Source organism: Streptomyces sp. NPDC002835, assembly GCF_053591995.1.
In genome coordinates, this window is record NZ_JBSFUW010000002.1 from 223,638 (window position 1) to 313,720 (window position 90,083).

The 90,083-nt window shown below is 69.7% G+C and carries 74 protein-coding genes and 4 pseudogenes (1 of these 78 only partly in view); 38 read left to right on the top strand and 40 right to left on the bottom strand.

What is annotated here, in order from left to right; genetic code table 11:
* Both ACWD01_RS03805 and ACWD01_RS03810 read right to left on the bottom strand, forming a co-directional pair.
* On the bottom strand, positions 1-43 hold the beginning of the coding sequence (locus ACWD01_RS03805; protein ID WP_451157724.1) for a response regulator. Its footprint begins 638 nt before the window's first position; 43 of the gene's 681 nt are visible here — the first part of the coding sequence; it begins with the start codon at positions 41-43; its stop codon lies beyond the left edge, outside the window.
* Entirely contained in the window at positions 40-1,668 is a 1,629-nt protein-coding gene (locus ACWD01_RS03810; protein WP_451157726.1) for a sensor histidine kinase, read from the bottom strand. The genes ACWD01_RS03805 and ACWD01_RS03810 overlap by 4 nt, the downstream gene beginning before the upstream one ends.
* A 127-nt stretch (positions 1,669-1,795) precedes the next feature.
* Here ACWD01_RS03810 and ACWD01_RS03815 point away from each other — a divergent pair, with 127 nt between their 5' ends.
* Positions 1,796-3,169, top strand: a complete 1,374-nt coding sequence (locus tag ACWD01_RS03815) for a cation:dicarboxylate symporter family transporter (protein ID WP_451157728.1) — start codon at positions 1,796-1,798, stop codon at positions 3,167-3,169.
* A 101-nt stretch (positions 3,170-3,270) separates the two neighbouring features.
* On the opposite strand, the gene ACWD01_RS03820 is transcribed toward ACWD01_RS03815, so the two are convergent.
* Positions 3,271-3,429 carry a hypothetical protein gene (locus ACWD01_RS03820; RefSeq protein WP_451157730.1) on the bottom strand — a complete coding sequence of 53 codons (159 nt, stop codon included), beginning with the start codon at positions 3,427-3,429 and terminating at the stop codon, positions 3,271-3,273.
* 208 nt (positions 3,430-3,637) lie between these two features.
* Here ACWD01_RS03820 and ACWD01_RS03825 point away from each other — a divergent pair, with 208 nt between their 5' ends.
* The 3 genes and pseudogenes from ACWD01_RS03825 (at position 3,638) to ACWD01_RS03835 (ending at position 5,442) form a co-directional block, all read left to right on the top strand.
* Positions 3,638-4,921: a glucarate dehydratase family protein gene (locus ACWD01_RS03825; protein WP_451157731.1), complete on the top strand. Its 1,284-nt coding sequence runs from the start codon at positions 3,638-3,640 to the stop codon at positions 4,919-4,921.
* A 64-nt stretch (positions 4,922-4,985) separates the two neighbouring features.
* Positions 4,986-5,180: pseudogene (locus ACWD01_RS03830) on the top strand (MerR family transcriptional regulator); the annotation flags it as partial.
* Positions 5,104-5,442: a thioredoxin family protein gene (locus ACWD01_RS03835; RefSeq protein WP_451157733.1), complete on the top strand. Its 339-nt coding sequence runs from the start codon at positions 5,104-5,106 to the stop codon at positions 5,440-5,442. The pseudogene ACWD01_RS03830 and the gene ACWD01_RS03835, both read left to right, overlap by 77 nt.
* Positions 5,443-5,466: 24 nt before the next feature.
* On the opposite strand, the gene ACWD01_RS03840 is transcribed toward ACWD01_RS03835, so the two are convergent.
* Positions 5,467-6,906 carry a WGR domain-containing protein gene (locus tag ACWD01_RS03840; RefSeq protein WP_451157735.1) on the bottom strand — a complete coding sequence of 480 codons (1,440 nt, stop codon included), beginning with the start codon at positions 6,904-6,906 and terminating at the stop codon, positions 5,467-5,469.
* A gap of 307 nt (positions 6,907-7,213) precedes the next feature.
* On the opposite strand from ACWD01_RS03840, the gene ACWD01_RS03845 reads away from it, so the two are divergent.
* Positions 7,214-9,442, top strand: coding sequence for a HelD family protein (locus ACWD01_RS03845; RefSeq protein ID WP_451157737.1), 2,229 nt, complete (start codon positions 7,214-7,216; stop codon positions 9,440-9,442).
* A 49-nt stretch (positions 9,443-9,491) separates the two neighbouring features.
* On the opposite strand, the gene glgB is transcribed toward ACWD01_RS03845, so the two are convergent.
* The 4 genes from glgB to ACWD01_RS03865 all read right to left on the bottom strand — a co-directional run bounded on the left by glgB (position 9,492) and on the right by ACWD01_RS03865 (position 17,912).
* Positions 9,492-12,506 carry a 1,4-alpha-glucan branching enzyme gene (gene glgB, locus ACWD01_RS03850; protein WP_451157739.1) on the bottom strand — a complete coding sequence of 1,005 codons (3,015 nt, stop codon included), beginning with the start codon at positions 12,504-12,506 and terminating at the stop codon, positions 9,492-9,494.
* Between the two features lie 103 nt (positions 12,507-12,609).
* Positions 12,610-13,986, bottom strand: coding sequence for a maltokinase N-terminal cap-like domain-containing protein (locus tag ACWD01_RS03855; protein WP_451157741.1), 1,377 nt, complete (start codon positions 13,984-13,986; stop codon positions 12,610-12,612).
* 177 nt (positions 13,987-14,163) lie between these two features.
* Entirely contained in the window at positions 14,164-15,918 is a 1,755-nt protein-coding gene (treS, locus tag ACWD01_RS03860) for a maltose alpha-D-glucosyltransferase (RefSeq protein WP_451157743.1), read from the bottom strand.
* Positions 15,915-17,912, bottom strand: a complete 1,998-nt coding sequence (locus ACWD01_RS03865) for a maltotransferase domain-containing protein (RefSeq protein ID WP_451157745.1) — start codon at positions 17,910-17,912, stop codon at positions 15,915-15,917. The genes treS and ACWD01_RS03865 overlap by 4 nt, the downstream gene beginning before the upstream one ends.
* A gap of 477 nt (positions 17,913-18,389) precedes the next feature.
* Between ACWD01_RS03865 and glgP the strand changes: the two genes are divergently transcribed.
* Complete coding sequence (gene glgP / locus ACWD01_RS03870; protein ID WP_451157747.1) at positions 18,390-21,068, top strand: alpha-glucan family phosphorylase; 2,679 nt, start codon at positions 18,390-18,392, stop codon at positions 21,066-21,068.
* Between the two features lie 129 nt (positions 21,069-21,197).
* On the opposite strand, the gene ACWD01_RS03875 is transcribed toward glgP, so the two are convergent.
* The 3 genes and pseudogenes from ACWD01_RS03875 to ACWD01_RS03885 all read right to left on the bottom strand — a co-directional run bounded on the left by ACWD01_RS03875 (position 21,198) and on the right by ACWD01_RS03885 (position 22,729).
* Positions 21,198-21,764: a hypothetical protein gene (locus ACWD01_RS03875; RefSeq protein ID WP_451157749.1), complete on the bottom strand. Its 567-nt coding sequence runs from the start codon at positions 21,762-21,764 to the stop codon at positions 21,198-21,200.
* 126 nt (positions 21,765-21,890) lie between these two features.
* Positions 21,891-22,079, bottom strand: coding sequence for a DUF397 domain-containing protein (locus ACWD01_RS03880; protein ID WP_451157751.1), 189 nt, complete (start codon positions 22,077-22,079; stop codon positions 21,891-21,893).
* Between the two features lie 22 nt (positions 22,080-22,101).
* Positions 22,102-22,729 (bottom strand): annotated as a pseudogene (locus tag ACWD01_RS03885) (DUF5753 domain-containing protein).
* Between ACWD01_RS03885 and ACWD01_RS03890 the strand changes: the two are divergent.
* A complete protein-coding gene (locus ACWD01_RS03890) occupies positions 22,719-23,075 on the top strand; it encodes an ATP-binding protein (RefSeq protein ID WP_451157753.1) in 357 nt (118 codons plus the stop codon). The pseudogene ACWD01_RS03885 and the gene ACWD01_RS03890 overlap by 11 nt on opposite strands.
* Positions 23,076-23,369: 294 nt before the next feature.
* Here the strand turns inward: ACWD01_RS03890 and ACWD01_RS03895 are convergent, their stop codons facing one another.
* The gene (locus tag ACWD01_RS03895) at positions 23,370-25,196 is read right to left on the bottom strand and encodes a hypothetical protein (RefSeq protein WP_451157755.1); all 1,827 of its coding nucleotides are present in this window, start codon (positions 25,194-25,196) and stop codon (positions 23,370-23,372) included.
* Between the two features lie 255 nt (positions 25,197-25,451).
* Between ACWD01_RS03895 and ACWD01_RS03900 the strand changes: the two genes are divergently transcribed.
* Both ACWD01_RS03900 and ACWD01_RS03905 read left to right on the top strand, forming a co-directional pair.
* The gene (locus tag ACWD01_RS03900) at positions 25,452-26,567 is read left to right on the top strand and encodes a M20 family metallopeptidase (RefSeq protein WP_451157888.1); all 1,116 of its coding nucleotides are present in this window, start codon (positions 25,452-25,454) and stop codon (positions 26,565-26,567) included.
* A gap of 34 nt (positions 26,568-26,601) precedes the next feature.
* Complete coding sequence (locus ACWD01_RS03905; RefSeq protein WP_451157757.1) at positions 26,602-27,348, top strand: MerR family transcriptional regulator; 747 nt, start codon at positions 26,602-26,604, stop codon at positions 27,346-27,348.
* Positions 27,349-27,381: 33 nt separating this feature from the next.
* Here the strand turns inward: ACWD01_RS03905 and ACWD01_RS03910 are convergent, their stop codons facing one another.
* A complete protein-coding gene (locus tag ACWD01_RS03910; RefSeq protein WP_451157759.1) occupies positions 27,382-28,545 on the bottom strand; it encodes a hypothetical protein in 1,164 nt (387 codons plus the stop codon).
* A 365-nt stretch (positions 28,546-28,910) separates the two neighbouring features.
* Here ACWD01_RS03910 and ACWD01_RS03915 point away from each other — a divergent pair, with 365 nt between their 5' ends.
* Both ACWD01_RS03915 and ACWD01_RS03920 read left to right on the top strand, forming a co-directional pair.
* Positions 28,911-29,459: an RNA polymerase sigma factor gene (locus ACWD01_RS03915; RefSeq protein WP_451157761.1), complete on the top strand. Its 549-nt coding sequence runs from the start codon at positions 28,911-28,913 to the stop codon at positions 29,457-29,459.
* On the top strand, positions 29,456-30,328 hold the full coding sequence (locus ACWD01_RS03920; protein ID WP_451157763.1) for a hypothetical protein: 873 nt from the start codon (positions 29,456-29,458) through the stop codon (positions 30,326-30,328). Before ACWD01_RS03915 ends, ACWD01_RS03920 begins: the two co-directional genes overlap by 4 nt.
* A gap of 69 nt (positions 30,329-30,397) precedes the next feature.
* Here the strand turns inward: ACWD01_RS03920 and ACWD01_RS03925 are convergent, their stop codons facing one another.
* Entirely contained in the window at positions 30,398-31,075 is a 678-nt protein-coding gene (locus ACWD01_RS03925) for a helix-turn-helix domain-containing protein (protein WP_451157765.1), read from the bottom strand.
* Positions 31,076-31,352: 277 nt separating this feature from the next.
* Here ACWD01_RS03925 and ACWD01_RS03930 point away from each other — a divergent pair, with 277 nt between their 5' ends.
* A complete protein-coding gene (locus ACWD01_RS03930; protein WP_451157767.1) occupies positions 31,353-32,795 on the top strand; it encodes an NCS2 family permease in 1,443 nt (480 codons plus the stop codon).
* A gap of 354 nt (positions 32,796-33,149) precedes the next feature.
* On the opposite strand, the gene ACWD01_RS03935 is transcribed toward ACWD01_RS03930, so the two are convergent.
* Positions 33,150-33,887, bottom strand: coding sequence for a Clp protease N-terminal domain-containing protein (locus ACWD01_RS03935; protein ID WP_451157769.1), 738 nt, complete (start codon positions 33,885-33,887; stop codon positions 33,150-33,152).
* A 414-nt stretch (positions 33,888-34,301) separates the two neighbouring features.
* Positions 34,302-34,844 carry an arsenate reductase/protein-tyrosine-phosphatase family protein gene (locus tag ACWD01_RS03940; RefSeq protein WP_451157771.1) on the bottom strand — a complete coding sequence of 181 codons (543 nt, stop codon included), beginning with the start codon at positions 34,842-34,844 and terminating at the stop codon, positions 34,302-34,304.
* 430 nt (positions 34,845-35,274) lie between these two features.
* Between ACWD01_RS03940 and ACWD01_RS03945 the strand changes: the two genes are divergently transcribed.
* The gene (locus ACWD01_RS03945; RefSeq protein ID WP_451157773.1) at positions 35,275-35,778 is read left to right on the top strand and encodes an LPXTG cell wall anchor domain-containing protein; all 504 of its coding nucleotides are present in this window, start codon (positions 35,275-35,277) and stop codon (positions 35,776-35,778) included.
* Positions 35,779-36,270: 492 nt separating this feature from the next.
* Here ACWD01_RS03945 and ACWD01_RS03950 read toward each other — a convergent pair whose 3' ends face one another.
* From ACWD01_RS03950 to ACWD01_RS03960, 3 genes are all read right to left on the bottom strand, one after another.
* On the bottom strand, positions 36,271-37,200 hold the full coding sequence (locus ACWD01_RS03950; RefSeq protein ID WP_451157775.1) for a GDP-L-fucose synthase family protein: 930 nt from the start codon (positions 37,198-37,200) through the stop codon (positions 36,271-36,273).
* A gap of 174 nt (positions 37,201-37,374) precedes the next feature.
* Positions 37,375-38,256, bottom strand: coding sequence for an FkbM family methyltransferase (locus ACWD01_RS03955; protein WP_451157777.1), 882 nt, complete (start codon positions 38,254-38,256; stop codon positions 37,375-37,377).
* A gap of 117 nt (positions 38,257-38,373) precedes the next feature.
* Positions 38,374-39,465 (bottom strand): glycosyltransferase family 61 protein, encoded by a 1,092-nt coding sequence (locus ACWD01_RS03960; protein ID WP_451157779.1) that lies wholly within the window; start codon positions 39,463-39,465, stop codon positions 38,374-38,376.
* Positions 39,466-39,690: 225 nt separating this feature from the next.
* Here ACWD01_RS03960 and ACWD01_RS03965 point away from each other — a divergent pair, with 225 nt between their 5' ends.
* From ACWD01_RS03965 to ACWD01_RS04000, 8 genes are all read left to right on the top strand, one after another.
* Positions 39,691-40,956 carry a nucleotide sugar dehydrogenase gene (locus tag ACWD01_RS03965; RefSeq protein WP_451157890.1) on the top strand — a complete coding sequence of 422 codons (1,266 nt, stop codon included), beginning with the start codon at positions 39,691-39,693 and terminating at the stop codon, positions 40,954-40,956.
* Positions 40,957-41,128: 172 nt separating this feature from the next.
* On the top strand, positions 41,129-41,983 hold the full coding sequence (locus ACWD01_RS03970) for a glycosyltransferase family 2 protein (RefSeq protein ID WP_451157781.1): 855 nt from the start codon (positions 41,129-41,131) through the stop codon (positions 41,981-41,983).
* Between the two features lie 4 nt (positions 41,984-41,987).
* Positions 41,988-43,301, top strand: coding sequence for an O-antigen ligase family protein (locus tag ACWD01_RS03975; protein WP_451157783.1), 1,314 nt, complete (start codon positions 41,988-41,990; stop codon positions 43,299-43,301).
* Complete coding sequence (gmd, locus tag ACWD01_RS03980) at positions 43,244-44,257, top strand: GDP-mannose 4,6-dehydratase (protein ID WP_451157785.1); 1,014 nt, start codon at positions 43,244-43,246, stop codon at positions 44,255-44,257. Before ACWD01_RS03975 ends, gmd begins: the two co-directional genes overlap by 58 nt.
* A 3-nt stretch (positions 44,258-44,260) precedes the next feature.
* Positions 44,261-45,157, top strand: a complete 897-nt coding sequence (locus ACWD01_RS03985) for an FkbM family methyltransferase (protein WP_451157787.1) — start codon at positions 44,261-44,263, stop codon at positions 45,155-45,157.
* A gap of 35 nt (positions 45,158-45,192) precedes the next feature.
* Positions 45,193-46,638 (top strand): oligosaccharide flippase family protein, encoded by a 1,446-nt coding sequence (locus ACWD01_RS03990; protein ID WP_451157789.1) that lies wholly within the window; start codon positions 45,193-45,195, stop codon positions 46,636-46,638.
* 21 nt (positions 46,639-46,659) lie between these two features.
* On the top strand, positions 46,660-47,817 hold the full coding sequence (locus ACWD01_RS03995; RefSeq protein ID WP_451157791.1) for a glycosyltransferase family 4 protein: 1,158 nt from the start codon (positions 46,660-46,662) through the stop codon (positions 47,815-47,817).
* A 198-nt stretch (positions 47,818-48,015) separates the two neighbouring features.
* Complete coding sequence (locus tag ACWD01_RS04000; RefSeq protein ID WP_451157793.1) at positions 48,016-48,807, top strand: FkbM family methyltransferase; 792 nt, start codon at positions 48,016-48,018, stop codon at positions 48,805-48,807.
* On the opposite strand, the pseudogene ACWD01_RS04005 reads toward ACWD01_RS04000, so the two are convergent.
* The 9 genes and pseudogenes from ACWD01_RS04005 to ACWD01_RS04045 form a co-directional block, all read right to left on the bottom strand.
* Positions 48,782-49,056 (bottom strand): annotated as a pseudogene (locus ACWD01_RS04005) (transposase family protein); the annotation flags it as partial. The gene ACWD01_RS04000 and the pseudogene ACWD01_RS04005 overlap by 26 nt on opposite strands.
* A 52-nt stretch (positions 49,057-49,108) precedes the next feature.
* Positions 49,109-49,807 (bottom strand): class I SAM-dependent methyltransferase, encoded by a 699-nt coding sequence (locus ACWD01_RS04010; RefSeq protein WP_451157795.1) that lies wholly within the window; start codon positions 49,805-49,807, stop codon positions 49,109-49,111.
* Positions 49,808-49,907: 100 nt separating this feature from the next.
* Positions 49,908-50,687: a glycosyltransferase family 4 protein gene (locus ACWD01_RS04015; RefSeq protein ID WP_451157797.1), complete on the bottom strand. Its 780-nt coding sequence runs from the start codon at positions 50,685-50,687 to the stop codon at positions 49,908-49,910.
* 450 nt (positions 50,688-51,137) lie between these two features.
* Positions 51,138-52,325, bottom strand: coding sequence for a glycosyltransferase family 4 protein (locus tag ACWD01_RS04020; protein WP_451157799.1), 1,188 nt, complete (start codon positions 52,323-52,325; stop codon positions 51,138-51,140).
* 57 nt (positions 52,326-52,382) lie between these two features.
* Positions 52,383-53,195, bottom strand: a complete 813-nt coding sequence (locus ACWD01_RS04025) for a class I SAM-dependent methyltransferase (protein WP_451157801.1) — start codon at positions 53,193-53,195, stop codon at positions 52,383-52,385.
* A 346-nt stretch (positions 53,196-53,541) separates the two neighbouring features.
* Positions 53,542-54,876: a glycosyltransferase family 4 protein gene (locus ACWD01_RS04030; RefSeq protein WP_451157803.1), complete on the bottom strand. Its 1,335-nt coding sequence runs from the start codon at positions 54,874-54,876 to the stop codon at positions 53,542-53,544.
* A gap of 325 nt (positions 54,877-55,201) precedes the next feature.
* The gene (locus ACWD01_RS04035) at positions 55,202-56,071 is read right to left on the bottom strand and encodes an FkbM family methyltransferase (protein ID WP_451157805.1); all 870 of its coding nucleotides are present in this window, start codon (positions 56,069-56,071) and stop codon (positions 55,202-55,204) included.
* Positions 56,062-56,967: a WecB/TagA/CpsF family glycosyltransferase gene (locus ACWD01_RS04040; protein WP_451157807.1), complete on the bottom strand. Its 906-nt coding sequence runs from the start codon at positions 56,965-56,967 to the stop codon at positions 56,062-56,064. The genes ACWD01_RS04035 and ACWD01_RS04040 overlap by 10 nt, the downstream gene beginning before the upstream one ends.
* Before the next feature lie 47 nt (positions 56,968-57,014).
* Positions 57,015-58,010, bottom strand: coding sequence for a UDP-glucuronic acid decarboxylase family protein (locus ACWD01_RS04045; protein WP_451157809.1), 996 nt, complete (start codon positions 58,008-58,010; stop codon positions 57,015-57,017).
* 184 nt (positions 58,011-58,194) lie between these two features.
* Here ACWD01_RS04045 and ACWD01_RS04050 point away from each other — a divergent pair, with 184 nt between their 5' ends.
* Together ACWD01_RS04050 and ACWD01_RS04055 are read left to right on the top strand one after the other, a co-directional pair.
* Positions 58,195-58,857 (top strand): sugar transferase, encoded by a 663-nt coding sequence (locus tag ACWD01_RS04050; RefSeq protein WP_451157811.1) that lies wholly within the window; start codon positions 58,195-58,197, stop codon positions 58,855-58,857.
* A gap of 369 nt (positions 58,858-59,226) precedes the next feature.
* The gene (locus tag ACWD01_RS04055; protein WP_451157813.1) at positions 59,227-60,696 is read left to right on the top strand and encodes a DUF4012 domain-containing protein; all 1,470 of its coding nucleotides are present in this window, start codon (positions 59,227-59,229) and stop codon (positions 60,694-60,696) included.
* 65 nt (positions 60,697-60,761) lie between these two features.
* Here ACWD01_RS04055 and ACWD01_RS04060 read toward each other — a convergent pair whose 3' ends face one another.
* Positions 60,762-61,589, bottom strand: coding sequence for a glutaminyl-peptide cyclotransferase (locus ACWD01_RS04060; RefSeq protein WP_451157815.1), 828 nt, complete (start codon positions 61,587-61,589; stop codon positions 60,762-60,764).
* Positions 61,590-62,590: 1,001 nt separating this feature from the next.
* Here ACWD01_RS04060 and ACWD01_RS04065 point away from each other — a divergent pair.
* Positions 62,591-64,030: a polysaccharide biosynthesis tyrosine autokinase gene (locus ACWD01_RS04065; RefSeq protein ID WP_451157817.1), complete on the top strand. Its 1,440-nt coding sequence runs from the start codon at positions 62,591-62,593 to the stop codon at positions 64,028-64,030.
* A gap of 195 nt (positions 64,031-64,225) precedes the next feature.
* Here ACWD01_RS04065 and ACWD01_RS04070 read toward each other — a convergent pair whose 3' ends face one another.
* The 3 genes from ACWD01_RS04070 to ACWD01_RS04080 all read right to left on the bottom strand — a co-directional run bounded on the left by ACWD01_RS04070 (position 64,226) and on the right by ACWD01_RS04080 (position 68,068).
* Positions 64,226-66,253 carry a M4 family metallopeptidase gene (locus ACWD01_RS04070; protein ID WP_451157819.1) on the bottom strand — a complete coding sequence of 676 codons (2,028 nt, stop codon included), beginning with the start codon at positions 66,251-66,253 and terminating at the stop codon, positions 64,226-64,228.
* Positions 66,254-66,712: 459 nt separating this feature from the next.
* Positions 66,713-66,883 (bottom strand): hypothetical protein, encoded by a 171-nt coding sequence (locus ACWD01_RS04075; protein ID WP_451157821.1) that lies wholly within the window; start codon positions 66,881-66,883, stop codon positions 66,713-66,715.
* Positions 66,884-67,384: 501 nt separating this feature from the next.
* On the bottom strand, positions 67,385-68,068 hold the full coding sequence (locus ACWD01_RS04080) for a hypothetical protein (RefSeq protein WP_451157823.1): 684 nt from the start codon (positions 68,066-68,068) through the stop codon (positions 67,385-67,387).
* A 420-nt stretch (positions 68,069-68,488) separates the two neighbouring features.
* On the opposite strand from ACWD01_RS04080, the gene ACWD01_RS04085 reads away from it, so the two are divergent.
* Both ACWD01_RS04085 and ACWD01_RS04090 read left to right on the top strand, forming a co-directional pair.
* Complete coding sequence (locus ACWD01_RS04085) at positions 68,489-68,911, top strand: DUF6892 domain-containing protein (RefSeq protein WP_451157825.1); 423 nt, start codon at positions 68,489-68,491, stop codon at positions 68,909-68,911.
* Between the two features lie 114 nt (positions 68,912-69,025).
* Positions 69,026-69,310: a hypothetical protein gene (locus tag ACWD01_RS04090; protein WP_451157827.1), complete on the top strand. Its 285-nt coding sequence runs from the start codon at positions 69,026-69,028 to the stop codon at positions 69,308-69,310.
* A 126-nt stretch (positions 69,311-69,436) separates the two neighbouring features.
* Here ACWD01_RS04090 and ACWD01_RS04095 read toward each other — a convergent pair whose 3' ends face one another.
* Both ACWD01_RS04095 and ACWD01_RS04100 read right to left on the bottom strand, forming a co-directional pair.
* Positions 69,437-71,317, bottom strand: a complete 1,881-nt coding sequence (locus ACWD01_RS04095) for an ABC transporter ATP-binding protein (protein WP_451157892.1) — start codon at positions 71,315-71,317, stop codon at positions 69,437-69,439.
* Positions 71,318-71,370: 53 nt separating this feature from the next.
* Positions 71,371-73,179 carry an ABC transporter ATP-binding protein gene (locus ACWD01_RS04100; RefSeq protein WP_451157829.1) on the bottom strand — a complete coding sequence of 603 codons (1,809 nt, stop codon included), beginning with the start codon at positions 73,177-73,179 and terminating at the stop codon, positions 71,371-71,373.
* Positions 73,180-73,400: 221 nt separating this feature from the next.
* Between ACWD01_RS04100 and ACWD01_RS04105 the strand changes: the two genes are divergently transcribed.
* Genes ACWD01_RS04105 through ACWD01_RS04120 form a run of 4 tightly spaced genes read left to right on the top strand, consistent with a single transcriptional unit; the run spans position 73,401 to position 77,046 of the window.
* On the top strand, positions 73,401-74,306 hold the full coding sequence (locus ACWD01_RS04105) for an ABC transporter ATP-binding protein (protein ID WP_451157831.1): 906 nt from the start codon (positions 73,401-73,403) through the stop codon (positions 74,304-74,306).
* On the top strand, positions 74,303-75,079 hold the full coding sequence (locus ACWD01_RS04110) for an ABC transporter permease (protein ID WP_451157833.1): 777 nt from the start codon (positions 74,303-74,305) through the stop codon (positions 75,077-75,079). The genes ACWD01_RS04105 and ACWD01_RS04110 overlap by 4 nt, the downstream gene beginning before the upstream one ends.
* Positions 75,080-75,107: 28 nt before the next feature.
* Positions 75,108-76,382, top strand: a complete 1,275-nt coding sequence (locus tag ACWD01_RS04115) for a sensor histidine kinase (RefSeq protein ID WP_451157835.1) — start codon at positions 75,108-75,110, stop codon at positions 76,380-76,382.
* Positions 76,375-77,046 carry a response regulator gene (locus ACWD01_RS04120; RefSeq protein ID WP_451157837.1) on the top strand — a complete coding sequence of 224 codons (672 nt, stop codon included), beginning with the start codon at positions 76,375-76,377 and terminating at the stop codon, positions 77,044-77,046. Before ACWD01_RS04115 ends, ACWD01_RS04120 begins: the two co-directional genes overlap by 8 nt.
* A gap of 52 nt (positions 77,047-77,098) precedes the next feature.
* On the opposite strand, the gene glgX is transcribed toward ACWD01_RS04120, so the two are convergent.
* Positions 77,099-79,390 carry a glycogen debranching protein GlgX gene (gene glgX, locus ACWD01_RS04125; RefSeq protein WP_451157838.1) on the bottom strand — a complete coding sequence of 764 codons (2,292 nt, stop codon included), beginning with the start codon at positions 79,388-79,390 and terminating at the stop codon, positions 77,099-77,101.
* 194 nt (positions 79,391-79,584) lie between these two features.
* On the opposite strand from glgX, the gene ACWD01_RS04130 reads away from it, so the two are divergent.
* From ACWD01_RS04130 to ACWD01_RS04145, 4 genes and pseudogenes are all read left to right on the top strand, one after another.
* Positions 79,585-80,808 carry an Ig-like domain-containing protein gene (locus ACWD01_RS04130; protein WP_451157840.1) on the top strand — a complete coding sequence of 408 codons (1,224 nt, stop codon included), beginning with the start codon at positions 79,585-79,587 and terminating at the stop codon, positions 80,806-80,808.
* A 211-nt stretch (positions 80,809-81,019) separates the two neighbouring features.
* On the top strand, positions 81,020-82,258 hold the full coding sequence (locus tag ACWD01_RS04135; protein ID WP_451157842.1) for a L,D-transpeptidase: 1,239 nt from the start codon (positions 81,020-81,022) through the stop codon (positions 82,256-82,258).
* A 75-nt stretch (positions 82,259-82,333) separates the two neighbouring features.
* Positions 82,334-83,101, top strand: coding sequence for an enoyl-CoA hydratase/isomerase family protein (locus ACWD01_RS04140; protein WP_451157844.1), 768 nt, complete (start codon positions 82,334-82,336; stop codon positions 83,099-83,101).
* A 132-nt stretch (positions 83,102-83,233) separates the two neighbouring features.
* A pseudogene (locus ACWD01_RS04145) lies at positions 83,234-84,031 on the top strand (class III lanthionine synthetase LanKC N-terminal domain-containing protein); the annotation flags it as partial.
* A 4-nt stretch (positions 84,032-84,035) separates the two neighbouring features.
* Here ACWD01_RS04145 and ACWD01_RS04150 read toward each other — a convergent pair.
* Both ACWD01_RS04150 and ACWD01_RS04155 read right to left on the bottom strand, forming a co-directional pair.
* A complete protein-coding gene (locus ACWD01_RS04150; protein WP_451157894.1) occupies positions 84,036-84,236 on the bottom strand; it encodes a response regulator transcription factor in 201 nt (66 codons plus the stop codon).
* Positions 84,206-84,406, bottom strand: a complete 201-nt coding sequence (locus tag ACWD01_RS04155; RefSeq protein WP_451157845.1) for a hypothetical protein — start codon at positions 84,404-84,406, stop codon at positions 84,206-84,208. The genes ACWD01_RS04150 and ACWD01_RS04155 overlap by 31 nt, the downstream gene beginning before the upstream one ends.
* 656 nt (positions 84,407-85,062) lie before the next feature.
* Here ACWD01_RS04155 and ACWD01_RS04160 point away from each other — a divergent pair.
* The 3 genes from ACWD01_RS04160 (at position 85,063) to ACWD01_RS04170 (ending at position 87,955) form a co-directional block, all read left to right on the top strand.
* A complete protein-coding gene (locus ACWD01_RS04160) occupies positions 85,063-85,566 on the top strand; it encodes an ATP-binding protein (protein WP_451157847.1) in 504 nt (167 codons plus the stop codon).
* A gap of 451 nt (positions 85,567-86,017) precedes the next feature.
* Positions 86,018-87,211, top strand: a complete 1,194-nt coding sequence (locus ACWD01_RS04165) for a YVTN family beta-propeller repeat protein (RefSeq protein WP_451157849.1) — start codon at positions 86,018-86,020, stop codon at positions 87,209-87,211.
* A 105-nt stretch (positions 87,212-87,316) separates the two neighbouring features.
* Positions 87,317-87,955: an ADP-ribosyltransferase gene (locus ACWD01_RS04170; RefSeq protein WP_451157851.1), complete on the top strand. Its 639-nt coding sequence runs from the start codon at positions 87,317-87,319 to the stop codon at positions 87,953-87,955.
* A 21-nt stretch (positions 87,956-87,976) separates the two neighbouring features.
* Here the strand turns inward: ACWD01_RS04170 and ACWD01_RS04175 are convergent, their stop codons facing one another.
* Positions 87,977-88,615, bottom strand: coding sequence for a GNAT family N-acetyltransferase (locus ACWD01_RS04175; protein WP_451157853.1), 639 nt, complete (start codon positions 88,613-88,615; stop codon positions 87,977-87,979).
* A 102-nt stretch (positions 88,616-88,717) separates the two neighbouring features.
* Here ACWD01_RS04175 and ACWD01_RS04180 point away from each other — a divergent pair, with 102 nt between their 5' ends.
* The gene (locus ACWD01_RS04180) at positions 88,718-88,933 is read left to right on the top strand and encodes an EF-hand domain-containing protein (RefSeq protein ID WP_356892805.1); all 216 of its coding nucleotides are present in this window, start codon (positions 88,718-88,720) and stop codon (positions 88,931-88,933) included.
* Between the two features lie 98 nt (positions 88,934-89,031).
* Here ACWD01_RS04180 and ACWD01_RS04185 read toward each other — a convergent pair whose 3' ends face one another.
* Both ACWD01_RS04185 and ACWD01_RS04190 read right to left on the bottom strand, forming a co-directional pair.
* A complete protein-coding gene (locus ACWD01_RS04185) occupies positions 89,032-89,472 on the bottom strand; it encodes a hypothetical protein (protein ID WP_451157855.1) in 441 nt (146 codons plus the stop codon).
* 326 nt (positions 89,473-89,798) lie between these two features.
* Positions 89,799-90,083: L-serine ammonia-lyase, iron-sulfur-dependent, subunit alpha (locus ACWD01_RS04190; protein ID WP_451157857.1), on the bottom strand; the 285-nt coding region annotated here is incomplete at its 5' end.

Below are 90,083 nucleotides of genomic sequence, written 5' to 3' on the forward strand. Positions count from 1 at the left end.
CGGCGACGGGGTCGTCCTCGACGACCAGCACCTTGATCGTCACGCGGTCACCTCCACAGGTCTCAGCGGCAGCCGGACGGTGAACTGGGCGCCGCCGTCAGGGCCTTGGGCCAGTTCTACGGTGCCGCGGCCGCGATGCACCGCCTGCCGCACCAGCGCGAGCCCGAGTCCGCGGCCCGCGCCGTGGGTGGACCAGCCGCGCCGGAACACCTCGGAGGCGTCCTTGGGATCGACGCCGGCCCCGGTGTCGCCGACCCGCAGCAGCACCTCACCGCCGTCGACCCGGGCGGTGACGCTCACCCGCGGGCGCTCGCCGCGGGGCGGCGGCACGTCCTCGGCGCCGGCCGGCGGCTCGGAGGCCGCGTCGACCGCGTTGTCGATCAGGTTGCCCAGGATGGTCACCAGGTCGCGGGACGGGAGGGTGCGGGGGAGGACCCCGTCGTCGATGCGGCTGTCCTCGGTGAGGACCAGCTCCACACCGCGCTCGTTCGCCTGCGCCGCCTTGCCGAGGAGCAGCGCCGCCAGCACCGGTTCGCCGACGGCGTCGACGACGCGGTCGGTCAGGGCCTGGGCCAGCTCCAGCTCGGCGGTGGCGAAGTCGACCGCCTCGTCGGCCCGGCCCAGCTCGATCAGGGAGACGACGGTGTGCAGCCGGTTGGCGGCCTCGTGGGCCTGGGAGCGCAGGGCCTGGGTGAAGCCCCGCTCGGAGTCGAGCTCACCGGAGAGCGCCTGGAGCTCCGTGTGGTCCCGCAGGGTGATCACCGTGCCGCGCCGCTCGCCGCCCACCACCGGCCGGGTGTTGACGACGACGACCCGGTCCGCGGAGAGATGGACCTCGTCGACCCGCGGCTCGGAGGCCAGCAGCGCACCGGTCAGCGGCGGCGGCAGGCCGAGGTCGGCGACCGGGCGTCCCACCGGGTCCTCGCCCAGCCCGAGCAGCTCGCGCGCGCCGTCGTTGGCGAGCGCGATCCGGCGGCTGCCGTCGAGCATGACGAGTCCTTCCCGTACGGCGTGCAGGGCGGCCTGGTGGTAGTCGTGGACGCGGCCGAGCTCGGTCGCGTTCATGCCGTGGGTGTGGCGGCGCAGCCGCGCGTTGATGACGTACGTGCCGAGCCCGCCGAGCGCGAGCGCCGCCCCGGCCATGGCGAACAGCGCCGTGACCTGGTCGCGCACCTGCTCGGTGATCTCCTCGACGGTGATGCCGGCGCTGACCAGCGCGACGACCTTCCCGCCGTCGTACACCGGGGCCACCGTGCGTACGGACAGGCCGAGCGTCCCCACGTACTGCTCGCTGTAGATCCGGCCGGCCAGCGCGGGTTCGATGTGGCCGAGGTAGGTGCGTCCGATCCGCTCGGGCACGGGGTGCGTCCAGCGCCGCCCCTCCGGGTCCATGATCACGACGAAGTCCATGTCGGCGTCCTCGCGCAGGCCCTCCGCGTACGGCTGGAGCGCCGCCGACGGGTCGGGGGAGCGCACGGCGGCGGCGACCGACGGCGAGCGGGCGGCGGCCGCCGCGGTGGCCCGCGACTGCAGGCGGGCGCTCTCCTCGGCCTGCGACCGGTCGGTCAGATATGCGAAGAGCGCGAAGCCCGCCACGATCGCGGCGACGAGCACGGCCTGCATCGCGAAGAGCTGGGCCGCGAGGCTGCGAGGACGGGGTATGCGCATGGGTTCAGTCTGCCTGGCCGGATTTGTGTGAACGAAAGGAACGCAAGGGTGACCGGCGTCACGCCCCGATGGATAGTCGCTGAGATCCACCGGGACGTGGACGCACAATCCAACGAGGAGGCACCCCGTGGCGACTACAGCCGCAGGCCGGCGGGACCGTACCCATTATCTGTATCTGGCAGTCATCGCCGCGGTGGTGCTCGGCATCATCGTCGGCTTCGCCGCCCCTGGGGTGGCCGTCGAACTGAAGCCCATCGGCAAGGGCTTCGTGAATCTCATCAAGATGATGATCTCGCCGGTGATCTTCTGCACCATCGTGCTCGGCATCGGCTCGGTGCGGAAGGCGGCCAAGGTCGGCGCGGTCGGCGGACTGGCCCTCGGCTACTTCCTCGTCATGTCGACCGTGGCCCTCGCCATCGGCCTGGTCGTCGGCAACGTGCTGGAGCCGGGCTCCGGTCTCCACCTGACCGACGCGGCACGCGAGGCGGGCGCCGAGCAGGCGGCCGGCGGCGGCGAGAGCACCGCGGACTTCCTGCTGGGCATCATCCCGACGACGCTGGTCTCCGCCTTCACCGAGGGCGAGGTGCTGCAGACGCTGCTGGTCGCGCTGCTGGCCGGCTTCGCGCTCCAGGCCATGGGCTCGGCGGGCGAGCCGGTGCTGCGCGGCATCGGGCACATCCAGCGCCTGGTGTTCCGCATCCTGGCCATGATCATGTGGGTCGCGCCGGTCGGAGCGTTCGGCGCCATCGCCGCCGTGGTCGGCGAGACCGGTCTCGACGCGCTGAAGTCGCTGGCCGTCATCATGATCGGCTTCTACGTCACCTGCGCCCTGTTCGTCTTCGTGGTGCTGGGCCTGCTGCTGCGCCTCATCGCCGGAATGAACATCTTCACGCTGCTCAAGTACCTGGGCCGTGAGTTCCTGCTGATCCTCTCCACCTCTTCCTCGGAGTCCGCGCTGCCCCGGCTGATCGCGAAGATGGAGCACATGGGCGTGAGCAAGCCGGTGGTCGGCATCACGGTCCCGACCGGCTACTCCTTCAACCTCGACGGCACCGCGATCTATCTGACGATGGCCTCGCTGTTCATCGCCAACGCGACGGGAGCGCCGCTCAGCGCCTCCGAGCAGATCTCGCTGCTGATCTTCATGATCATCGCCTCGAAGGGCGCGGCGGGCGTCACCGGAGCGGGCCTCGCGACCCTGGCCGGCGGACTGCAGTCGCACCGGCCGGACCTGGTCGACGGCGTGGGTCTGATCGTCGGCATCGACCGCTTCATGAGCGAGGCGCGCGCCCTGACGAACTTCGCGGGCAACGCCGTGGCCACCGTCCTGGTCGGCACCTGGACGAAGGAGATCGACAAGGACCGGGCCGCCCAGGTGCTCGCGGGCAAGGTCCCCTTCGACGAGAAGACCCTGGTCGACGACCACGCCGCGCACGGCGGCGACGACGCGGCGGAGGTTCCCGCGCCGCGGGACGACGAGCGCGAGCCCGTGAAGGTCTGACCCGTCCGACTCCCCGCGGACCTTCACTCCCAGGCGTGTGCCGGAACCCCTTCCCCCCCTCGGGTCCGGCACACGCCGCTGTCTGCTGTCCGGCGCCGGTGTTACGGGGTGGCGCCGATGCTGGTGAGCCCTCTCGTCTCTCCGGTCACGGTGTCGGAGGAGTGGACGACGTCCGGGCGCTCGGGGCACGTGGACGTGGACGTGACCTTGATGGCGTATTCGCCCACGTAGCCGAGGCCGGAGTCGTTGTTCCGCCACACCGTGCCGCAGCCGTTCGGGAACGACGGCGAGGTGGCCGGGTGGTGCGTCTCGTAGCCGTTGGCGAAGGTGCCGGGCGCGCCGCCTCGACGGGCGGTCTTGGCCGCCCCACCACGGACGGAGACAATCGATGCTGTGTGCAGGGACCACCACCCTCGCGGATCACGCGGACCAAACGGGCATTTCGGCCGACATCGAGGAGTGTGCGGCATGACGGAGACCCACGGTTCGTCAGTCCTGCGGATCACCGACGTGGTCGTGACCCCGATCGCCTTCCCGGACCCGCCCCTGCTCAACTCGGCCGGTGTGCACCAGCCGTGGGCGCTGAGGGCGATCGTCGAGGTACGCGCCGCGGACGGCCTCACCGGCCTCGGCGAGACGTACGGCGACGCGCCCCACCTGGAACTCCTGCGCCGCGCCGCGGCCGCCCTGCCCGGTCTGGACGTCTTCGACGTCGCGGGCGTCCACCGGCGGGTCGCGGGTGCGGTCGGCGACTCCGACGCCTCCGACCGGCACGGCCTCACCGGCCCCTCCAGCCGGGCCAAGACCCTGCTGCGGGTGTTCTCCCCCTTCGAGGTGGCCTGCCTGGACCTCCAGGGCCAAGCGGTGGGCCGCCCCGTCAGCGACCTCCTCGGGGGACGGAACCGCGACAGCGTCCCCTTCTCCGCCTATCTCTTCCACAAGTGGGCGGCCCACCCGGGGCACGGACCCGACGCCTGGGGCCCCGCGCTCGACCCGGAGGGCGTGGTCGCCCAGGCCAGGACGATGATCGACCGGTACGGGTTCGAGTCCGTCAAGCTCAAGGGCGGCGCCATGCCGCCCGCGCAGGAGATCGAGACGGTCCGCGCCCTGAGCGACGCCTTCCCGGACCACGCCCTGCGGATCGACCCGAACTGCGCCTGGACGGTCGAGACGTCGCTCAAGGTGGCCGCCGAGACGGACGGGCTCCTTGAATACCTGGAGGACCCCACCCCGACCATCACCGGCATGTCCGAGGTCGCCCGCCGGGCCGGGCTGCCGCTGGCGACCAACATGTGCGTCGTCGGCTTCGACGACATCGCGGAGGCCTTCACGGTGGACGCGGTGCAGGTCGTCCTCGCCGACCACCACTACTGGGGAGGGCTGCGCCGCTCCATGGAACTGGCCGCGATCTGCCGCGCGTGGGGCGTGGGGGTGTCGATGCACTCCAACAGCCATCTGGGCATCAGCCTCGCCGCGATGGTCCACCTCGCCGCCGCCGTGCCGAACCTCGACCACGCCGCCGACACCCACACCCCCTGGCAGGGCGGCGTGGACGTCGTCGAACGGCCCCTCCCCATCACCGGCGGCGCCGTGACCGTCCCCACCGGCCCCGGCCTGGGCGTCACCCTGGACCGCGACGCCCTGGCCCGTATGCACGAGGACTACCTGCGGTGCGGCATCACGGAGCGCGACGACACGGCGTACATGCGGAGCGTGGAGCCCACCTGGGAGAAGCGGCGGCCGAAGTGGTGAGCCGCTGACCGGTCCGCCGGCGGCCGTTGCCTTGACATCGGCGTCAAGGCTTACGGTCGGGGACATGCGAATCGGCGAGCTCGCGGAGCGGGCCGGGACGACCACCCGCACCCTGCGCTACTACGAGTCACGCGGGCTGCTGTCCGCCCGGCGTGCGGTGAACGGCTACCGCACCTACGACGATGACGACCTGCGGCTCCTCCGGCAGATCCGGACCCTGCAGGACTTCGGGTTCGACCTGGAGGAGACCGGGCCGTTCGGTCCTCGTCGAGTTCACCGCGGACTGGTGCGGTCCCTGCCGCCGGCTCGCCCCGGTCCTGAGCGCCGTCGCGAAGCAGGAGGCGGCACGGCTCAAGGTCCTCCAGATCGACGCCGACACCAACCCGGAGACGGTGGCCCGCTACGGCGTGCCGTCCATGCCCATCCTGCTGGTCTTCGACGCCGGCGAGCCCATGAAGTCCCTGGTGGGCGCCCGCCCCAAGCGCCGTCTCCTCCAGGAACTCGAGGACGTCCTGACGTAAGGCCCCCGCCGGGCGTCTGCCCTCTCAGACCAGTCGGCGGATCTCGCCGCGCACACGATAGAAACCGGACTGCGCCGGGTGCAGCGCGTCCACCACGTAGCGAGCGCCCGGCTCGCGTATTCCGCGCGGGAACTGCACGTTCCACGACGGCTCGAAGCCGTCGGAGACGACGTGCACCCGCAGTTTCCCGCCCGCCTGGACGCACTCCACCACGACGCCGCCGGCCGGTGGCGCCGAGACCGTGGCCACCGCCCTCAGGGAGGCCGCGGGAGTGTAGGTGGGCAGCGCGGCAGCGGACTTGATGTCCTTCGCGACGGGCACGGTGCCCTGCTGGGCGGAGGCGACCGCCGCCTCGCTCGCGTCCATGCACACCAGCGAGCCGTCGGTGGTGACCATGTAGAGCTTCTCCTGGAGGTACTGCATGGACAGCGCCGACCCTCCGCCGGTGCGGAGCTTCCACAGGCGGGTGCCGTCGGCGGCGAAGCAGTAGACCGAGGACGAGGAGTCGCCGGCGAACACGTACCGCCCGTCCGGCGAAGTGGCGCACGAGTACACCGCGGTGTCGCATCGGAACGTCGCCTCGACGGCGCCCGTCCGCTTCGACAGGCGCTGCACCACGTTCCGCGCCGTGCCGGCGTAGACGGAGGTGTCCTCCTGCCAGCCGAAGAGCACGGCGCCGGTCGTCGGCGTGTGCCACAACTCGCCGCTGCCGTCGGGGGAGTAGGCGGTGACGCCCCTCTGGTGACCGTGGTAGACGGCCTGCTCGTCGGCCCGCACCATCCAGGCCTGCCCGCCGGACGACTTCCGGGCCCACTGGTATTCGTCCTCGTGGTCGATGACGGTGAGACCGCCGTCGGCGCCGGAGACGTTGAGGACGCCCTCCCTGATGTCGAGCCAGAAGATGTCGACGTCCGCCGCGATGTCGTAAGCGGCGAACGGCAGCTTCGAGGACAGGTCGTACACCTTGCCGTCGTCGCAGCCCGCGTAGATCCAGAAGTCGTCCGCCACCAGGCACTTGACGCCGTCCGGCAGGGAGTACCGGGCCAGCACCTCACCGTCGTGACCGAGGGTGTAGACGTCGCCGGCCTGGTTGCCCACCCAGCAGCGGTCCTCGTCGACGTGGATGCCGAAGGCGGCGGAGCCCGTCCGGAACCGCCACAGGACCGGCGCGGTGGAGCGGGCCGTGGACGGTGCCGACGTCACCTGGCGGCGTGTCACCGGACGGGCGGCGCGCTGTCCCTGCACGGCCGGCGCGTACCCCTTGCGCACCTTTTCGCCGATCTTCTTCGACGCGGCGGCCTGTGCCTTCTGGGCGGTCGGGAAGGAAGAGGTCTGCAGCTGGCCGGCGGCTCCGATCCGGCCGTACCGCACCGAGACGACCGTCCCCTCCACGACCACCTCGTAGAACTTGTGCGCCGTGCCGTCGTCCTGCGACAGCTCCAGATACGTCTTCGTCCGCGACACGACAGACCCCTCCCCAGGACCGAACAGACGGTCGTCCCCGCCCGTTCCCACTGCGAAGAACGTTAGGGGCCGCCACTGACAACGGCCGGTCCGCGGGCCGACGGTCGCAGGGGTCCCCTTCGGCCCCTTGCCGGGGAGGAGCGGCCCGCATCCACCATGAATCCTCGGCCGCCGCCGGACACAAGAAACCCCGGTCCGAATTGACGGCCGGGGTATTTCGCTGCGTATATTAGGGGTTTCCGTGTTCGTGAATGGACAACGTCACGGAGAAGTTCAATAAACGTACCTTACCGCGTCAGGAGCTGAATTGTCAACCGAGGAATTGCGACGGGAACAGCAATTCGTCTCCCTCGTGCACGAGCGGCTCGACCAGCTCCGTGGCGAGGCCGAGGCCGCTCTGAGCAGCACGATCGCGCAGAGCGGGACCGGTCGGCAGGCGCGGGTGGAGCGGGACGTCGGGGTCGTGGAGCACTCCGCGACACTCGCCGCGCTGAATGCCGCCGACACCGGGCTCTGTTTCGGGCGCATCGACCGGCGGGACGGAGTGACGCATCACATCGGGCGTACGGGAATCCGCCGCGACGACGCGGAAAGGGCGCCGCTGCTGATCGACTGGCGCGCGCCGGTCGCGCGTCCGTTCTATCTCGCCACCGGTTACGAGCCGATGGGGCTGCGCCGCCGCCGGCACATCACCACGCAGGGGCGGACGGTCACCGCGCTGCACGACGAGATCATGGATCTCGCCGACACCACCCGCACCGGGCACGAGTCCCACGACGCGGACGAGGTGCTGCTCGCCGCGCTGAACAGCGCCCGCACCGGGCGGATGGGCGACATCGTGTCGACCATCCAGGCCGAGCAGGACCGGATCATCCGCGCCCCGCAGCGCGGCGTGCTCGTCGTGGAGGGCGGCCCCGGGACCGGGAAGACCGCCGTGGCGCTCCACCGGGCCGCGTATCTGCTGTACGCGCACCGGGAGCAGCTCGCCAAGCGCGCGGTGCTGATCGTCGGGCCCAATCCGGCCTTCCTCGGCTACATCGGGGAGGTGCTGCCCTCGCTCGGTGAGACCGGCGTGCTGCTGTCGACGGTCGGCGAACTGTTCCCCGGCGTGCACGCCACCGGCGCCGACACCCCCGCCGCCGCTGCCGTCAAGGGCGGCGCCGCCATGTCCGGCGTACTGGCCGAGGCGGTACGGGACCGGCAGCGGGTGCCGGAAAGGGACGCGCCGCTCGTCGTCCCGCACGACGACGGCGATCTCGTCATCGACTGGGGCATGGCCGTCGAGGCGCGCCACAAGGCCCGCGAGACCGGGCTGCCGCACAACCTCGCCCGGCCGCACTTCGTGTTCCGGATCATCGACGACCTGACCTCCCAGCTCGCGGACCGTATCGGCGCCGACCCGTACGGCGGCCCCAACTTCCTCGGCCCCGACGACATCGCCCAGCTGGGCAAGGCGATCGCCGCCAGCGCCGACGTGCACGCCGCGATCGCCACGCTGTGGCCGCCGCTCACCCCGCAGGAGTTCCTCGCGGACTTCCTCGCGGAGCCGGCCCATCTGTCCGCGGAGGAGGCCGCGCTGCTGCGGCGCGAGACGGGCCAGTGGACCCCCGCCGACGTGCCGCTCCTCGACGAGGTCGCGGAGCTCCTCGGCGAGGACGACTCGGCCGCCCGCGCCCACGCGGAGGCCGAACGCGCACGGCAGATCGCCTACGCGCAGGGCGTCCTGGACGTCTCGTACGCCTCGCGGACGTACGAGTTCGAGGACAAGGAGGACGAGGACTCGGAGATCCTGGCCGCGCACGACATCATCGACGCCGAGCGGATGGCGGAGCGGCAGGAGGAGGCCGACCACCGCAGCGCCGCGGAACGCGCCGCCGCCGACCGGACCTGGGCCTTCGGGCACATCATCGTCGACGAGGCGCAGGAGCTGTCGCAGATGGCGTGGCGGCTGCTGATGCGGCGCTGCCCCACCCGGTCGATGACGCTGGTCGGCGACCCGGCGCAGACCGGGGACGCGGCGGGCTGCGGCTCGTGGCAGGACATCCTCGAGCCGTACGTCGGCGACCGCTTCGAGCACACGACGCTCCGCGTCAACTACCGCACGCCCGCCGAGATCATGGAACTGGCCGCCGAGGTGCGGCGCGTCGAGGACCCCGGGTTCCGGCCGCCGCGCTCCGTGCGGTCGACGGGCGTCGAGCCGTGGCAGGTCACCGTGGAGCCGGCCGATCTCGCCCCGGTCGTCGCCGCCCGGGTCGCCGACGGGCCCCACGAGGGCCGGATCGCGGTGATCGCCCCGACCGCGCTGCACACCGCCCTCGCCGACGCCCTCCCGGGCGTGACCGCCACCGGCGAGCCCGACCTGACGCGGCCGGTCGTGCTGCTCGACGCGAGGGCCGCCAAGGGCCTGGAGTTCGACACCGTGATCGTGGTGGAGCCGGAGCTGATCCGCTCCGGCTCCGCGCACGGGGTGAACGACCTGTATGTCGCGTACACCCGGGCCACTCAGCGCCTGGGCGTGGTCCGCACCGCCCGGTAGGCGCCCGGGACGGTCACGGACCGAGGGGCCGTGACCGTCCCGGAGCGCTTCACGCCGGGCGGAACCAGACCGTCGCCAGCGGCGGCAGCGTCGGCGCGATCGACGTACGGCGGCCGTGCGACTCGACCTGCTCCGGCTTCAGCGGGTCCGGGTTGAGCACGCCGGAGCCGCCGAAGCGCTCCTCGTCGGTGTTGAGTACCTCGCTCCAGGCGGAGACCGACTCGGGGACGCCGAGGCGGAAGCCGTGCCGGACGACTGGCGAGAAGTTGCTCACCACCAGCAGCGGCGCGCCGTGCCGGTCGAAGCGCAGGAAGGCGAAGACGTTGTCCTCCCAGGCCCCGCCGTCCACCCACGCGAACCCCTCGGGCACGGTGTCCTGCTGCCACAGCGCGGGAGTGGCGCCGTACACCCCGTTCAGCTCGCGCACCAGCTCCCGTACGCCGCGGTGGTCGGGCTCCGCCGAGTACGACGGGTCGAGCAGCCACCAGTCGGGGCCGTGGCCCTCCGACCACTCCGCGCCCTGGGCGAACTCCTGGCCCATGAAGAGGAGTTGCTTGCCCGGGTGGGACCACATGAAGCCCAGGTACGCGCGGTGGTTGGCCCGCTGCTGCCACCAGTCGCCGGGCATCTTGCTCACCAGCGCCCGCTTGCCGTGCACCACCTCGTCGTGCGAGATCGGCAGCACGTAGTTCTCGCTGTAGGCGTACACCATCGAGAACGTCATCTCGTTGTGGTGGTACTTGCGGTGCACCGGCTCCTTGGAGACGTACACCAGCGAGTCGTGCATCCAGCCCATGTTCCACTTCAGACCGAAGCCGAGCCCGCCGTGGTCCGTCGGCCGGGTCACCCCGTTCCACGCCGTGGACTCCTCGGCGATCGTCACGACACCCGGATTGCGCCGGTAGACGGTGGCGTTCATCTCCTGGAGGAACGCGACGGCGTCCAGGTTCTCCCGGCCGCCGTGCTCGTTCGGCGACCACTGGCCGTCCTCGCGGGAGTAGTCGAGGTAGAGCATGGACGCGACCGCGTCGACCCGCAGCCCGTCGATGTGGAACTCCTCGCACCAGTACGTTGCGTTCGCCACCAGGAAGTTGCGGACCTCCTTGCGCCCGTAGTCGAACTCGAGCGTGCCCCAGTCGGGGTGCGCCGCCCGCGCCGGGTCGCTGTGCTCGTACAGGGGGCGGCCGTCGAACTCCGCGAGCGCCCAGTCGTCCCGGGGGAAGTGCGCCGGCACCCAGTCCACCAGCACCCCGATGCCCGCCCGGTGCAGGCTGTCCACCAGGTGCCGGAAGTCGTCGGGGGTGCCCATCCGGGACGTCGGCGCGTAGAAGCCGGTCACCTGGTAACCCCAGGATCCGCCGAACGGATGCTCGGCCACCGGCATGAACTCCACATGGGTGAAGCCGAGGTCCTTCACGTACTGCGGGAGCTGCACGGCGAGCTGGCGGTACGTCAGCCCCGGTCGCCAGGACGCCAGATGCACCTCGTAGACCGACATCGGCGCCTCGTGGAGGGGCCGGTCGCCGCGGTGCGTCATCCACTCCTGGTCGCCCCACTCGTGGTGCGACTCGGTCACGATCGACGCGTTGGCGGGCGGCACCTCGGTGCGCCGGGCCATCGGGTCGGCCCGCTGCGTGTACGAGCCGTCCGGGCGCGTGATCTCGAACTTGTACAGCGCGCCGTCGCCGATGCCGGGCAGGAACAGCTCCCACACCCCGGTCCCGCCGAGCGAGCGCATCGGGAAGCCGGTGCCGTCCCAGAAGTTGAAGTCGCCGACCACCCGCACACCGCGCGCGTTGGGCGCCCAGACGGTGAACCGCGTGCCGGTGACCTTCTGGTGGGTCATCGGGTGCGCGCCGAGCGCCGTCCACAGCTCCTCGTGCCGGCCCTCGCCGATCAGATGCAGATCGAGATCGCCGAGCGCGGGCAGGAAGCGGTACGGGTCCTCCACCTCGAAGCCGTCCTCGTGGCCCTCGTAGGTGACGGAAAGGCGGTACTCGGGCGTGGAGGTCAGCGGGAGGACACCGGAGAAGAGGCCGTCGCCCTCGCTGTGCAGCTCGGCGCGCAGGCCCTTGGCGAGAACGGTGACGGTCAGCGCGTGCGGCCGGAGCACCCGCAACTGGACGCCGCCGCGCACCGGGTGGGCGCCGAGCAGGGCGTGCGGGTCGTGGTGGCCGCCGCTCAGCAGCCGGGCCCGGTCCTCGTCGCCGAGCGGCTGCGCCGCACGGACCCCGCGCTGCCCGTCCCGCGGCCGGGGCGCGCCGGTGGGCTTGGCACGGCCGGCCTTCCCGGGCCCGTTCGCCCCCGCTCCTGCACCGCCCGTACCTGCCGCACCCGTACCTGCGCCGCCCGTCGGCGCGTCGGCCTCGGCAACGGCGGAACCTCCGGTCCCGCTCGATCCGCCCGCGCGGGCGGGGGCGCTCTTGCCGGCCGCGGCCGGCCGGCTCGCGCCGGTCTTGCCGGACCCGGCCCGAGCGGTCTTCGCCCGGGAAGTGCCCTTGCGGGCGGGCATCCGGCCGGCCCCGGCCGACGCCTGGCCCGCCGGCTCCGCCTCGGCGGAACCGGTACGGGCGGCGAGCGCGGTCTCCGCGGCGGCCGCCTCGTCCGCGCTCGGCCCGACCGGCTCGGGCACCGTCGCGACCGCCTCCGCGGTGACGACCGCGGCGGCCGCCCCCGCCCGGGCACGCTTCGTACGGCCGGCGCCCTTGGCCCGCCCCGTACCGGCCGCGGGCTCGCCGCCGTCCGGCACCGTCAGGGCACGGGCGCGGGTCGCGGCCGCCGGGGAGTCACCACCCGGGTGCTCCGGCCCCTCCGCGTCCCGCGGCCCTGCGGGATCCGCCGCATCCGCCGCGGCGGCGCCCGCCCGCCCGGCGCGGCGGCGCTTGGTCGCCGGTGCGGGCCCGGGCTTGTCGTCGTCTCCGGCGGAGGCGGGGCGTGCTCCCGTACCGCGCACCGGATCCGGCCCGGCCGGCACGGCGGGGTCGGTTTCTGCGCTGTGCGTCTCGGTCGGCTGGTGCGGGACTTCCGGTCCCGAGGACTTGCGGGACGACGGTCGGGCGGTCACGGATTCTGCCTCCTCAGGCGGCGAACTGCGGTAACGGCGGCGGACTGCGGTGAACGGCGGGCGAACTGACGGTGGGACGGGTCGGTCGGGGGCGGACGGTCGGTCAGTCCAGTGCGGCGAGACGTTCGATCGCGGCCATCGGCACCGGCAGCCAGTCCGGCCGGTGCCGCGCCTCGTAGACGGCCTCGTAGACGGCCTTGTCGGTCTCGTACGCGCGCAGCAGCTCGGGTTCCTCGCGCGGATCGTCGCCGCCGGCCTCGGCGTACCCGTCGCAGTACGCCTCGCGGCACCGCTCGGCCCAGGCCGGGTTCCAGGGCCGGTGGGTGCGGGCCGCGTAGTCGAACGACCGGAGCATGCCCGCCACGTCCCGTACGGCGGGCTGCGGCCGGCACCGTTCGGTGAGCGGCTTGGCGGGCTCGCCCTCGAAGTCGATGACGGACCACGGGGTGTCCTCGGGGCCCCGCAGTATCTGGCCGAGATGCAGGTCCCCGTGGACCCGTTGGGCGGACCAGGTGCGGCCGCGCGCGCCGAGCGCCTCGACCGCGTCGAAGGCGGCGCGCAGCCCCGGTACGTACGGCAGCAGCGCCGGCACCGCCTGCGCCGCCGCGTCCAGCCGCCGGACCATGGCCGCCGCGAGCCGCTCGGTGTGCGGGCCGCCGAGCTTGACCGTCGGCAGGGCGTCGGCGAGCGCGGTGTGCACCTCGGCGGTGACCCGGCCCAGCGCGCGGGCCTCGCCGAGGAAGGGCCGGCCGTCCGCCAGGGCCTCCAGCGCCAGCACCCAGCCGTCGCGCGAGCCCGGCAGGAACGGCTGGAGCACGCCCAGGGTGAAAGGTTCCGGCGCGGCTGCCTCGTACCAGGCGACCGGTACCGGCACCCGCCGGCAGCCGGCCCGGGCGAGGGCGAGCGGCAGCTCCAGATCGGGGTTGGGGCCCGGATGGATACGGCGGAAGAGCTTGAGGATGAAGGCGTCGCCGTAGACGAGCGAGGAGTTGGACTGCTCGGCGTCCAGGGGCCGGGCGGCCAGCTCCGCCGGGATCGCCGGCGCGCCGTCGAACCGGTCGAAGCGCAGCGGCCCGAGCGAGCCGGGCGTGCGCAGCCGTTCCAGCAGCAGCTTGGCGAGCCGCGGGTCGCGGGTCCCCTCGTACACGGTCCGCCTGGCGAGCGGTCCTTCGGTGAGATGGCCGATCAGCGCGGGCGCGAGGGCCGGTGGCAGGGTCTCGCGGACGCCGAGAAGCAGCTGGTAGCAGTCGTCGGACGAGGGCGACGGCGATTCCCGCTGCCGGACCCGTACGAGCAGATGCAGCAGTCCGGGACCAGGCCCGTTCATGGGCAGCAGCTCCGTCGCGGAGACGAGCGAGAAGCCTGCGACCGCGCAACCCTTGCCCGCGAACCAGCGCTGGCCGGGCAGCCATCGGCGCAGCAGCGGGGCGAGCGAGGGAAGCAGGCCGAGCGGAGTCCGGGTGGATGCAGCCTCCGACATGGGCATCGCGTCCTTTCCCCGGGTACACCACGAATGCGCAAAGTGTCCCGGATTGCAGCTGTGGCTGTCCGGCGGCGCGCGGGGATGAGGGGGGAGTGCCCGGTGCGGGGCGGCGGAAACCGCCCCGCCGGAGTAGGGGGCGCCTTTCGGACGGGACGGATCCCCCTGGTGGGCACGTCAGGATTTGGTCACGACGGCCTTCGTCTCCCCGATGGCCTTCGCCTCCTTGCGCAGCCGGAACCAGTAGAAGCCGTGCCCCGCGAGGGTCAGCAGATACGGCCACTGCCCGATGGGCGGGAACCGCACGCCGCCGATGAGTTCCACCGGATGCCGTCCGGCGAACGTCCGCAGGTCGAGCTCCGTCGGCTGTGCGAACCGCGAGAAGTTGTGGACGCACAGCACCAGGTCGTCACCGCCCTCCTCCTGGGAGGGGGCCTCCCGCAGGAACGCGAGCACGGCCGGATTGGACGACGGGAGCTCCGTGTAGGACCCGAGCCCGAAGGCCGGATTCTGCTTACGGATCTCGATCATCCGCCGCGTCCAGTGCAGCAGCGACGACGGCGACGACATCGACGCCTCGACGTTGGTGACCTGGTAGCCGTAGACCGGGTCCATGATGGTCGGCAGGTAGAGCCGTCCCGGGTCGCAGGAGGAGAAGCCCGCGTTGCGGTCGGGCGTCCACTGCATCGGGGTGCGGACCGCGTCCCGGTCGCCGAGCCAGATGTTGTCGCCCATCCCGATCTCGTCCCCGTAGTAGAGGATCGGTGAGCCGGGCAGCGACAGCAGCAGCGCGGTGAACAGCTCGATCTGGTTGCGGTCGTTGTCCAGCAGCGGGGCGAGCCGCCGGCGGATGCCGATGTTGGCGCGCATCCGCGGGTCCTTGGCGTACTCCGCGTACATGTAGTCGCGCTCTTCGTCCGTGACCATCTCGAGCGTCAGTTCGTCGTGGTTGCGCAGGAAGATGCCCCACTGGCAGTTCTTCGGGATGGCCGGCGTCTTGGCCAGGATTTCCGAGACCGGGTAGCGGGACTCGCGCCGGACCGCCATGAAGATGCGCGGCATCACCGGGAAGTGGAACGCCATGTGGCACTCGTCGCCGCCGACCCGGTAGTCGCCGAAGTAGTCGACGACGTCCTCCGGCCACTGGTTGGCCTCGGCCAGCAGCACGGTGTCCGGGTAGTGGGTGTCGATCTCCTTGCGCACCCGCTTGAGGAAGGAGTGGGTGCGCGGCAGGTTCTCGCAGTTGGTCCCCTCCTCCTGGTACAGATACGGCACGGCGTCCAGCCGGAAGCCGTCGATGCCCAGGTCGAGCCAGAACCGCAGCGCGGAGATGATCTCCTCCTGCACGGCGGGGTTCTCGTAGTTGAGATCCGGCTGGTGGGAGAAGAACCGGTGCCAGTAGTACTGCTTGCGCACCGGGTCGAAGGTCCAGTTCGACGCCTCGGTGTCGACGAAGATGATCCGGGCGTCCTGGTACTGCTTGTCGTCGTCGGCCCAGATGTAGTAGTCGCCGTAGGGCCCGTCCGGGTCGGCGCGGGACTCCTGGAACCACGGGTGCTGGTCGCTGGTGTGGTTCATGACGAAGTCGATGATGACGCGCATGCCGCGCTGGTGGGCGGCGTCGACGAACTCGACGAAGTCGGCCAGGTCGCCGAACTCGGGCAGTACGGAGGTGTAGTCGGCGACGTCGTAGCCGCCGTCCCGCAGGGGGGACTTGAAGAACGGCGGCAGCCACAGGCAGTCCACGCCCAGCCACTGCAGATAGTCCAGTTTCGCGGTGATGCCCTTCAGGTCGCCGACGCCGTCGCCGTTGCTGTCCTGGAAGGAGCGGACCAGGACCTCGTAGAAGACGGCCCGCTTGAACCAGTCGGGGTCGCGGTCGCGTGCGGGTGTGTCCTCGAACGTGTCGTGGACGGGCTCATTCACGATCATGATGTGGGTGACCCTCCGGTCTGCTGGGACGGTCGCAGGGTGAAGATGTGCGCGGGCGCGGTACCCGGCTCGAGGCGCACATAGTTGGCCCTGCCCCAGTGATAGGTCTCGCCGGTGAGCTCGTCGCGCACCGGTACGGTCTCGTCCCCCTCGAGACCGAGTTGCGGCATGTCCAACGAGACCGTGGCCTCCTGGGTGTGGTGGGGATCGAGGTTGGCGACGACGAGGACCACGTCCGGTCCGGAGCGCTTCGAGTAGGCGATCATCCGGTCGTTGTCGATGTGGTGGAAGTGGACGTCGCGCAGCTGCTGGAGCGCCGGGTGGCGGCGCCTGATCCGGTTGAGGGTGGTGATCAGCGGGGTGATCGTGCGGCCCTCCCGTTCGGCCGACTCCCAGTCACGGGGCCTGAGTTGGTACTTCTCCGAGTGCCGGTACTCCTCGCTGCCGACCCGCAGCGGGACGTTCTCGCAGAGCTCGTAGCCCGCGTAGAGACCCCAGGACGGGGAGAGGGTCGCGGCGAGCACGGCACGCACCTCGTAGGCCGGCCGGCCGCCCTCCTGGAGGTAGGCGTGCAGGATGTCGGGGGTGTTCACGAAGAAGTTGGGCCGCATGTAGGCGGCGGCCTCGCCGGACAGCTCGGTGACGTACTCGGTGAGCTCGTGCTTGGTGTTGCGCCAGGTGAAGTACGTGTACGACTGCTGGAAGCCGATCGCGCCGAGGGTGTGCATCATCGCCGGCCTGGTGAACGCCTCTGCCAGGAAGATGACGCCGGGGTCGGAGCCGTTGATCTCCGCGATCACCTTCTCCCAGAAGACGACCGGTTTCGTATGCGGATTGTCGACCCGGAAGATCCGTACACCGTGGTCCATCCAGAACCGCAGCACCCGCACCGTCTCGCGGACGATGCCCTCCATGTCCGCGTCGAAGGCGATGGGGTAGATGTCCTGGTACTTCTTCGGCGGGTTCTCCGCGTACGCGATGGTCCCGTCGGCCCGGTGGTGGAACCAATCCGGATGCTCCTTCACCCAGGGGTGGTCGGGGGAGCACTGCAGCGCGAAGTCGAGCGCCACCTCCATCCGCAGCGACCGGGCGGCCGTCACGAAGTGGTCGAAGTCGGCGAGGGTGCCGAGGTCGGGGTGGACGGCGTCGTGCCCGCCGAAGGCGGACCCGATCGCCCAGGGCACGCCGACGTCGTCGGGGCCCGCGGTGAGGGCGTTGTCGGGGCCCTTGCGGTGGGTGGTGCCGATGGGGTGGATCGGCGGCAGGTACACCACGTCGAAGCCCATCGCGGCGACGGCGGGCAGCCGTTCCGCGGCGGTGCGGAAGGTACCGGAGACCGGCGGCTCGCCCTCCTTGACGACGGCGCCCTCGGACCGCGGGAACAGCTCGTACCAGGAGCCGTAGAGCGCCCTTCGCCGCTCCACCAGCAGGGGCAGCGGCGGGGAGGCGCTGACCAGTTCACGCAGCGGATGACGGGAGAGAGCGGCGTCCGCGTCGGCGGCGAGCGCCGCGGCGAGCCGCGCCTTCGCCGGCCGCGCCGTGTCGCGCAGCGCGTCGACGGCGGCGAGCACGGCCTCCCGGCCGTCCTTCTTGGGCACCCCGGCGGCGGCGCGTTCGTAGAGCTCCGCGCCCTCCGCCAGCACCAGTTCGGTGTCGATCCCGGCAGGGATCTTGATGTCGGCGGTGTGCCGCCAGGTGGCGACGGGATCGCTCCAGGCCTCGACGGTGTAGGTCCAGTGGCCTTCTGCGGCGGGGGTGACCTCCGCTCCCCACCGGTCGGTGCCGGGGGCGAGCTCCCGCATGGGGGTGAAGGGACCGGGGCGGCCCTTCGGGTCGTACAGCACGACATTGGCGGCGACAGCGTCATGGCCCTCGCGGAAGACCGTGGCGGTGACCTGGAAGGTCTCACCCGCCACGGCTTTCGCGGGCCTTCTGCCGCAGTCGACGAGTGGGCGGACGTCCAGGACGGGGATGCGACCGATGAGCGAGTTCACAACATCACCTGAGGGCTGTGCGGGCAGGTCGGATGGAGCGGAATGTCTCGTTTGTGCGGACCCAGTCTCATTTGACTAGGTTTTATTTGTATCTGCTGAGTCGGTGACTGGCGGGCTGCGGGCATGTCCGCTCCTGTCCGCGTTCACTCGGTTGGACGGTAGGGAGGCCGATCGGGGGTGCTCTCGCCTGCGTTCCGGGTGAGGCCTACCCACGCCGTTCGGGTGGGCAATCCGGTGATGTGTTAACTACTAGGACGTACGGGGTCGCACAAGACACACGTGAAGAGACCGGCCCGACACGAGGCCGGAACCGGTCTTTTCCGATGCTCGTCGCGCGCCGGGTGCGCCAATGCGCCGGGCGCACGTCAGTGCGCCGTGGTTACGTACGGCGCGGACCGATACCGTCGGAAATGACGGAAAAGGACGCACCGTCGTGCGTCCCCTCGGATGCGTACCTCCCCTGCGAAGGTGGAACTTGTGAAGGCCATTCGTCGATTCACCGTCCGCCCCGTCCTCCCCGAACCGCTCGGGCCGCTCAGCGATCTCGCGCGCAATCTGCGCTGGTCCTGGCACACCGAGACGCGAGAGCTCTTCCGTTGTGTCGATCCCGAGGGGTGGCGGGCCGTCGGCGGCGACCCCGTGCGGCTCCTCGGGAACGTCTCCGCCACCCGCATGGCCGAACTGGCCAAGGACCGGCGGTTCCTCCGCCGGCTCACCGCCGCCGCCGACGACCTCGACGACTATCTGCACGGCCGCAGGTGGTACCAGTCCCACGGCGGTGACAGCGGCCCCGACACCCCCGCCTTCCCGGCCGCCATCGCCTACTTCTCACCGGAGTTCGGCGTCACCGCCGCCCTGCCGCAGTACTCCGGCGGCCTCGGCATCCTCGCCGGCGACCACCTCAAGGCGGCAAGTGACCTCGGCGTACCGCTCATCGGCGTCGGCCTGCTCTACCGCCACGGATACTTCCGCCAGTCGCTGTCCCGCGACGGCTGGCAGCAGGAGCACTACCCCGTACTCGACCCGAACGAGCTGCCGGTCAGCCTGCTGCGCGAGGCGGACGGCGCCCCCGCCCGGGTGTCCCTCGCCCTGCCCGGCGGGCGCTCGCTGCACGCGCACATCTGGGTCGCCCAGGTCGGCCGCGTACCGCTGCTGATGCTCGACTCCGACATCGAGGACAACGGCCCCGGCGCCCGCGACGTCACCGACCGGCTCTACGGCGGCGGCAGCGAACACCGGCTGCTCCAGGAGATGCTGCTCGGCATCGGCGGCGTCCGGGCCGTCCGCACGTACTGCCGGCTCACCGGCCACGCCGCGCCCGAGGTGTTCCACACCAACGAGGGCCACGCCGGCTTCCTCGGCCTCGAACGCATCCGCGAGCTGGGCGAGACGCCCGAACACGGCGGCAGCGGCCTCGGCTTCGACGCCGCACTGGAGGCGGTGCGGGCCGGGACCGTCTTCACCACCCACACCCCCGTACCGGCCGGCATCGACCGCTTCGACCGCGAACTCGTCGCACGCCACTTCGCCGAGGGCGCCGAACTGCCGGGCGTGCCCGTCGACAAGGTCCTCCAGCTCGGCATGGAGACCTACCCCGGCGGCGAGCCCGGCCTCTTCAACATGGCCGTAATGGGCCTGCGGCTCGCCCAGCGCGCCAACGGCGTCTCCGAACTGCACGGCGCGGTCAGCCGCAGCATGTTCGCCGGACTCTGGCCGGGATTCGACGCCACGGAAGTGCCCATCACCTCCGTCACCAACGGGGTGCACGCCCCGACTTGGGTCGCGCCCGAGGTGTTCCGCCTCGGCGCCCGTCAGATCGGCGCCGCCCGCGCCGAGGACGCCCTGTCCGTCGGCGGCTCGGGCCGCTGGGACGCCGTCGGCAACATCCCCGACGCCGACATCTGGGAGCTGCGCCGCTCCCTGCGCGAGCAGTTGGTGCACGAGGTACGGGACCGGCTGCGCGCCTCCTGGCGCCAGCGCGGCGCGGGCTCCGCCGAACTCGGCTGGATCGACGGCGTACTCGACCCGGACGTGCTCACCATCGGCTTCGCCCGTCGGGTCCCCTCGTACAAGCGGCTCACCCTGATGCTCCGCGACCGTGAGCGCCTCACCGAGATGCTGCTCCACCCCACCCAGCCGATCCAGATCGTCGTCGCCGGCAAGGCCCACCCGGCCGACGACGGCGGCAAGCGGCTGGTGCGGGAACTGGTCCGCTTCGCCGACGACCCGCGCGTGCGCCACCGCATCGTCTTCCTGCCCGACTACGGCATGGCGATGGCGAAGAAGCTCTACCCCGGCTGCGACGTCTGGCTGAACAACCCGCTGCGCCCCCTGGAGGCCTGCGGCACCAGCGGCATGAAGGCCGCGCTGAACGGCGCGCTCAACCTGTCGGTCCTCGACGGCTGGTGGGACGAGTGGTACGAGCCCGACTACGGCTGGGCGATCCCCACCGCCGACGGTGCGTCCACCGACGAGGACCGCCGCGACGAGCTGGAGGCGGCGGCGCTCTACTCACTGATCGAGGACCGGGTCGCCCCCCGCTTCTACGACCGGGGCAGCGGCGGCCTGCCCGACCGCTGGATCGAGATGGTCCGCCGCACCCTCACCACCCTCGGCCCCAAGGTCCTCGCCGGCCGCATGGTGCGCGAGTACGTGGAGCGGCTGTACGCGCCGGCCGCGCAGGCGCACCGGTCCATGGACGCCGCCGGCGCCCAGGAACTCGCCGCCTGGAAGTCCCGGGTGCGCGCCTCGTGGCGGCAGGTCGCCGTCGACCACGTGGAGGCCGTCGACCAGGACGCGGCGGCGGGCGCCTCCGCGACGGCCGGTCTCGGCTCGACGCTGACGCTGCGCGTCCAGGCGGCGCTCGGCGAACTGCAGCCGGAGGACGTCGAGGTCCAGGTGGTCGCGGGCCGCGTCGACTCCGACGACGCCATCCGCGACGCCCGCACCTTCCCGCTGAAACCGGCGAGCGGCCCGGACCTGGACGGCCGCTGGACCTACGAGGGCCCTCTCGCCCTCGACCGCACCGGCCCATTCGGCTACACGGTCCGCATCCTCCCCTCCCACCGACTCATCCCGGCGGGCGCGGACCTCGGCCTGGTCACCGTCCCGACGGAGTCGGCGACGGAGGAGTCGGGCGGCGTGCTGCTGCGGTGACGGGCTGACGCGGTTACTGGGACGGCGTCTTCTGCCCGGGTGGCCGGGCGGGGGCGCCGTCCCCTGTCCGGACCGCACGTGTCCGTCCCGGTCGAGCACGACGGCGGCCCGTGATGCGTCCTCCACGTGTCACGGCGAGGACGACGACCGGGCCGCGGGGCGCCAGGGGGCCGGCCAGACGACGTCCTGGGCGACGGCCCCCGGCACACCGAGACTGGTCCGGGCACGCTCGACGTAGCGGCTCCGCGCGTCCCGGAACTCCTGATACGCCTGGTCCCAGCTCTGGTCGACTTCCATGGCCGTGCCCCGGGCCAGGCACTCGAGCCGCCACAGACAGTGGTCCAGGGTCTTGGACGCGGTGTTCGCCTCCGTGTCACCCAGCAGCCCGAGCGTCTCCGACAGGGCCGACCGGCGGGACTCCGACGTGGCCAGTTCCGCCAGCACTTCGGGAGTCGGCTCCAGCGGCACGGGCCCGGACACCAGACCCCGCGCGGCAGCGATCCGCTGGTAGCCGGCGGCCAGTTCCTTGACGGCGTGGGCGTACTCGGCATAGGCCGCCAAGCGGTGCTCGTCCCACCGCACGGCCTGCTGCCTGCGCCACCTCGTCCGCTCGTTCAAGCTGCTCACCAGGAACGACGTGGCAGCGCCGAGGGCGACACCGACGAGCGGAAGTATCTGGCCGGTCAGACTCACCACGGACCCCGATCAGGTAGAGGGCAATCACCCCATCCTCTCCCTCTCGCGGTCGGCAGACACCGCCACCAACCGCCGCTGAACGGCAGTGCGCGCGACGTTAGTCGGTTCAGCCGGGCTGATCGCCCCTCAGGCCGGTGAGGAACGTGTGCCAGGGGGCGCGGCCGAAGGCCAGTACGGGGCCGGTGCGTTCTTGCTGTCGCGTACGGCCGCTCTACCGGTGAGGCCGGCCACCTCGACGCAGTCGCCGCCGGATGAGCCTCCACCGCTGTAACTGCTCTTTCGCCACGTGGCGTTGGCCCATATCGCGGCCTGCATGGTCGGCACCTCTTCCTTTCGGCTACAACTCACGCCTGATGCGCTGGATCAGAGTGAGACTCTCCGCAGGGCTCAAGGCGGCAGATCTCAGCGAATCGAACGCGAGCGTATACCGGTTGGTCTCCTCTGCCGTCTCCATGTGCAGGGTGCCGGTCACATGCTCGACGCAAACAACGTCCGAGAAGGCCGCAGTCGGGAACCCGAAGAGCACGAAGGCGCCGACCAGGCCGACATGGGCACCGGCGCTGAACGGCAGGACCTGAATGTCGATGTTGGGGCGATCAGCCGCCTTCACAAGGTTGTCCAGTTGCGGCCCCATGACGGCGCTGCCGCCGACCTGACTGCGCAGCCTCGCCCTCGATGACCCAGATGCGGGGAGGACTGTCGTCCTCCAGGATCCGCTGGCGCTGCATGCGCATGTCCACGAGTTCGTCCACCCGCTCGCTGCTGAGCACTTCAGGGTTCGCCCTGTAAAGAGCCCGAGCGTAGTCGGGGGTCTGAAAGAGGCCGGTAATCAGCAGGGGCTGGAAGGACCGGATCACAGTCGTGCCGGGCGTCTTCGCCCGACGTTGGAGCCGCAGCCGGCGCAACGTCGGCCGGGCGAGGGCAGAACTCCGCGCGGTGCTCGCGGACTGAGGGATGAGCGGCATCGAGGACGAGGCGTCGCTCGTGCTCTCGGAGCTGCTGACCAACGCAGTCCGGCACGCGACAGCCCCCGGCAGGGAGATCGAGACCCGGTACCTCCAGGTGCCCGACGGTCTCCGTATCGAGGTCCACGACGCGTCCGAGGCCCGTCCCCTGATGGCGCTCCCGCGCGAGGACGCGACAGGCGGGTGGGGCCTGCCCCTCGTCGACGTGCTGGCCTCGAAGTGGGGTGTCGCCGGCCGGGAGGGGCCCGGGAAGTGCGTCTGGGCCGTACTCCGCGTCGGACAGGGCGGAAGTCCGATGGCTGTCACGGCCGGCGGCCTCTCGGAACGGCAGCAGCCGCCGGCGTGACTCTTGCTGAGCCGGATGCTGGACCGAGGCAAGGCAATACCCTCGTAGAAGCGAGACCCAAGGCCCAGTAACGGCCCACGGGGCGAGCCAACGGACTGTGGCATTGGTGATGATCCGCTCAGGAGGCCCCGGGCAAGCTCCCGGGGCGTCTGTCAGACCGGCAAGACGGGTCGGAGGCGCTGCCACCAGGTCAGGAGCGACGTTCGACGGATCCCGAGGCAACTGCACAACAGGAGGATGGGCGGCGAACCTCTCGGTCTCTCAACCGCCCGCCGCAACGTCACGGGACAGCCCTCAGGACCGCCAGAGCCTCGCCCGTAGAGCCTTCCGCCCGCTGGTCTTCGCGTTCTCCTGGGTGCCGTTCGCGTAGGCGCTCGACTCGTCGCCGTCCTGGCGCAGGTCGACGCGGCCTGCCTGGTGGGAGAAGAGGGCACCGCCGGCGCTCATCGTGAGGTGGGCGGTGTAGGTGCCCGCCGGGAGGGCGGAGAGGTCGACGCCCTTGCCGTCCGGTGAGGTGAAGAACCCGTATCCGTACGAGCCGAAGTCGCCCGGCCCCACATGCGGGCGGACCTTCTCGGTCATCCGCAGGGGCTTGAGGTCGAAGGTATGGGCGGCATCCGGGCCCTGCAGGGTCAGGTAGTACGTGGCGTGGTTCTTGTGGTCCGCGTTGCGGCCGGGGAGGTAGAAGACGCCGTACGCACGCAGCTTCTGGGCGTCCATCAGAAAGCGCTGCAGCGAGAATACGGTTCCGCCGGGACCGCCGTCGGCCAAGCTGCGTTTGATCAGCCGGACGCCCTGCTGATCGCCCTTGAGTACGACTTCGAAGCCGTGGGAGGCACTTCGGCGGTCGATCGGCTCGTTTGCGACCAGGGGGACCCTTCGGTCGATGGACTCGCTCTCGCTCATCACCCGGGCGAACACGTCATATGCCCCTTGAGGCAAAGAGTCGAACAATTCCCGCGCATCGCATGCGAACCCGCCGTTCTCGTACGCGGTGAAGTACGTGTCGAAGTACTTGAGGTAGAGCTGGTCCACCGGCACGGTGTCCGCATCGGCCGCCCAGGCCTTCCCGTCCCGCACAAGAACGAGCTGCTTGGTCTCCCGCGACCCGCCGTTCCCGGAGTCCTCCGTGGCAGCGGCCGCGCCGGGTATGAAGGCATGACCCGTCAATCTGGCCTGCTGGTGCGTGAGGGCGGCGCCGGTCAGGACGGCCAGCGCGGTGTCCCGCCTCCGGAGATCCGCCAGATACGTGGCCGCGGCGGGCTCGTCCACGTCGTCGGAGCCGATCTGGACCTCGCCCCATTTCGGAGCGGCGCCTTCGGTCAGCGCGTAGATGATGCTCAGAATCGCGGAAAGCCCCTGCCGCGTCACCTCTGCATGCTTGACCAGAGCGGGGGACTCCACCATGACCAGGTTGAAATTGGAGTATTTTCGCAGGGCCGGGAGGAAGTGAACGACTTCCTGCTCGTACTGGTAGTCCCGGGTGGACGAGAGAAGGTAGATGTTGCGGTCGCGGTCCTCGTCCTCGGCCAGCAGCGTCGGCAGCAGGGCGTCGAGCGTGTCCACGTTCTCCTGGGGCTCCCCCTCGCCGAGAACGTACGCGCCGAGGTTTCCGTGTCCCTGCGAGTAGCTGCCGATGAAGTACTGCGGGGTTGACGCGACGATGTTCCGGTAGCCGTACTTCAGGCCGTAGATGATGGCGGCGCTGCCTCCCTTGGAGGATCCGGCGAGAACGACCGCGTCGCGCGACAGGCCCAGCTTCTGTGCGTACGTGGAGATCAGTTCCTCGATCGCGTCGGAAACGGAGAAGTCCATGTCCCGGCACACGTAATAGGACGTTCCTCCGTCGAACCGGTCACGTATCCGCAGGACGTTGCACTGGACGCCCGAGAGGGCTTTCCCGAATCCGTACTTCGAGCCCACGGAGGAGAAGACGACGAGAAGGTTTCCATGGTCGCCGGAGGCGGGCGTGAACTCGTACTCGATCTCCCATTTGCCCCACTTCTCGATGCGTATCTCGGGGCTGCGGATCGTCGCGGTCCGGTAGTTCTCCGACGTGTGGGGGAGGCTGTCCACAGCCTGCGGATTCTCCGGGCGGACGTGGTTGGATTTGGATTCCATGAATTGCAGGCCCCTTGTCCTGAGAGAGTGCTGCCATTGGAGCTGCGGCTGCTCCGCAGAAACTCCTCCGACGTGGGGCCGGGCATTTTCAGGAGAACAGCAGCCGGAGCGAGGCTACTGCATACCCGAGCGTCGCTTCGAGGGACAGTCGGCCGGATCACATTGGGTTCAAGGTCGCCGCATACCCCGCTGACGCAGGCAGGGTGCGGGCGGAAGCCCGTGATCGCCGCCACCACGTACCCTGGCCGCGTGACGATGCACAACACGGTCGATGTGAACGTCGACGCGATGCTCGAAGACCTCAGGACGCTTGTCGAGATCGAGTCTCCCTCGCGTGATCTCGACGCCTTGACGGCGTCGGCCAAAGCCGTCGCGGCGATCATCGAGAGCCGTCTCGGCGGGCAGGCCCTCCTGGTCGAGAGTGCGGCCGGGCCGCACGTCCACTGGTCCGGTGGCGGCGAGCCGGCCGTACTGATTCTCGGTCATCACGACACGGTGTTCCCGCTCGGCACCCTTGAGCGCCGTCCGTTCAAGGTGGGGGACGGGCGGGCGACCGGGCCCGGGGTGTTCGACATGCTCGGCGGACTGGTGCAGGCCGTGCACGGCCTGGCGACGCTGGAGGACCGGTCGGGCGTCGAGATCCTGGTGACCGCCGACGAAGAGGTCGGGTCCCACGCCTCCCGGGCCCTGCTCGAAGAGCGGGCGATGGCCTGCGGCGCGGTGCTCGTGCTCGAGGGGGCCGCCGACGGTGGGGCGCTGAAGACCGGGCGCAAGGGCTGCGGCTCGTTCAAGGTCTCCGTCACGGGCCGGGCGTCGCACGCGGGCCTCGAGCCCGCGGCCGGGGTGAACGCCCTGGTCGAAGCGGCACACCAGGTGCTGGACATCGCCGCGCTCGGACGCCCCGAGATCGGCACGACGGTCACCCCGACCGTCGCGACCGCGGGTACGTCGGACAACGTCGTCCCCGCGGAGGCGACCGTCCTCGTTGATGTCCGCGTCGAGTCGGCCGGTGAGAAGGAGCGCGTCGAAGCCGCCTTCGCGGCACTGGCCCCGCATCTCGACGAGGCACGGATCGCGGTTCAGGGAGGTGTCGGCCGGCCCCCGATGCCCGAATCGGCGTCGGCGGAGCTCTTCGCGCTGGCCGAGCGGCTGCTTCCCGGCATCGAAGGCGTGGCGGTCGGCGGCGGCAGCGACGGCAACTTTACGGCCGCGCTCGGGGTGCCGACGCTCGACGGCCTCGGAGCGGTCGGGGGCGGCGCCCACGCCGACCACGAGTATCTGGTGGTCGACGCGATGGCCGAACGGGCACGCCTGGTGGCCGGACTGGTGCACGCCCGGCGGGTCCGGGCGACGGCTCCGGATCGCGGTTGACCTTTACGTAACGTCAACTTCTACCGTTCACGTCATGGAGTGGTCGATCCAGGACATCGCGCGGCGCGCCGGCACCACGAGCCGGACGCTGCGGCACTACGGCGAGCTCGGGCTGCTCGTCCCGAGCCGCATCGGCAGCAACGGCTACCGCTACTACGGCCAGGACGAGCTCGTGCGCCTGCAGCGGATTCTGCTGCTGCGCCAGCTGGGGCTCTCGCTGCCCGCGATCGCCGAGGTGCTCGCGGGGCAGCAGGAGACCGCCGCCGCTCTGCGGACGCACCTGGAGCTGCTGGAACAGGAGCGCGAGCGCATCGGCCGGCAGATCGCCGCGGTGCGGACCACTCTCGACAAGACGACGAGAGGAGAACAGCTCATGCCCGAGGAAGTATTGGACGGCTTCGACCACACCCAGTACGAGCAGGAGGTCACCGAGCGCTGGGGCCGGGACGCGTACGTGAACGGCGACCGCTGGTGGCGGTCGCTCACGGACGCGGAGAAGCGGGACTTCAAGGAGCGGCAGACGGCGATCGCGACGGACTTCGCCGCCGCCTTCCGGGCCGGCCGGGCGGCGGACGACGACGAGGTGCAGGGCATCGCCCGGCGCCACTGCGAGTGGCTGTCCGGACCGGTGCGGGTCAGCCGCTCGTACGTCATCGGTCTCGGCGAGATGTACGTCGCCGACCCGCGGTTCACCGTGCTGTACGACCAGCATGCCGAGGGCGCGGCCGAGTTCGTCCGCGACGCCCTCAAGGTCTACGCGGAGCGGCATCTGACCGACTGACGCGTCGGCCGGTCCTGCGGGGGGTCGCCGCCGTCACGCCTCCGGATCACCGGGCGTGACGGCGGTGAACGGTGTCGGCGCGTCGCCCGTCCAGCGGTGCAGCACGGCCTTCCCGCTCTGCCGGGTGACACCGCCGACCTGGACCTTGGCGGCGTCGCCCACGTAGAACCGGCCGTCGTCGAGCGCGACCAGGCCGAACTGGCCGGGCGACTCCCAGCCGTAGGTGCCCGACGCCTTGTGGTGCACCCCCTGCGGGACGAGGTGCAGCAACCGTCCCTGCTCCGGCTCCGGCTGGCCGCGGAGCGGTCCGCGTCGCGGGGCGCGGTCGCCCTCGACCACGAAGAGGGACGAGTTGGGGAAGCCCTTCTTGGTCCCTTTGTACGCGGCCATCAGCCAGTTGCGGCTGTGCGCGTCGTACTCGAGGTTCTGCACGCCGTACTTCGTGTTCCCCGTGTACACGAAGTACTTGCCGTCGGGAGCGGAGGGCCCGCTGCGGTGCGGCCGCGACTCGGTCAGAGGGCGCTCGAGCGGGCCCCAGCCGCGGACGTCGTACTGGAGCAGGACCTGATGGTCGTTGTCCGTGCGGCCGGCGTCGGAGTACACCCCGTACGCGACGGTCAGCTTCTGCTGCCCGCCCTCCTTGCCCGACGCCGCGCCGAACGCCGGGCCGAATGCCAGCCCGTCGATGCCGCTGCACCCGTAGCGGTGGTCCGCCGTGCGCGCGGTGTCGCCGTCGAAGGAGCCGTCGGCGTCCATGTCCGCCGTGTAGTCGTCCACCACCTCCTGGAGGTGAACGGTGGAGACGACCCCGCTGGTGGCCGCGTCCATGTCCATGCGGTCGATCAGGTCGCCGTCCAGGATCGCGATGTAGAACGCCTCGGCGTCCTTGTACTCGAGCGAGCCGTAGACCCGCCGGTCCTCCGCGTTGAAGTCGAGATCGCCCAGGTGCCCGGTGAAGCCGGTGACCGAGCCGACCGGATGCCCCTCCAGGTCCGTCTTGACCAGGAGGTTCGTGAACGAGAAGTACATGAACCCCTTGGCGCGGTCCAGGGCCGTACCCTGCAGGTGACCGGACTCCCAGGCGCCGCCCTCGATCTCGACCGGTTGCCGGGATGCGCTGGACGGCGGCTCGCTGCCGCCCGCGACGGCCAGGGTGCTGATGACGGCCGCTGCCGAGCAGACGGCGACGGACAGCAAGCCGTAGAGGCGCGTGTTCCTTTTGACGGGTCCCTCCCCTGTTCCGGAGCCCGGACCACGCCCGCCGGCGGGCGTCCGGCCCGTTCCCGCGTCCCCACGAAGGAAGCAGCCCCGGCTCTCCGCCTGGCTTCCGGTGCCCCAAACAGCCGTGCGACAGGCGGCAGACCGTTCTCACGTTCGACTCTATCCGGCCCCGTTTCCCGGACCGCCGGGACCCCACGACGACGCTCACGCCAACACCGAGCACCGAGCATCACGCCAGACCTGTAATGCAGGCTGCCTTGACGGACAACAACAAGATGGGGGCGCGAACCGGCGTCCCCACCGTTCCGGTGGAACGGCGTTGGAGAGGGTGGGGGAGCGGGGTGACGGACGCAGGTGACAGCACAGGCATGCAGCGCCGGCTCGAAGGGCTGTTCACCGCACACGCCGATCGTGTCTACGCCTTCGCCGTGCACAGGCTGGATCCGGAAGCCGCGCGGGACGTCGTGTCGGAGACGTTCCTTGCGGCGTGGCGCCGCATCGACGAGATCCGTGATCCCGCCCTGCCGTGGTTGCTCGGCACAGCAAGGAAGATCATCGCCAACGAGCTCCGCAGGCACAGCCGCCAGACCGCTCTGACCGAACGCCTCGTCGTCATGACGGCGGAACGGGACACGGACGAGTCCACGTCCGCAGCGGACCGGCAGTCCGTTCTTGCCGCGATGCGCCACTTGTCCGAGGCGGACCAGGAAGTCCTGACCGTGTCGGCCTGGTACGACCTGAGCGGCCCCGAGGCCGCCGAGGTGCTGGGCTGCTCCGCCGGGACCTACGCGGTCCGGCTTCACCGGGCCCGCCGCAGACTTCACCGCCGGATGGGACAGGCCGCTGCCGAGGACCGACCCTCGTATCCCGTCCAGGAGGTAGACCGGTGAAGAAGCGCGACATCCACCACGTCCTGCGCAGCGCCCGCCCACCCGCGCACGACGGATGGCACGACACCGCCGACGGACGCCAGATCCTGGCGCACATCCTCAGCACCACCCCAAAAGAGGAGACTCACATGACGCCTCCCACGCGTCGGCGTCCTGCCCGGATGGCACTGATCGCCGTCGGCGCCGTAGCGGCGACGACGGCCGTCGCCCTGCTCGCGGGTCCGCAACTCTTCGGCCAGGACGACACGGCAGCCGGCAAGGGGAAGCAGTCGGCCTCGGCGTTCTTCGAGCCGCTCCGGTTCGGCTCGGGCATGCGGGAGGTGGAGCAGTACGACTCGCTCGATGCCGCGGCCGAAGCGGCCTCCGCCGTGGTGATGGCGGAAGTCGTCGACGTTCGCATGACCAGGGTCATCGAAGGCGAGGGAGGCGACCGTCTGTACATGATCGGCGTGATCGTGCGGCCGGTCGAGATTTTGGACGGTGCGCTCGGTGAGGCGTCGCAGCAGCAGCTCACGGTCGAGTTCACCGGGGGCGGCGAGGACCCGGCGGCGGCCGTCGAGCAGATGAAGTCACAGCTGCCCGAGAGGGAGTCGGTCTGGTTCCTCCGCTCCAAGGCGGAGGAGGGCGAGCGCCTTCTGGAGGAGCTCAAGCAGGCCGGCAGGACGCCCTCGGCCGATTGGGTCAGGGCCGTCGAGGGGGACAGGCCCTACTACCGTGTCGTCTCCTCCCAGGGGCTCTTCGTCCAGGACGAGCAGGACGTCATCAACCCCATCGTGGGCGAGGACGGGACGTCCGACACGATGGTGGCCGAGGGAGAGAAGTACGACGAGGTGAGCCACCTTGCCGACCATGTGCGGGAAGCACGGTAGAAGCCGCCACACCTCTGCCGGGGATGGGCCGCCCGATCACCGGCGGTCCGGGTGCTGTCGGAGGCCGGGTCAGCGGTCCGGGAGCCGGGACCAGAAGTGGTCGACGATCTCCTCGACGTAGCGTCGGCCGGCCTCGCCCGAGGCCGTGGTGCCGCCGGCTCGGCTGAGGGTGGCGGCCATGAGGGTCTGGTACTCCTGCTGCATGGCGCGCAGGGGGTCCTGCAGATCGCGGCGGTCCATGGAGACGAGCTTGGCGATGGCGCGGACGTGGGCCTGCCAGCGGGTGGAGACCGCTTCGGTGAGGAGGCGGGCGAGTTCGTCCTCCAGGCCGGTGATGGCGATGAAGTCCCGCGGGGGAAGGCCGAGGACGCTGCCGAGCGCGGCGGACTGGCGCTTGTCGCCGGTCCACCGGCCGGTTTCTTCCATGTGGTGGTACGCGTCGAGCGCGAGGCCGGTGGCGCGCGCCACGTCCTCGGCGGGGAGGCCGCGGGCGAGGCGGTGTTCGCGCAGCGTGCGCGGGTTGCCCATGAGTTCGGCGGGCGCGCACCACAGCGCGCCCGCCAGGGCGGTGAGTTCCTCGGAGGTCGGCAGGGCTGTGCCGCGTTCCCATGCGGCGACGTGTTCGGGGGTGATGTGGGCCATGCCGAACGAGGCACGCATGCCGTAGGCGACGTGGCCGGGCGCCATCCCGAGTTTCTCGCGCAGGGTGCGGGCGGCGCGCGCGTTGAAGGGGAGGGGTGGATGCACGGTGCGAGAGTAGGCAGTTACTCGGGGCTACTCCATGGCCGCTGTCGCCTGCATCCCGTTATGCGGAATAGGTCGTCGGGGATTTCGTAGGAACCGACAGGGGCGCTCGAAGAGGGCCAATTTCCGTTCACTTTAGGTCCGTTGCGGATCACGGTATGACACGTATGATCCGCTCGCGAGGTGTCGCATGTGCGTTCGCACAACAGCCGTGAACGCGCTCTCCCCGCGGCGTCCGTCATGCTTCCGCACCCCACCAGCAGGTCCAGGAGACCCCGTCATGCAGAACAGCGCGACCAGACCGGTCGACTCGCCGCCCGCCGGAACCGGCGGCCCGTTCGACCGGTTCTTCCGCATCACCGAACGCGGCTCGACATATGCCCGGGAGATACGTGGCGGCTTCGCCACGTTCTTCACCATGGCGTACATCCTCGTGCTCAACCCGATCATCCTCGGCAGCGCGGAGGACAAGTTCGGTGAGCAGCTGGACCCCGGCCAACTGGTCACCGCCACCGCACTGGTGGCCGCGGTCATGACCCTGATCATGGGTGTGGGCGGCAATCTGCCGCTCGCCCTCGCCGCGGGCCTGGGCATCAACGCCGTCGTCGCCTTCCAGGTCGCTCCCCTGATGGCCTGGGACGACGCGATGGGCCTCATCGTGCTCGAGGGCCTCCTGATCTGCGTACTGGTGATGACCGGTCTCCGCGAGGCCGTCATGCACGCCATCCCGCAACCGCTCAAACAAGCGATCAGCGTCGGCATCGGCCTGTTCATCGCCTTCATCGGCTTCGTGGACGCCGGGTTCGTCACGCGCATCCCGGACGCCGCGAACACCACCGTGCCCGTGCAGCTCGGCACCGGTGCGCTCACCGGCTGGCCGATGCTCGTCTTCTGCGTCGGCGTGCTGCTGACCGTCGTGCTGCTGGCCCGCAAGGTCAGGGGCGCCATCCTCATCAGCATCGTCCTGATGACCGTGGTCGCCGTCGTCGTCGACGCCCTGGCCGACGTCAAGTCCTGGGGCCTGACCTCGCCGTCCGTGCCCGACGAGCCCTTCGCGGCCCCCGACTTCGAACTGCTGGGCAACTTCGACCTGTTCGGCTCGTTCGGTCAGGTCAGTGTGCTGACCGTCGTCCTGCTCGTCTTCACCCTGGTCCTGTCGGACTTCTTCGACACCATGGGCACCGTCGTCGGCGTCACCGCCGAAGCCGGACTCCTCGACGAGCGCGGGCAGGTGCCCGGCCTGGGCCGCGTGCTGCTCATCGACGGTGCGGCCGCGGTCGCGGGTGGCGCCGCGTCCTCGTCGTCGGCCACGACGTACATCGAGTCCGCGGCCGGTGTCGGCGAAGGCGCTCGTACGGGCTTCGCCAACCTCGTCACCGGCGGTCTGTTCGCCCTCGCCCTCTTCCTCGCGCCCGTCCTCACGATCGTGCCCCTCCAGGCCGCGGCCCCCGCCCTCGTCGCCGTCGGATTCCTGATGATGACGCAGGTCAAGCACATCGACTGGGACCGCTACGAAGTGGCCGTCCCCGCCTTCCTGACCATCGTCGTCATGCCGTTCACCTACTCCATCACCAACGGCATCGGCGCCGGCTTCATCGCCTACGTGGTCATCAAGGCGTGCCTGGGCAAGGCCCGCGAGGTGCACTGGCTGCTGTGGGGCACCGCGGCGCTCTTCCTCGTCTACTTCGCCATCGACCCGGTGGAGCAGCTCCTCGGCATCTAGCTTCCGCAGGCCGGGTTCCGGTCGGGCTCAACGGGCCCGGTCCTGCTCGTTGTCGACATCGGTCAGCCGCCACCGGCACGGTGATGCGCTCGGACCGGGCCATGCCGCACCCGGCGGCGGGCGTGGTCCGCTTCGCGGGCCGATGCCGGGACCGGGGTGGGCCGGGGTGGGGACGTGCCGGCGGTGGCGGCACGGCCCCGGTGCCGTGCCTCAGTACGGAGGGACCGGCCAGGACCGCCCACAGGGCAGGTCCGTGAGCCGGTCCCTCCGCGGTTCTCCGCGCATGCCCTCACTCCGCTGGAGGGACCCGACGAAAGCGGGGGGACATGGCGGGCCCGCTCGCTTCTGCTGTGCTCATTCCTCCTCGGTGCCGAGGAAGGGCGCGAGCAACTCGGTGATGTGCTGCTCGATCGCGTCCTTGGTCAGGCCGAGGCCCGACAGAGGGCCGGTGCCGTTCTCCGCCTCCAGCAGGGCCAGCAGGATGTGCTCCGTGCCGATGTAGTTGTGGCCGAGGCGCAGTGCCTCGCGGAAGGTGAGCTCGAGTGCCTTGCGGGCCCGTGCGTCGTAGGGGATGACCTCGGGCAGTTCCTCGGCAGAGGCAGGCAGCGCCGTGGTAGCGGAGCCGCGGACCATGTCGAGGGTCACGCCCTGCGCGATGACCGCCCTGGCGGCGAGGCCGTCCGGCTCGGCGAGCAGGCCGAGTGCGAGGTGTTCCGGACCCACCTGGGCGTTGCCGGCAGAACGGGCCTCGTTCTGCGCGGCCATGACCACGTTCCGGGCGCGGTCGGTGAAGCGGCCGAAGCCCTGGCTGGGGTCGAGGTCGAGTGGCTGGTCGGATTCCTTGGTGACGAAACGCTTCTGGACGGCTTGCTTGGACACGCCCATGGACCGGCCGATGTCGGTCCAGGACGCCCCGGAACGCCGGGCCTGGTCGACGAAGTGGCCGATGAGGTGGTCGGCGACGTCACCGAGGTGGTCGGCGGCGATGACCGCGTCGGAGAGCTGGTCGAGCGCGTCGGTGTGCGCCTTCTTGATGGCGTCGATCAGATCGTCGAGCCGGACGGGATGAGTCATGCGGACTGGATCTGTCATGCGACAACTCTAGGTTGACGATGCATCCATCGTCAACCTAGAGTTGTCGCTGTCGGCCCATGGTCCACCAGGTAATCGCGTTCACGGGCACCCGGCAGTGCCCTGCCCAGCAGCGAAGCCCTGGGCAGCGAGAGGAGGTCCGCGTCGAGGTCCCTGTGCGAGGCGGAGCCGGCACTGGCACTTCCGGTGCTTGTCGACTCGGGCCGGTTCGGTCGGCTGCGCAAGCCGTCCGGCATGACCGACCGCCCCGAACCATCGGCACCGACCAGGACCTTCGGAGGCAACCCGACAGCCTGCACGCAGTAGGCGCCGGCTTGGACGGACACAATCCCTCGGCAAGGCTCATTGCCCAGGCCAGGAAGGCGCTTTCGCGCCTCCGTCCCGGTCAGCCGACCTCAAGTGAAACGGCGGGGGCTAGTCGGTCCGCATGGGCGCGGCGATGCGCTCCACGACCTCCGCGATCTGAACCAGGCACTCATGTACTTGCGGTGGAGGTGCGCCAAGAGGGTCGTTCACGTCTGCGTCACCAGTGCGTGTCGACACGGAACCACGGCGAGCGGCCGCGCCCTGGACGAGGGCCGCAAAACGTGTGGCCGGATCCACGACGCCCGCGGCGTCCTCGCGACGCACCAGCCAGGCGAATTCGCGGAAGGTGAATGCACGGGACAACGCACGCACGGGGGACAGCCGCACAGCGGCCTCACGGTGTTCCGTCGCAGCGCCCAGTACCAGGTCCGCGCTGTCGACCATCTCCTTGGTCAGTCGGCGTGAGCCCGTCCCGCAGGGCTGAACGCCATGTCCGAGGAGGAAGGAGGCGACATCAGCCGCCATCGGCATATCCGCGAGAGCCCGTGTGCCCGCACTGCTCAGGTGGATCACCTTGCGATGCTCGAGCAGCCGGTGCCTGAGCAGGCACTCGGCAAGCGGAGAGCGATAGAGGTTGCCGGTGCACACCACGAGTACACGGAACGGGGGCACACACGCTCCAGGAGGAGAGGAAGAGCAGACCAAGACGTGCGACGCGGTGCCAGTATTCACCCGACACCCCCGACGGGTGTGTACTTCAATGCGCGTTTCCCGCAGTGCGCTTTTGTGTTCGCCGCCGTCGGCGGCCATGGCCGGGTCTTGACCGACCAGGCAATCTGCCGAAGTCGCGGGATCTCCGAAGCCGAGCGCTGCCGGGTGGTCAAGATTCCGCGAATTGGCCGGCTTGGCTCCTCGTGCCGCGGGGGTACTGACGGCCGATCCGGTGATCCCTTTACCCCATGCGGCGTCTTATTTCCTGAGGGCGCTTAGCAGGTGCTGTTCCGCGTCATCCATTCCACATACCGTACTCGCGGGTCGGACCAAGACATCGGCCTGATTCCACCTGAGGAGCGTGAATGCGATGACGGCGTCATCGAAGTGGCGTGCTGCCTTCGCGGGCACGGCAGCCTCCGCTGTCCTGGCCGCAGTCCCCTTCGTAGGAGCACAACCTGCCCACGCCCAGCCCTATCCACCCGACTCCCCGAGCCTCACCCTCAGCGCCACCACCGTGGACGCAGGAGACGAGCTCAGCTTCACCGGAACCGGATTCGATCCGAACGAGGGGGTGGGCGCATTCCTCCTCTCGAAACCCATCAAGTTGGGCTTCTTCACCGCCGACAGCAACGGCACGGTGGAGGGAACCGTCACCATCCCCAAGTGGACAGACCCGGGCCGGCACACCTTCCGTCTCAAGGGGAAGGAATCAAAACTGAAGCTCTCGGCCGAGATCACCGTACGCTCGCACAGGCCTCACCTCGCCAACACCGGTGAGGACAGCTCGGCCCTTCTGCTGGGCGGAGCCGCAGGGATGGTCGTGCTCGGAGGCGGCGCGATGATGGCCGTCCGCCGACTGAAGCGCGACTGACCACCCGGTTTCCTCAGGCAGCTGCGAAGACCAGCGGCCGACAGCCGATCTCCCGACGCATGACCTCGCGTCCTCGGAGCACGTGCTGTCGGCCGCTGCCGCCATGACCCCTCGCGCTGACCCTGGCGGCCGGTTTTGCGAAAAGCATCTGGCAAGCCCCACGCTCAACCACCCGTGGGGCGGCTTCCGCCTCAAAGACGGGTGGTTGCATCAGGCGGCCGGGGTCGTGCTCAACGTGGTGTGGTCGCGGAACATGACCGCCGAGCCGTCCTCGGTTCGCGTCTGCCGCGACCGCCTCGGCCACTGGTACGTGTCCTTCGTCGTGCCCGCGCGCGGGCCCGCAGTCCTTCTGACCGGTGCCGGTTGCCGGGCACGACAGCACCTGCCGCGCGCTGCGGGGGCAGAGCCGCAGTGTGTGCCGTAGATCTTCTGCGGATGTGCACCGGCTCGGGGGCCGATCGCCTCTGGCCTCCGAGCCGCTGCGGGAACCGGTCAGTGCCGCAGCGTGCCCGACTCACGGCTTTCCACGTACCACGTATATGTCTGGGTGATTCCTTCCCGCAGAGCGATACGAGGAGTCCAGCCGAGGGCGGTGAGCCGGGACACGTCGAGGAGCTTGCGCGGCGTACCGTCCGGCTCGGTCGGATCCCACTCGATGCTCCCCCGGTACCTGACAACATCCGCCACGAGTTCCGCCAGTTCCCGGATGCTCAGGTCCGTGCCGGTGCCGACGTTGACCGGACTGTCCGCGTCGTAGTGATCAAGCAGGTGCAGGCAGGCCCGGGCCAGATCGTCCACATGGAGGAACTCCCGACAAGGCGTGCCGCTGCCCCAGTTCACCACCTGTCGCTCACCCGATTCCTTCGCCTCGTGGAAGCGACGGATCAGGGACGGCAGCACATGGGAGTGCTCCGGGTGGAAGCTGTCACCGGGCCCGTACAGATTGGTCGGCATGGCGGAGATCCAGGGCAGACCGTACTGGCGTCGTACCGCCTGTACCTGCAGGATGCCGGCGAGCTTGGCGATGGCGTAGGCGTCGTTGGTCGGCTCCAGAGGGCCTGTCAACACCGCCTCCTCGCGGATGGGCTGCTCGGCGAACTTCGGGTAGATGCAGCTGGACCCCAGGAACAGCAGCCGCTCCACCCCGTGCTTGAGGGCGGCGTCCAGCACATTCACCTGGATACGGAGATTGTCGGAGAGGAACTCGGCGGGCCGGGTGGCGTTCGCCTTGATCCCCCCCACCCGCGCGGCCGCGAGCACGACCACGTCGGGCCGCACGGCCGCGAACCAGTCGAGGACTGCCCCGCGCTCGCGCAGATCCAGCTCCGCCGACCCGGGCCCGACCAGGTCGGTGAACCCCTCCCGCGTCAGGCACCGCCACACGGCCGAGCCGACGAGACCTCCCTTCCCGGCTACGAACACGCGTGCAGAGCGGTCGAGCGGGCGGTGGACGCTTCTGTCTGTTGCCACTCCGCAGGCGGCCGGCGCCGAAGCGGCGGGGTGAGTGGCATCGCTGCCGACGTTCGTGCAGGTACTCATGGAAGTCGCTCCTTCAACGAGGGCCACGGGACGGGCTCGGACCCGGAACGCACGAAGTCAGCAAGGGCTTGAGGGCCGCCCTGCGGCCACTGTGTCCCGGGTGAAGAGGAAGTTCACATAGCGCGCCGGTGGAACGAAGCCCGGCGTCACGGGAGCAGGTCCCCTGCTGCCGAGATGTTGAATGTGACGGTAGCCCAGGTCGAACGCGGTCTCCCGGACGTTGCTCAGGGCTGCCTCGTCGAGGCACTCCGCGATGATGGCGGGGTGGTGGACGCGAATGCTCTTCTCCAGGCCGCGCAGCACCTGCGGTTCGAGCCCCTCCACGTCGATCTTGATGAGGTCGACCGGACGTCCGTCGAGCACCTCGTCCCCCGTGGTGACCTTCACGTCGGCGATGCTTTGCGCGGGCCACGTGTCCAGCAGGGAGGCTTTCGTCGCGTTGGCGGGGATCCTCAGCCGGGTGCGCCCAGGTGTGTCCGAGAGCGCCTTGTCGATGACGGTGACGCGGTTCTCGAACCGGTTGGCCCGGATGTTGCGGTTCAGCATGCGGGTTGCGGCCGGGTTGGGTTCAATGGCCAGGGCCTCCAGGCTCGGGTTGGCCCGGCAGGCGAGCAGGGTGTAGATGCCGGAGAAGGCGCCGATGTCGAGGAACCGACGGGCACTGCGGGCGAGTTGGTACACCACCGGGTGGGTGGTCTCCTCCCAGTGCCGCATGTTGGTCCAGATCAGGCCCCGGGCCAGGATGTCAGCGTCGCTGCTGACGTAGCGGAAGGTGCGTCCGTCGGGGGCACGTAGGCTCCACTCTCCCGTGGGATGCAGGCGTCTCCACACTGCGCGGGGCACTACGCCGCGCATAGCCCCGGCACGAACAGCCCGTTGGCAGCCCGGAAGGCGGAGGAAGAGGTCGCGCGTGCTGGTCAAGATCTCTTTGGAGGACACGGGCGCAGCATAGGCAGGGCATATGCCGCAAAGTTCGCCTGCGGGGTGTGTTGTCGCGCGGGGACGGCCGAATTCACTCCGGCGCCGCACTCCTGCACCCGACCGTTGTGGTACGGCTCAGTACCCGGCGCCCGCGCCCTCGTTCACCAGCGCGCCGAGCCGATCCAGTGGTGCGACGGGCGAAGCGAGGACGTAGTCGTAGTCGATGCCGAGGTTGCGGCTCAAGCGGGCATAGCAGTCGTTGAACCATGGGTCCGGGAAGATCTCGATCACACGCTCGGCACGCTGAGCCCACACCAGGTTGGCCAGACCGGCTCCGTGCGGAGCGATGACCGTACGGGCGCCGGCGAACAGTGCTCGCTGCTCCTTGAAGGAGAGGTCCTGGCCGTACACCACTGTGACGCCCGCCTGCCGCATCACGCGCTCGACCTCCGCCTCGTTCGACAATGCCCGCTTGGAATCCTTCAAGCGGCTCACGTAGACGGCGTCGACGTCGGCGGGGTCCGCAGGAAAGGCTGCGCGCAGTCGGTCGATCTCAGCACGCTGAACGAAGCCGGACATGGGTTCGACGGCGGCGAGGACGCACGAGTCGACGTGTGCGATGTCGTCCAGGCGGACGATTCTGGAGGGCCCGACCAGGTGCTCCGCAGCCGCCAGCACATGGGCCGGCACCCTGCTCGGCATCACGAGCAGCGCCTCGGGCTCGACACTGAGAGCGAAGACCGCGGCGGGGAGTACCTCGAGCAGCCAGTGGTAGTAGCCCGTCGGCGCGAAGGCGACGACAGGGCGACCGGCGAGTCGCCTGACCGGGAGCAACGGTTCGTGACGGACGTCGCCCCACCCGAGCGAACGGATGAGGGATCCGTAGCTCTCTTCCAGCACGGGGCCGCCGGGCAGCCAGATGAGGCCGCTGTGCGGGCTGAGCAGCACGTCGTGAAGCCGGTACGCATGGCGCTCGTCGAACGCCTTGGAGCGGCGGAACCGCGGTGGGAAGCCGACGGGGAAGTCGTAGCGCTCGACCACGGCCTCGGTCCTGGTCAACGACTCGCTCACATGCCGGGCCATCCTGGGCTCGTGCATACGTTCCGCGATCGAGCGCACATAGACCCGCGGCATCCCTCCTGAGACCGGTCCGAGCAGAGCCTGGCTGGCGGTCCTCGCCATCAGAACTCTGCCGCGGGCTGTCAGTTCGCGCAGCTTCGGCGTCATACCCCGGAACGTAGGACCGGGCAGCTGGTGCCGTTCGGTTACGCGCCCACCCTCGGGCGCGTATTCACCCATTGCGCCTATGCCGTTCGGCGCCGGTTACGGAATCAGAGTGATCCCCCGGCAGACACATGCGGAGAAGGGTAGTAGGAGCGGCCGGGCATGCGACGTTGGGATCGTGATACTCCATTCTGAGAATCCGGGGTGGTAAGTGTGGGTCCTCCCCCAATCCGGGAGCAGCGCAAGCTGATCGTCGTCGGTCAGGGATACGTGGGTCTCCCGCTGGCCATGCGCGCGGTGGAAGCGGGATTCTCCGTCGTCGGCGTGGACACGGACGAGCTGCGGGTCAAGCGTCTGGCGTCCGGCGATTCGTACATCGAGGGAGTTGGCAACAGGCGTTTGATCGCCGCACTGGACAGTGGGCGCTACAAGGTGACCACCGACTACGGCGAAATCTCCGACTTCGACATCTGCACCATCACCGTGCCGACACCGCTGCACGAGGGCGTGCCGGATCTGACTTTCGTGGAATGTGCCGCCCGGAGCATCGCCTCCCACATCACCCCCGGCGCCACTGTCGTTCTGGAATCGACCACATACCCCGGCACCACGGAGAGTCTGCTGCGGCCATTGCTGGAGAACGGCAGCGGACTGAAGGCCGGTACGGGTTTCCACCTCGGCTACAGCCCCGAGCGTATCGACCCGGGTAACCCACAGTGGCAGCTGGAGAACACTCCCAAGGTGATCTCCGGGATCGACCCGGCGTCACTGCAGGAGATCGAGCGCTTCTACGCGCGCATCGTCGAGCGCACCGTGCCCGTGTCCTCCTGCCGCACCGCCGAGCTGACCAAGCTGCTGGAGAACACCTTCCGCCACGTCAACATCGCCCTGGTCAACGAGATGGCGACGTTGTCGAGGGGGCTGGGTGCGGACATCTGGGAAGCCATCGAGGCCGCAGACACCAAGCCGTTCGGCTTCATGGCGTTCAGGCCGGGCCCCGGTGTGGGCGGGCACTGCTTGCCGGTGGACCCGTCATATCTCTCCTGGCAGGTCAAGCGGCTGCTGCGGCAGAGTGTCCGGTTCATCGCGCTGGCGAACGAGATCAATGACGGCATGCCGCACCACGTCGTCTGGCGAATCAGCCGGGGCCTGAACGAACGCGGGAAGTCCGTCAACGGCTCTCGGGTCCTGCAACTGGGCCTGGCCTACAAGAAGAACACCGGCGACATCCGCGAGTCACCTTCCGTCATGCTCGCCCGGTCATTGCAGAACCTCGGCGCCCGGGTCGCCGCGGTGGAACCACACACCGACTCCTATCTCCTTCCCCCGGACATCGTCTGCGTGGAGTTGACCGAAGCCGAGGTCCGGGCGGCCGACGTGGTCGTCGTGGCAACCGATCACGATGATTTCGACTATGCGCTCGTCGAGCAGGCCGGTGCGTACATTTTCGACACCCGCAACCGCTGTCGGGCGGAGCAGGTCGAGGTCCTGTGACCCCGCCTTCCTGGGCCCAGTGCGTCGCGATCGGTAAACAGGGGTCGCGGCCGCCGGCCATCCTCCTCCGTGCCGTCGCGTGGTCGCACTCGTTCGAATCAGCGCGCGGCCTGGTTGAGGACTTACGAGTGGTTCACCCCGTAGATGAGGCCTTCCAGTTGAGGAGTCTCACGTGCCACCAGTCCGCATCGCGGTGCTGATGACCAGCCACAACCGCCACGACAAGACACTCGCCGCACTCGCCGCGCTCGCCGAACAGCGCGGGCTGCGGGAGGACACCACGGTACGTACCTACCTGGTGGACGCCGGCAGCACCGACGGCACACCCGAGGCGGTTCGCGCTGCCCACCCCGAGGTGGAGGTCACCACGGTCGGCCCTGACATCTACTGGAGCCACGGTATGCGGATCGCGAGCCGCAACAGCCGGCGATGCGGCGAACCGGCCTGGGACTACCAGCTCTGGCTCAACGACGATGTGAGGCTGGAAGGGGACGCGCTCACCGTACTGCTCGACACCGCACACGCCGTGGGCCCCGGCAAGGTCGTGGTCGGCGCCGTGCGTGCGTCGGCCGATGACCGCACCACGTACTCGGGACGCCGCGGCCGTGCGCTCGCGCTGGTCGAGCCCACCGGTCGCCCCGAGCGCTGCGACACGTACAACGGCAACGTCGTGCTGTTGCCCCGGGTGGTGTGTGAACGGGTCGGCGACATCGACGAGGTCTTCCAGCACGGCATCGGCGACTACGATCACGGATTCCGCGTCCGCCAGGCAGGCATTCCCGCCTATGTGACGCCGTGCCACGTCGGCATCTGCGACCGGAACCCACCGCACACCGGGTCCCGAGAACCGGGTATCGGCGTGCGCGAGGCGCTGCGCCGGATCACCTCGCAGCGGGAACTGCCGCCCCGCCAATGGTGGGCCTACTGCCTGCGGCACGGTTGGCCGCAAGCCCCGCTGCTGATGCTCTCGCCCTATGTGAAGACCGCGGCGCGAGCCTCCTTCCGTCGCTCTTCCGCGGGGGGCTGATCCCTTGCCACTCGATCCGACGACACTGCTGCTCGGCTGCGCCGCGCTCATCGGCTGCGCGGCACTCACCGCGAGCTTCGTCCGCTGGCCGGTCTGGGGAATCGGCCTGTATGTCGCCGTCCAGCTCTGGCAGACGCAGCAGAGCATGCGGCAGCCACTCCCGGGCGCGGGCCTGGATCTGTTGCCCACCGATGTGCTGACCGTGTGTCTGCTGGTCGCTGCCCTCATCATGCTCAGGAGGCGGGGGAGCCGCGCCTCGGCGCTGCTTCTCGTCCTGTTGGTCCTGACCGCCTATGCACTGATCCGCGGGTTCGGACCCTTCGGTGTCCAGACGGCGGGCAATGAAGCCCGAACCAATTTCATTCAGCTCCTCTGCGCAGCACTCTTCGTCGCCGTCCTGTCTCCCGGCCGGAACCTGGTGCGCGCGGTCACCCTCATCTGGGTGCTGGCAGCCTGTGCTCTGTCCTGCCTTGCTCTGCTGGGGTGGCTGACCTTCGGTATCGGCTCCAACTCCGACCGGATCATGGTCGATGGAGTGCTCACCGGCGTCCGCCCGGTAAATGCTGCTGAAACACTGATCATCGGCCAGGCGGCCATGATGCTGCTGTGTGTTCGCGGCTCCGCGCGGGGCAGAGCGCTGGCTTGGCTGCTCCTGGTGGTCGTCATCCTGGCCCAGCACCGCACCGTCTGGCTGGCCACGGGCATCATGATCACAGGCTGGCTGCTGTCCCGCCACCGGCAGACGGGATCCCGTGCTGCGGCACTGGCCGTTCTGGGCTCGCTCGGCATGCTCTCCGTGCTGGCCGTTTCCTGGGGAGCCGCCGGCGGGGTCACCTCAAGTCTCGCCGCCTCCAGTGAGGACGATCGGACGCTGGTGTGGCGGATGGAGGGCTGGCACGCTCTGCTGCCGCAGCTCAAAGAGGTGCCCGACTGGCTACTGGGCCTGCCCTTCGGATCGGGGTACGACCGTATGGTCAACGAAACGTTCGTCATCGTGTCACCCCACAACTACTATCTGGAGGTCTTGCTGCGCCTCGGCCTCCTCGGCGTCGCGGCACTCCTCCTTCTGTACGCCACGGCATGGCGCGCGGCAGGAGCGGACAGTGAGCACAGACTGATGCTCCGGCTGCTCATCTGCAGCCAGTTGGTCTACATGATCACCTATTCCCTCACCCCTGAACAGGCCGTGATCCTTGGTCTGTTGGCGGCCTGCGCACAGCAGCGCGGCACTTGTCGTCCCCCCACCCTCGAGGAGTCGCCATGTCTGAAAAAACCGCACTCATCACCGGCATCACCGGCCAGGACGGCTCGTATCTAGCCGAGCTCCTGCTCTCCAAGGGCTACCTGGTGCACGGCCTCATCCGCCGCTCCTCCACCTTCACCACCCAGCGGATCGACCACCTCTACCAGGACCCGCACGAGCCCGACGCCCGCCTCCGGCTGCACTACGGAGATCTGGCCGACGGCTCCCGTATCGCTGCCCTACTGGAGGCCATCCAGCCCGACGAGGTCTACCACCTGGCCGCCCAGTCGCACGTCCGGGTCTCCTTCGACGAACCCGAGTTCACCGGGACCACCACGGGCCTGGGTACCACCCGTCTCCTCGAAGCCATCCGGATGACCGGGTTGCCGTGCCGCTTCTACCAGGCCTCCAGTTCCGAGATGTTCGGGACGACGGCGCCCCCGCAGTCGGAGTCGTCGATCTTCCACCCGCGCTCGCCGTACGCGGCAGCCAAGGTGTACGCCTACTGGATCACCCGCAACTACCGTGAGGCGTACGGCGTCCACGCCGTCAACGGAATCCTCTTCAACCATGAGTCCCCGCGTCGCGGCGAGACCTTCGTGACCCGCAAGATCGCCCGTGCCGCGGCCCGCATCGCCCGCGGCGAGCAGGACGTCCTCCACCTCGGCAACCTGGAGGCCCGCCGGGACTGGGGCTACGCGCCCGAGTACGTCGACGCGATGTGGCGCATGCTCCAGCAGGACAAGCCCGGCGACTACGTGGTCGCCACCGGCACCAGCTACTGCGTGCGCGACTTCCTGGGCTTCTGCTTCGAGCACGCGGGCCTCGACTGGGAGAAGCACCTCCGCTTCGACGAGCGTTACCTGCGCCCTTCCGAAGTCCCCGATCTGGTCGGTGACGCCTCGAAGGCCGAACGTGAACTGGGCTGGAAGGCCACCGTGCACGCTCCGGAACTGGCCCGGATCATGGTCGACGCCGAGCTGGCCGCCGTCCCCACCCCGGCCCGCGAGCGTTCGCTGACGGGAGCCTGAGCGATGACCACCACCGCCGTCCCGCAGCTGAAGCATGTCAAGCCCTTGCTTCGCGGTGTCCGTGACCTGCTGATGCGATCGCACACCTTCCAGCGGGCGGTACGGGTCGGAACCGTACGCGGCCATGTGCCGCTCACCATCTGGCAGCATCTGCGCCCCACCGGCCTCTGGCACCTGCACGCACCCGACGGCAGCACATTCCGCTACCACTGCGCCCCGGACGACCTACTCGCCGGGCCGGTGGTCTGGACGGATCTGCGGCTGTGGGAGGAGGCCACCCATCCGCTCTTCTACCGGCTCGCCCGCACCGCACGCGGTTTTCTCGACGCCGGGGCCTACGCCGGCCTCTACACCCTGCTGGCCTGTCAGGCCAACCCGCGACTGCACGCCGTCGCGGTCGAACCCAACCCGGTCGCGGCCCGGATGCTGCGCCGCAATCTCGACGTCAACGGTTTTGGAACCAGGGTGCAGGTCGTCTCCAAGGCACTCTCGGAGGCACCGGGGCGGGCACGTCTGACCGTGCCCGAGCGCATCACCACGGCCACTCTGCGCGGCGGGGTCGACGCCCCCGGGTGCAGCACCGTTGACGTGGAAGTGACCACGGCGGACCTCGTGGTCGGTGACCGTCCCATCGACCTGGTGAAGATCGATGTGGAAGGTCTCGAGCCGGAGGTGCTGCGCGGCATGTCCCGGATTCTGGCCGACCACCGTCCGATCGTGATCGCCGAGTGCCTCGACCGGCCCGCCCTGGAACGGCTGCGCTCCACGGCCGCCGAGTTCGGCTACCACCACGTCCAGCACATCGCTCCGCACGGACCTGTCGCCGTACCGCCCGGCTTCGTCCCTCCCCGACGCCACCAGAACTTCCTGCTGACCACCGCGCCCTTCGCCCCCTCATGACCGATGCCCCGAAGTCCGCAGGTCGCGTCCGCTCCGTGCTGAGCTGGAATTACGGCGGCGCTGCGGTGTCCGTCGTTCTCCAGCTCGGTTACACCGCCTGGACCGCGCGCGTGGCGCCGCACAGCGCCTTCGGCGCCTATGCGATCGCCCTCACGGTGACGCAGTTGCCCGCGCTGGTTGCCACGGCGGGCCTGGCGACCTGCGTTCTGCGTGCCGAGCAACTCAGCCGCGCCTTCTTCCGCTCCGCACTCCGGCTCTCGCTGCTGACCGGGGTGGCCTGCTGGGCGGTCGTCGAGGTCGCTGCCCCGTGGTGCGCGGCGCTGTGGGGGATGCCGGAACTGACGCTTTTCCTGCGTCTGTTGGGCTACCAGTATCTGGTGGCGCCGACAGGTTGCGTGCTGTTGGCCGCATTGCGCCGGGCCGGTCTGCCCGGCTACGCAGCGGTCGCCGAGCTCACCGGGCAGGTGGCAGGCTGCGTCGTCGCAGCCGTCGTGCTCACCCGCACCGGTTCCGCGGCCGCCCTTGGCCTGGCCCTTCCGGTGGCGGCTTTCACCACCTTCGGTCTCTCCGTGTGCGGATCGGCGGCGAAGCTCGTTCTGGCGCGGGACTCGGGCGCTCCGTCCGGTTCTCTGCTGGGGCTGTCCGGGTTCCTCACCGGCTTCGCGCTGCTGCGCACCCTGGCGGCCAGTGCTCCGCTGTGGGTGGCGGGCCGACTGCTCGGTCCCGGCACGGCCGGGCTCTGGTCCCGCGCCCAGATGCTGTCCGACGTACCGGTGAACGTCCTGCTCAGGGGCCTCAATCAGGCAGCTGTACCGTTGCTCGCCGACCGCCGCAGCCAGGGACTGCCACTGACCAGGCCCGCACAGCATCTGCTGTACGCCGCCTCCGCGGGCTTCATCGCCTTTGGCGCTCTGGCCGGCGCCGGACCCGCTGCGCTCGCCCTGCTGCTCGGGCCCGGCTGGGGAGGCGCCGTAGCGCTGGTGCCGGCGTTCGCCGCGTGGGCCGCACTGCAGGTCGTATATGCAGCCGGGTGTTCGCTGGATCTTGCCCGTGGAGCCCGGTGCGACCTCATCCGCGCGCAGCTGGTTCTGCTCGTCGTCACCGGAGTGGGGCTCATCGGCGCCGTCGGCTGGCGTGAGCCACTGCCGTTCATTGTGACCGGGGTGGCCGGGCTGGCCGTTGGCCACGTCGTTCAGCTGGTCCGCTGGCACAGAACCGACACGCTCGACGCCGGCGGCGTGGGCCGCGCCCATCTCACGCACCTTGCGGCCGGGACCATGCTGGCTGTGGCCGGCCACTGGGGCGACCGTGCCCTGGGCGGTTTGCCGGGAGCGGTGCTCGCCATGTCTCCGGTGCTGCTTGGGTGCCTGCTGTTGCGCAGTCGGTTGCCGGCCTACCAGGCAGCCGCCGAAATCGGACTGCTGCGCCGCCCAGGTCGCCGAGCGACGCAAGCCGTGACCGTACCGGTGTCCCGGCCGTGACGGATCCCTGGAGGAATCCCCATGCACATCGGCCTCACAGGACCGATCGACCTCAGCCCTCTGTTGCCCGCGCTGGACCGCCCGCTTCCCGCGGTCCCGAGGGGACCCTCCACCGGCTGGTTGGCCCGCACCTGGCTCGACCAGGGCCACCGGGTCACTGTCTTCGCGATGAGTGGCGAAGTGTCGTCCCGCGCGGTGTTCGGCTCAGGACACCTGCAACTTGTCGTCACGCCGATGCGCCCCTCCAAGCAGGCGCGCGATCTCTTCAGGTACGAGCGACAGCAGTTGGCAGCCGCACTGCGCGAGCACCCCACCGACGTGGTCAGCGCCCACTGGACGTACGAATACGCACTTGCGGCCATCGCAAGCGGCCGCCCCGCCTTCGTCACCGCCAGGGACAGCCCCCTGCGCTGTGCCTGGGAGATGCGCGACACCTACCGCTGGTTGCGGCACACCCAAGCCCTGCCCGCCGTCCATCGTGCCACCGCGCTCAGTGCCAACAGCCCTTACATCGCCCAGCACTTGAGGCGCTGCCTGGGGGTGCGCCGGCCGATCGAGGTGATCCCCAACGGAGTACGGACCGATGTCCTGCCCACCTCCTGCGCGCCGCCGCCCGGCGACACCCCTGTGTTCGCTGCGGCTCTGCAGGGCTGGGGACCGATGAAGAACACCAAGGCGCTGCTTCGGGCCTTCGCCCTGCTACGCACACGGATCCGGCGCGCCCGGCTGCTGCTTCTGGGCTCGGACCACGGTCCCGGCGGCCCGGCACAGGTCTGGGCGGCAGATCGGGAACTCACCGCAGGGGTGGAATTTGCCGGACAACTGCCACACGCTGCGATGCTGGACCGCCTCGCCGCCGAGGCACATGTGCTCGTCCACCCTTCTCGTCTCGAGTCCTTCTCCATGATCTGTGCCGAGGCCATGGGCATGGGCCTGCCTGTCGTGGCCGGCCGGCGTAGTGGCGCCGTGCCCTGGGTGGTCGCAGACGCGGGCGTGCTCGTCGACATTGATCGACCCGGCCAGATTGCGGAGGCGATGACCGTGCTGGCCCGGGACGACGAGCGACGGATGGCCCTCGGTGTAGCGGGGAGAGACCGGGTCTTTGAGCACTTCTCGCTGAACGACAGCGCGCGCGCCTATACCGACTGGTTCAGAACAGCCGATAGGCGTGCGTCCTGATGTGTCCCCGTGTAGGACACCGGTCGCGTCTGTCGACGACGTACGTTACGTATTGCCCCGTGCCTGTGCGGCTGCCACCAAATTGCGCTTGACGGCGTCGCCCGCGACCAGCAGCCCACCGTGCGGCCGCGCCGCGCACCGCGACGCGCGAAGCGCGGATTTCCAGGAATTGGGAGAGAAGAGAGTCACAATGACTGAGTGACCATTCTCCACCGAGCCCGTACAGTTGCCCAGTCCCTCGGCGTCGACGTGAGGCGGTTCCCCGAGAGCTCTGTCGAGCGCCGGCTTGTGCAATTGCTGTCCCGCTTTCGAATCGATGTGGTCATGGATGTGGGAGCGAACTGCGGACAGTATGGGGTGATGCTGCGGCGATTCGGATACCGGGGACGGATCATCTCCTTCGAACCGTTGAGCAGACCGTTTGAAACCTTGCGCCGTCGGGCGGCCATGGACAGGCTGTGGACGGTATTTCCGTACGCGCTTGGCGATGAGGATGCCGCGGTCACCATCAACGTGTCCGGGAACCACGCAGCGAGCAGTTCCGTCCTTCCAATGCTGCCAAGACATGTTGATGCATGCAGAGAATCCGGTTATGTGGACCGGCAGGAGGTCGCGCAGCGCCGTCTTGAGGCACTGTGGCCCGAGGTGACCCGACCGGGAGAACGGGTCTTTCTCAAACTCGATGTCCAGGGATATGAAGAGGCAGTCCTGCGGGGGGCTGGAGACCGCATCCAGGACTGCACGGGACTCCAGATGGAGGTCTCCTGCGTACCTCTGTACGAGGGCGGCCTACAGTTGGCCGACGCTCTTGACCTTGCCCAAGGCCGATATGGCCTGACGCTGATGGGTGTGGTGCCCGGTTTCACCGATCAAAGAACGGGCCAGATGCTCCAGTGCGATCTGGTGCTCTTCCGTGAAGTTTCCTCTGGGGAAGAACGAGGCCTGGGAACCACTGAGCGGGGTCGGCAAGGAGTTCGACCGCCTCGGTGACGTAGCGCTAGGCGGTGGGGTGCCGACGCCGAAACCGGCCGCGAGCCGGGCGCAGGGATGGCCATTGCCGAGGTGGGCGAGAGTCAGCAGGGCCTGCCGGCCTGCGCTCAAGCGCCGCCATCGGGTGCCGAGAGCGCGGCGGTGTGGTCTCAGGCGGGCGGCGAGGAAGCGAAGGGCAGGGCTGGGCGCGTCGACGCCGGACGGGTGGATGCCGACACCGAGACCGTTGGATTCAATCCGAACAGCCATGTTTTTGGCCGTCGGATCAGCCAGGTGCCGCTGTTCGTGATTCGGACGCGTATCAACGAGTGAGGTCGCGGACCGTCTGCTGCTCGGACCGTTTCGAGGAAGGATTCTTGACGGCTTCTGCTTCCACGACGAGGGCGAACTCCTCACGGATCTCCATGTCCCTCAAATTCGGATCGTCGCTGTGCCCCGGCTTGAACCTGCGGACATCAGCGAAACCGGCCAGGCTCAGTTCGTCACGCAGTGCCTGGAAGTCCCACAGATAACCAATGTGGTGGCCGCACTCTTGAAACGCGACGCGGAGCAGGTCAACAGGGTAATGGGCTTCATAATTCTTCATGTTCGACAACGCGATGAGGCGCCGTGTTTCGTCGTCCCTCTTTGTGTAACGTTCCACCAGATACTCGATGTCCGGCGTTGCCAGTCGAATGCGTCCGCCGGGGACGAGCGCTCGGTACGCCTCACGGAACAGCCTTCTGTTGCGCTGCATGCGCAGGTGCTCGATCACATTGTCGGCATAGATGTGACTGACCGATGAAGTTGGCACCGGCCAGTGTTCTGTCGCATCAAGGTAATGGCGCGTACACCAACTGACATCAGTGCCGATCCACCCAGGGCGTCTCGTTCGGTGTGCGCCGATCTCGATCTTGCAGGGAGATGCTGCGGACGTCAGAGCTCGGGAAAATCGGACGCGAGCAACCGGACGATTCACCGCAGACAATGCGAATTTAATGGTCTCCTTGGGTAGTGACATGACGACAGTGTGGCATGAACCATCCGAAATATTGAGCGACACTCTGTCCGCGCTCAAATTCGCCTGTCCGGGCCGCTGCGCGACACTCGGCGCCCTCCACTCACGCGTCCCGTTCGAGTATTCTGAGCAAGCCGTTGCAGAAACGCGCCGCCATGCCGTCGATCGTGTAATTGGCGGCATCCCTTCGGCATGCTTCGTGGAGCGATGCCAGACGGGAACGGTCGTTCAGCAATTCCTGAACCGCAGCCGCGTATGCCACGGGATCATCCGGTGTGACCACGGCGTTGCGCCCGTTCTCCAGGTATTCGAACTCAGGGGCGTGCCATGGCCAGTTGGTGGTCACAACGGGGGTTCGGAGGGCGAATGAGTCGACCGCGCACAGGCCCACTCGTCCGGGCATCAACATGACGTCGGACACCGCGCCGAGCAGCGCCACACGCCTTCCCGAATGATGGCCCAGAGCCACCACCGGGCTGTTAGCGGCGGCGGCGGCTTTCACCAGATGCCGGTCGGCGCCGTCTCCGGCCACCAGCAGCCGAAAACCGGGAAGAACGGTTGCCAGGCGGTGGGCGCACTCCAGCAGGAAGGGAATCCGCTTTGGACCGTCGAGTCCACCAACGAAGAGAGCGGTGCGTCCGGGTACAAGGCCGTGACGCTTGCGGAGTTCGGCGGCCTCGGCGTGCTCCGGTGTTCCGTGGATTTCTGAGCGGTTGCGCGTGAGCGCCAGGTCCGTGGTGTCCACGCAGTTTCGCAGGACGGTGATCCGGTCGACGGGGAAGCCGCGAGACGACGCGTGTGCGGCTCCTCCCTCTGTGTAGGCGAAGAACCAGTTCGCTCGACGCGTGACTGCGTCCTTGGCGGCTTCCTGGAACCGGCTCATGCCCTTTGTGTAAGTACGGCCGTGACCCCACAGGGCGACCTGGGGGGAGGGGGCCGCGGGTGAGCTCTTCCATCGCCTCGCCAGGAACCAGTACGTCTCCAGGTTGTGAAGTGCTTGCTCCAGAACGACGACGTCAGCGGTGGCCGTCCTGTGCCGCACCTTGTGCCAGAAGAGAGGTGACCCGCCCGGAACGGTCAGGCGCCAAGTGGGAACCTCTACTGCGCCGGCGCAACGAGCCGCGTCCCGGCGTGCCGCAACGCCGGGCGGCGGTGGCCCGTGAAGGACTTCCAGCGTGCAGTCGGCAGCCTCGAGGCGATCTTGCACCCGGCTGAAGAAGGCAGTCCGGTAGTGGGGAACATAGGGCTGTACCACAGCGACCCGCCGCAGGAGCTTCGGACTTTTCAGCATCTCATCCCATCACTGTTCGTGGCTGTGGAGCCTGGCCGCCGTTCATTCGAGTGCGCGGGAGCGGCGATGAGCGATGGCGGCGGCATAGACCTCCTCCATGCGTTCAGTCCATGTGCGTTCGGTGTATCGATCTGCGAACACCTTCCGGCACTGAATGCGAAGTGTGGGAAAGTATTCGGAGGCTCGCAGGAGTGCGGGGCCCAGAGGTTCGTTTGAGCCCACGGTCATACCTGTGCCCTGCTCCCGCACGAGACGGCCCACCGTGGAACCAGTGAATGCGAGAACCGCCAGCCCTGCGGCCATCGCCTCGATGTAGACCAGGGGTTCTGCCCCTTCCAGGCAGCGGCCGGGGAAGACCAGTCCTTTCTGGGACGGCAGACGACGGCGCAGCTCGCCGGGTGGCAGTTCTCCCAGGAAGCGCACCATGGGCGGAGAAACTCGACGGCACTCCTCGAGAAGCGGGCCGTCGCCGATGACGTCCAGGGGTTCATCCGCCGGCCAGTGGCGAAGGAGTTCCACCAGGCCCTTTTCCTCGCTGATCCGTCCTACGTACACCCACCGCGAGCATGCTTCTTCCGCATGTGACGAGCCGGATCCGCGACCCGCGGAGACCTGAGGCGTCTCCGCGGCGAAGTTGGGCACCAGTGCGAGCCGCTGCTTTGGGACGCCAGCCCTCAGGTACATCTGCCGGCTCGTTCCGGAGAGGACCACCAGCTTGTCGGCATGGAGCAGAAGCGGGTCGGCAGCAGCTTGCTTGCGGCCTGCCCACGCGAGGGGAACCGTGGCGGTTCGCGAGCCTCGGTAGCATCCGTACCGCAACGCGGCCCACCGGTCCCCGTCCAGGCAGCGCGTGCAGGTGGCTCCACGGCGGTAGAACGTAGCCGAAGCGCAGAGAGCCCGGTAGTTGTGCAGGGTGCCGACAACCGCGCCTTCCCAGCGGGCCAGCCAGCTGCGCCCGAAGTTCGGAAACAGGTTGTGCACGTGCACGACATCGGGCTGAAGCTGTCGCAGCGTGGAGAGAGGGGAGAGGCCGTGTCCTGTGGCGACCGTGATCGCCGCCCGAAGAGGGTAAAGCGGTGTGCGGCTCAGTTCGTCGGTGTGGGCGGCCACCAGGTGAGTGTCATGGCCTTCCCGCCTCAGTGCCTCCATCTGGGCCATTACGGCGCGGTTCTCGCCGCTCGGACTCCCGGATCCGTAGAAGCTGTGCACAAAGGCGATGGTGTAAGTCACAACGGCACCCCGTGGTGAATTCTAAGCTCGTTCTCTTGTGGTCCGCCGAACGCTGCGTCACCTGCGGTGCCTGGCCACCAGGCTGAAGGTGGTCGGAGGAAAGGAGCGCTCTCCGATCCCCTGGAGGACCCTGGACTGCGTCGACCAATAGCGTTGGACCTCGACTGCCTCGAAGCCCGGTGCGAGGAGGTCATGCAGCGCTTCCTCGTCCACGCCGTCGCGGACGACGTGGTACTCGACCATGTCAGCCTCATTGGTGTCGTCGTAGATGCCACGGATGCGGCGCAGACGGGTGGCGAGACCCCGGCGGAGCTGGCCCTGCCCGAGGCGCCACAGGAAGTACGCGTTGCGGTCGAGATTCATCGACAGACGTGACCGCCGTGGGTACCACAAAGGGTCCTGGGCGCTGAAGAATGTTCCGCCGGGAGTGATGCGCTCGACGAGCTGATTGACCGTGCCCAGGTAGTCGGGGATGTGATGCAGGACAGAGATGCACACCACCACGTCGACACCATCCACCTGGCAGGAGGCGGTGCCGTCCTGGTCATGAATCACAGTGACGTTCGGATTGTGGCGGAAGCGGCTCTGAAGAAGACGAACGCTGGGCGCGCTCATCTCCGTTACCGTGACCTGCGCACCGGTAGCGAGGAGATGATCGGTGAAGGTGCCGTGACCGGCTCCCAGTTCGAGTACTCGGCATCGCCCGTACTGGTCGATGGCCTCCTGTACGAGAGTGTGCAAGCTGGAGATGAGCCAGCTCCGGATCGTGTGATGGCGAATATGTGGCGAGCCCGTCGCATAGTCGTGCCCGGTTCCGTGCTCGCGCTCTTGCAGCTCTCTCATCGAGGGCTTCGCCTGAGTGGTGGTCATGATGAGTCATCTTAGGAATTCTGCATGGAATGTCTTGTCCCGCCTATGACGCGTCGGCCGAAATTCAGGCGATCGGCGGCCGAACGCACCGGCCGTTCCGCTGACTGGCCCGCACCGCCTGCCGGCTTCCACTGCGACGGCCATCACATCGGCCACGGCAGTCACGGCTCGGAGGTAGACCTCGTCGGCGTTCAGTCAGTCGAGTCAGTCCGATTCCGCACGGGCCGCAGCCCGGTTTCAATGCCGCACCGGTGTGCCGACGCGGCTACTGTCCGAGTCCGACTTCAGCTGCCGCATTTGTGCTCAGCCGGATTGCGCCGATCACCGGTCGCCCCGGGCTCACCTCTCATGAATTACTCAAAACAGTGGAGTACAGGCGCTCGGCGAGCTCGGCCTTGGCCGTCCAAGTGTGCTGCTTCGCCCAATCCAGCCCCGCCACCTGCATGCGGCGACGAGTCTCCTGGTCGGTGAGCAGGTCAAAGAGTGCTTGGGAAAGACGCTGCGGCAGGTCCTCGGCTTTGCCCAGGGGTACAGGGACTGCTCCGCCCGGTGCAGAGAAGTCCCCAACACCCTGGTGATCAAGGTGTACTACGGGCAGACCTCGGGCCCACGCCTCCAGCGTCTGCGCACCGAACGAATCGCGAAGGCTGGTGAAGAGCAACACGTCCGCATCATCGTAGGCTGCGAGGGTCTGCTCCCAGGCGAGCCGCCCCCGAAATTGTACCGACTCTGCTATGTCCATCCGGTCGACGGACTCCTCCAATTCTGAACGAAGCGGGCCATCTCCCAGCATCACGAGGCGGGCAGTGGGGACTTCGGCCCGGAGGAGGGCGAACGCTTGGAGGGCCAACCCCGGGGCTTTGATGGGAGCAAATCCGCCGACCCACAGGACGGTTGGAGGTCGGACGGGCCCCTCCACTTCTCCCTTCAGTGCCCGCCGCACGAGCCCCTCATACACCCCGTCGCACAGCATCATGTGGGTGTCCGAGCGGCCGAGGCGGCGGGCTCTGGACGCTGTGTCACGGTTAGTTGTCAGAACCAAGGCGGCGTCACGAAGAGTGGCCCGGCAGGAGGAACGGAGGCTCAGCCCCCGAACCCAGAGCAGTTCCCGCAATACCTCGTTGCGGTAGGCGGCGCCCAGATAGCGACGGTGGCTTCGAGGAGCCGTCTGTCCCCCACCCACAGGCCCGAACACCAACGGCGGTCCCAGGCGGCGCAGTGCGCTGCCGCCGACCAGGGAGCCGTATGAGACATGGTGGACCAGGTCTGAATGATCGAGGCCGTGTCGACGCGCATGATGCAGGGCATCGCGCTGCCACCCGTCGTAGCGCATGAACTCGGCAGTCTGGCTGCGCAGGAAGCCAGGCACTAGGTGGATCCACTTGGGCCGAGGCGGAAAGGGAACGAAATGGGGCCTGATACGGCTTCCGACGGGGCCAAGGCTCTCGATCCGCCGTGTGATGCGCTGGTTCCTGTCGGGGTCGGAACTGGTCAGTAGCTCCACCACGTGCCCTCGCTGGGCCAGTGCCTCCGCCCAGGCCCAGCCCATGCCCGGCTCGGTGCCACGGGTGGGGTCACAGGCGAACGCGACCAGGACGACGCGTAGTGGCCGCGTCCTGGCCACTTCGCAGCCGGTCTGTTCGCCAGATGTGTCCTGCAGCTCTCCTGCGAAAGCGCTCATTTCTGCTGACCTTTGCTGTTCGACGGCGCTGTGGCTGAACCGCACCTTTGGCTGGCCATCGGTGGTCCGGCTGCCTGTCCGCCGTCACAGTCGCCGCGGCCCGCAGTCCGAACGGAAAGGCCATTCAAGCCCGTTGCGCCGCATGCACGGCAGTGCCTGCCGTTTGCTGTGGGACACTGCTCGGGGGCGCCGAGTCCCACCCAAACGACGTCCACGTCGGCGGACGCCACGCCACGGCCGACACGCTGCCGGGCCACAGAGGTTCGGCCCATCGTCAGCAGCGGCGGATACGGCCGTACGACGACCCGCCTGCGCGTTCCGTGCGTCACGCCGCCCGCTCCGAGGCAGTGGCCGGGTGGATGGCCACGATGTTGTTCGTGGTACCGCAACGATGCTCGGGGGCCGACACCAGGCGTACTTCGCCCCCGTCCGTGACCCGGTGCATCTGGTAGCCATAGGCGGCCAGGATGTCCCAGGCTCCTCGAACAGGCAGCCCAGCGGCGGTCGCAGCTGGCGGCGTGTACTCGAAAATGATTACGGGCCTGTCCTCGGTGAGGATGGACCTCGCCCCCTCAAGCGCCCACTGCTCGTATCCCTCGATGTCCATTTTGATGAGTGCGATCCGGCGGCCCCTCGGCACTACGTCGTCGAGCCGCGCCACCTCGACGGACTCCTTGGCGGCCGCACTGTCGAACAGCCCGGCCAGGGAGGCACGAGATGGGTCCTTGTGGTGGTGCAGGGTGCCCCGAGACGTGTCCCTCCCCGCTGCGACCGGCAGTACCCGTACATTGCGCGCGTTGTTGAGCCGGATGTTCTTGGACAGCACGGCACGGGCATGCCGCGATGGCTCCAGCGCGATGACGAGTCCCTCGTCGGTGACGGTCCGGGACATGGGAAGCGCGTACGCGCCGTAGTGGGCACCTACGTCCACGATGTGATCGCCGGGGCTCACCCAGCGGTGGAGCTGGGTGAGTTCGGATTCGTAGTTGTTGCGCCACAGGTACATCAGCTTCGCGTTGCCCCGCCACTCCGGCGGACACCACATCCGCATTCCGGAGTTCCCGAGCGAGACCGTGGCTCCGATGCGCACCGCGGTCCGTGCCCGCCAGGTGGCCAGCCGCAGCAGCGAGGTGACCGGCTGCGCCGTGAAGGCGGGATGTCCCAAGATCCACCGCACCTTGCCGATCAGCGACATGCTTGTCCTCTCCCTGATACTCCTGCCCGTCTGCTCTGTCCGGAACGCCCTTCTAGCGCAGGGGGTAGGGCGGCTGGGTCGGTCCTTCCGTGCCGTGCCAGGGCCACCACCATTGACTGCCGAGTCACTCCCCACACGAAACGCGCGTTGCCGAACAGATACCGCCGCCACAGACGACGTGGCTCGCTGCCGATCCGGAACAGCCATTCCAGCCCGTTGTTCTGTATCCAGGGCGGTGCCTGGCGTTTGGTGCCCGCGATGAAATCGAATGCCGCGCCCACGGCCACGGCCACCACGGGGAGTTGGGCACACAGGTCGGCGGCCCAGCGGTCCTGCTTCGGGGTGCCGAGGCCCACCCAGACGATGTCCGCATCGGCGGCACGGATGTCTTCGGCCTGACGGCGCAGTTCCTCGGCGGTCAGCGGGCCGAAAGGAGGGGAGCACGTGCCGACGATCCGAGCCTGGGGGAAACGGCGGCGCAGTTCCCGGTGCAGCCCCTCCAGCACCTGAGGTGTGGAGCCGAGGAGGTAGTGGCGCACGTCGGTGTTCTGGCTCAGGGCAAAGACGTCCAGAAGCAGATCGGGACCGTACACGCGTGTGCCGGGCAGAGTTCTGCCACGGTGGAGCAGTTGGTTGGCCCAGACGACCGACTGTCCGTCGGGGAGGTTCAGAGAGGCCGAACGAAGGAGGCCGCGAAGCTCGGTGTCCTGGTCCGCCAGGGCGAGCGTGTAGGCGTTCGAGAGGTGGACGTCGCTGCCCTGCCCGGCGGTGAGGGCTTCCGGAGGATCGGGCTGGGCACGGCGGGTCTCGCGGATCCGCCGGGACAGGTGCAGCACATGGTCGGCTGCGCTCTCCCGCGTGTGCGCTGTGATGGGCACGCCCAGGCACTCGACCACGGGTGCGGCGGGCGTCGCAGAGGGCCGCTGGATGGGGGGCGGGGCCGTCATGAGCGGGCTTGAGGGATCGGCGACGAGGAGATCGGGCCGTTCCAGTGTTCGGTGAAGTTCCCGGAACCCAGCCGGCGGAAGTAGGTGATCGTGTCGCACAGCCCTCGCTCCACCGGAGTCGTGGGTTCCCAGTCCAGCAGTTCCCGGGCCTTGGTGATGTCCGGGCGCCGTCGTTCCGGGTCGTCCTGGGGGCGTGGGATCAGCGCGATGTCGGAGGCGGTCCTGGCCAGCTTGCCGATCCACTGGGCCAGTTCAAGCATGGACACCTCGTGAGGATTGCCCAGGTTGACCGGACCGCCGTGGTCACTCATCGCCATGCGGAGCAGTCCGTCGACCACGTCGTCCACGTAGCACAGCGATCTGGTCTGGCTGCCGTCGCCGGTGACCGTGATCGGCTCTCCCCGCAGTGCCTGGCTGATGAAGGTGGGGATGGCCCGCCCGTCGTCTGCGCGCATCCGCGGGCCGAACGTGTTGAAGATGCGCACGATCTTGGCATCGAGGCCTCGGGACCTGCGGTAGGCCATGGTCAGCGCCTCCCCGAAGCGCTTCGCCTCGTCGTACACCGAGCGGGGGCCGACCGGGTTGACGTTGCCCCAGTAGCTCTCCGGCTGGGGGTGGACCAGGGGGTCCCCGTACGTCTCGGAGGTCGAGGTCAGCAGGAAGCGGGCGCCCTTGGCCGCGGCCAGGTCCAGGGCGTGCCAGGTGCCGACCGATCCGACACGAAGCGTCGCCAGGGGCAGCCGCAGGTAGTCGGTGGGCGAGGCAGGGGAGGCCAGGTGGAACACAGCGTCCACCTGGCCCGGCACCTCGAGCCCGTGGGTGATGTCCCGGTCGTTCAGCTGGAAGCGTCGATCTTCCTTGAGGTGTTCGACGTTGTGGAGGCTGGATGTCAGGAAGTTGTCCACGCAGACCACCTCGTGGTCCTCATGGAGCAGCCGCTCGCACAGGTGGGACCCGATGAAGCCGGCTCCGCCCGTCACTACCGCACGCATGCGCGTCCTCTCGGCCGCCCCGCCCCAGGGGGACAGGCGGCAAGTAGCAGTGTCATTGCTGAAGCTCAGGTTGATGTCGTGTTTCCATCCATTAGTCAGTTATCTGCTGATTGGAGTCCTGATGCAGGCATATGACATCGAATCAGGTAGCTTTTCACCCGTTCTGCCTACGAAGATGGATGGAATGCTCGTAGCCGCTGGAGAGACGGCACACGATCGGCAGCCCCTGGAGGAGCGGCAGTCGGCGTGGGGAGCCCTGGCGGCCAAACGGGCCATCGACCTGATGGGGGCCAGTGTCCTGCTCCTGGTGCTGGCGCCGGTTCTCCTGGCGGCGGCCGTCGCCGTGAAAGTCGACACTGCGGGCCCCGTGCTCTTCCGGCAGCGGCGCACGGGCTGGCAGGGCGAGGAGTTCCATGTCCTCAAGCTGCGCACGATGCGGGTCGGGGCCGAGAGGATGCGCGGGGCCATGGCGGCTCGCAACGAGGCCGACGGGCACCTGTTCAAGATCCGCGACGATCCGCGGGTGACCGCGGTCGGGCGCTGGTTGCGCCGCTTCTCCCTGGATGAGCTACCGCAGCTGATCAACGTGCTGACCGGGCAGATGTCCCTGGTCGGCCCCCGACCACTGCCTGTGGAGGACTCGTCGTTCACCGGGAAGGCGCGCCGTCGCCTTCAGGTCCGGCCGGGACTGACCGGGCTGTGGCAGATCAGCGGCCGGTCCGACTTGGCCTGGGAGGACGCCCTGCGTCTGGACCTGGAATACGTTGACACCTGGTCCATCCGGCTGGACTTGGCGATCCTCTTCCGCACCTTGCCTGCCGTGCTGCGCGGTAACGGCGCCTACTAGGGCCAGCGTGTGGGAATGCCGCGTCTGAAGAGCTTGAACCTCCGTACTGCCGGCCGTCTGCTTCGACAGCGCCACGTTCTCCTGCCCGTGTGCGCCGCCGCCGTCCTGCTGCTGGCGGGCGCCGGCTGGATCGCCGTCACCGGTGTGCTCGCTCGGAGCGAACTGCTCGCCGCCCAACGGAGTCTGGAGACTCTGCGCGGGCAGGTTGCCGCTGACTCGCCACCCCGGGGCTCCGCCCAGCGCCTGCGATCTGTCGAGGCCGCCGTGCACCGGGCTGCGAGACACGCCGCCCGGGCGCACCGCCTCACCACCGGGCCGGCCTGGTACCCGGCGGCCCAACTGCCCTTTGTCGGAGGACCGCTGCGCACCGTGCGCGGTGTCGCCGAAGCCTCCGACCGGCTGACCCACGAGGTGCTTCCTCCGCTGGTGCGCACCGCCGCCCACTTGGGGGGCGACGCAGGAGGCGATGTCGGACACCTCGATCTCGCCGCGCTGCGCCACTCAGCTCCCGCTCTGAAACGGGCCGCGCGCAGCGCCTCGGAAGTGCGTACGGATGTCGACGAGTTGCCCCGCAGCACGTGGCTGTCGGCCGCTGACAATGCCCGGGCCCGGCTCGCTGAGCAGCTCGGCCCGATCAGCACCGCAACGGACGACGCCGCCATGGCGGCCAGGGTGATTCCGCCCATGCTCGGAACGGACGGGCCGAGGCGCTACCTGGTGGTGTTCGAGAACGCCGCCGAGGCCCGGGGCACCGGCGGGCTTCCCGGGGCGTTCGCGGTGCTCACCGCCAAGGGGGGGCGGCTGAGCTTCGAGGACTTCGGCAACGACACCGAACTGTCCGACATCCGTGCCGCGGTCGACCTGCCGGACGAGTACGCCAAGCTCTATGGCCCCAACGCTCCGACCAGCACGTGGGTCAACACGAATCTGAGTCCGCACTTCCCGTATGCCGCCCGCATCTGGACCGCTGCCTGGCACGCGCACACCGGCCGGCGACTTGACGGTGCGATCTCGCTCGACCCCGGTGCGTTGTCCGGTCTGCTCGCGCAGTCCGGATCCGCCTCGCTGGCCGACGGGACGGTCGTCACCGGCGCCAACGTGGTCGATCTCACTCAGCGCACCAGCTATGCGGCATACGAGAACGTCGAGGAGCGCAAGGCGTTCTTTCTCGATGTCGCGCGTGCCGTCGCCGATCGGCTGATGGGAGCCATGGACGATCCGGCGCGCCGCCTGCCACTGTTCACGGCCCTGCGGCAGCAGCTGCAGGACGGACGGATCAAGGTGTGGAGCGCTCACCCCGAGGAGCAGCGTGAGGTGCGGAAGCGTCCTTTCGGAGGCGCCCTGCCGGATGGGCCCGCGCCACTCGCCGGGCTGGTGGTGACCAACGCGGCGGGCACGAAACTGGACTATTACCTGGATCGCCACCTGGTGTGGGAACCGGGCCGGTGCAGAGCCGGGGAGCGTGAAGTGACCGTGACCGTGCGCCTGTCCAACCGGGCACCGGCCTCGGGACTGCCCTCGTATGTCACCCAGCGGGTGGACGAGCCGCCCTACCCGACGCGGCCCGGCGACAACCGGCTGCTCGTTTCGTATTTCGCCAGCAAGCAGTCCGGCCTGACCAAGGCCACACTCGACGGCCGCCCGGTGCTGTTGGCCTCAGGGGACGAACGCGGCCATCCCGTCTACATCCTGGACCTGGAGATGCCCGTGGGTTCCACCCGTACCCTGGTGCTCCATCTGCTGGAGCAGCGCAGCGACCTGCCCCCGACCGTGCTGCGTCAGCCGCTGGTCCATCCGCTGCACGCCACGGTTCGGCCGTACGGTCCGTGTGAGGGCTGACCGGTGGCGTTACGATCCCTCAGGCCGGGGACATCATGCGCTCGAGTCGTCGGCACCTCGACGAGTCAGCGGGGCCCCCGCTTCGCCGGGACGAACAGGACGCGGAACGTCTTGGGCCAGAACTTGCCGGTGATCAGGAACTGGTCGGTGCCGGGGACGGCCGCGATACCGTTCAGCACGGATCCCTGCACGCCTTCGTCCTCACGCAGCAGGCCCGAGGCATCGATGCTCGCCGTCACCACACCGGTGGCCGAGTCGATGCGCACGATCCGGTCGGTGAACAGCACATTGGCGTACACGGCCTCGCCCACGCACTCCAGTTCGTTCAGCTTCGTCACCGGTCGGCCGCCCTGGGTGACGGTGATGCCGCCCGTCCGCGCGAGCGTCCCGGAGTCCCGGAACGTCAGCCGGGACGACCCGTCGCTCGTCACCAACCGGTCCCCGGACGGCTGGTGGCACACTCCCCAGCCCTCGTCGGGGTACGGGACACGACGCACCTCCGACAGCGTCCTCGCGTCGCGTTCGATGGCGATCCGGTTCCGCCAGGTGAGCTGCCAGAGCCTTCGGCCGAGCACCGTGATCCCCTCACCGAACAACGGCGCGGGCATTGCTGTGCGGACGGTCGGGCGCCCGCCCGGCGGGCCCGCCCGCACCGAGGACCGGCCGGCCAGGCCGGTGCTCTCGTACAGCGTGCCGCCGGCCATCTCCAGTCCCTGGGTGAACGCCTGCGGATCGTGCGGAAGAACCTCGAGCACCTTGACCCGCAACTGCTCGACGTCGTCCGCAAAGACCGACCCGCTCTCCGCTGTCCTGTCCCCGACGGCCGTGCCGGACCTGGCGTGTTCCTTCGTGTCCCCCGCCGCACAGGAGGTGAGCAGCACCCCCCAGAGCATGGCTGCCACAGTGATTCGCAGGCGTTCAGACACGACAGGTACCGCCTTGCTTCACGATGGCGCTGAGCGGCGTCGCCAGGGGCCGGCGCAGAAGAGCGGGGGTGCGGTCCGCGTGCGGTTCCGGCAGGTGCAGCACCGGGGTGCGGCTGGACGGGGCAGTTTGCCTCGGCGGTGGCTGTCTCGGTCTGTTGCCGAAGTGTGGGAAGGCCAGGCGGCCGCGATCGGCCCGCAGTCGGGCGAAGGCAGCAGGAACCACCCCCCTGCCACAGGTCTCGGCGATGTGCCGCAATGCGACGAAGCAGCGCCGTTTCCCGTGCACAGCGAGCATCAGCGACAGGATCCCGGGCGCGACGGCGGCGCCGGTCATGGCGGGGGTGACGCGGGCGAGCTGCCGCGAGAGCCGCTCACGGGTCCGGTCGGCCGTCGGTCGCCGGGTGGCACGCGACCCCCGACCGGTCACGGCCGGCACCCTCGCCGCGATGCCGGCGGCTCGGTGCGGTTCCGGAGAGGGCCTCTGCAGCGCCGTACGCGCACGGTCAGGACCGGGCCGCCGGGGAAGGGAAGAGAACGGCTGTGAACCGGGCCGGACCCGTGGTGCGGGCATGCGCCCGCGCGGCAGGCTTCCGTCGGGCCGTGAGCAGTTCGGAGCGAGCAAGCAGTCCATTTTCTTCGCTCTCCTCGGTCATGTGCGGGCCGGGCGGCGCGGCGACGGCCTTGACCAAGACTGAATACACGGACCGTCAGCGTGCATGACTGCCGCACAGTGCGACGTCGCTCAGAAGCCACCGGATGGTGTAGCACTCGCTCTGCCTCGGCGCACGCGCACCGGTGACGGTGGACCGGACCGCCGATGGACGTGTGTCTGCCACCAGGGCTGTTTGTCGGGCCGAGATGGGGGTGGCTACCCGGACCGAGACGTTCGAGCCCCTATTTTCAAGGGTGCATACAGGGAGTAAACGCCATCTTCGGGCGGCTTCCTCGGTTCTATGATGGGGTACAGGTTGGATCTCCACGGATTCCTGAAGGCTCTTGCCAGACGCTGGCCGACCGTTCTGGTCTGCCTGGTTCTCGCGGTCGGGACGGCGCTCGCCGCCACGAACCTGACCACCCCTGTCTACGAAGCCAGGACTCAGCTCTTCGTCGCCACCCGCACTGGTGAGGACACCGCTCAACTGAGCCAGGGGCAGACGTTCTCGCAGGCCCGCGTGCAGTCCTATGCAGCCATCGTCTCGACCCGCCGGGTGACTGCACCCGTGGTTCGTAAGCTGAAGCTGCGCACTACACCGGAGGAGTTGGCCTCGAGGATCACGGCCGAGGCCCCGCTCGACACGGTGCTCATCAATATCACCGTCCGGGACACCGTTCCCAGTCGTGCCGCCAAGATCGCAAACGTCGTCGCCGCGGGGTTCACCGCCGTCGTCGAGCGACTGGAGAGACCCGCGCAGCTGAACCGGCAGTCCTCAGCAGGCGAGACGGACGAAACCGATGTGCCTGTTTCCCCCGTCTCCTTGGGCGTCACCCAGCCGGCGGTTGCGCCCGCCGATCCTGTCTCGCCACGCCCGCTGCTCAATCTGGCTGCCGGAGTGCTCGGCGGACTGCTGCTGGGTGCCGGACTCGTCGTCCTGCGCGAAACCCTGGACACCACTGTCAAAACGAGTCAGGCGCTCGGCGAGCTCACCGGGCTGCCCAGCCTCGGATCCATCCCGTACGACAGGAATGCACCCAAACAGCCGCTCGCTGCCGTCACTGGGTACTCCGGGCGCGCCGAGGCGTTCCGCAAGCTGCGCACGAATCTGCAGTTTGCGCAGGTCGACGACCGCCCCCAGATCATCATGGTGACCAGTTCGGTACCCGGCGAGGGCAAGACCAACACCGCGGTGAATCTGGCTCTCGCCCTCGCCGAGGCGGGCGTGTCCACCTGCCTGGTTGACTGCGACCTACGCCGCCCGACTGTGGCCAAGACCTTTGGTCTCGTCGAGGACGCCGGACTGACAACCGTGCTCATCGGACAGAGCCGTGTCGATGAGGTGATGCAGCGGGCCGGCAATCGCCTCTCGGTGCTCGCCAGCGGCGCCACCCCTCCCAACCCCACTGAACTGCTGGCCTCGGCGCGAATGGGAGAGGTCCTGGGCGAGCTCGCAACCACTTATGAAGCGGTGATCGTCGATACCGCGCCGTTGTTGCCGGTCGCCGACACGGTCGGACTCGCCCCACTGACGCAGGGCTCGCTACTGGTCGTCCGTGCCTCCAAGACCAGTCGTGACCAGCTTCGCACCGCCACCGAAGCGTTGGAACGCGTGGGAAGCCGCATCCTTGGCACCGTCTTCAACATGGCTGCGACATCCCAGAGCGACTGCTACGGCAGCTACACGACGTACGGCGAACTTCCTGCGCCCCGTGTGTCGGCCCACCCCAAAGAGGGGGCGGGCCTTGATCCCTGATCTCGGACGCCAGGATATGGATTCCGAGCCGGACTTGGCGGATCGTTGCAGCGGTTCTGTCCGGGTACGGGAATCGCGTTTCGTCTTCGAGTGACCTCCGTCTGTGGTTCTCCTGAGCCCGGCACATGGAAGGGCGCTGCCCGGGAGCCTTGGTGGCGTCCCGGGCAGCGCCCTATCAGGTGGGTGGCGTCAGCCTCAGAAGGTGAGCTTGAAGCTGTTGATGTAGCCGGTGTCGTAGCGGGCCACGTCCTGGACCCGGAGCTTCCAGGTGCCGTTGGCGGTCTCGCTGGAGGCGTTGACCGTGTAGGTCTCCTTGACGTCGTTCGCGGAGTCGGAGCCGCTGGAGTTCTTCAGGCGGTAGGCCGAGCCGTCGGGGGCGACCAGGTCGATGACGAGGTCACCGCGCCAGGTGTGGACGATGTCCACGCCGACCTTGAGGGCGGACGGGGCGTTGCCCGTGCGGCCGGTGACGGTGACGGACGAGGTCACCGCGGCGCCGCGGTCCGGGATGGCCACGTCGGTGGTGTTCTCGAAGACCGTGCCGTCGCCCGGGTCGCCGCCGCCGTCACCGGGGCGGGAGCCGACGTTGACGCCGGCCCAGGCGTCGGTCACGGCCTTGACCTCGGCGCTGGCTGCTCCGTACAGCTCCGTCGCGACCGCGAGGGTGCCGGCGCGGGCGCCCGCGTAGTCGGTGCGGGAGCTGAACTTGGTGGTGAGCGCCTTGTACCAGATCAGCGCGGCCTTCGCCCGGCCGATGCCGGTCACCGGCAGGCCGTCGGAGGTCGGCGAGTCGTAGCTGACGCCGTTGACGGTCTTGGCGCCGCTGCCCTCGGAGAGCAGGTAGAACCAGTGGTTCGCCGGGCCCGAGGAGTAGTGGACGTCGACGTTGCCGATACCGGAGTACCAGTAGTCCTTGGAGCTGCCGTCCCTGCTGGGCCGGTCCATGTAGCGCAGCGGGGTGCCGTTGCCGCGGATGTCGATCTTCTCGCCGACGAGGTAGTCGCCCACGTCCTGGGAGTTGTTCGCGCTGAACTCCACCGCCGCGGCGAAGATGTCGCTGGTGGCCTCGTTGAGGCCGCCGGACTCGCCGCTGTAGACCAGGCCGGCCGTGTTGGAGGTGATGCCGTGCGTCATCTCGTGCGCGGCCACGTCGATCGAGGTGAGCGGTTTGGCGTTGCCGTCGCCGTCGCCGTACGTCATGCAGAAGCAGCTGTCCTGCCAGAACGCGTTGACGTAGTTGTTGCCGTAGTGCACCCGGGAGTACGCGCCGACGCCGTCACCGCGGATGCCGCTGCGGCCGTACTCGTTCTTGAAGAAGTCCCACGTGAGAGCCGCGCCGTAGTGGGCGTCGGCGCCCGCGGTCTCCAGGTTCGACGGCGAGCCGTTGCCCCAGATGTCGTCCGAACCGGAGAAGAGGGTGCCGGTGCCCGACGTGCCGCGGTTGAGGTTGTACGTCTTGTGGCTGCCGCGGGTGGTGTCGGTGAGCGTGTACGACGGGGCCGTGCCCAGCGTGACCTGGCCGCTGTACTGGGTGTTGCCCGTGCCGTTGTGGACGGCCTGCCACTCGTAGAGCTTCTCGCCGGTGGCCGCGTCGGTCACGACGTGCAGCTCGTTCGGGGTGCCGTCGTGCTGGAGTCCGCCGACGACGGTCTCGTAGGCGAGGGTCGGGCTGCCGGTGCCCATCCAGACGACCTTGCGCGGCGCGCGCTCGGCCTTCGTCGCCTTCGAGCCCTCGGCCCTGGCGGCGCCGAGGGCCTGCTTCTCCGCCGTGCCGGCCGCGACGTCCGCGCGGGTGTCGACGTTCTTCAGCGCGGCGCGGGACGCCTTGGTGACCGCCTGGGTCGCGCCCGTCGCGGACTCGGCGACCACGAGGTCGCCGCCGAGGACCGGCAGGCCCTCGTAGGTGCGCTCGTAGCGGGTGTGCGTGGTGCCGTCGCGGTCCTGGACGACGTCCCGGACGACGAGCTTCTCCTGGGCGGTCAGGCCGAGTTGCTTCGCGGTGGCGGCCGTGGTGGCGGACGCCTCGCGTATCAGCTCCGCGCGCTGGGAGGGGGACAGATTCTTGGGCAGCGCGCCGGTGTCGGCCTTGCCGGCCTTCGCGGCGGCAGGGGCGGTCGGCTGGGCTGCTGCGGAGGCTCCGGTCTGGAAGCCGACCGCGAGCATGGCGGCAGCGGCGACAAGAGCTCCGGTCGCGGTGGCGCGCCGGCGATGCGTGGGTCTCACGCGGACTCCTTCTGCGAGGGGGGTACCGGTCGGCTGGGTGGGTCGACCGGGCAGAGCATGCGGAGCGGTGGTGCGTGGATCGATGCCTGGAACGGGGGAAGACTGGCAGCCGTGACCGTGTCCTGTCAGGAGCGCGACAAGAAGTTGGCCGGAATTCGTCCGTTGCCCGAGAGGTCATGTTCGTTAAGCGGACGTTTCGCGGGCCGTCGCCACCCCGGAGTCGGTCATTCGTCCGGGCCCGCCCCGGAAAGCGAGCGGATGTTCACGCGCAAGTACGCGGCTGTGAACGGCACGTTGAGCGGAAGGCGCTCAGCGGGCCGGACGGCGCTCCCGGCTGTGGCTCATTCCGTTCCACGCGCAGGGCAGGACCGCGCCGGCCTCGCCGAAGCGGAGGGCGGCGCGCCGCATTGTTCAAGTAGCCCGGTGGCCAGCCGAATTGATAGGGGCGTCACTCCATGGCTAGGCGGTGGCCTGCGGGCCGTAGCGGGTCGGCAGGGCGAGGCGCCAGGACAGCAGGACCGTCATGGTCACGCAGACGAGGTCGAAGACCAGGACCCCGCCGGAATCCGCGCTTGATGAGCACCGTTCGCACCGGTCGGGCATGAGCAATCCGGTCCAGCAGCGTTTCATGGATGGTCACCGTTGGTAAGGGTGGCGGTCCTGGCGGCAGACCGCCCGGACGCGAAAGTTCGTTCGCTGCGAACAAGGCTGGGAGCCGGCCCGAGCGTGCCGGGAATTTAAGGAGACGGCTTCTCCCGGCTCCTCCTTCTGTCGCCCTCCGGCCCAAGCCGATCAGGCCATGACGCTCGATGCCCGTACAGGTGGAGACCTCCGCACGGAGATTGGTCTCATCTCCCCACGATGGCTACGGCCTGGCTTATGACGACGGGGTCCGGGCGATCGACGTCTGGCAGGCCACCGATGCATCCGTCTCCGGCTGAGTACCAGGCAGTGGTTCCTCCGCCGTCCCTCCCACCTGGAAACCGCAGGCGAAGGGAAGTCGGCCCAACGGCTACCCAGACGGACCGTCATCAGTACTCGTGATCGAGGGGGCGAGCCCCGCGCAGAGTGCAGGGTGGGGCGGTTTCCGCTGCGGAGACCGCCCCACCCCGTGAGTGTGACGCCGGTGCGTTACTTGGCAGGTTCGGGTTCGAAGCTGGAGCCGGAGGTTCCCATCGTGACCCGCAGGGTGTCGTAGCCGCCCTTGCCGTCGTTGGCGTGCTTGTTCCAGTACTGGCACTTGTAGCCGGTGTCGGACTTCCAGTCGAACGCCTTCGCGACGGGGAGCTCCTCGCAGGCGAGCTTGCTGGCGTCGGTGCGCCCCGACTCGGTGCCGTAGTTCTCGTTCAGTGAGTTGTACACGAACTTCGCCACCAGCAGGCCCTTCTTGGGTGTGGTGGTGTAGGAGGTGATGACGCTGCCCTCCCGGTAGCTGTCGCTGATCTTGACCTCGTAGGGGACCTCGGCACCCTCGTACGTCACGACGCACTGACTGACCGCGCCGGCCTTCTGGGTCACGCCATCGGGGCACTTGGCGCTGGTCTCACCGGCCACGCCGGCGGTGAGGAGGATGGCCTCGCGCAGGCGGTGCTCCACCTGCTCGGTGAGGGGCGCGCCCTGCTTGGGGGCCGGGGTGACCTTGAGGTTGTCTTCGCCGCGCTTGCGCACGTCCTTCTGGGGGCCGTCGATGGCGACCGGCATGGCCTTCTGCGCGGATTCTCCGCCACTGGAGTCGGCGGAGCTGCCGTCGGAGCCGCAGCCGACGGTGAGCAGACCGGACGCGACCAGGCCGATCAAAATCTTGGGGTTTCTCATAAGCGGAGCGTAAACGCCGTCACTGACACGCCGTACAAGGATGGCCGGGCGGCACCGGGGGTCCACGGCAGTTCGAACCATGGGCATAACAGGATGGAAGTTGATCAATTGCACTCGTCAGAACTCCGGCTGCGCGGGCACCATGTGCCGCATGGGGGGCGCGGTCGTGTCAGAACTGTGACAGCGGCCCGCAACGGAGTTCGCCGCTCCGGCTGCGGCGGACGCTGGTGACGACGTGGGCCGGACCGTGTCGGTGGACTCCACCGTCTGCCGGCTCACCAACCATTCGGCCGGAGCCAGGAGGGAGTCCGGACCGGCACGGTTTTCGGAGTGCAGGGGCGCCAGGTCGACCGCGCCGATGGCCCCCGGAACGGCAGCACAGTGCCGGCGCCGTAAGCACGACGGGATAGTCCTCTGTGCATGGCTGTTTTCAGGGACTTCAATTTCAAGCTGCTGGTCATCGAGAAGCTCATGTACTGGGACCGGACCCTCACGCCGGTGTTCAGCATCGAAGAGCGGATGGAGGCCAGGGGGATCACCGACCTGCAGTCCCACGTGTTCGACAACGACCTGGCGTTCACGGTGCTCGATGAGTCCCGCACCTTCTTCGGAGAGCTCGAGATCAGCCAGGAGTTGCTGGCGAGCGTGGACACGCTGGTCGTCGACGGCGGGCATCAGGTGTACTACGAGTGCTCCCCGGTCTGGGACGGCGAGGACGATCTGTTCGACGTCCACTCGCTCGACGACCTGGCCTCGCGGCACAGGGTGTTGCCACGGCCTGATGAACCGGCGCCAGGCCGTGGTGCCCCGGGGCTGCCAGGTGGCGGGCGTTCCGGACGGTGACCGCCGGCCGAGTCCAGGGCTGGCGGGGCGTGTGCGCGGCGTGCGGGTGGGAGACGGTACGTTCTCAGCGGATCGGACCGTGCTTGCGGAGGCGGCCTGACGGGAGGGGGCCACATGGATGTCGATCGCTTGGCGCAGGTCGGGGTGACGTATTTCGCGACGCTCGGTACTGATGCGGTGCTGAAGGTACGCGAGCTTCCTGACGGTCTCGGTGTCTGCGTGTGGCGCCCGATACGGGGCGGGGGGAAGATATTCGTCGCGCGGGATGAGTCGGTACTGTTCGTGGGCTCCGCAGCCGACTTCGACTCCGGTCTCGCCGCCTTCCGCCAGGGCCGACGCACCCCCGCCGAACAGTTTCAGCGCACGCCCGACAGCGACTCGGCGGGAGATACGCGATAGCTGTCACGCTTCCCACGAACTGCCCATCACTGACTGTCGCCTGTGCTCATGATCGCCTGGATTTGCTCAATCACTGCTAAAGATCCACCGGCAGTGCTCACGGAATCGCGGACCCTACAACGGAACTCAGCTCACCACGCTGTCGCGCCACGCCCGGTGCAGACCCGCGAACCGGCCCTCGCCGTCGATCAGTTCCTCGGGTGTGCCGTCCTCCACGATCCGGCCGTGCTCCATCACCAGCACCCGGTCCGCGATCTCGACCGTCGACAGCCGGTGCGCGATCACCACCGCCGTACGGCCCTGGAGCACCGTGTCCATCGCCCGCTGCACCGCCCGTTCGCCGGGGATGTCCAGCGAACTCGTCGCCTCGTCCAGGATCAGTACCGCCGGGTCGGCGAGCAGCGCCCGCGCGAAGGCCACCAACTGCCGCTGGCCCGCCGAGATCCGCCCGCCGCGCTTGCGCACGTCCGTGTCGTACCCCTCGGGCAGGGACGCGATGAACTCGTGCGCGCCGATCGCCTTCGCGGCCTGCTCGATGTCCGCCCGGGTCGCCTCCGGCCGGCCGATCGCGATGTTCTCCGCGACCGTCCCGGAGAACAGGAACGCCTCCTGCGTCACCATCACCACGCCGCGCCGCAGTTCGGGCACGGCCAGGTCGCGCAGGTCGGTGCCGTCGAGCAGCACCCGGCCCTCGGTCGGGTCGTAGAAGCGGGCCAGCAGCTTGGCCAGCGTCGACTTGCCGGCGCCGGTCGAGCCGACGACGGCAACGGTCTGCCCGGCCGGGACGGTCAGATCGAAGCGGGGCAGCACCTCGCCGCCCGTGCGGTAGGCGAAGCGGACCTGCTCGAAGACGACCTCGCGGCCCGGCCTGCCGGACTCACGCTCCGGCAGCGCGCGGGGCTCGGGCGCCTCCGGCACGGTCGGCGTCTGCGCCAGCAGGCCCGCGATCTTCTCCAGCGAAGCGGCCGCCGACTGGTAGGAGTTGAGGAACATCCCGAGCCGGTCGATCGGGTCGTACAGCCGCCGCAGATACAGCACCGCCGCCGCCAGCACGCCCAGCGCCAGCGTGCCGTCGGCGACCCGGTACGCGCCCCACAGGACCATCGCCGCGACGGCGGTGTTGGCGACGAGCCGGGAGCCGACGACATAGCGGGCCATCTCCAGCAGCGCGTCGCCGTTGCGGCGCTCGTGGTGGTGGTTGAGCACCTCGAACGCGGCGTCGTTGGCCCGCTCCCGCCGGAAGGCCCGCACCGGGCGGATGCCGTTCATCGTCTCCGCGAACTTGACGATGACCGCCGCGATCGCCGTCGAGCGGTTCATGAACACCGGCTTGGCCCGGCGCTGGTAGAGCCGTACGAGGAGGTAGAGCGGGACGAACGACAGGACGGCCATGCCGCCGATGCCGAGGTCCAGCCAGAGCAGCATCGCCGAGATGTACACGAAGGCGAGCACCACGCCGATGAGCTCCTGCAGCCCCTCGCTCAGCAGCTCGCGCAGCGACTCGACGTCGGTCGTCGAGCGGGAGATCAGCCGGCCGGAGGTGTACCGCTCGTGGAAGTCGACGCTCAGCGCCTGCGCGTGACGGAAGATCCGGCCGCGCAGATCGAGCAGCACGTCCTGGTTGACCCGGGCGGAGGCGCGGATGAAGGCGTACTGGAACACTCCCGCGGCCACCGAGCACAGCGCGTACCCCGCGCCGACGGCGATCAGCGGGCCGTAGTCGTCCGCGCGCAGCGCGGGGACGCCGCGGTCGATCGCGTACGCCACGAGCAGCGGGCCCGCCTGCACCGCCGCCTGCTGGAGGAGCAGCAGCACGGCGGCGAGCACGACCCGGGCGCGCCGGGGCGCGAGCAGGGAGCGCAGCAGTCTGCCGGTGGCGCCGGGCGGCGCGGGGAGGGCGTCCTTGTCGAACGGGTCCTCGAGGGCGGGCGCGTCCGGAGGACCGGGGGCGTCCGTACGGCCGGCGGCCGCGCCCGCGGGGTCCTGGACGCCGGGGTCGTCCGGCACGGTCTCCGCGGGCGGCGGAGGCGTCGTCCGGGGTGTCGTCGGGGGCGTCGTCGTCACAATGTGATCCCTTCGGCGTCCGCGCTTCGCTCGGTGTCCGCGCCGGACATCAGCCACGCGTACTCCGCGTTCGTACGCAGCAGTTCCTGGTGCGTGCCCACCGCCGCGATGCGGCCCTGGGACAGCAGGGCGACGCGGTCCGCGAGCATCACCGTCGACGGCCGGTGGGCCACCACCAGCGCGGTGGTGTCCGCGAGGACCCGGCGCAGGGCCGCCTCGACCAGCGCCTCCGTGTGCACGTCGAGCGCCGAGAGCGGGTCGTCGAGGACCAGGAAGCGCGGCCGGCCGACGACGGCGCGCGCCAGCGCGAGCCGCTGGCGCTGACCGCCGGACAGGCTGAGGCCCTGCTCGCCGACCTGGGTGTCCGCGCCGTGCGGCAGCGCGTCCACGAAGCCGGCCTGCGCGATGTCCAGGGCGCGGCGCAGCTCCGCGTCACCGGCGCCGGCCGGGGCGCCCATCAGGACGTTCTCGGCGACGGTCGCGGAGAACAGCGTCGGCTCCTCGAAGGCGACCGACACCAGCTCCCGCAGCCGCTCGCGCGCGACGGCGGTGATGTCCTGCCCGTCGAGCGTGATCCGCCCGCCGGTCGGCTCGTACAGCCGCGGTACGAGCGCGGTCAGTGTTGTCTTGCCGCTGCCCGTGCCGCCGACCAGGGCCATCGTCTCGCCGGGGCGCACGTGCAGGTCGATCCGGGCGAGGACGGGCGCGCTGTCCGCGGCGGCGTCGGGATAGCGGAACTCGACGCCGTCGAAACGCAGTCCGCCGTCCTCCCCTGTCTCGGCCGGGGCGGTCCCGGCGCCGTGCGTCTCGCGCTCCTCCTCGGCGTCCAGCACCTCGAAGTACCGGTCCGCCGCGGTCGCCGCCTCCTGGCTCATGGCCAGCAGGAAGCCGATCGACTCCACCGGCCAGCGCAGCGCCAGCGCCGTCGACAGGAACGCCACGAGCGTGCCCGCGGAGAGGCCGCCGTCCGCGACCTGGACGGTGCCCAGCACCAGGGCCGCGCCGATGGCCAGTTCGGGAATGATGGTGATCAGCGCCCAGACGCCGCCCAGCAGCCGGGCCTTGCCGAGCTCTGTGCCATGCAGCCGCTGCGACAGGGCGCGGAACGCCCGGGCCTGGCTGCGGTGCCGGCCGAAGCCCTTGATGATCCTGATGCCGAGGACGCTCTCCTCGACGACCGTCGTCAGATCACCGACCTGGTCCTGCGCCTTGCGCGCGACCAGAGAGTACTTCGCCTCGAACAGCGAGCAGACGAGGACCAGCGGCAGGACCGGCACGAGCAGGACCAGCCCGAGCGTCCACTCCTGCCCGAGCAGGATGACGAATCCGACGAGGATCGTGGTGCCGTTGACGAGAAGGAAGGTCAGCGGGAACGCCAGGAACATCCGGAGCAGCATCAGGTCCGTCGTGCCCCGCGACAGCAGCTGGCCCGAGGCCCACCGGTCGTGGAAGGCCACCGGCAGGCGCTGCAGATGCCGGAACAGGTCGGCCCGCATGGCCGCTTCGACGCCGGCGAGCGGCCGGGCGACCAGCCACCGCCGGAAGCCGAACAGCACCGCCTCCGCGACGCCCAGCACCAGCAGGAGCAGCGCGCCGAACCAGACCCCGCCCGGGTCCCGCCCGGCGACGGGGCCGTCGACGATCCACTTCAGCACCAGCGGGATGACAAGGCTCAGGCACGAGGCCACGACGGCGACGAAAGCCGCACTGAACAGGCGCGTACGGACCGGCCGGACATACGGCCACAGCCGCAGGAGCGAACGCACGGCGGAGCGGTCCTCGGAATCGGAATGTGTGGTGGGCATCAGGGGTGAGCCTACGATTCACCACTGACACCCCTCATGTGGTTTTCCGCCGGACGGGGCAGCTTCGGGCCAAGGTCCCACCCCCGCCCGCGACCGTGGTCGTATGCCACAACAGTCGTAGACCCGTATCGGTCGTAGGCCCGTATCAACCGATCGGCCGATGCCGCTTCGAGCGCGATGGGCGATGCCCCGGGTGCCCGCCGCGCGGGAGGCTGCCCGGCATGACGATTGTGGAAGTGAAGGGCCTGCACAAGGCGTACGGCGGCCGCCCCGCCGTCGACGGGGTGGACTTCGCCGTCGAGGAGGGCGAGATCTTCGGGATCCTCGGGCCGAACGGCGCGGGCAAGACCACCACCGTCGAGTGCGTCGAGGGGCTGCGGATACCCGACGCGGGCACGGTCAGGGTCGCCGGGCTCGACCCGGTGGCCGACCACGAGCAGGTCACCCGGCTGCTCGGCGCGCAGCTCCAGGAGAGCGAGCTGCAGCCCAAGCTGACCGTGCGGGAGGCGCTGGAGCTGTACGCCTCCTTCTACGAGCGCCCGGCCGACTGGCGGCCGCTGGCCGAACGGCTGGGTCTGGCGGACCGGCTGACCACCCGGTTCGCGAAGCTGTCCGGTGGCCAGAAGCAGCGGCTGTCCATCGCGCTGGCCCTCATCGGCAACCCGCGCGTCGTCGTCCTCGACGAGCTCACCACCGGCCTCGACCCGCGGGCCCGCCGGGACACCTGGCGACTGATCGAGGAGGTGCGGGACTCGGGCGTCACCGTCCTCCTCGTCACGCACTTCATGGAGGAGGCGCAGCGCCTCTGCGACCGGATCGCGGTCGTCGACAAGGGCCGGGTCGCCGCACTCGACACCCCGGCCGGGCTGATCGGCCGGTCCGCCGCGTCGACCGTCATCTCCTTCACGCCGTCCGCCCCGCTCGACGAGCGGGAGCTCGCCGCGCTGCCGCACGCCGCCTCCGTCGAGACCAAGGACGGCCGGGTCGTGGTCCACGGCACCGACGAGACCGTCACCGCCGTGACCTCGCTGCTCGCCAGGCTCGGTATCACCGCCAGCCGGCTCCGCGTGTCCGAGACGACCCTGGACGACGCGTTCCTGGACCTCACGGAGGAGAACGCACGATGACCGCCACGACCACCACGGCCGCCCCCACCCGCACGTCCGCGTCCGCCGCCGTGCTGCGCACCGAGGCCCGCCTCTTCCTCCGCGAACCCGGCTCGCTCTTCTGGATCCTGCTCTTCCCGACCCTGCTCATGACGATCCTCGGCCTGATCCCGTCGTTCCGTGAGGCGTCCGACGACATCGGCGGCCGGCGCGTCATCGACCTGTACGTGCCGATCGCGGCGCTGCTCGCCATGATCATGGCCGGGCTGCAGGCCATGCCGCCGATCCTCACCGGCTACCGCGAACGCGGCATCCTGCGCCGGATGTCGACCACCCCGGTCCGGCCGGCCGCCCTGCTGACCGCCCAGCTCGTGCTGCACGGCGCGGCCGCCGTCGCCTCCGCCCTCCTCGCCCTGGCCGTGGGCCGTCTCGCCTTCGACGTGCCGCTGCCCGGGCAGCCCGCCGGCTACGCGCTGGCCATGCTGCTGACCGCCGGCTGCGCGCTGGCACTGGGCGCGACGGTCTGCGCGGTGTCCCGCACCCAGAAGATCGCGACCGCCGTCGGCTCCGTGGTCTTCTTCCCGTCCATGTTCACGGCCGGCGTCTGGCTGCCCGTGCAGACCATGCCCGGCACCCTGCAGCGCATCGTGGAGTTCACCCCGCTCGGCGCCGCGTCCCAGGCCCTCGACCGGGCCGCCGCCGGCAACTGGCCGGCCTGGGCGGACCTGGGCGTCACCGCGCTGTGGACCGTCGTGCTCACCGCGGCCGCCGTCCGCTGGTTCCGCTGGGAGTGAGGGCGTGCCGGTACGCGAGACTTGGCGCATGAACCTGCCCGACGCGATACCGAGGCCGCGAACGGTCGTACCGATCGAGGAACGCTGGGCGCAGTTCTACCGGTACGGCCCCTACGCCCTCCTGGGTCTCGCCACCGTGATCGCCGGCGCGGTCGCCGGTGAGTTCATGAGCCGGGCCGAGATGCACGCCGCCGGGGTGCTGGTCGTCGCCGCGCTGGCGCTCCAGGTCTGGTGGTCCGCGAAAGGGCCGGCTGCGGCGGAACCGGCCCCGGCCGGCCGGATCTACTTCGTGCTGCGGACCGCCATCGCCTTCGCCCTCACCTGGCTGAACCCGCTCTTCTCCGTCTACGCCGTCCTCGGCTACTTCGACTCCGGCCATCTGCTGCCCCGGCGCGGGGTCTACGCGGGACTGCTCGTCACCGCCGTGACCATGGCGGGCTCGCAGGCCGGTGGCCTGCCGCCCGGCTCGACGATGCAGTGGGTCCTCTTCGGTGGGCTGTATGTGCTCAATGCCTCGCTCTGCCTGCTTTTCGGCCGCCTCTCCGTGCGGGAGTCCGAACGGGCCCAGCAGCGCGTGGCCACCATCCAGGCGCTGGAGGACACCAACGCCCGCCTGGAGCGCGCCCTCGAGGAGAACGCCGGGCTCCACGCACAGCTTCTCGTCCAGGCGCGCGAGGCGGGCGTCGCCGACGAACGCGGCCGTCTCGCGGCCGAGATCCACGACACCATCGCGCAGGGCCTGGCCGGCATCATCACCCAGCTCCAGGTCGTCGCCTCCACCGACGATCCCGACCTGGCCGCACAGCACCTCGCCCGGGCCTCCGCGCTGGCCCGCCACAGCCTCGGCGAGGCCCGCCGCTCGGTGCAGAACCTCGCGCCGGCGGCGCTGGAGCACGCCGCGCTGCCGGAGGTGCTGAAGAGGACGGTGGCCGAGTGGTCCGAACGCACCGGCGTCCGGGCCCGGTTCACCGTCACCGGCACCGAGGAGGACCTGCACGAAGAGGTGGCCGCCACCCTGCTGCGGATCGCGGAGGAGGCCCTCGCCAACACCGCCAGGCACGCGGAGGCGGCCCGGGCCGGCGTGACCCTGTCCTTCATGGGCGACGAGCTCACCCTCGACGTCCGTGACGACGGCCGCGGCTTCGACCCGCTTGCCGTGCCACCCCGTTCGGGCTCCGGCGGCTTCGGCCTGAACGGTATGCGGGCCCGCGCGGAACGGATCGCGGGCACCGTCACCGTCGAGTCCGAGCCCGGCCAGGGGACCGCCGTGTCGGCTCGCGTACCGTTGGTCCGCCATGGCTGACGAGACCATCGGGACCACCGCGTCCACCGGGACGACCATCACGCTGATCGTCGTCGACGACCACCCCGTCGTACGGGACGGCCTGCGCGGCATGTTCGACTCCGCGCCCGGCTTCCGTGTCCTCGGCGAGGCGGGCGACGGGGAGGCGGGCGTCGAACTCGCGCTCCGCCTCGATCCCGACGTCGTTCTCATGGACCTGCGGATGCCCGGCGGCGGGGGAGTGGCCGCCATCGCGGAGCTGGCCCGCCGCGGCGCCCGGTCCCGGGTCCTGGTGCTCACCACGTACGACACGGACTCCGACACGCTGCCCGCCATCGAGGCCGGCGCGACGGGCTACCTCCTCAAGGACGCGCCCCGCGACGAGCTGTTCACGGCGGTCCGGGCCGCCGCCGAGGGCCGTACGGTGCTCTCGCCCGCGGTCGCGTCCCGGCTCGTCTCGCATGTGCGCACCCCGCCCGCGCCGGGCGGCGAACAGCTGTCGGCGCGCGAGCGGGAGGTGCTGGCCCTGGTGGCGAAGGGCACCTCCAACCGCGAGATCGCCCGCGAACTGTTCATCAGCGAGGCCACGGTCAAGACCCACCTCACCCACATCTTCGCCAAGCTCGGCGCCAAGGACCGCGCCGCCGCGGTGGCCCTGGCGTATGACCGCGGCATCCTCGGCTGACACACGAGCACCGGCCGCACTCCTCGGGCCCGCACCCGCAGGCCCGTACTCCTCAGGCCCGCACCCGCAGCAGCAGCACCGACCGCGCCGGCACCTCCACCACCGCGCCCCCTGCGTGGACCGTGCCCGGCGCGGCCGTCTGCTCCTCCAGCGAGGTGTCGACCACCAGCTCGTACGCCGCGGCCCACGGCGGGCCCGGCAGGCGGAAGTCCACCGGCTCCGCGCCCGCGTGCAGCACCGTCAGGAAGCTGTCGTCCGTGACCTCTTCCCCGCGTGCGTCCCGGCCCGGGATGTCCCGCCCGGAGAGGTACAGGGCGAGCGTGGCGGACCGGGCGTACCAGTCGCCCTCCGTCATCTCCCGGCCGTCCGCGGTGAACCAGGCGAGGTCCCGCAGCCCGTCCGCCGCCTGCGGGCGGCCGGAGAAGAAGGCGCGTCTGCGCAGCACCGGATGGGCGTGGCGCAGCGCGAGGAGCCGCCGGGTGAGCTCCAGCAGACCCGCCGGCCCCGGCTCGTCGAGCAGTGACCAGTCCAGCCAGCTGATCTCGTTGTCCTGGCAGTAGGCGTTGTTGCTGCCGTGCTGGGTGCGGCCCATCTCGTCGCCCGCGACGAGCATCGGGACTCCCGTCGACAGCAGCAGCGTGGTCAGCAGGTTGCGCAGCTGCCTGCGGCGCAGCGCGTTGATGTCCGGGTCGTCGCTCTCGCCCTCGGTGCCGCAGTTCCATGACCGGTTGTCGTTCGTCCCGTCCCGGTTGCCCTCGCCGTTGGCCTCGTTGTGCTTGCGCTCGTAGCTCACCAGGTCGCGCAGGGTGAAGCCGTCGTGGGCGGTGATGAAGTTGATCGACGCGTACGGCCGCCGGCCGCCCCAGGCGTACAGGTCGCTGGAGCCCGACAGCCGGTAGCCGAGGTCGCGGACGTCGGGGAGGGCGCCGCGCCAGAAGTCCCGTACGGCGTCGCGGTAGCGGTCGTTCCACTCGGTCCACAGCGGTGGGAACGCGCCGACCTGGTAGCCGCCGCTACCCACGTCCCACGGCTCGGCGATCAGCTTCACCCGCCGCAGCACCGGGTCCTGCGCGATGACGGCGAGAAAGGGGGACAGCATGTCGACGTCGTGCATCGAGCGGGCCAGCGCCGCGGCCAGGTCGAAACGGAAGCCGTCGACGCCCATCTCGGTCACCCAGTAGCGCAGCGAGTCGGTGATGAGCCGCAGCACCGGCGGCTGCACCACATGCAGGGTGTTGCCGCACCCCGTGTAGTCGGCGTACCGCCGGGCGTCCGGCTGGAGGCGGTAGTAGCCGCGGTTGTCGATGCCGCGCAGGGACAGCATCGGCCCCAGCTCGCCCGCCTCCGCCGTGTGGTTGTAGACCACGTCGAGGATGACCTCGATGCCGGCGGCGTGCAGCGCCCGCACCATCCGCTTGAACTCGCCGACCTGCTGCCCCGCCGTGCCCGACGCCGCGTACGCCGCGTGGGGGGCGAAGTAGCCGATGGAGTTGTAGCCCCAGTAGTTGACGAGCCCGCGCCGCAGCAGATGGTCCTCGTGGGCGAACTGGTGCACCGGCAGCAGCTCCACCGCCGTCACCCCGAGCCGCACCAGGTGCTCGACCGCCGCCGGGTGGGCGAGCCCCGCGTACGTGCCGCGCAGCTCCTCGGGGATGCCCGGATGGCGCTTGGTGAACCCGCGTACGTGCACCTCGTAGATGACGGAGTCCGCCCACGGCGTCTTGGGCCGGCGGTCGTCCATCCATTCGTCGCCGCCGGCGTCGTCGTGGACGACCACACCCTTGGGCACGTACGGGGCGGAGTCCCGGTCGTCGCGCACGGTGTCGGCGACATGCTGCTCCGGCCAGTCACGGACGTGCCCGTACACCTCTGGCGGCAGCCGGAAGTCCCCGTCGACCGCGCGCGCGTACGGATCGAGCAGCAGCTTCGCCGGGTTCCAGCGCGCGCCGGTCCAGGGGTCCCAGCGGCCGTGCACCCGGTAGCCGTAGCGCCGGCCGGGGCCGACGCCGGGCACGAAGCCGTGCCAGATCTCGTGGGTCAGTTCGGTGAGCGGCAGCCGGGTCTCCGCCCCGGACTCGTCGAAGAGGCAGAGCTCCACCCCCTCCGCGCCGCCCGCCCACAGGGCGAAGTTGGTCCCCGCGACACCGTCGGGCCCCACCCGGTACCGCGCGCCCAGCGGCGTCGGCGCCCCCGGCCACACCGGTGGCCGGCCACGGGCCGTGTCCGGTCCGCGGGCGTCCGGCCCGGAGCGGCGCGCGGGCGCGCCGGCCACCGCCGAACGGGTGCCGGGCGGCTCGCCCGGCACCTCCTCCCGCACCGTTTCCTGCTCGGCTGCGCTCGACACCTGCCGGCCTCCCGCGGCTCGTCGGGCCCTGCTGGAGGTACTCCCAGGCCCCGGGCTCCGGTGGGCTGGCCCGCGGCGTCCCGGCCGCGGCACCCCACGCGTGGTCCTCCCACCATTTCTGCCCGCGCCGCCCGACTCCCAACATCGCCCGCCGCCGTCGTTGCCCGCGCGGGGTGGTCGTCGTTGACCGGTACGTGAGACATGTACTGATGCGGGCAGGGCGCAGGGCCGCGGTCGCCCTGGCAGGGGCAGGACTGATCGTGGGCCTCGCCGGCTGCTCCGGCGGGACCCTCGGTGTCGGGGACAAGCCGGGAGTGGAGGACACGATCCGGGTGACCCCCGAGGACGGGGCGAAGAGGGTGCGTCCCGACGACACCGTCGAGGTGCGGCTGCCGAGCGGCCGGCTGGAGCGGGTCACCGTCACCCGGATCGAGGACGCCACGAAGACCGAGGTGGCGGGGGAGATCTCCGAGAACGGGCTCCGGTGGAGACCCAAGAAGGGAAGCCGGCTGAAGCCTGCCGCCAAGTACAGCGTGGACGTGGTGGCACTGGACGGGCACGGCCGCCGGGCCGCCCGCCACACGACGTTCACGACGCTGGTGCCGGAGAGCCGGTTCATCGGCTACTTCAAACCGGAGAACCGCCAGACCGTCGGCACCGGAATGATCGTTTCCTTCGCGTTCAACCGGGAGATCGAGAACCGGGCGGCCGTCGAGCGCGCCATCCGCGTCACCTCCGACCCGCCGGTGGAGGTCGTCGGCCACTGGTTCGGCAGGGAGCGGCTCGACTTCCGTCCCCGTACGTACTGGCAGCCGGGCACCGAGGTCACCGTCGACATGCGGCTGCGCGACGTGGAGGCGGCGCCCGACGTGTACGGCATCCAGCAGAAGACCGTCTCCTTCACCGTCGGCCGGTCCCAGGTGTCCCAGGTCGACGCCGAGGCGCACACCATGCGGGTGGTGCGCGACGGCCGGCTGCTGGCGACCCTTCCCGTCACCGCGGGCGCGCCGAAGTCCACGACGTACAACGGGAAGATGGTGGTCACGGAGATGTACGACGTGACCCGGATGGACGGCGCGACGGTCGGCTTCACCAAGAAGGACGGCACGAGCGAGTACGACATCAAGGACGTGCCGCACGCCATCCGGCTGACCACCTCCGGTACCTTCCTGCACGGCAACTACTGGGAGTCCGCCGACACGTTCGGCTCGGACAACGTCTCGCACGGCTGCGTGGGACTGCGGGACGACAAGGGCGGCAGCAGCGAGTCACCGGCCGGCTGGTTCTACGACCGGACCCTGATCGGCGACGTGGTGGAGGTCGTGCGCTCCAAGGACAGGACGGTCGCACCGGACAACGGCCTCGGCGGCTGGAACCTGGACTGGCGGCTGTGGAAGGCGGGTTCTGCGCTGCGCTGACCCCCCTGCGGCCCCCGCCGCCTCTGCGACCTGAAGCCCCGGGACCCCCGCCGCTTCTCCGATCTGACACCCCCGCAGATCTGGGACCGAACGGTGACGTTCGGGTGCACAAGAGGTGACCTGCGGTGTGATTGTCTGGTCATCGTGCGCGTGTGAGGCGCGCGGGGGCGGGCCATGGCGCTGCCAGGCCGTGCGAGGGGAGAACACGACGGTGAACGGGCAGTCGATATCGGGGGCATCGGCCGGACGCGGGCGCGGGGGCGCCGCGCTGTCCGCTCTGGTCCTGGGGGCGATGCTGGTACTGACGGCCTGCGGGGGCGGCGGTTCCGGCAAGGCGGACGCGGACCCCGGACCGAAGGGCAGCGGCGGGACGGTCGAGAACGCTGCCTCCCAGGCGGTGGTGACCATCACGCCGAAGGACGGCGCGGACGCGGTGGCGACCAGCGGCGCGCTGAAGGTCACCGCGGCGAAGGGCAAACTGACCACGGTCGTCGTCCAGGACGACAAGGGCACGAAGATCGACGGCAAGCTGTCGGCGGACGGCGCGACCTGGGAGCCGCTGCACCACCTGGCCGGCTCGACCAAGTACAAGGTGCACGCGATCGCCGAGGACGCGGAGGGCCGGGAGTCCGCCAAGGACACGACCTTCACCACGCTCGTGCCGCAGAACACCTTCATCGGCCACTACACGCCGGAGCACGGCACGACCGTCGGCGTCGGCATGCCGGTCTCCATCAATTTCACCCGCGGCATCACCGAGCCGGAGGCCGTCGAGAAGGCCATCACGGTCACCGCGGAGCCGTCGGTGCCGATCGAGGGCCACTGGTTCGGCAACGACCGCCTCGACTTCCGCCCCGAGAAGTACTGGGCCCCCGGCACCAAGGTGACCGTCAGGCTCAACCTGGACGGCGTCGAGGGCCGCCCGGGTGTGTACGGCATGCAGTCCAAGAGCTTCTCGTTCACCATCGGCCGCAGCCAGGTCTCCACCGTCGACGCGAGCGCCAAGACCATGAAGGTCGTCCGCGACGGCAAGGAGATCAAGAGCATCCCGATCACCGCGGGCGCTCCGTCGACCACCACGTACAACGGGCAGATGGTCATCAGCGAGAAGTACAAGGTGACCCGGATGAACGGCGCCACCGTCGGCTTCGGCGGCGAGTACGACATCAAGGACGTGCCGCACGCGATGCGGCTGTCCACCTCTGGCACCTTCATCCACGGCAACTACTGGGCCTCCCCCGGCACGTTCGGCTCCGCGAACGTCAGCCACGGGTGCGTCGGGCTGCGCGACGTGCGCGGCGCGTACGACAAGAACACCCCGTCCGCCTGGTTCTACAACAACTCGATCATCGGTGACGTGGTGATCGTGAAGAACTCCAAGGACAAGCAGATCGCCCCGGACAACGGCCTCAACGGCTGGAACATGCCCTGGTCGGAGTGGACCAAGTAGCACGCCCCGACGGGCCCGGCGCTGTGAGCAACAGCACCGGGCCCGTCCGCGTTAACGCGGACTAACCTCTCCCGCATGACCGTTTCATTCGAAGTCTCCGAAGGCGTCGGCACCATCAGGCTCGACCGCCCCCCGATGAACGCCCTCGACATCGCCGTCCAGGACCGGCTGCGCGAGCTCGCCGAGGAGGCCGGCCGGCGCGACGACGTGCGCGCCGTCATCCTCTACGGCGGCGAGAAGGTGTTCGCGGCGGGCGCGGACATCAAGGAGATGCAGGCCATGGACCACACGGCGATGATCGTGCGCTCCCGTGCCCTGCAGGAGTCCTTCACCGCCGTCGCCCGTATCCCCAAGCCCGTCGTCGCGGCCGTCACGGGCTACGCGCTCGGCGGTGGCTGCGAGCTGGCGCTCTGCGCCGACTACCGGATCGCCGCCGACGACGCCAAGCTCGGCCAGCCGGAGATCCTGCTCGGCCTGATCCCCGGTGCGGGCGGCACCCAGCGGCTGTCCCGGCTGATCGGCCCCTCGCGCGCCAAGGACCTGATCTTCACCGGCCGGATGGTGAAGGCCGAAGAGGCCCTCACCCTCGGCCTGGTGGACCGGGTCGTCCCCGCCGCCGAGGTGTACCAGCAGGCGCACGCCTGGGCCGCGGCACTGGCCAAGGGCCCGGCGCTGGCGCTGCGCGCGGCGAAGGAGTCGGTGGACGCCGGTCTCGAGACGGACATCGAGACGGGGCTCGCGGTGGAACGGAACTGGTTCGCGGGCCTGTTCGCCACGGAGGACCGGGAGCGGGGCATGCGCAGCTTCGTCGAGGAGGGGCCGGGCAAGGCCAAGTTCCTCTGACCCCTCGGCCGGGCCGCCCGTTCCGGCCCTGGTTACTGTGCGTACCGCATGTTCGGAAGGTGACAGCGGTGACTGTCGGGCGCCTGGCAGGGCGTGACAACGTCATTCCTGTCACCGACCGAGGGAGTGCGCGTGAACAAGGGGTACGCGGTCTTCTGCGACGCCGACCGGCACTTCTACGACGCGCCGCACCGCCTGGCGTTCGCAGAGGGAGCCACCGACGGCTCCCTGTACGAGGCGGCGCGGCTGCCGGTCCCCGAGGGCTGGCTCAGTCACCGTACGGGCGACTGGCTCGCCCTGCGGCCCGTGGGCCAGGCGCTGCCGTCCCAGGGCTGGAAGATCCATGTCTCCGCCTCTCTCGGCAACGCCGAGTCGGTGCTCAGCAAAGTCCGGACATACTGCCTGGCGCACGAGGTGGCGTTCAAATGCGTCCCGAGCCGCTACCTGCTGCACCAGCGCAACGCCAGGTACGCCGACCGGGCGGCGAGCGGCAAGTTCATCACGGTCTACCCGGCGGACGAGGCCCGGTGCGGACACATCGCCGGCGCCCTCGCCTCCCTGCTCGACGGCGAGCCCGGTCCGTACATCCTCAGCGATCTGCGCTGGGGCACAGGGCCGGTGCACCTGCGCTACGGGAGCTTCACCCGCCGCCACTGCTACGACGAGCACGGCGAGCTGCGCCCCGCGATCGAGAACGGTGCCGGCACGCTGGTGCCCGACCCGCGCGAGCCGGTGTTCCGAATACCCGAGTGGATCACCCCGCCCGGCTATCTGCGGCCCCATCTCGAGGCCCGCGGAGCGGTGGCCGTCACGGACCTGCCGTACACCATCGACAAGGCGCTGCACTTCTCCAACGGTGGCGGTGTCTACGAGGCACACCACAAGGCCACCGGCACGCGGGTCGTGCTCAAGGAGGCCCGCACGCCGGCCCGGATCAGGTCCAGCCGGCTCCCTGCGCGATGCGGATCGCGTCCACCCGGTTGCGGGCCCCGACCTTGCGGATGACGCTCGCCATGTAGTTGCGGACGGTCCCCTGGGACAGGTGCAGCGACGCGGCGACCTCCGCGATCGGCTCCCCTTGGCGGCCAGCGCCAGTACGCTCAGCTACCGCTGAGTGAGCGGCATTTCCGCCGATGCCAGGAAACCTGGGGCGAGCGCCTCGTCCACGAACCGGTCGCCCTTCGCGGCGCGGCGCACGGCGATGATCAACCGGCTCTTGGAGCCGTCCTTGTCCACGAACCCGAGGGCGCCGGCCTCATGGGCCCTGCGCAGCACCCCTGGCCGCTGTGCGGGGACGAGTGCCACGAGGGCGCTTCTTCCGGTCGTCCGGTCGGCGCCTTGGCCGGCTCCAGGCACTCGGCGTCGACGACGTATACGTCCGGCACCGGAGTGCCGGGGGCGGGTCTCTGCGGCCAGTGCGCCACCGAGGACACCTCGAACTCTCCGCCGCAGCGCAGCAGTTCCTCCAGCGCAGCTCGTAACAGCCCGGCTCGGTACACCACGGTCACACGTGTCATGTCCCACCCCTTGGGTATGCCCGCCGCACCTGTCCGGCGTGACGTTCGTGATTCGCCCCTCCTCTGAGTGCCCCCGCGGGGCTCCAGGGAACGGGGCTTTCGGGAGCACAGGGGCGCACGGGGTGGCGGATTGGCCGGATGCGTACCCGGGCCGCTCCGCCGGTGCAAGCCATCGGGGTCCGCCGCGGTCGCGCCCCGTACCGCAAATGGCCTGATACAGAGCCAAGGTGAGCGGTGCACGGGGGACGGTGGGCCGAAGCGGGTGCGCTGCATGTGCTGCCGGCGTCACTCATGAGCGTGGCGTTCACCAGGTCCGGGCGGATGGGCGGCGTCTTGCGGCGCCCGGGCCGGATGCCGTGCGAGCCGGTCGGACCGTTCTGCTCCGAGGGCGTCCGTTCCGCGGGAACGGTCACGCGGACGGGCGGCAGGGGCCATGATGGAGACATGTCGGGCCTCGAGGGTGTGGGACAACCGCGGCAGCGCGTCGGCGCGACCGCCGCACGGTGGGTACCTGCCGCCGACGACCAACAGGCCCTCCAGGCGCTGGAGTTGTACGGCAATCCGGTCGATGCCGAGGTGCGTCTCCCCTCCCGTCCCGAATCCGCCGCCACCGCACGCCGGCTCACCCAGTGCGTGGTGCTGCGTCAGTGGTCGCTCCCCGCGCAGACCGGCGAGTACGCGGTGCTGCTCGTCTCCGAACTGGTCGGCAACGCGGTCCGCCACACGGGCGCGCGGGTCTTCGGGTTACGGATGGTGCGCCGCCGCGGCTGGATCCGGATCGAGGTGCGCGATCCGTCCCGGGGGCTGCCCTGTCTGATGCCCGTCGCCGAGATGGACACGAGCGGGCGCGGCATCTTCCTGGTCGACAAGCTCGCCGACCGGTGGGGCGTGGACCTGCTGCCGCGCGGCAAGACGACCTGGTTCGAGATGCGGATCGCCGAGCGCTGACGGGCCGGCTCTGCTGCGACGCGGCGGTGTGCGGCGCGTCGTGGTGTGCCCCGCGGGCGGTCCGCTGTGCCCCGGGCGCACAGAAGCCCCCGCGCGCCGGGGGGCCGGCGCCGGGGGCTTCTGTGTGGAGCGCCGTGGATTCGGGGGGTGTATCCACGGCGGTCTGCGTCGACCTGGCCCGGGTCGAAGGAGGTCGTGTCATCGACTATGGCAGACGGACGCCTCATCTCCAAACCCTTTAATCGGATGTTTTCTGAACAACCGGACATCTCTTTGAAGGATCGTAGGTGAGGTGGCGCAATTGCCTGGTAATCCATGCATAGATATCCCGACGAGGGAGTGATTCATTGGGCGGTGGCTTGTGGGGGCGACACGTTTCCGCGACCCGCGCGAGTGCCTGAATTGGGTAAATGATTACTTTTCTACCCTCCGCCCCCTACTGTGCACTTCCGTGAAGACACCCCTGACGAAGCGGACCGCCGCGCTGTTCGCGGGCGCCGTCCTCGCGCTGCTCACCGGCTGCGGCCCGGGCGGCCAGGCCGGCGAGGGAACGAAGGACCGCGGCACCCGTGCCGACCCGGCGACCGCCACGCCCGGGCAGGCGGCGGCCGCCGGCGCCCTCCCCGGCATGCCGCCGGTCCTCGACCCCGAGGACGTCTACGCCGCCGACCGGCCCGGCATGCTCTCACCGGTGGTCGAGGACTTCCCGTCCCGGGTTTATGTGCCGAACACCAACTCCAACACGGTCACGGTCATCGACCCCAAGACGTACAAGGTCATCGACACCATCCCGGTCGGGGTGCAGCCGCAGCACGTCGTGCCGTCGTGGGACCTCAAGACGCTGTGGGTCAACAACAACCGCGGCCACACGCTCACCCCGATCGACCCGGCGACGGGCAAGGCCGGCAAGCCGGTCGACGTGCACGACCCGTACAACCTGTACTTCACGCCCAACGGCGAGTACGCCGTCGTCATGGCCTCCCTCGACCGCGAACTCGTCTTCCGCGACCCGCACACCATGGAGATCAAGCACACCGAGCCGGTCTCCTGCTACGGCGTCAACCACGCCGACTTCTCCGCCGACGGCCGGTACTTCATCGTCTCCTGCGAGTTCTCCGCCGAACTCCTCAAGGTCGACACCGAGCAGATGAAGGTGATCGCCCAGCAGAAGCTGCCCTTCGAGGGCGCCATGCCGCAGGACGTGAAACTCTCACCGGACGGCAAGACCTTCTACATCGCCGACATGATGGCCCACGGCGTGTGGGTGCTCGACGGCGACAAGTTCACCCAGCCCAAGCTGCTCCCCACCGGCAAGGGCGCCCACGGCCTCTACATCAGCCGTGACTCCAAGGAGATGTACATCCCCAACCGCGGCGAGGGCTCCATCTCGGTCTTCGACTTCGCCAAGGACGACCTGACGAAGAAGTGGCGGCTGCCGGACGGCGGCAGCCCCGACATGGGCGGCGTCTCCGCGGACGGCAAGGTGCTGTGGCTGTCCGGGCGTTACGACGCGGAGGTGTACGCCATCGACACCCGGACCGGCAAGCAACTCGCCCGCATCCCGGTCGGCAGCGGCCCGCACGGCCTCGCGGTCTACCCCCAGCCGGGCCGCTACTCCCTCGGCCACACCGGAGTCTTCCGCTGACCGCGGCGTCGGTCGCCCCGTAGCTTTGTGGACCTGGCGCCCAACTCGCCCACGTGCGGGTGACGGTGCGCGGTCCGGCGCCGCGTTGCCGGGATGGTGGTCGCCGTGATCATCACTCGTCTCCGGCGCCGGGCCGCCGTGCTCGCGCTGTCCGTCGCCGCCCTGCTCGTCCCGGCGGCCGTCTCCACCGCCGCCGCGCCTGCCTCGGCCACTGCCTCCGCCCCCGCCGCTGCCTCCGTCACCGCCGCCGCGGCGGCGGTCACCTGCCCCGTCGTGGGGGACCGGCTCTACGCGGCCGCGGACCGCAGCGTCGACGTCGCCCGGATCACGCCGGAGCCGTCGTACCGCACCAACTGCAAGCAGCTGTACCGGGCCGACGGGCGCGGCCCGGAGATCATCTTCGAGCAGGGCTTCCACCCGAAGGCTCCGCAGGACGGCCAGTACGACATCGAGAAGTACGTCCTGGTCAACCAGCCGTCGCCGTTCGTCTCGACCACGTACGACCACGACCTCTACAAGCAGTGGAAGAGCGCCTGGAACTACTACATCGACGCCCCCGGCGGCATCGACGTCAACGAGACGATCGGTGACACCCACAAGTGGGCCGCGCAGGTCGAGGTCGCCTTCCCCGGCGGTATCGCACGGGACTTCGTCGTCGGGGCCTGCCCCGTCGACAAGGAGACCAAGCGCGAGATCATGAGCGAGTGCCGGGACAACCCGAACTACCTGCCCTGGCGCCTCTGACGATCCCCGCCGTCCGGCGTTTCAGCGGGCCGTGAGCACCGCCTCCGAGGCCACCGGCCGGTAACCGGCCCGCTGGAACGCCCGTACGCTGCGCGCGTTGCCCGGCGACTGCTGGGACCACACCACCGGGCCCGACACCAGATGCCGGGCCGCCACCGCGAGCCGTGGCCCGAGGCCCCGGCCGCGCGCCTCCTCGTCGACCTCCACCGACACCTCCCACCGGCCGGCCAGTCCCCGGCCCAGGACCAGCACCCCGCCGTCCGCCGCCCACACCCGCACCTCGTCGCGGCGCTTCAACGCGGTGGCGACCCGCGGGTGTTCGCGGTCCTCGATCTCGCGCAGCGCGATCTCCGGCGCGCCGGGCAGCGCGTCCGCGACGGTCACCAGGTCGATGGTGTCCATCCTGCGGCCGGTACGGGCCATCAGCGCGGCGAGGAAGCCCGGGTTCATCGTGGCGGCCAGCCGGTCGGAGTCGGTGGCCGCGAGCTCGGCCCGTACCCACTCGGGGTCCTGCGCGGTGAAGACGACCGAGTGCGCGGTGAACGCCACCACCCCCTCGTCCCGGGCACCCGGCCGGTCCACCACCGTCACCTCGCCGTCCGCCGGCGGAAAACGCCCCTCCGCCGCCTCCGCCAGAATCCTCTCCAGCGCTTCGCTCACGACTGCCTCCCTGGTCGCCCGTACCGCCCTCCGGCTCCATGATCGCCGACGCGGGCCGATAATCTGAGCCCCGTTAGCAATGCACCAAGAAGGGGTGGACCTGTGGCGGACATCGAGGAAGCACGCAAGGCGTTCGACCGTTACGACGCGGACGGCGACGGCTTCATCACCGCGGCCGAGTACAAGACGGCCATGGCTCAGATGGGCGACTGGAACGTCACCGAGGCGGTGGCCGAGGCCGTGATCGCCGCACAGGACGCCAACAGCGACAAGCTCCTGTCGTTCGACGAGTTCTGGGCCCACCTCAACAAGGCCTGAGGCGAAACGCCCTGTCCCGCCCCGGACGTCCGGGGCGGGACAGCGGCGTTCGGTCAGCCGGCCCTGACCCGCTGTGAGATCAATTCTTGGGCAGGTTCTCAGTGCTGCGGATAGGGGGTGTAGACCGTGGCGGGCTCGGAGGGCGGCGGTCGATCCGGGCAGAACTGGGGCAGGTCGTAGTCGGGTATCAGGAAACTGCTGTAGCCGGCAGGGGCGGAGCTCTCCGCCCAGAACACTCCGCCGGCGATCACATGGCCGTTGCTGCCGGGCCCGGCTTCCAGAATGAATGCCTGCCAGTCGTGCCAAGGGCGAGGGTCCGCAGCCCGTAGCTCTTCTTCTTCCGGTCCGGACGCCGGCCGTATCGTCAGTGACCGGTAGTGATCTCGGATCGAGAGCGCGCCGACATCCGTGAACACGATTTCCAAGGTGGTCGGCAGCCCGGCGTCGGTGTCCCGCTCACCACGGAGCAGCACTTGAGTGTGCCCAACGATGTACGTGAAGAGGCGCAGGGGCCTGTTGAAGAAAACGGGCAGGTCCACCAACTCGGTCTGTCGCCCTGACACAAGAGCCCTCCCGCCTCTGCACCCGCCGACGCCGCGTCCTCCGGTCTCTGACACGGGGCGCAAAGCGGCGTTGTTCTACCCGCCGGGTGAATGGGCAGCGCCTACCCGGCGGTCTTTGACTCGGCCCCCGAGTGCCCGGCAAGCGGTCGCCCCGCTCGCCGAGCGCGGACGGGGCCTGCGCATCGTGAACGAGTTGACCCGGGGACAGTGGGGTTTCCATGTCACAGACAGCGGTACCAAGGCCGCCTGGGCCGTGCTGGCCACTGCCGCGGTGGTGCCGCTCGGCAGAGGCAGCACGGACATCAGCACTCGATGATGTTCACCGCCAGCCCGCCCCGCGCCGTCTCCTTGTACTTCACCGACATGTCCGCGCCCGTCTCCTTCATCGTCTTGATGACCTTGTCGAGGGACACTTTGTGGCTGCCGTCGCCGCGCATCGCCATGCGGGCCGCGGTGACGGCCTTGACCGCCGCCATGCCGTTGCGTTCGATACAGGGGATCTGGACCAGGCCGCCGACCGGGTCGCAGGTGAGGCCGAGGTTGTGCTCCATGCCGATCTCCGCCGCGTTCTCGACCTGCTCCGGGGA

Coding starts and splice junctions, on each gene's coding strand:
- ACWD01_RS04035 (WP_451157805.1), bottom strand. CDS start 56,071: ATGTCGCTGATCGGCAAGGTGCGGTGGATCTTGGGACATCCCGCCTTC.
- ACWD01_RS04120 (WP_451157837.1), top strand. CDS start 76,375: ATGGCTGACGAGACCATCGGGACCACCGCGTCCACCGGGACGACCATC.
- treS (WP_451157743.1), bottom strand. CDS start 15,918: ATGATCGTGAATGAGCCCGTCCACGACACGTTCGAGGACACACCCGCA.
- ACWD01_RS03930 (WP_451157767.1), top strand. CDS start 31,353: ATGCAGAACAGCGCGACCAGACCGGTCGACTCGCCGCCCGCCGGAACC.
- ACWD01_RS04085 (WP_451157825.1), top strand. CDS start 68,489: ATGGCTGTTTTCAGGGACTTCAATTTCAAGCTGCTGGTCATCGAGAAG.
- ACWD01_RS03835 (WP_451157733.1), top strand. CDS start 5,104: ATGACGACCTGCGGCTCCTCCGGCAGATCCGGACCCTGCAGGACTTCG.
- ACWD01_RS03935 (WP_451157769.1), bottom strand. CDS start 33,887: ATGACAGATCCAGTCCGCATGACTCATCCCGTCCGGCTCGACGATCTG.
- ACWD01_RS04105 (WP_451157831.1), top strand. CDS start 73,401: ATGACGATTGTGGAAGTGAAGGGCCTGCACAAGGCGTACGGCGGCCGC.
- ACWD01_RS03855 (WP_451157741.1), bottom strand. CDS start 13,986: ATGTCGGAGGCTGCATCCACCCGGACTCCGCTCGGCCTGCTTCCCTCG.
- ACWD01_RS04140 (WP_451157844.1), top strand. CDS start 82,334: ATGACCGTTTCATTCGAAGTCTCCGAAGGCGTCGGCACCATCAGGCTC.
- ACWD01_RS04110 (WP_451157833.1), top strand. CDS start 74,303: ATGACCGCCACGACCACCACGGCCGCCCCCACCCGCACGTCCGCGTCC.
- ACWD01_RS04160 (WP_451157847.1), top strand. CDS start 85,063: ATGTCGGGCCTCGAGGGTGTGGGACAACCGCGGCAGCGCGTCGGCGCG.
- ACWD01_RS03960 (WP_451157779.1), bottom strand. CDS start 39,465: ATGACGCCGAAGCTGCGCGAACTGACAGCCCGCGGCAGAGTTCTGATG.
- ACWD01_RS04075 (WP_451157821.1), bottom strand. CDS start 66,883: ATGAAACGCTGCTGGACCGGATTGCTCATGCCCGACCGGTGCGAACGG.
- ACWD01_RS03995 (WP_451157791.1), top strand. CDS start 46,660: ATGCACATCGGCCTCACAGGACCGATCGACCTCAGCCCTCTGTTGCCC.
- ACWD01_RS03880 (WP_451157751.1), bottom strand. CDS start 22,079: ATGCAGGCCGCGATATGGGCCAACGCCACGTGGCGAAAGAGCAGTTAC.
- ACWD01_RS04100 (WP_451157829.1), bottom strand. CDS start 73,179: ATGCCCACCACACATTCCGATTCCGAGGACCGCTCCGCCGTGCGTTCG.
- ACWD01_RS04025 (WP_451157801.1), bottom strand. CDS start 53,195: ATGACCACCACTCAGGCGAAGCCCTCGATGAGAGAGCTGCAAGAGCGC.
- ACWD01_RS04050 (WP_451157811.1), top strand. CDS start 58,195: ATGCTCGTAGCCGCTGGAGAGACGGCACACGATCGGCAGCCCCTGGAG.
- ACWD01_RS04090 (WP_451157827.1), top strand. CDS start 69,026: ATGGATGTCGATCGCTTGGCGCAGGTCGGGGTGACGTATTTCGCGACG.
- ACWD01_RS03825 (WP_451157731.1), top strand. CDS start 3,638: ATGACGGAGACCCACGGTTCGTCAGTCCTGCGGATCACCGACGTGGTC.
- ACWD01_RS04030 (WP_451157803.1), bottom strand. CDS start 54,876: ATGAGCGCTTTCGCAGGAGAGCTGCAGGACACATCTGGCGAACAGACC.
- ACWD01_RS04045 (WP_451157809.1), bottom strand. CDS start 58,010: ATGCGTGCGGTAGTGACGGGCGGAGCCGGCTTCATCGGGTCCCACCTG.
- ACWD01_RS04115 (WP_451157835.1), top strand. CDS start 75,108: ATGAACCTGCCCGACGCGATACCGAGGCCGCGAACGGTCGTACCGATC.
- ACWD01_RS03810 (WP_451157726.1), bottom strand. CDS start 1,668: ATGCGCATACCCCGTCCTCGCAGCCTCGCGGCCCAGCTCTTCGCGATG.
- ACWD01_RS03905 (WP_451157757.1), top strand. CDS start 26,602: ATGGAGTGGTCGATCCAGGACATCGCGCGGCGCGCCGGCACCACGAGC.
- ACWD01_RS03895 (WP_451157755.1), bottom strand. CDS start 25,196: ATGGAATCCAAATCCAACCACGTCCGCCCGGAGAATCCGCAGGCTGTG.
- ACWD01_RS03890 (WP_451157753.1), top strand. CDS start 22,719: ATGAGCGGCATCGAGGACGAGGCGTCGCTCGTGCTCTCGGAGCTGCTG.
- ACWD01_RS04015 (WP_451157797.1), bottom strand. CDS start 50,687: ATGAGCCGGTTCCAGGAAGCCGCCAAGGACGCAGTCACGCGTCGAGCG.
- ACWD01_RS03945 (WP_451157773.1), top strand. CDS start 35,275: ATGACGGCGTCATCGAAGTGGCGTGCTGCCTTCGCGGGCACGGCAGCC.
- ACWD01_RS04060 (WP_451157815.1), bottom strand. CDS start 61,589: ATGCTCTGGGGGGTGCTGCTCACCTCCTGTGCGGCGGGGGACACGAAG.
- gmd (WP_451157785.1), top strand. CDS start 43,244: ATGTCTGAAAAAACCGCACTCATCACCGGCATCACCGGCCAGGACGGC.
- ACWD01_RS04010 (WP_451157795.1), bottom strand. CDS start 49,807: ATGTCACTACCCAAGGAGACCATTAAATTCGCATTGTCTGCGGTGAAT.
- ACWD01_RS04080 (WP_451157823.1), bottom strand. CDS start 68,068: ATGAGAAACCCCAAGATTTTGATCGGCCTGGTCGCGTCCGGTCTGCTC.
- ACWD01_RS03900 (WP_451157888.1), top strand. CDS start 25,452: ATGCACAACACGGTCGATGTGAACGTCGACGCGATGCTCGAAGACCTC.
- ACWD01_RS03985 (WP_451157787.1), top strand. CDS start 44,261: ATGACCACCACCGCCGTCCCGCAGCTGAAGCATGTCAAGCCCTTGCTT.